Raw genomic sequence first — 87981 nt, 5'->3', positions numbered from 1 at the left:
TTAAACTGTTTGTCATGTTGTTTAGCCATTCTGAAATCCTCCTCAAGATAGGTACATATATTGTACCATGTCATGAACTTATTTAGGATTTCTCATTTTGACTTGTACTATTTATATTCTAACTCCAAGTAAATTATCTAGGGAGGATTGTAGCGATGGATAAGACTGGAGAAGTTGTTATAATGAGCATTGCTTTTATATTTTTATTTGCATTAACGTTTAGGGATGTGCTAAAGATTCTGTCACTAGTACAGTTACGACGTTTGGATACATCTGTTATTATATGCATTAGTTTGATAATAGTGATAGATTCATCGCTATGGTACTTATGGTTTTACATATATAGCCATATTAATTGAAGGCTGGAGTAGTAAGAAAGGAGCACTAAGATGGATAAGAATGAAGAAAATGCAAAAAACGAAAACGAGATTAAGGATCTAACGAATGCAATAAATTCTTTAAAGTCAACATTATATTTAATTGCAATGCTAGCCTTTATCATATGGTATTTCAGTTCACATTAATATTTGTGGATGCAGGTTATATTACGAAGGGGGATAATGTTATGGTCGAAAAAAACTATAATGGTGAAATTTCCAAAAAAGAAAAACTCATTCTGGAAAGTGAAGAAAAGATTCAGATGTATAAGGAAAAAATCAAGAACTTGAAAGCAGATATAAAAATGTTGAAGCAAAAGAAGGCAGAGGCTTTCAGCAAGAAATTTTTGGATATGTGCGAGAGAGGGCAGGTGGAGCTGACAAATGAGAATCTGGAGAAATTTTTTACTGCAACTGGCATTGAGGTTCCGGCGGCACCAGCGAAAACGAGCCATAAGAAGAAAGCAGAATCTTCGCCAGGAGAAAATTCAGAAGCGGTATCGGATGCCGGGCAATTGAGTTTTATGAACAACAATGAATTTTAGGAGCAAACATGAGATTATTTATAGCGGAAAAGCCTAGCCTTGCCTTGGCGATAGCAACAGGCCTGGGCAGTAAAAATCGCAAAGACGGATATTATGATTGTGGCGATGATATTGTCACATATTGCTTTGGGCACATTATGCAGCAGTGCAATCCGGACGAATATGACGAAAAGTATAAAGCTTGGAAAATGGAAACATTACCGATTATTCCTGTGAAATGGAAACTCAAAGTCAGCCCTGATTGTAAAAAACAATACAATATTATCAAACAGCTGGTAAGCAAAGCTGATGTAATCGTCAATGCAGGTGATCCGGATCGAGAAGGGCAGCTGCTGGTGGATGAAGTCCTTAACGAATTTGGAGTATTTACTCTAGGTAATAGCAATTACAAACCAGTGCAAAGAGTTTTGCTAAATGCATTGGACGATAAGTCAGTTAAGATAGCATTAAGCAACTTAAAAGATAATCGGGAGTATGTTGGATTGCGTAACTCTGCCTTGGCACGGGCCAGGGCAGACTGGCTGATCGGCATGAATTTCACCAGAGCCTATACATTAAAAGCACGGTCTGCCGGATATGACTTAAAACTTAGTATTGGCAGAGTACAGACACCGACTGCTGCATTGATAGCCCGTAGGGAACTTGAAATCAAAAATTTCAAGCCTGTGGAGTTTTATAATCTGCTGGTTACTTGGCAAACAGGCAAGAATTCGTTTGGTTCAACTTGGCAGATAACAGATGATTGCCCTGGGACAGATTCAGAAGGGCATATCATTGACAGGGCGATTATCAATCAAATCAGTAAAAAAATACAAGGTGTTACTGGTACTGTTATCAAGGTTGAGCAAAAGCCTGGCAAAAGCCCGCAACGATTGCCATACAGTTTATCCAGTTTGCAGATCGATGCAGGGAAGCTATACGGTTTTTCGCCACAACAAGTGCTGGATATACAGCAATCGCTCTATGAGAAAAAGCTGACAACTTATCCGCGTTCTGATTGTGAGTATCTGCCGGAGAATCAGCTCAGTGACATTAGTAGTATATTGAATAACATAAAATCAATATCTGATGAGCTGTATACATTGGTGCAAGGTGCAGATATTAAAATACGGAGTCGGGCATGGAATGATAAAAAAATTACTGCGCATCATGCAATCATTCCCACCACAGTAAAACCGGATTTTGCGAAGCTGAGTAGTGATGAGAAAAAAATGTATACCTTGATTGCCAGAGCATATTTGGCACAATTCTATCCGGCCAAAACATTTCTCACGACTACTATTTTGACAGAAGCTAATGGTGAGGTTTTTAAAACGACTGGCACAGTTATCCAGGAGTTGGGATGGAAAAAGCTATATACACAGGCTGCAGATGATGATACTGATGAAGAAATATCTTTGCCTAGCATTAAAGAAGGAGAATATGTTGAGTTTGGCGGCAGTGAGATTAAGGCTGGCATTACGAAGCCACCGGCCAGGTTTACGCCATCCACAATCATCAAAGCGATGAAGGAAATTTGGAAATATGTCAAAGATGAAAACTTAAAATCTTCATTAAAAGAATGTTCTGGAATTGGCACTGAAGCTACCAGAGCAAGCATCATAGAAACAATCCAGGAACGTGGTTATGTGAAAGTGGAAAAGAAAAATTTAGTGCCTACGGAAGTAGGTTTTCTACTATTGAAGATAGTGGATGAAAATATGACTTATCCTGACATCACTGCTAAATGGGAGCAGGATCTTGATGCGATCAGTAAACGGGAATTACCTATCAAGGATTTTATGGCAAAACAGGAAGGGTACATCCAAAATCTTCTCAAGAATTTAGATAGTATTCAGATAGAGCAAGCGAAAGCAGCTTATGTCTGTCCTAACTGTCAAAAGCCGTTGCGGCGTATAAAGGGAAGCAAGGGATTCTTTTGGTCATGCTCAGGTTATCCGGAATGTAAAACTTCATTTCAGGATAAAAATGGTAAGCCTAACATGGAACCGAAACCTAAGCCACCAGCTAACGGACCAAAGTGCCCTAAATGCGGTAAGCCGCTTGTGCAGCGCAAAGGCAAAAAAGCAAAATTCTGGGGATGTACGGGCTATCCAGATTGCAAAGAAATGTTTTGGGATAAGAACGGCAAGCCGGACATGGAGGATTGTTAGCATGTCAGAAATAACTTGCTTTTTAGGTGATTGCTTGTATGAAATGGACAAAATCGGTAATAGCTCCGTAGATATGATTTTGACTGATTTGCCGTATGGAACCACACAAAATTCATGGGACAGCAATATAGATTTAAAAAGGCTATGGAAGCAATATCTTCGCATAATCAAAGAAAATGGCTGCATCGCCTTATTTGCCCAGGCACCTTTCGATAAAGTATTGGCATGTTCAAACTTATCTATGTTTCGTTATGAGTGGATTATACATAAAACACGTGCAACTGGTCATCTGAATGCCAAAAGAGCCCCGCTTAAAGGACATGAAAATGTATTAATTTTTTATAAAAAGTTACCTACATATAATCCCCAGATGACCTACGGACATTCTCCTGTACATACATATATGAAGCATGGGGGAGATGGAAGTTGTTATGGTGCTACTAGGCCGGGCGTAAAAGGTGGTGGAAGTACAAGCAGATACCCGGTGGATATACTGTCTTTCAAGTGGGACACTCAGAAATCCTCTCTGCATCCTACGCAGAAACCTATTGCAATGTTAGAATACTTCATAAAAACGTACACAAATGAGGGGGATGTCGTTTTAGATAGTTGTATGGGAAGTGGCAGTACTGGAATTGCATGTAAAAATACAAATAGGAAATTCATTGGCATTGAGATGGATAAAAATTATTTCAATATAGCCTTGAACAGACTTTCATAAGCAAGGAGGGAAGATATTTGGTCAGGACTGGGGCACCCTGTATGAATTGCCAGGATAGGTATATAACATGTCATAGCTCTTGCGCTGCATATAAAGAGTGGAGCCGGGCCAGGGAAAAAGCCAGGCATGAAGATATTTTTTCTCACATGTGGAGCAATTCAAAGTTATTGACGTTTAATCAGTGGACTAAGAGCCGTGTAAATCGCTGGCAAAAATAATAGGTAATTGGAAAGGATGATAAGTTATGAATCATTGGTGTGGTAGTGGAAATGTATCTACGGATGTTCAGATCAGATACACAACGAGCGGAACTCCAGTGGCAAAGTTCAATCTGGCCATACGGGATACTTTCAAAAAAGATGCAGCAACTACATTTATCCAGGTTAATGTGTGGGATAAGTTAGCTGAGGCGTGTGTCAATAATGTGTATACTGGCGATAAGATTGTCGTGGAAGGTAAGTTAAAATCTACGACATATGATTCAAAAAAATATCCAGGCGCCAAAATAACCCAGCATTATATTGAGGCATATCATGTAGAATTTGATCCGAGAAATATCGGTAAGAAGCCATCTGGAAATGAGTATACAGATGATATTCCATTTCCATCTGAAGCATCTACAGTGACTGCTGCTACTGTCATTGATGAAAGTTCATTTACAGGTGGTGGACAAGCTGGAACAAAGCAGGATGAAACCAGTATTTTTGGTGGGCATGAAGTTCAGGAAGAAATTCCTTTTTGAAGGATAACAAAGAAGGCAGCCAGTGTGTACGCACAGGCTGCTTTCTTTGAGTAGAATTGTAGTTTGGTCGAATTGTGAATTTACCTTTCAATATTGCACCAGATATAATGTTTAGTGTAAAATATTGCTGTTATCCGCTGCATAAGCGGCTTAGAAAGTTATAGTTTTCCCAGCAAACGGCTTGATGTCAGTTATCCGCTGCATAAGCGGCTTAGAAAAGCAAATCAGCTGAAATGCTGGATTGCTGGAAGTTATCCGCTGCATAAGCGGCTTAGAAAACCAAACGTGGTAAGTCTGCGGTTTTTCAAAGGTTATCCGCTGCATAAGCGGCTTAGAAAAAAGAAAAAGCACTAGCACAAAAAGACAAACTGTTATCCGCTGCATAAGCGGCTTAGAAATGCATGTCCAAGAAAATGGCGTTGAGATAGTAGACAGGATTAAGTCCATAGGGCAAAAGATTCTGGCAGATGAGCTAGCAAGAAAAGCAAATCAAAATAAAGGCCGGTGATTTATAAAGAATCATTCACCTGATGATAGTTTTGTTTTAGATATATGAGTGGATTTTTATACAAATTTGTGCTAATCTATCTATGTGAAATTTCGATATGTATAAACATTCATGAACGTTTTGGTGCCAAAATGTGCATTTTGTGTGGGCATAGAATCGGTAGGTTGTTGTTTATAGGTGAATTTTAAGTAAAATATTACTCGTAGAAGTGCGTTAATTCACTTAGTGAGCGTATATGAACAATAACCAAATATCTCCAAAACCGTAGGTTGTGAGTTCGATTCTTACTGCCCCTGCCATTTTTTTACGGAGCAGTACTCAAGAGGCTGAAGAGGACGGTTTGCTAAATCGTTAGGGTCGCAAGGCTGCGGAGGTTCGAATCCTCTCTGCTCCGCCATCTTGGAAAATGAAGCATCAAACTTCGGTTTGATGCTTTTTTCATATTTGTTGGGAGAAAGGAAGAAGCTATATGAAGACATTGGGGTTAATTGGCGGCATGAGCTGGGAAAGCACCATTCCGTATTATAGGATTATCAATGAAATTGTAAAGGACAGGCTGGGAGGACTGCATTCTGCCAGGATTATTCTCTACAGTGTGGAGTTTGCGGAGATAGAAAAATGTCAGTCTACTGGCGATTGGGCCAGGTGCGGGGAAATAATGGCTGATGCTGCAGTGAAGCTTCAGCAGGCAGGGGCTGACTATATTGTCATCTGTACCAATACCATGCACAAGTTAGTGCCTGACATGCTGGCAAAGTTGCATATTCCCATTATCCACATTGCCGATGCGACGGCAGAAATGCTAAAAAAGCAAGGCATAAAAAAGGCGGCACTGCTGGGAACGAAATACACCATGACTCAGGATTTTTATAAGCAGCGTCTGATTGACAATGGCCTGGAAGTTGTAGTGCCGGAGGCAGATGACATCACCCTGATCAATGATGTCATATACAATGAATTGTGCCGGGGGGAAATCCGGGAGGAATCCCGCAGGCAATATGCCGAAATCATCAGCAAGCTGAAGGAGGAAGGAGCCGAGGGTGTAATCCTGGGCTGCACGGAAATCGGCCTTCTGGTGAGGGCGGAGGATTCCGTCCTGCCGGTTTTTGACACGACAGTGATTCATGCTGCAAGGGCGGCAGAGATGGCTTTGGAAGACTAGAAGGGATGCTGAATTTTTCTCTTAATTTGCTGAACATAGCCATTTTTTCTATTGCAATTTATTTCAAAATAATGTAAGATAAGTGAGTATTTTAGTTTCGCCGGCTTGGTTTTCTAGTCGGCGTATTCTTTTTTATTAGCTTCATGAGGAAGTAGAGGAGGATTAGAAATGAATGAGGCTTTAGAGAAATTTTTTCATCTAAAGGAGCATGGTACTAATGTCCGTACAGAGGTCATTGCCGGTATTACCACTTTTATGACAATGGCGTACATTCTGGCAGTAAATCCTAGTATTCTGGGGACTACGGGCATGGATGCAGGTGCAGTATTTGCAGCTACTGCCATTGGTGCCTGCGTTGGTACATTGATTATGGCGTTTCTCGCCAATTATCCCTTTGTACTGGCACCGGGCATGGGGCTGAATGCTTTCTTTGCCTTTACCGTAGTGGCACAGATGGGGTATTCCTGGCAGATTGCGCTGGCTGCTGTATTTGTGGAAGGTATTATTTTTATTATTTTGTCCCTTACCAAAGTGCGTGAGGCGATTTTTAACTGCATTCCGCCAGCACTGAAATACGGTGTTACTAGCGGTATTGGCTTGTTTATCGCTTTCATTGGCCTGCAGAATGCCAAGATTGTGGTGGATGGACCTACGCTGGTGGGACTGTATCCTTTCCGCGCCGCTTTGATGGATGGTTCTTTCCATACTGTTGGCATGGGTGCACTGCTGGCACTTTTAGGAACCTTGTTCACTGCCGTGCTGATGGCCAAGAAGGTACCTGGCGGTATTCTTTGGGGCATTCTTGGCACCTGGGTTGCAGGTATTGTCTGCGAGCTGACCGGGCTTTATGTGCCGGATCCTGCCCAGGGCATGTTCTCTGTTATGCCGAGCTTTGCTAACGGCATTGCTATTCCTAGCCTGGCACCGACCTTCATGCAGATGGATTTCAGTGCCATTGCTACCCTGAACTTTGTGACTATTGTTATCACTTTCATGTTCGTAGACTTGTTTGATACTTTGGGAACCCTGATTGGCGTTGCTTCCAAGGCTGATATGCTGGACAAGGATGGCCGCCTGCCAAATATCAAGGGCGCCCTTTTGGCTGACTCCGTTGCTACTACTGCCGGTGCAGTGCTGGGTACTTCCACGGTTACTACTTTTGTGGAAAGCTCTGCCGGTGTAGGCGTAGGCGGACGTACCGGACTGACTGGCATTGTCAGCGCCGTGCTGTTTGCCCTGAGCTTGTTCCTGGCACCTATTTTCCTGGCAATTCCGGCTTTTGCTACAGCACCTGCTTTGATTGTGGTGGGCTTCCTGATGCTAAGCAGCCTGATGCGCATCAATTTTGATGATTTTACCGAGGCTGTGCCTGCTTATATCGCCACTATCGCCATGCCGTTCATGTACTCCATTTCCGAGGGCATTTCCATGGGCGTGATTTCCTATGTTATCATCAACCTGTTCAGCGGTGCTGCCGCCAAGAAGAAAATCAGTCCTGTAGTGTATGTACTGGCTGTAATTTTCGTTCTGAAATACATTTTTGTATAAAAATATTTGTATAAAAAGAATTGACACATCAGGCTTCAGATGGTAAAATGTATCAATGTGAGTGCACTGCAACAGTTTGCAGATGCGCTTTCCCCAACCGCACAATGAGGTTTGTAAATGAAGTGCCTCAGGGCGTTTCTACCGTAATTGGCGAGTACAATAACAGGGAGGTGTAAGAGAATGTACGCAATTATTCAGACTGGTGGCAAGCAGTACAAGGTTGCTGAGGGCGATACTGTACTGGTTGAGAAGCTGGAGGCTGCTGAGGGTGATGTTGTTACCTTTGATCAGGTTCTGACCGTAGTAAAGGACAGCGATGTTGTTGTTGGCAAGCCAGTAGTTGATGGTGCAAAGGTTACCGCAAAGGTTGAGGCTCAGGGCAAGGGCAAGAAGATTCTGGTCTTCAAGTACAAGGCTAAGTCCAACTATCGCAAGCGCCAGGGTCATCGTCAGCCGTTTACCAAGGTTGTTATCGAGAAGATCGAAGCTTAATTATTTGAGATAAATGATTGAGATAAAGGTTTATCGCAATTCCCAGGGGAGGATATCCGGCTATGATGTCCGTGGCCATCACGGGGAGTATGGCAGTGATATTGTCTGTGCCGGGATTTCGTCATTAGCACAGACCGCCTTGAAGGGCGTAGGGCAGCACTTACATCGCGAAGTTGATTATAGAGTAGCGAGTGGTGACTTGCATGCAAGGCTCAAGGGTGTTCCCGATGAATTAACTGATGCAATTTTAGAGACAATGCTTATTGGATTCTATGATATCCAAGAGTATGATCCGGATGAAATTAGTATTTCAGTGGTACAGGAGGTGTAACCCTGATGTTTAAGTTTGATTTACAGCTGTTCGCTCATAAGAAAGGTGTATCCAGCACTCGTAACGGCCGTGACAGTGAGGCAAAGCGCCTTGGTGTCAAGGAGCAGGCTGGCACTGTTGTAACCGCAGGCAGCATTATCGTTCGTCAGAGAGGAACTCATTTCCATCCTGGCAATGGCGTAGGCATCGGCAAGGATGATACCATCTATGCAAAGATTGCTGGTCGTGTTGCTTTCGAGCGTAAGGGACGTTTCAACCGTCAGGTTAGCGTTTATGCAGTAGAAGACGCTGCTATGTAATAGTAAAGAGATACCTGCGCCTGAACGGGTGCAGGTATTTTTTTAGTTATATGCTATATGGCTATATAACTGGCGGTTATATGTTATGCGATGTATGCTGTATGTCATATGTTATGTATATATATTATATGTTACATAGTTATGCGGATGTTAGATGATGTATAAAAAGCTGGCATTGTTTTCAATACCAGCTTTTTATACATCATCAGATTTAGAAGGAGGCAAGGTATGCAGTTTATTGACAGAATTACTATCAAGGTTACGGCAGGCACGGGCGGCCATGGCAAGTCCGCCTTCCGTCGCGAGAAATTTGTAGCCAAGGGCGGCCCATCCGGCGGTGACGGCGGCCGGGGCGGTGACGTGATTTTTCGGGTGGACAACAATATGAACACGCTGCTGGATTTCCGCTATCATCGCAAATTCACAGCCAAGAACGGTGAAAATGGCGATATAAAGAATCAGTACGGCCATAATGCGCCTCCTTGCATTGTCAAGGTTCCTCAGGGAACCCTGGTCAAGGATGCGGATACCGGCGAAATCCTTGCTGACCTGACGGAGCTGGGACAGGAGGCAGTGATTGCCAAAGGCGGCCGTGGCGGCAGGGGCAATGCCAAATTTGCCAACAGTGCCAACCGCGCCCCGACCTTTGCCGAGTTTGGTGAGCCGGGGGAGGTAAAGAACCTGCTGCTGGAGCTGAAGCTTCTGGCAGATGTGGGGCTGGTGGGCTATCCTAGCGTGGGCAAGTCCAGCCTGGTGTCCAAGGTTTCCGCGGCGCGGCCGGAGATTGCCGAGTATCATTTTACTACTATTACCCCTGTGCTGGGCGTGGTGAACGTAGGCGAACTGGGGGATGAGAAGACCTTCGTCATGGCTGATATTCCGGGGCTGATTGACGGTGCCTCCGAGGGCGTGGGCCTGGGGCATGATTTCCTGCGCCATGTGGAGCGCACCAAGATTATCGTGCACATTGTGGATGCTTCCGGCATCGAGGGCAGGGATCCTGTGGAGGATTATTACAAGATAAATAAGGAACTGAAGCTGTACAGCGAGAAGATTGCCCGCCGTACCCAGATTCTGGCTGCCAACAAGATGGACTTGCCTGGGGCGGAAGAAAATCTCCAGCGCCTTCGGGAGCTGGCAGATAAGGAAGGGATTCAGCTTTTCCCTATCTGTGCGGCCACGGGACAGGGGCTGAAGGAGTTAATCAATGCAGTGGCAAAGGCTCTTGACGAATATGTGGAGGAACCTGATGCCGAGGAAGGCGAGAAGGTTTACGAGGCACAGGCGGAGGACCCGGATAAAATCACCATCAGCAGGAATATTTCCGGCGAGTTCGTGGTCAGCGGCAAATCCCTGGAAAAGCTGGTTGCCATGACCAATTTCGGCAACGACGAGGCACTGCGCCGCTTCCAGTATATCTGGCGCATCAAGGGTATCGACAAGAAGCTGCAGGAACGGGGCATCAAGGAAGGTGAAACCGTCCACATCGGCGATATGGAATTTGAGTACAGAGAGTGAACATTCGTGAGATAGCGTAAGATTATACAGGGAGGATAAACATTGATAAAGAATACTTTGACCGGCAAGCAGAAGCGTTTTCTGCGCTCTATGGGCATGACAATTGACCCTGTTGTCAATATGGGCAAGGAGGGGGTTACCCCTACTGTGGTACAGGCTGCCTTGGAGGCCATCAAGAAGCGTGAGCTCATCAAGGTGCGGGTGCTGCAGAACTGCTTCGAGGAGCCAGAGGATGCCATTACGACACTGGCTGAGCGGTGCAATGCTGACCTGGTGCAGGTAATCGGCCGCAACGGGCTTTTGTTCCGCCGCAATTTTGACAAGCCGAAAATCCAGCTGCCAAAGTAATTTTGGTAATTAATTTGGAAGATAAATACAGGCTATAGATACCCAAGACAAGAAAAACAGGATGTTGTACATTCATGAAAGGATGATTTGCCATGAATACCCGTGAACAGATAAAGGATGCCAAGCGTATAGTCGTCAAGGTCGGAACCAGCACCCTTCTGTACCCCAATGGCAAAATCAACCTTTACAGGATTGAGCATCTGGCCAGGGAGCTTTCGGATCTTGCCAGCCAGGGGCGGGAGGTCATCCTGGTGACATCCGGTGCCATCGGGGCAGGCATGGTGCGCATGGGGCTTTCGGAGAGGCCGGACAGCATGCAGGAAAAGCAGGCCCTTGCTTCTGTGGGGCAGGTGCTTTTGATGCACCTCTACGACAAGTTTTTTACGGAGTACGGGCAGGTGGCAGGACAGGTGCTCCTGACCAAGGAAAATTTTGCCAATCACAATCAGTACATCAATGCCAGGAATACCCTGATGGCCATGCTGAAATCGGGGATTATCCCGGTGATTAACGAGAATGATGCGGTAACGGTGGCAGAGGTGAAAATCGGTGACAATGATACCCTGTCTGCCACTGTGGCTGCCATCGTGGATGCCGATGTGCTGATTATCCTGTCGGATATTGACGGGGTATACGATGCCAATCCCCAGACACACCCGGAGGCGAAGCTATTGTCAGAAATAAAGGAAATAACCTCCGGGGTGGAAGCTATGGCAGGAGGCGCAGGCTCCGCTGTAGGCACCGGTGGCATGGCTACCAAGATTGAGGCGGCGAAGATTGCCACTGCTGCCGGTGTTACCATGTTTATTGCCTCCGGCGGTGAAAATGGCATGCTGGGCAGGATTATTGCCGGTGAGGATGTGGGCACGGTATTTCCGCCCAAGGATGCCCATCTCAGGGCAAGGAAGGGCTGGCTGGCCTTTGGCAAGCGCATTTCCGGCATCCTGGTGGTGGACGAGGGCTGCGTAAAGGCGTTAAAGAAGGGCTCCAGCCTGCTGGCTGCCGGTATTCTCGCCACGGAGGGGGAATATACCGCAGGCAGCACGGTACGGGTGCTGACAGCTGATTATCAGGAGATTGCCCGGGGCACTATCGCTTATGATGCAGCTGCCGTAGCAAAAATCAAGGGCAGGAAGACCAGCGATTTTACGGATATTCTCGATGGGGAAATTCATGACGAGGTAATTCATCGTGATAACATGGTCCTTATGATATAATATAGACGGAGCAGATCGGAAAAACGAATGTGGTTTTGGAGGGAAATATATGGCTTTACAGGATAAGATTGTCAATCAGGCACGGCTGGCAAAAGAGGCTTCCCGGAGCATGAATATGCTTTCGACGATTACCAAAAACAATGCGCTTCTGGCTATGGCCCGTGCCTTGGAGCAGCGCAGCAGCGCCATATTGGAAGCAAATGCCGTAGATTTGGAGGAAGCGCGGAAAAAGGGCATCAAGCGTTCCTTTCTGGACAGGCTGATGCTGGATGAGAGCCGGGTGGCAGGCATGGCGGACGGCCTTCGTCAGGCAGCTGCCCTGCCTGATCCTATCTGGGAGGAGGATTATGCCAATGTCCGTCCTAACGGGCTGGAAATCCGCCGTGTCAGGGTTCCCCTGGGCGTCGTGGGCATGATTTATGAGGCTCGGCCTAATGTAACGGCGGATGCCATCGGCCTTTGCCTGAAATCCGGCAATGCCGTTATCCTGCGGGGCGGTTCCGAGGCGATTATTTCCAACAAAGCAATTGCAGGCATTATGGCGGAGGCAGCCTATCATGCCGGTATCCCTGAGGGCGCCATCCAGCTGATAGAGCAGACGGACAGGGCTGCCGTGGATGTGATGCTGCAGCTGAGGGATTGTATCGATGTGATTATACCTCGGGGCGGTGCCGGCCTGATTCAGAAGGTGGTAACTGACAGCAAGGTGCCTGTTATTGAGACCGGCACAGGCATCTGCCATACCTTCGTGGATGAGTCTGCCGATCTTGATAAGGCATTGAAGATAGCTGTCAATGCCAAGACTTCAAGACCTGCTGTCTGCAATGCCATGGAAACACTTTTGGTGCACGAAAGGGTAGCGGCTGATTTCCTGCCGCTGCTGGTCAAGGCTATGTCCGAGAAGAACTGCGAGCTCCGGGGCTGCCCGAAGTGCCGTGAGCTGGTAGTAGGCATGGGCGAGGCAACGGAGGAGGACTGGGCAACGGAATACGATGACCTGATTCTCTCCGTAAAGGTAGTGGCTGACATTCAGGAGGCTGTGGAGCATATCAACAGGTACAACACCGGCCACTCTGAGACAATTGTGACGGAAAGCCTGGCCAATGCACGGCTGTTCCAGCGCTGCATTGATGCGGCTACGGTGTATGTCAATGCCTCTACCCGCTTCTCTGATGGCTGCGAATTTGGCTTTGGTGCGGAAATCGGCATCAGCACCCAGAAGCTGCATGCACGGGGGCCTATGGGGCTGAAGGCGCTGACCAGCACCAAGTACCTGATTATGGGCGATGGGCAGGTTCGCTAGGCTGCGGGGCTGCTTCCGTACCCTGGGGCAGTATTGGCATACGGCCAAGGGGCGGCACGATATCTGTGATTATGCCAAAGCGGCTGCGATAATGCTGTTTTCAATGGCATCCGCTGCAGCAGCTGTGTTTTTTGAGGAGCTTGGTGTTTTGGTACCGTAGGAATGGGGGGACAGGCATGGCAGTAAAAAAAAGGATAGGCATCTTTGGCGGCACCTTTGATCCCATACATCTGGGGCATCTGATTGTGGCAGAGACTATTATGGATGAATTTTCTTTGGACAGGGTGGTGTTTATTCCTGCGGCAGTGCCGCCTCATAAGCTGGGCAAGGATATTTCCGCCGCCCATCACAGGTACATGATGACCATGCTGGCCATCTGCTCCAATCCCCGTTTTGAGGCATCGGATATGGAAATGCGGCGTACCGGTCCTTCCTACAGCCGTGATACCCTGGCAGAGCTTATCAGGGAGCATGGGGAGGACACGGATTTTTATTTTATCGTGGGAGCTGACTCGGTGGCCAGCCTCCACACCTGGAACAGGATTGAGGAGCTTTTGTCCATGTGCCATTTCGTGGGGGCATCCCGTCCCGGCTGCCTGCCGGATATGGAGGAGATCCGCCGCCGTTTTGGCCGGCTGGCAGAGAAAATTCACTGCCTGGAAACGCCTGAGCTGGAGATTTCCTCCACTGATATCCGGGAAAGGGTGCGCCAGGGGAAGACAGTCCGTTATATTGTTCCTGAAGCGGTGGAACAATATATTTACAAGGAAAGACTGTATTTATAAAAATTAATTTATGTGTTATAATGGCAATGTTGGGAAGGTTTTGTGTATGACTTATGAGGAAATGCAGGCAAAGCTGAAAAGCCGCCTGAAGCCGGGGCGCTATGTGCATTCCCTGGGAGTGGCTGAGACAGCGGTGTTCCTGGCAAAGCGCTTTCAGGCTGATGTAGAGAAGGCGCGTATTGCCGGGCTTTTGCATGACTGCGCCAGGCAGTATCCCAATGAGCAGCTTATCGCGGAGGCTGTGAGGCGCGGCATCAGGATAGGGCAGGTGGAAAGGGCTATGCCCCTTTTGCTGCATGCCTATATCGGTGCCAGCCTGATCCGGGAGGAATATGGCGTAGATGATGAGGAAATTGCCCGGGCGGTTTACCGCCATACTGTAGGCGGCAGCAATATGACCGTGCTGGACAAGATTATCTATTTTGCCGATATGATTGAGCCGGGCAGGGCTTATCCCGAGGTGGAGGAGCTGCGCAGGCTTTCCCGGGAGGCGGAGCTTGACGAAATGGTGCTGGAGGGACTTACCCAGTCCATTATTTTCGTCGCTGCCAAGGGGCATCTCTTGCATCCCGACACCATAGCTGCCAGGAACGATATACTGCTGAAGAAAATTTCTGCTGAGGATTTGGATTGATGCCCATGGAAAGCCAGACAAAACTGAATGTGCAGCGCAAGCGCAAGGTCTTGCGCAAGAAACGCCGGATTAAGTTCTTTCGGGTTTTTGTGTTCCTGATTTTGCTGGGCTGTGCATTGACAGCGGCCGGCTGGGTTTCCATGAAGCTCTACGGCTGGGCAAGCCAGACATATGCCGTCTATGCGGAGATTTATGATGATTACAAGCAGCGGCGTGCCTTGAGGGCGGCCAGTTTTGATCCCCGGTTTGACGGCTACACCAACATACTTTTCGTAGGGTTGGATACAGGCAGGGAGGACACGGGGCAGCAGGCTGACAATCTGTTTTTGCTCAGCTTCCGCCATGAGGACGGTGCCGTGCGCATCATCAGCATTCCCCGCTACACGTTGGCAGAGATACCGGGCATGCCGCAGCCGGAAAGGCTGAATAATGCTTATTATTATGGCGGGCTTCCCCTTTTGGAGCAGACCGTGACAGGCCTTTTGGGGGTGACGGTGCATCATCACGTTGCCATAGACATAGAAGCCTTGAAGGAGCTGGTGGATGTCATGGGCGGCATTGATGTTTATGTGGAGACGCCGATGGATTATGAGGACCCGGAGGGGGATTTGTACATCCATATTCCTAAGGGGTATCAGCACATGGACGGTGATACGGCACAGAAATACCTGCGGTTTTCCAGCGATGAGCTGGGAGCCTACGGGCGCAGCAAGCGCCAGCAGGCTTTTGTCAAGGCTGTTTACCAGCGTGTATTGCAGCCGGATGTGGTGACAAAGCTGCCGCTGCTGCTTGATGTATGGCAGCGCAGGGCTGTCACCACCATAGAGGCCTTTGACTCTGCTCATTTTACAAACCTGTTGCGCAAGCTGTCAGGAACGAAGCCGGAGGTAGTGCTGCTGCCGGGAGGCTTGGATGCAAATGGCTCCTGGGTATGCGACAAGGCCGCAACAGAGGCGAAAATGGCGGAGCTTTTCCCGGCAGAGCCTGAGCCGGAGGAGGACGAAGGATTTTTGGGTATTTTCTGAGTTTTTACTTTTGAAGGAGGAAAGGTATGATAAAAACATCGCTTGATTTGGCAAATATGATTGCCGCTGCGGCTGCCGAGAAGAAGGCGCGCGATATTGTACTGATGAAGATGGTTGATTTGACGCCTGCTACGGATTATTTTGTGGTATGCTCTGCCGGCAGCACTACCCAGGTACGCGCCATTGCTGACAGCATTGAGGAAAAGCTGCAGGAGGACGAGGGTATTGGGTTCATGCACAAGGAAGGCTATCGCGAGGGCGAGTGGGTTCTGATGGATTATGGTGACTGCGTGGCGCATATCTTCCTGCAGGACAGCCGCGAGTATTATTCCCTTGAAACCCTGTGGGGCGATGCAGAGCTGACCGCCTATGAGGATTGACGATGGCTGGAATAAATAATTCATTCAGGGGCGGCCGCAGCAGGGAGAGCCGTTCCCCACGCCTGGAAAAGCCGAGCTTGAAGTATGGGCCAAGCACGGTAGCTGTGCTGAAGGTGGTGCGCCAGTCGGAGATGGGCGCCTTCCTGGATGCGGAGACAGGCAATACCAATGATGATATCCTGCTGCATAAAACCCAGCAGACCGGTGATGTGCACATCGGGGATATGGTGAAGGTTTTCCTGTACCTTGACCCCAAGCACCGCCTGACAGCCAGCATGAGGGTGCCGAAGCTGAAGGAAGGGCAGATTGCCAGGATGCGGGTAATCAATGTCAGCAAGGATGGTGCTTTTCTGGATGTAGGTGCCGAGCGTGGCATCTTCATGCCTTATGCCGGTATGCGGGGCAAGCTGCAGATTGGTGAAGTGGTCTGGGCGAAGCTGTACACGGACAAGTCCGGGCGGCTGGCGGTTACCATGAAGGTGGAGGACGAGATGCGCCGTGCTTCTGTCCGGGCGGAAAATGTCCGGGTGGGGCAGATGGTAAAGGGCTCGGTGTACAATATTACCGACCGGGGTGCCTTCATGCTGACCAAGGAGCGTTATATTGTCTTTATCGCCAACAAGGAAATGGTGGAGAAGCCGCGGGTAGGGCAGGAGCTGGAGGCCCGGGTGACCTATATACGGCCTGATGGCAGGCTGAATGCTTCCCTGAGGGAGGCGAAGGAGAAAGCAAGGATTTCCGATTCGGACAGGGTGCTGATGTTTTTGCAGTCCAATGATGGCAGGATGCCTTATAGCGACAGCAGCAGCCCGGAGCTGATCAAGGGCAAGTTCAAGATCAGCAAGGCAGCCTTCAAGCGTGCCATTGGCCGATTGTACAAGGAAGGACTCATAGAGATGCGCGACGGGTGGACATATTTAAAATAAATAAATAATTCCTAAACTTTTTTATCTGTTTAGCAGGATTTTTGCTATTTGTAACGAATTTACTATATAAGAGAGGCAATTAATGTGGTAAAATAAGTCCAGTCCTTGAAAAGAGGCTGGGGAAAGATAAAAATGGGGGCGATAGAATGGCAGTCGAAGAAAATAAGGGAATATTGCTGGAAACAGGCACAAATGAGTTTGAAATCGTAGAGTTTAGCATTGGTTCCGTAAATTACGGCATAAATGTAGCCAAGGTGCGTGAGGTTATTACCCGCACGCCGGTTACGGAGATGCCTCAGGCACATCCGTATATTGACGGCTTGTTTACCCTGCGCGGCAAGGCTATTCCGCTGGTAAACCTGCCGCGGTGCCTGAATGTCCAGACCATGGATGAGCCGAAGAACATCATTGTAACTGAGATAAACAACTATGATATCGGTTTCCTGGTAGACAGCGTATCCCGCATTCACCGCATTTCCTGGAAGAATATGGAGCCTGCGCCTGAGGTGGGGGATCAGTCCAGGGTTGTAGGTATCGTTAAGATGCAGGAGAAGATTATTCTGCTTCTGGACTTCGAGACGATTATTGCGGAGATTAATCCTGAGATTAACGCGAAGCTGACCACCTTTGACGATGCTACTACCGACATGAAGGCAGAGCGTTCCAACGTGCATGTGCTGTGCGCCGAGGATTCCCCTCTGCTGCGTGAGCTTCTGGTCAATACTCTCCACGAGTCCGGCTACCGCTTTGTCCGTGATTTCAACAACGGCCAGGATGCCTGGAACTACCTGTCCACCAATCTGTCGTCTGACCTGCCGATTGAGGACCAGGTGCGTGTCATTATTTCCGATATTGAGATGCCGCAGATGGACGGTCATCGCCTGCTGAAGCTGGTGAGGAGCGATCCGCGCTTCAATCAGATTCCGTTTATCCTGTTCTCCTCCCTCATCAGCGAGGAAATGCGCAGGAAGGGTGAGTCCCTGGGAGCCAATGGCCAGATTTCCAAGCCGGAAATCAATCAGCTTATCGGCCTGATGGACGAGCTGATTTTTGGCATCAAAAAGTCTGAGGATTAATAATTTGCCGGAGATATGAACTCCGAAAGCAGCGGCAGCGGCGATGCCTTGGTGGCATTGACCGGTGCCGCTGTTGTTTTTTTGATAAATTTTCAAAATATCCTTGACAACTTTGCCAATATCTAATAGAATAGTTCAAGTGAGCCGTGTACAGCCGCTTCCATTAGCCCCGGAGGCAAAGGCACAGCTTGCGACAATTCCAGAAATTTTGATTAATTAATCTAGGGAGGGATATATCGCATGAAGACAACGTTTATGGCTAACGCTCAGAATGTAGAGCGTAAGTGGTATGTTGTAGACGCTGAAGGTCAGACTGTAGGTAGATTGGCCGCTGAAGTAGCAAAAGTTCTTCGCGGTAAACATAAACCAACCTTTACTCCGCATGTTGATACCGGTGATTTCGTTATCGTAATCAACGCAGAGAAGGCTGTATTCACTGGTAAGAAGCTGACGGACAAGATTTATTTCCGTCATTCCGGTTATAATGGTGGCACCACCTTTACTCCGGCTGGTCAGATGATGGACAAGTTCCCAACTCGCGTTATCGAGCATGCTGTTCGCGGTATGCTGCCGAAGAACCGTCTTGGTGAGCAGATGTATAGAAAGCTGAATGTATATGCTGGTTCCGAGCATCCGCATGCTGCACAGCAGCCTGAGGAGCTCAAGCTGAACATTCGCTGATACTTGGTAAGGAGGAACATAAAAAATGGCATTAGTTAGCTACTACGGTACTGGCCGCAGAAAGTCTTCCGTTGCTAGAGTTCGTCTGGTTCCAGGTGAAGGCAAGGTGACCATCAACGGCCGCGCAATGGATGAGTATTTCGGCCTCAAGACTCTTGAGCTGATCGTTAGGCAGCCTTTGGAGCTGACCGAGACTGTTGATAAGTACGATGTAATCGCAGACGTAAAGGGTGGCGGTGCTTCCGGCCAGGCTGGTGCAATCCGTCATGGCATTACTCGTGCTCTGATGGTTCTGGATGGCGAGCTGCGTCCTGCCCTGAAGAAGGCTGGTTTCGTAACCCGTGATCCTCGTGAGAAGGAACGCCGCAAGTACGGCTTGAAGAAAGCCCGTAAGGCTTCCCAGTTCTCTAAGCGTTAATTTCAGATTATTGCTTGTATGTCCCTGCAGGTTTTTCCTGCAGGGACTTTTATATGCTGTGAAACATTGAATCAGTTAAAGGTTATGGAAATATGAGGAAATGTTTTGGAAAAATATTACAAATTTTTATGGCAAAAAAGAGGATTTTGTACATGTAATGTAGAATAACAATAAGTGAAAATTAAGGGAAGGAAAGATTTTTGCTCTGTAAATGCTGCGGGGGCGGCATGAGGAAAATCAATATTAAAACTAGAGGAGTTGATGTTAGTGTGTAGTTCAAAAAAAGTGATGCTGCTGTTTTTGGCACTGCTAATGATGCTGGTCAGCGGCTGTGGAGGCAGCAACGTGGGGAAGGTATCCTATCCGGATGGCAAGATTGCCTGGGCTGCCCATAGTGCCCTTTCAGGTGTGCCGAAGGAATTGCATGACGGAGTGCAGGCAAAGGCAGCAGCAGACGGCATTGAATTTGAGGCTCAGAATGCCGGTGACAATGCCAATTTGCAGCTGGACCAGGTAAACAAGATGGTGGATGATAAGGCAATGGCTATCGTATTGCTTGCCATGAACGGCGATTCCATCATTCCGGCTGTGGAGAGGGCAAATGCAGCCGGGATTCCTGTGATTGCCACCAACCGCGATGTAAATGGCGGCGTGTTTACCAATGTAATCAATGATGAGAAGCAGGCAGGCCAGATTCAGGGTGCTTATATGGCGGCGCATCTGCCTCAGAATGCCAAGGTGGTGTACCTCAGCGGCGATATGTCTATTTCTGCTGCCCAGCTGCGCTGGGAGGGCTTCAAGGAAGCACTTTTGGACAAGCGCCCTGATGTGCAGCTTTTGGCAAAGACAAGTACAGGTGACTGGACTTATGCCAACGGTGTCAAGAATATGACGCTGTGGATGCAGCTGTTCCCACAGATTGACGGTGTAGCCTCCGGCAACGACAACATGGCAATGGGGGCTTTGCAGGCAATGAAGGCTGCCGGCAGGTACAATCCTAGTATGATTTTCTGCGGTATAGATGCCGGTGCTGATGCCCTGGAATCCATTGCCAGCGATGGCGGCATGACCCTGACTGTAAAGCAGGATGCTGACAGCATTGTGGATGCTATCTATGCAGTGATAGGTGAAATCCGCAAGGGCAATGCCCCGGAGCCTGGGGACAAGCTGGTACCTATGGTGGAAATAACCAAGGCTAATGTAGCTAAATACAAGTAAGTAGGCAGAATGGAGTTTTGTATGGAAAATATCAGTGTAAAAATCAAAATACTGGCATTGGCTGTCATTATGCTCATCATTACCTGTCTGGTAGCGGCAGCCGGCCTTTATTCCAATACCAAGTCCAAGCAGGCTGTAGATGATATGTACGAGTCCAATCTGATGGCAACCCAGTATCTTACTCATGCAGACAGCCAGCTTTTGCTCATCAAGGATGATGTGGCTTATGTATTGCAGCAGAATCTGGCGCAGGAGCCGCGCAATGTGCTGCTGACAGATATTGTTGACAAGCTGAAGGGCATTCAGGGGGATGTAAATGCTGTCAAAGAGATTTGCCATGGTGAGAAAATACAGGGCATCATTAACGAGCTGGATGAGCATTTGAATAACACTATTCCGCAGGTGGAGGCAGCCAAGAAGCTGGGCACTTCCCCTGAGGACAAAATTGCCCTTTACAAGGCACTTAACGAGATTGATGATGTGTCACAGCATCTGGGAGAATTGACGCCTGAGAATGTTATGCAGGGCAAGATACTCTTCCAGGCCAGTGATGAGGCCTACAACTTTGCCTTGATGGCATTTGCAGTAATCATTATCTTTGGCCTGATTGTGGGCATTGCAGCTGCGATCATTATTGCCAAGGGCATTGCCGGCCCTCTGCAGGCATCTGTGGAACAGCTTAATGCAGTAGCAGATGGCGATTTGACTCAGACCATTGATAACGACATGCTGAACCGTCAGGATGAGGTCGGCGTCATGGTGCAGGCGCTGCACAGGATGCAGAAGTCTCTGCGGGAGGTGCTGGGCACGGTGCGCCAGGAGGCAGACAACAGTGCCGAGATGGCTGCGGAGGTCTATGAGCTGGTAGGTGCCATGAATGGCAGTGCCCAGGATATGTCTGCCGTTACCGAGGAGATGGCAGCCAGCATGGAGGAGACGGCAGCGTCTACATCCAATATCCAGAGCCTCAGCGACCGCATCAAGGAGCAGGTGGAGGCAAATGCCAAGGAAGCCAGCGATAGTGCGGATTATTCCAACACCATTTCCGATAGGGCAAAGGCTCTCAAGGAGGATGTACAGCAGGCACAGAAGGAAGCCGAGCGCATCTATGCAGGGACCAAGACCTCTTTGGAGCAGGCTATCGAATCTGCCAAGGTGGCAAACAATATTACGGAGCTGACCCAGGCCATCAGCGATATTGCTGACCAGACCAATCTGCTGGCACTGAATGCGGCCATCGAGGCTGCCCGTGCCGGTGAGCATGGCAGAGGCTTTGCGGTAGTTGCTGACGAGGTAAGGAAGCTTGCTGAGCAGTCTCATGATACAGCCGAGGAAATCAAGAACCTGACCGTGAGTGTGACTGATGCGGTGCAGAATCTGTCTGTCAGCGCCCATGGCTTGCTGAAATTCATGGAGGAAAATGTCCACAAGGACTATGAGAAGATTAATCAGACGGCAGAGCAGTACCGTGAGGACGCTGAGTATTTCCACGGTTTTGCCAGCCAGAGCAACGAGTCTGCCCAGGATTTTGCCCAGTCCATCCAGACCATGAACAACAGCATGGAGGAGATTGCCAAGGCAACCCAGGAGGGAGCTATCGGCAACAATACTGTGGCACAGCAGGTAGTCAATGTGGCTGAGAAGGCAAATGAGATTCTCAACAAGGTCAATGTGTCCAAGGAGGGTGCAGACACCCTGAAGAATCAGCTTTCCAAGTTCAAGATTTAAACTAAAATATGCCTGGTTGCTAACTTTTTAGGGCTGTCATTCTTATGGGATGGCAGCCTTTGTGCTAGCCGGGCAAAAAGCAGAATACTCTATATCTTGCATATCAAGCAACAAATATATAAAAAAATGCTAAGATAGATGTAAAAAATCTGCAAGTGAAAATAGTGATAGAGGCATTAGAGTAATAGAGTACTATAGTGACAGGGAGGTTCTATCCATATATACTGGCGAGGTGGTAAAATCTGCATTGAGCCTGATTTGCTGTTCCCCCTGAGGATTGGAGGGCAGGGGGGAGAGGCACAGCTCCCTGAGATTGGCGGCGGCAATATCCATGTACAGCATCCTTTGCAGGGGGCTTAGCCTGTCCGGGTGCTGCATGTCACGGCGGTTCAGGTATTCTGTCACCTTGGTAATAATCGGTAGGCTGGTTTTTTGCCGGATGTCCTTCAGCAGCTGGCGTCCCATATCATCAAATGCCAGTACCCTGATGTACAAAGGGCCGCTAGCTGTCATTTCAGCTATCTTATCCTTGGTGCTGCCCAGCAGCAGGTGCATGAGGGTGCGCTGGATTCTGGTGGCAGGATAGCGCCGGGTGGCAAGTTCTTGAATCAGCGCACTATAAGAGCTGGCACAGTCAGGCTTGCTGGCGGCTTCCTTCAATCTATATTCCATGCCTTCCCCAACTCCATATATGGCGGCTATTTCCTCAGCCGCCAGGGAAAGCAGCTTCCATATCATTAGTGGAAGCTGTTTTTTGCTGTCCGGGTACATGGTGGTATTTTTTATGGCTGACATGGTGGCTTCCGGCACCAGCTGCATCAGCTGCCGGAACTGCCCCTGCCTGGCAAGCCGCCTGAGGGCAGTGCCGCTGGCAAACTCACCTTTTACTGCTGTGTCATTGTGACCGGCACCTGTGCGAGGAAGGGGCAGAGGCCTGATGCCACCATTATTTTTCAGGGCGCGGAGGTATTCAATGGCGAGAATGGTATTGGGCTCCGTGAGCATTTCGGCGTTCAGGCCGGTATTTTCCCCTATCAGCTGGCTGAGGGCGGCACCATAGGAGAGGCCGCCTTTCAGCTTTTGCTGCAGGGCTTCCCTATGGGCTTCCGGCTGAAAATCCGCCGCCAGCTGAAGTTTTTCTATTTCCGGGTAAGCCGTGCCGAAGGCCAGCGTGTCCACAATGCCCAGGCTGTCTAATAGCCTGACGCCGCCTGTGGCAAAGTCCTGGGCACTGCGGCAGGCAAAGGCTGCCGGCAGTTCTATGACGAGATTTGCGCCGTTTTTTACGGCTGCCCCGGCCCGCTGCCACTTGTCCAGCAGGGCAAATTCCCCACGCTGGGTAATGCTGCCGCTGATGCAGGCGATTATGCCGCAGTCATGCTGCTTTTTGATGCAGCCTATCTGATATTTGTGCCCGTTGTGAAAGGGATTGTATTCCGCTATGATGCCTGTTGCCATTGCTTTATATCACCGCCTGAAAAATTTTCGCAGTTTGCCTGCAAGAGCATTATAGCACATATCGGGGATGCGTGGCAGGGAATTGGCGAAGATAAGGGAAGATAAGTTAAGATACCTGACGGGTAAAATTGACTTTTCCTATGCTATGTGCTACAATTTTCTGTGAAAGTGAATATGGCCTTTGAAATTAGTCCTGTGAGGCTGATAAAGGAAGCTGATATTTTGTATTTTTTGTGTGGAAAAAGCGATGGCTTTCTTGTGCCTTTTCGGGTGCAGGAAAGCTTTTTCTTTTTGTAAAAATGAAGATGGTACGGCGGCATTTATCCTGCCGCTTGTGCCATAGACGGAAAAGGAGTGATTGCTTTGGGGAAAAATAGCGTGTCCCTCAGAGGCAAGGATGTCCTGGCGCTGGCCGACTTCTCTGCTGATGAAATCCAGACCATTCTGGAAACTGCCAAGGAAATGAAGAACATCATTCACCGTGATATCAAGAAGGTGCCTGCCCTCAGGGGCAAGTCTGTCGTGACTCTTTTCTATGAGCCAAGTACCAGAACCCGTTCTTCCTTTGAGCTGGCAGGCAAGTACCTGGGTGCCGATGTGGTGAACATCACTGCCGGTACCAGCAGCATCGTCAAGGGCGAGAGCCTGCGTGATACCCTCTATACAGTGGAGGCCATGGGGGTTGATGCCATCATCATGCGCCACAAGGCAGAAGGTGCTGCAGAGTACGCCTCCAAGGTAGTCAGTCCTGTGATTATCAACGCCGGTGACGGTGCCCATGCCCATCCTTCCCAGGGGCTCTTGAACCTCTTTACCATCATGGAGAAGAAGGGGCGTTTTGAGGGCTTGAAGGCTGCCATTCTCGGTGATATCACCCACAGCCGCGTGGCCCGTTCCGATATTCAGGGCATGCGCAAGATGGGCATCGAGGTGCATCTGGCAGGGCCGAAGACCTTGCTGCCGCGTTATCTCTTTGAGGAGGATGGCATCTATGTCCATGACCGCATTGAGGACGCCATTAAAAATGCGGATGTTATTAACGTATTGCGCATCCAGCTGGAACGCCAGAAGGCAGGATTGTTCCCGTCTCCGAGGGAGTATGCCCGCATCTTCGGCATCAACAATGCCCGTCTGGAGCTGGCCAAGAAGGATGTGCTGATTCTCCATCCGGGCCCGATGAACAAGGGACTGGAAATTTCTCCGTTTGTTGCTTATGGTGACAATTCAGCTATTCAGGAGCAGGTGCAGAACGGTGTGGCTGTTCGTATGGCTATTTTGACGCATGCACTGACTGGAGGTAAGGAAGTATGAAGACTTTGATTAAGGGCGGCAGGGTGATTGACCCGGCCAACAAGATAGATAAGATTGCCGATGTGCTGGTGGAGGATGGCAGGATTGCCGCTGTGGGCGAGAACCTTCCTTCTGAGGGCGCAGAGGTTTTTGAGGCAGAGGGCAAGATTGTTTCCCCGGGCCTCATTGATATGCATGTTCATCTCCGGGAGCCAGGCCAGGAGGCCAAGGAGGACTTTGGTTCAGGCTCCCGGGCGGCAGCTGCCGGTGGCTATACCCGGGTTGCCACCATGCCAAATACCAGGCCGGTGATTGATAATTCCGCCTTGGTAAAAGCCATGCAGAAGCGGGCTGAAGAAGATGCCGTGGTGCATGTGGAGATTATCGGTGCCGTTACCAAGGGCCAGCAGGGTGAGGAAATGGCTGAGATGGGGGATATGGTGCAGGCTGGTGCCATTGCCTTCTCCGATGACGGCCATTTTACCAGGTCCGCCAAGGTGCTTCTGAACTGCTATGATTACCTGAGAACCTTTGACAAGGTGATTATCAACCACGAGGAAGAAACTTCCCTGGTGGAGGAAGGGGTAATGAACGAGAGCCATCGCAGTGCCATGCTGGGCATGAAGGGGCGTCCTACTGTGGCGGAGGATATTGCAGTAGCCCGTGATGTGATGCTGGCAGAGTACGCTGATGCCAGGGTGCATGTGGCTCATATCAGCTCAGGCCGCGCTGTGGATATTGTGCGCCAGGCCAAGGCACGGGGCGTCAAGGTAACTGCCGAGGTTACGCCGCAGCACCTGACCATGACGGATGATCTGGTAGAGCTTTTTGACAGCTCCACCAAGATAAATCCGCCCCTCAGGGAGCAGAAGGATGTGGATGCGGTGCTGGCAGGCCTGCTGGATGGCACCATTGACTGCATCGTTACTGACCATTCCCCTCATGCCCAGGAGGAAAAGGACAGGGAGTACATGTACGCCCCGAGCGGCTTCCCTGGACTGGAAACTGCAGTAGGCGTCCTGCTGACTGACCTGGTGCATACTGGCAAGCTGGATATTGCCATGATGATTGAAAAGATGACGGCGGCTCCTGCCCGTATTTTCGGCATCAATGCCGGAAGCCTGGCAGAAGGCATGCCTGCTGATATAACCGTAATTGACCCGGAGCTGGAGTGGACTGTAGACGACAAGAAGTTTTATACCAAGGGCTCCCATTCGCCGTTTGTAGGCCGCAGGCTGAAGGGCAAGGCTGTCATGACCTTTGTGGATGGCAGGCTGGTGATGAAGGACGGGGAAATCCTGGCCTAAGGGGCGCGTAAGGCGCTTTGCTTGACTTCGGGGCAACCCGGAGATATTTCGGAGGTGTAATTTTGAAAGGTAAGCTCATTTTAGAAGACGGCAGCGTTTTCACAGGCAATTTACTGAATAATATCAAGGCTACCGGCGAGGTAGTATTTAATACAGGCATGACTGGCTATCAGGAGATTTTGACGGACCCTTCCTATTGCCGCCAGATTGTCACCCTGACCTTTCCGCTGGTAGGCAACTACGGCGTGGCTGAGAAGTTCATGCAGTCCAGGAAGTCCTTTGTCAACGGCTTCGTCATCGGCGAGCTGTGCGATGAGGGCAGCAACTGGCAGCTGCAGAGCGAGCTGGCGGATTTCCTTACCCGTCAGGGCGTGCCTTGCCTGTACAACGTGGATACCCGTGCCGTTACCCGCAAAATCCGTTCCGTGGGCTGCATGAAGGGCATCATCGTGCCGGAGGATGCTTCCAAGGTGGAGATTGAGGAGCTGTTTGCTGTGCCAATCAAGAAGGAAGTGGTGCAGGAGGTTACTACGCCTGAGATTTACAAGATGGAAAATGACGGCCCTGACGTGGTGGTAATGGATTTCGGCATCAAGCAGAACATCCTCAATTCCCTCCACAACCTGGGCTGCAACCTGACGATTGTGCCTGCCCATACCTCTGCGGAGGAAGTGCTGGCCATGAATCCTGACGGCATTTTCCTGTCCAACGGCCCTGGCGACCCGAAGGACGTGCCGGAGGTCATTGAGGAAGTGAAGAAGCTGATTGGCAAAAAGCCGATGTTCGGCATCTGCCTTGGCCACCAGCTGATTTCTTTGGCCATGGGTGCCGACACCTACAAGCTTAAATTCGGCCACCGCGGTTCCAACCAGCCGGTGAAGAACCTTTTGAACGGCCGCGTGCATATTTCCTCCCAGAATCACGGCTATGCCGTGGATGAGGCATCCCTCAAGGATTTGCCGCTGGAGGTTACCCATATCAATGTGAATGATGGCACTGTAGAGGGCTTGCGCCACAAGACCCTGCCGCTGTTCTGCGTGCAGTATCATCCAGAGGCTTCTCCGGGACCTGATGACAACATGTATCTGTTTGACCAGTTCTGGACTATGCTCACAGGCGAGAATAAGGGGGAGTAATCTGTGCCAAAGAAGGAAAATATTAAGAAAGTTATCGTTATCGGCTCCGGCCCTATCATCATCGGCCAGGCGGCTGAGTTTGACTATGCAGGTTCCCAGGCTTGCCGTGCCCTGAAGGAGGAGGGGCTGGAGGTTGTGCTGGTCAACAGCAACCCTGCCACCATCATGACTGATACCCACATGGCTGACCGGGTGTACATCGAGCCATTGACGGTGGAGTTCATGGAGGAAATCATCAGCAAGGAGCGTCCTGACGGCCTTTTGGCTACATTAGGAGGTCAGGCCGGCCTCAACCTGGCAGTAAAGCTGTCGGAGCAGGGCATCCTTGAGAAATACAATGTGGAGCTTTTGGGCACTTCCCTGGAGGCTATTGAGCGGGCCGAGGACCGTGAGCTGTTCAAGGAAACCATGAACAAGCTGGGTGAGCCTATTCCTGAGTCCACCATCGTTGAGGATGTGGCATCTGCTGTGGCTTTTGCTAACGAAATCGGCTATCCATTGATTGTGCGCCCTGCCTATACCATGGGCGGCACCGGCGGCGGTATTGCCGAGAGCGAGGACGAGCTGATTGATATCGTCATCAAGGGCCTGAAGTATTCCATGATCGGCCAGGTGCTGATTGAGCGCAGCGTGGCAGGCTGGAAGGAAATCGAGTACGAGGTAATGCGTGACGGCAACGACAACTGCATTACTGTCTGCAACATGGAGAACTTTGACCCGGTGGGTGTCCATACCGGCGATTCCATCGTTGTGGCTCCGTCCCAGACCTTGACTGACCATGAGTATCAGATGCTCCGCAGTGCTTCCATCCGCATTATCCGCGAGCTGGGCATCGAGGGCGGCTGCAATGCCCAGTATGCCTTGGACCCGAATAGCAACAAGTATTATGTTATCGAAGTAAATCCTCGTGTAAGCCGTTCCTCCGCCCTTGCTTCCAAGGCTACCGGCTATCCGATTGCCAAGGTTTCCGCCAAGATAGCCATTGGCTACAGCCTGGACGAGATTACCAATGCCGTTACCCAGAAGACCAAGGCCTGCTTCGAGCCTGCCCTGGACTACTGCGTGGTGAAGTTCCCGCGCTGGCCGTTTGACAAGTTCGTCTATGCGGACAAGACCCTGGGCACTCAGATGAAGGCTACCGGCGAGGTTATGTCCATTGACAGAAACTTCGAGGGTGCTATCCTGAAGGCAGTCCGTTCCCTGGAAATCGGCGTGCACCGCCTCCACATGAAGAAGATGGACAAGTGGGACGATGAGAAGGTAATGAAGCACCTGACCCGCTGCAACGATGAGCGTATTTTCGTGATTGCCGAGGCACTGCGCCGGGGTATTGCGGATATTGATAAAATCCATGAAGTTACCAGGATTGATAAGTGGTTCCTGCGGAAGATCAGCCGCATTACCGCTGTGGAGAATGAGCTGAAGGAGGGCGTTATCACCCCGAGCCTGATGCTCCGCGCCAAGGATGTGGGACTGGCTGACCGCTCTATTGCGGAGATTGCCGGCAAGACTGCTGATGAGGTTCGCACCATGAGAAAGACCATGAACATCCTGCCTTGCTACAAGATGGTTGATACCTGCGCGGCAGAGTTCGAAGCGGCAACCCCTTATTATTACTCCACCTTCCATGCCCAGGAGGATGAGGTTGATACCACCAGCAAGAAGCGCAAGGTGATGGTACTGGGTTCCGGCCCTATCCGCATCGGCCAGGGCGTGGAGTTTGACTATTGCTCCGTGCATTCCGTGTGGGCACTGCGCCAGATGGGCATTGAGGCGATTATCGTCAACAACAACCCTGAGACTGTTTCCACTGACTTTGATATTTCTGACAGGCTGTACTTTGAGCCGCTGACTGCCGAGGATGTGCTGAACATCATTGACAAGGAGAAGCCGGAGGGCGTCATCGTCCAGTTTGGCGGACAGACTGCCATCAACCTGGCAGAGGCTCTTTCCAAGGCTGGCGTGAAGGTGTTCGGCACTTCTGTGGACGATATCGACCGTGCCGAGGACAGGGAGCGTTTTGATGAGGTGCTGACCCAGGCCAATATTCCGCGTCCTAGGGGCATTTCCGTTACCAATCAGGAGGATGCCATTGCCGGGGCTGCTGATATCGGCTATCCTGTTATGGTGCGCCCTTCCTATGTACTGGGCGGCCGTGCCATGGAAATCGTTTACAATGAAGATGAGCTGCGTGACTACATGGGCCGTGCCGTGCAGGTTACGCCGGAGCATCCTGTGCTGGTTGACCGCTACATGCAGGGTACAGAGGTGGAGGTTGACGCCATCTCTGACGGCATTGATGTGGTGATTCCGGGTATCATGGAGCACGTTGAGCGTGCCGGTGTTCATTCTGGCGACTCTATTGCTGTATATCCGCCGCAGACTCTTTCTTCCAAGATTATCTACACCATCATTGACTATACCAAGCGTTTGGCCGTGGGGCTCCATGTCAAGGGCCTTATGAACATCCAGTATGTTGTGGCTAATGATGAGGTTTACGTTATCGAGGTAAATCCTCGTTCCTCCCGTACTGTGCCGTTCCTCAGCAAGGTAACTGATGTGCAGATGGTGGATGTGGCTACCCAGGTGGCACTGGGGGCTTCCCTGAAGGAGCTGGGCTACAAGTCCGGGCTGGTTACGCCGAAGCCTTATGTGGCTGTCAAGGCACCGGTATTCTCCTTCAACAAGATGGCTGACGTGGATATTTCCCTTGGCCCTGAGATGAAGTCCACCGGCGAGGTTATGGGCATCGACTATCATTATGCCCGTGCTTTGTACAAGGCTATCACCGGTGCCGGCATGAACATTCCTCTGAATGGCTGCATCCTCTTTACCGTAGCTAACAAGGACAAGGAGGAAATGAAGCAGTTGGCCAAGGCCTTCTCCGAGCTGGGCTTCAAGCTGGTGGCTACCTCCGGCAGTGCCAAGGCTATTCAGGAGATGGGCATTGATGCTGAGGTTGTAGGCAAGATGCATGAGCGCAGTGCCGACATTATCCAGCTGATTAAGAAGGGCAGCATTCACATGGTAATCAACACCATGACTCAGAATCAGGGCAAAAACGTGGCACATGACGGCTTCAAGATTCGCCGTGCTACCGTTGAGCATGCCATCCCTTGCCTCACATCCCTGGATACGGCATGGGAGGTTCTCAGGGTTCTGTCCTTTATGCGTGAACGCCGTCTTGTTTACAGCCTGGCTATTCAGGACTATGTAGGCGGCGGTGACGATTTGGCATAAGTAGAAGCGCAAGCGTATGCGTATGTTTATGTGTATGGTTATGCGTATGCGTGTGTTTATGCGCGTATTTATGCGCGTATTTATGTTTATGCGTGAGATGTGGAGGATTTTATGGCTGATAATCGTTTGATTGTAGCTTTGGATTTTCATAAATTTGATGATGTAAAGGCTCTGGTGGAAAAGCTGGGTGACAGCGTGAGCTTTTACAAGGTGGGCATGGAGCTGTTTTACAGCGAAGGTGCTCAGACTGTGGCATATCTGAAGGAGCAGGGTAAGCAGGTTTTCCTTGATTTGAAGCTTCATGATATTCCCAATACGGCTGCGGAAGGTCTGTGCTCCCTGATGTTTCAGGGAGCTGACATCCTGAATGTCCATGCCAGCGGCGGCTATACCATGATGAAGACTGCGGCTGACCGCCTGCACAAGCTGGCGGAGGAGCAGGGGGTGGCATGTCCGAAGCTGATTGCGGTCACTATCCTGACCAGCATCAACGAGGAAGACTGGGCAGGCCTTGGCATGCAGTGCAGCATCCGTGAGCAGGTGGTACGGCTGGCAAAGCTGGCCAAGTCTGCCGGGCTGGATGGCGTGGTGGCTTCCCCGAAGGAGGCTTCCGCCATTCGTGAGGCCTGCGGTGATGGCTTTATGATTGTGACGCCGGGGGTGCGTCCTGCCGGTGCCAGCGTAGATGACCAGAGCCGGATTGCCACTCCGGCAGCTGCCCTGCAGAACGGCTCTACCCATCTGGTAGTGGGACGCCCGATTCGCGCCGCCGCTAATCCAAAGGAAGCGGCTGAGAAGATTATTGCAGAAATGGAGAGTGTAAAGTAATGAGCGATGCTATGACTGAAAAGGAAGTAGAGGACCTGCTGATTGAGACCAGTGCTATTATGGAGGGGCATTTCCTTTTGACCTCCGGCCTGCACAGCCCTCGTTATGTGGAGAAGTTCAATGTACTGCAGAAGCCTGTTTACACTGAAAAGCTGTGCCGTGCCATGGCAGAGAAGTTCAAGGATGCCAACATCGAGACTGTTGTAGGCCCTGTAACCGGCGGCATCCTGCTGGCCCATGAAACCGGCAAGGCCCTGGGCACCCGTGCCATCTTCACTGAGCGTGAGAATGGCAAGATGACCTTCCGCCGCGGCTTCACCCTCCATGAAGGTGAGCGTGTGCTGATTGTGGAGGACATCGTGACCACCGGTGGCTCCATCCGCGAGGTAATCGATGTAGTCAAGGAGCATGGCGGCATCCCTGTGGCTGTCAGCATGCTGGTTGACCGCAGCGGCGGCAAGGCCACCTTTGGTGATGTGCCTAGCACCGCATTGCTGCACATGGATGTACAGACCTACCAGCCGGATGAGTGCCCTCTGTGCAAGCAGGGGATCCCAATGACCAAGAGGGGCAGGACCGGCAAGTAAAAGGTATAACTTTGAGAGGATAAAATAAAGCTGGCAGTGGAGTGTTTGCTCTGCTGCCAGCTTTTTATTACATAGATTTATAGTGAACTGCGTGGTTGCTTTATTGAAAAAAATCTGTATTAAGCAGGAATTTATGTTTTGATGTAGAATATAATTATTTGTAAGGCAAGTATTCAAAAGTAAAATATGTACGGTAATATGGTGATAGCTATGGATAAAGTCAAATATAATGTGATAATGGCTGGTTTGCTGCATGACACGGGCAAGCTGATTTTGCGCTCAGAGCCCCAGCGAAAAAATCACTCCCAGGCAGGAGCGGAATTTTTGGCAAGGTATATCAGTGATACGCCGGAGATTTTGCGAGCGGTGAAGTATCATCATGCCTCGGAGCTGAAGCAGGCAAAGCTGGCTGCTGATGATATAAGCTATATCGTCTATGAGGCGGACAATATTGCTTCCAGCACAGATAGGCGTCCTAATGAAAGCGGTGAATCGGGCTTCAATGCCAAGGCACCTTTGGAGTCAGTGTTTAATGTATTCGGAAGAAAAAATGACGAAGGAAAAAAAGGGGATAAAATAGAAATAGGCAGTAAGCCGGAAGCAAATGGCGAAGCAGAAAATAGCAGTGCCGGGGAAAAGACAGGCTTTCAGTTGCTGGGGCTGATGGAGCGCAGGGACAGGGTGGCATATCCAGCCCCTGTCAGCAGCTTGCAGTCAACGGCAGAGGGGTATGCTTCCCTCCGGCAGTACCTGGAGAAGAATTTCGTGGAGTGCCCCCCTGACAGAATGTCTCCTAATGAGCTACTGCAGGTCTGGGAAGCAATCGGCAGCTATATACCTGCCAGCACAGCCAGGGGAGAGGTGGCAGATATATCCCTGTATGACCATCAGAAGCTGACGGCTGCCATCGGTGCCTGCATGTATGATTATTTCCAGATGCAGGAGATTGAGGATTACAGGGAGTATTGCTTCACCGGGACAAGGCAGCAGGCATTTCGGCAGGAACCTGTGTATCTTCTGGTGGGAGCGGATTTGTCAGGCATTCAGAATTTCCTTTACACTATCCCCTCCAAGGGCGCATTGAAAAGCTTGCGTGGCAGGTCATTTTATCTGGAATTGCTGCTGGAAAATGTTGCGGATGAGATATTGAAAATATTGGAGCTGAGCCGTTGCAACCTGCTGTACTCCGGGGGCGGCGGTTTTTATCTGCTGCTGCCGAATACTTCAAGGACGCTGGATGTGCTGGGGGAAGTCAATAAGGCTGTGAATAACTGGCTGCTGAAGTATTTTGGCAGCAGGCTGTATCTGGCTATGGGCTGGGCGGAGTGCTCTGCGGCTGATTTTAAAATAGGGACAAGCGACCAAAATCTTTTAGGTGGCAAATACTATCAGGTACGAAGCCAGATAGCAGGAGAAAAGCATGCCAGGTATAACATTGAGCAACTCTCTCAGCTGTTCAATCCTCACAGTGTCCTGAACAGGACGAAGGACGGCACACGGGAATGTAGTATCTGCCATACTTCCTCTGCTGAGCTGGTGAAATATGATGCCGCTGCGGACTCAGATACCTGGGCGTGCAAGACATGCCGAAATCTCCGGGGACTGGGCGAAAAGCTGTTGAAGCACAATTTGCTTGTGGTGACGGATACATTGCTTGACGGGGCGGAGGCATATTCATTGCCTGTTCCGTCAGTAAGCGGGGAGAAATATATTACATCCCTTGGTCATGATAAGCTGGAGGATGCCAGGGAACATATCAGGCGTGTCTATTGCAAAAATGAAATGAATACTGGCAATAAAATGGCCACAAGGCTGTGGATGGGGGATTATGTAACGCGCTCTGAATACAATAATACTATGGAGCTGGAAGAACTGGCTGGCCTTGCCGGTGGCAGCAGTGATAAGGCAGGTATCAAGCGGCTTGGCGTGATGCGGGCGGATGTGGATAATCTCGGTGCAGCTTTTATGGCTGGCTTTCCTGGGCAATATGCTACCCTGGGGCGCAGTGCAGCACTATCAAGGCAATTGTCATTGTTCTTTAAGATGTATGTAAATACTCTTTGTGCAGGAGAAGTAAACGGCCTGCAGGAAATGCAGCACAGCAGGTTTTCCCTGTTTGGCGCAGCCAAGGACAAAGCTCGCAAGGTGCATATTGTATACTCCGGCGGTGATGATATGTTTATTGTGGGGGCATGGGATGAGCTGATTGAGCTGGCAGTGGATATCCGCAGGGCTTTTGCTCGCTTTACCAATGGCAAATTGACATTTTCTGCCGGTATAGGCCTTTTTGACAGCAAGTGCCCTATGGCGGAAATGGCAAGGCAATCGGGAGCCCTGGAAAGTGCAGCCAAATCCCTGCCGGAAAAGGACGGTATTGCCCTGTTTGGCGTGCCTGATAGTGAAAGCAACAAGAATTATGAGGTGGCTGTATACAAATGGCAGGATTTTACGGAAAAGGTCTGTGGCGAAAAGCTGGCATTTTGCAGGCAGTATCTTGGTTATCCCGGCAATGAGGCTCCTGAACGGCTGACGGCAGGCAAAAGCCTTTTGTATCGCCTGATGGAGCTTTTGATTGATACGAAAGGAAAAATCAATCTGGCTCGCTTTGCTTATGCTATTGCCAGGCTGGAGCCGAAGGAAAATAGCTTATCCTATAGCAGCTATCAGAAGGTCAGAAAGCAGTTTTACCAGTGGTATAAGCAGGAAGATGACAGAAAGCAGCTGATAACGGCATTGGAGCTGATTATCTACAGCATACGCGAGAAAGGGGAATGATGGCATGGAGCAGGTTAAAAAAATCAGCATAGTTGAGAAAGCAGAGAAAGTTATAAAAGGCTTGATTGAGAAGGATAGAAATGGCAAGGAGGTTATCAGGCTGAAAACCAATCAAATCCGCAAGTTCCTTACAGCAGTAAATATTTTGGCGAATAAGGTAGCTATTTACAAGGCGGAGCATCCGGGGACAAAGGAAATGTCTGAAAAATTGGAAGCAGAGGTGCAGTATCTGCAGGTCAAGCTTGTGTATCAGGTAGGCAGGGAAAAGAAGGATATTAAGCCTCAGTTTCAGCCAGGCCCGGTTGAAAAGTTTGTCAATAATGCACGATTGCTGGAAGCAGTTAAAAGTGTCGGCAATAATATAGGCAAATTTGAGAATTTTAACAGGTATATGGAAGCATTGGTTGCTTATCACAAATTCTATGGAGGTAAGGACGCATGAGTGAGAAAGAAAATAAAATCAGGTCATTAAAAGGCAAGTTAAAGATAAATGCTATTCTCAGGCTGGAAACAGGCCTGCATATTGGTGGAGCTAGCGATTTTGCACCTATTGGCGCAGTAGACAGCCCTTTCATCCGTGATCCTTACACAAAGCAGCCGATTATCCCTGGCAGCTCCCTCAAGGGAAAGGTCAGAACGCTTTTGGCTCGCAGCCTGTCTGATACGCCGTGGCTGAATGGCATAGATGAAGACAAGGAAGTCATAAAGGTTTTGTTTGGTACAGCAGGCAGGAATGGGGCAATTGCCTCAAGATTGCAGTTTTCTGATATACGTCTTACAGAGGAAAGCCTGGCAAGGCTTAGAGCCATGGATTTGGATACTTATATCGGTGAGGTAAAATTTGAGAATGCTATCAACAGGATTACGGCAGTGGCTAATCCACGTCAGATTGAGCGTGTGCCAGCCGGGGCAGAGTTCGCTTTTTCTGTCACTTACAATGTGGAGGGGATGGAAGAAGTGGCTGCGGATATGCAGCTTTTGGCAGATGGGCTGAAGCTGTTGCAGATGGATTATCTGGGCGGACATGGCTCCCGTGGCTATGGTCGTGTTTCCTTCAGGGATTTTGAGCTGTCATTCTTCTCGCTGAATGAGGAATATATACAGGAATTTGCCAGCACTCAGCCGGAGCTTGAGGCGATTTTGAAGGGATGCTGCCTGATATGAGTTATTTTTTGTATCAATTAAGCTTTGATGGGCCGGTGCATTTTGGCGATACATCCCTGGGCGGCGGACTGGAAAAGGCTGGCTGGGCATATACCTCAGATACATTATTTAGCAGCATCTGTACCGAATTGGCAGGGCAGGGTGAGTACAAGATGCTAGATGATTTTGTCAATCTGGCTCTTGAGGGAAAGATTTTGCTATCTGATTTGTTTCCTTATCAGCTGGCTGATGGCGATGAGCCGCAATTGTTTTTGCCTGTGCCATTTATTTATTTGGAAAATAACAGAAAGCATGTCAGCCTTACATTGGAAGAAGCAAAAATTCTGTCAGCCAGGCGCAAAAAAAGCAAGAAGCAGCTTTATTGCCGCGTGTCTGAGCTGCAGCCTTATTGTGACAGCTTACGGGCAGGCATGCAGTATGAGCCTGCTGCTGTAATAGAGCTGGGCAATGAGTTTATTACCACAAAAGTGAATTGCCGTGGTGAACAGCCCTTGCCGTATTTTGTCAAGGGAAATGTTTTCCAGCCTGGTGTTGGTTTGTATATTATTGCCAGACTGCCTGACGATTTTGGTGAAATGTTTCAAAATATATTGTGCTCTTTGGGGCTGTCCGGGATTGGTGGCAAGCGCAGCAGCGGCTTTGGCAGGTTTCATTTGCAGGATGATGGGCTGGTCTTGGAGGATGCCTATGACTGGTATGTTGATACAAAGGCATTGCATACCATGCTGACAGGTGAGCACAAACGTTATATGTGCATATCTTCTGTACTTCCGGCAGCTGATGAGCTGGAGGCTGCCAAGGCTGGTATGTATAAGCTGAGAAAATCCAGCGGATTTTCTGAGGGCGTGAAGCGTGACAGTGTATATATGCTGGAAGCAGGTTCCTGCTTTGACCGCAGGCTGCAGGGGCAGCTGGTGAATCTGGGAGAACAAGCAGGGCACCCAGTCTGGCGGTATGGCAGAGGATTATATGTTGGGCTGGATATATGAGGTACATTGCATGTGACTAAATACATGCAATTGAAATATGCGATTAACTACGCGAGGTTAAGTATATGAATGATTTTTTGGAAAGCAGGATTTGCAGGCTTACCTGCGTGGCACCAGTCCATATCGGCAGTGGTGAGGTGCTAAAGTCATTTGAATATTTATATGACAAGGCCAGGCAGCAGGTTTATTTTCTCAACGAAGGAAAATGGGCGCAATTCCTGGCAAGCAATAAGCTGCTGGATGAGTTTACTGCCGTTTTGGGGCGAAACGGTAATTTCAGCAGGATAAATATCTGGCAGTGGCTGCAAGGCAAAGGTTTCAGTGCTGAGGATTGCGATGAGTTTATCAAGCGCAAGGCTTTTTTAAAGGCGGATTTATCTGATAAAAAAGGCACGTTAAATGATATTTCCACTGGTGTTTGTGACGGCATCGGGAGTTTGTATGTGCCGGGCAGCTCAATAAAGGGGATGCTTCGCACAGGGATAATTTTTTATCTGCTGGAGCATAATCCTGGAATGAAAGCTAAATTTTGCAAAGAGATGTGTAATGCATTGCAGTCTGGCAACTTGAAACGGTCTTTGGGTGCATTGTCGAATAAGATGGAAGAAACATTGCTTGCATATAAAGATGATAAGGGTAATGTGCACAAGTTGCTGGCAGGCTTGCAGGTAGGTGATGCACTGGCAGGTGATATGGCAGCAGAGCCGGTGTCTGTTATTTTGCAGCGGGTGGATGGCTCGACCTATGGTGGGCGGTCAAATCAGTTTGAGAAGCATCTGCCCCTGTACTGGGAGTGTATTCCTGCTGGCAGTGAGTTTGAGCTGCGGATTTCCATGGACAGGGCTATGCTGCAGAAAATTGGCATAGGCTCTATTGAGGAAATTTTCGGCTATTGCCGCTCATTTATGCAGAGAGGCTTGAATTTGCAAGAGAAGGTCTTTGGCAGAAGGTATGGTGTCCTGTTTGATGAGGCTCAGGCTGCTGATTGCTTCCTGGGAGCAGGCACGGGATTTTTGCAAAAGAGCTTGTGGTTCAGCTTGTTTGCAGATGATGGGGAGGCAATGCGGGAACTGAAAAGCTTTTTAGACCAGTCCTTCCGGCAGCACAGGCATCGGGTGCTGGATAAGGATATTTCGCCTCGTACCATTAAACTTGCTGTCAGTGGCAGGAGGCAGCAGATGATGGGCTTGTGCAAGCTGGAGGTGATGCATAATGCCTGAATTGTGCCGCTTGGAATTGAGGCTGTCTATTCCTCCCAATGAGCAGATTCATGCCTCTATGGGCTCCGTATTTCATGGCCTGCTGATGGATATAGTTGGGAGTGATGTGGCAGCCTGGCTGCATGATGAAAACAGCCATCGTCCCTTTAGTCAGTGTGTTTATTTCAATAAAGAACTTGGTGTGCCTGTCTGGCGGATTTGCACCTTATCAGAGAAAGCACATAGGAATATCATTTTGCCAGTGCTGGATTTGATGGGTGAAAGATTATTTTTGGCGCAAAAGCATTGGGAAATTGTGCTGGAGGATATTATCAGCTACGCAGAGGCTGGCTATCAGGAGCTGGCTGATGAGGTATTTTTGGCGGAGGAATTGCCGGGGGGCGGTGTGCTGAATCTGCTTACAACTGTCAGCTTTAAGCGTGATGGGCACTATGTTATCCTGCCGGAGCTCTATCTCATGTTCCAAAATCTGATTGCCAGATGGAATAAGCTGTTTCCAGAAAATATCATCAGCGCCCAGGGATTGGAGCATGAATTGGCAAGCTGTTGCCATATTACAAAATATGCGCTTCATACACAAACTTTTTCAGTAAATAATGGAAATGTATATGGCTTTTGTGGTAACATAAGGGTAAAGTTTTCTGGCAATGATATGACCAGAAGATTGATGAATTTGATTTTCCTGTATGCTAATTTTGCCGGTATCGGCATCAAAACTGCACTGGGAATGGGAGCGGTAGATTATCAGGGATTTGCAAATCCCCGCCGTTCCTCGTAAATAGTGGCTTTAGGGGAGTTTTTTTCGGGTAATGGCTGCTTGCGTTGCCCTGAAAAAATCCTCCCCGCCGCAAATAGTCCTTTGAGGGCAGTGCTATCAAGCATCCCAGGAGATGTAGTTAAAAACAAAAATCCCCGGAAGGGGACGGAAACCAACGTAGACCACAAGGAGCACATTATATCAAGTTAAAAACAAAAATCCCCGGAAGGGGACGGAAACCGTATAAGCTGATTAGTTTTCCTATCAGTGAGGAGGAGTGTTAAAAACAAAAATCCCCGGAAGGGGACGGAAACGATGTGCAGAAGGGTGTACAAGGGCGAAATAAATTCTTGTTAAAAACAAAAATCCCCGGAAGGGGACGGAAACCGACAAACCACGGCTCGCCATCAACCTGTACAACACGTACATGTTAAAAACAAAAATCCCCGGAAGGGGACGGAAACCCCATCAGCTTCAGTGCACGCAAAAGAATCAAGTATTACGACATGTTAAAAACAAAAATCCCCGGAAGGGGACGGAAACCTGTGCCACCTGCATGAGATGGCGAGAGAACCATAAAACCCGTTAAAAACAAAAATCCCCGGAAGGGGACGGAAACCCTTTCAAATCCTAGAACAATTTTAAGTTATCTATATTGTTAAAAACAAAAATCCCCGGAAGGGGACGGAAACTATGATTGATACTGGTGTTGTTGCCGTAGAAAATAGTTGTTAAAAACAAAAATCCCCGGAAGGGGACGGAAACTGATGGCGAATTGATAGCCATCAATAATGGCTCTGCCTCAGGTTAAAAACAAAAATCCCCGGAAGGGGACGGAAACTTAATAGCCTTCTTTTGATACAAGCTCCTCAACAATTTGTTAAAAACAAAAATCCCCGGAAGGGGACGGAAACCCATTGTCAGACCACTTGTTTTCGTTGCAGTGCTCACAATAGGTTAAAAACAAAAATCCCCGGAAGGGGACGGAAACTGGCTGCGCTCCTGGACTTAATGGACGCTCGTTCATGTGTTAAAAACAAAAATCCCCGGAAGGGGACGGAAACTTTCCGCCACTAAGCTGCGGTATTCGTCGAGAGTAATTTCAAGTTAAAAACAAAAATCCCCGGAAGGGGACGGAAACCAAAATCCGTCATTCGTTTTCCCTCCTATTCTCAAACCTGGTTAAAAACAAAAATCCCCGGAAGGGGACGGAAACCCGCCGGATATAGCCTTTTCTATATCCTGGCTATAGTCTATCGTTAAAAACAAAAATCCCCGGAAGGGGACGGAAACGCTTGGACAGCTCCAATAATTCCTGGGCGGACATGTTTTCTAAGGTTAAAAACAAAAATCCCCGGAAGGGGACGGAAACGGAACCGTTTGATGCGTAGTACCGCTGGGTACATGGTTACGTTAAAAACAAAAATCCCCGGAAGGGGACGGAAACAATCATTCTCCTCTCACTTAATCCACGGGTTAATCTGGTAGTTAAAAACAAAAATCCCCGGAAGGGGACGGAAACAAATCCTTAGCGTTGATGTATTCCTCAGCATCTTCTGGGTAATCGTTAAAAACAAAAATCCCCGGAAGGGGACGGAAACTTTTACCCCACTGGCTTACTGTTTTCTTGGTCCAGAGATTGTTAAAAACAAAAATCCCCGGAAGGGGACGGAAACTTAGTTTTTACATATAGTCTTTTAAGTGTTTTAAGTTCAGTTAAAAATCAAACTCCCCGTAAGGGGACGGAAAACTTAATATGGAATGGGGAATGTATATGAGTTTTGTGTATATCACGGAAGAAAATGCCAAACTTCAAAAGAAAGGCGGCAGGTATCTGCTGGGGCGCAATCTGGAAGTGATAATGGAAATCCCGGAGGAACTGCTGGAGGGGCTGGTCTTGATTGGTCGCATTCAAGTTTCAGCTGAGGCGATGGTAAGCCTGCTGGAAAGCGGTGTGCCAGTGACCTGGTTGTCTCACACCGGAAAATATTATGGAAGGCTTTCTTCCACAAGCCATGTGGATGTGTTCCGGCAGCAGAAGCAGATACAGCTGCAAAAATCGCCATTTTTCCTGACACTGAGCAAAAAGTGCATTGAAGCAAAGGTGCATAACCAGCTTACTGTCCTGCGCCGCTACAACCGCAGGGCGAACAGCAGGGAAGTGGAGACAGCCATAAACAATATTCTGGCAATACGCAGGCACATCGGTTCAGCAGAGGATAGTGAGCAGCTGATGGGCTTTGAGGGCATTATTGCTAAGAATTATTTTGCTGCCCTGGGGAAGCTTATGCCGGAAGGCTTTGAATTTACTAAACGCAGCAAGAGACCGCCGCTGGACCCGTTTAACTCTATGCTCAGCTTCGGCTATACATTGCTCATGTATGAGATTTATACTGCTGTAGAAGGGATGGGGCTGAATCCGTATTTTGGCTATTTGCACGCATTAAAAAATCACCACCCGGCATTGGCTTCCGACCTGATGGAAGAATGGCGGGCAGTGATTGTGGACTCTATGGTATTGGGGCTGGTGCATCACAAGGAGATAAAGGCAGAGCATTTTTTCACCAAGGATGACCGTCCTGGCATTTTTCTGAGCCGTGAGGGACGGGCAATTTTCCTGCGTGCTTTTGAAAAGCGTATGCGTCAGGAAAATAAGTATATGGATGTAGATTTGTCCTATAGAAAATCTATAGTGCATCAGGTTGGACTGTTTTCTCAGGCGATGATGGCAGAAAATGCGGATATTTACAAGCCATTGAGAGTGCGCTAGAAGGTCAAGGTTATGTGTTATGGATATTGGCGTGTATGATGATTATGAGGATTATGAAGAAGTAGAGTTTATTGCCAAATCTGATAAGAGGTATATCGTTTTGGTGATTTATGACATTGTTGATAATAAAAAGCGTAACCGCATGGTCAAATGCCTGGAGCGTTATGGAGTCCGTGTGCAGAAGTCGGCATTTGAGGCGTATTTGTCCAAGAAGAAATATGAACAGCTGATGAAGGATGCCAGCAGGATTATTGACAAGGAAACTGATTCGCTGCGTATTTATTTGCTGGCAAATAATACTTCTGTGCGTTCATGGGGGATAGGTGACAAGCATATCGAGGACGTAATTATCTTTTGAGAAGGAGAAGCTGGATATGAAAAAGGTGCTTTTTTCGCCTATAGGGAATACTGATCCCATCAGGGAGTGCTACGATGGGGCGTGCCTTCATATTGTCAGGCACTATCAGCCTGATGAGGTGGTCTTGTTTTTTACAAAGGAGATGTGGGAAAGGGAGCAGGCAAATCACTGCTATACCAGGGCTATTGCTCATGTTGCGCCTGATTGCCCGGTGAGGTGCATTGCCAGTGATATAGTGGATGCCCATCTATATGATAGTTTTATCGAAGTATTGCCGGGATATATAAGGGAATTGCAGGAAGATGATACAGAAATATTGCTGAATCTCAGCTCTGGTACGCCCCAGATTAAGACGATGATGGCGATTGTAGCGGTGGAAGATGGCCTGCGCGGCATACAGGTAGTTTCACCAAACAAGGCATCAAATAGCAGGAGTGTTCCTGTTCAGGCAGGTGATGATGTAGAGGCTATGCTGGCAAATAATTTTGACGATGAGCCAGGAGCAGAAAACCGATGTCAGGAGCCTCCTTTGCAGGTGATAAGATATTTTAGTGAGCGGCAGCGAATTATGTCCTTGATTAAGCTGTACGAATATGAGGCAGCGTATGAGCTGGCCAGAGGCAGTGCCAGCATTGCTAAAGAGGCAAAGGAGTTGCTGCATCATGCGGCCTTGCGGCGGAAGCTCATGACTCAGGAGGCACGCAAGGTATGCAATGGAGTTGATGGTTTCCGTTTATTTTTGAATGTTGAGGAAATCAAAAATAGACAGTTGCAGGAGAAAGCGGAACATCTGACGGAGTACCTTGTAAATCTGGTTGTTTTTCAGCGTAAGGGATATCTTAGCGAGTTTTTGGTGAAATGCAATAATTTTTTGTTTGAGCTTCTGGAATACTATGTGCGCACGAACTGCCGGAAGCTGAATTTACGGCAGTGCATGGAAGGACGGATTGTCAGCAGGGATTTGCTGCTGGAGAAATATCCAGCACTGCTGGCAGAATTTGATGCCTGCTGGCGTGGCGGTTTCAGGGACAGCGAGCTGTCCTTTGGTTTGCTGTGCAGGGTTATTGAGTATGCCCATGCAAATGCGTATTATGATGATAAGAATAAGGCGGAGCAGGTAGCTGTTTTGCTGGGAGATGTTTTTGAGAACGGGCAGTTTAGCAGGCTACGGAATAGTTCTGCCCATACGATTAGCGATGTAACAGAGGCACTGTTCAGGGAGATGGTGGGAGCCAGTTCAGGTGAATTTCTGCAAAGAGTTGTGAAATTAGCAGGTATTGTGATACATAAACATGTGATCAAGCTTAGCGGCGTATATGACATAATTAATAGAGCTATAGCAGATAGATTGGCTGTAAGGGCATGAACAGAGTGCACGAACCAATAGTTAACGAGGTGAATTGTCATTATCTTTTGAGGGGGAGAACCTGTTTGCATTTACATAGTACCTCTATGGAATTCCATGGTCAAGTAGAATTTGAAAATTTTTGGCGAATTGCCAGCCGTCTGTCATAGCTTCTTCTTTTTAACTTTTTTTATTTTTTTCTTTTTCTTTTTTATTATATATACCGTTGCAGGGTGCGTTGCAGACTCCGTTGCAGACTCCGTTGCAGGGTGCGTTGCAGTTTGCGTTGCAGAGTGCGTTGCTGTGGGGCAACGGTGGATAATGTTATTCACAGGATATTCACAGGATGTGCACAGAGTTATCAACGATATTATCCACAACGTTATAGTTAAATTTTGCTGCTGAATTAGTGGACAATAGGAAAAATCATTGCTACAATAAAGAAAATGAGATGTGGGAATGTATTGGCTTGGGGCGATGAATATGGCTGCAATTTTGTCTAAAAAGCAGATGTCTTAGGTATGCTATACGAACGGATAAGCTGGTTGAGCAAATTATCGAAAAATATATGAGAAGGAATGTTTTTTTGACAAAATAGGCTTGTTACTGCAAGCCTAATAATTTTCACGCAAAAAAGGAATCCTGACAGTGCAGATGCCTTCGTACGTTCTGCACCTACTGCTGATAGTACGATTTCTCCATCAGAGCAGGACTCCTTTTGCTGTATTGTAGCACAATATGGTGTAATTTTCAATTATAATACGGTTTTAAGGCAGGAAATTATTTGATCATGTCGAATTAATACCATATACCGTATTGCATATAATATATAGCATGTACGATATGTGTTCGGATGAATATGCAGGAATGGAGGTGGGATATGTGGAGAGCGTAGTTTTTGTTCAGGATATAAAAAATAATACCTGGGTAACTTGTGAGGATGAAACGTATAAGACAGAGGATTTGGAGAAGATTGCCTGCGGTATTGTGCTATATCATTTTGATGATTGCTTTTTTTACAATAGCAAGGACAGGCACTGGCGGCGGATAGACGGTGTGCAGTCAGTTGAAGATTTTCAGGGCTTGATGTGCTACCATGACCTTTCCGATAGATTTGAACGGCAAATTTCCTTGAATATGGACAGGGCAATTTTTCCTTTTCGCTGGCGCATTTGCAGGAAGGAAGAAAATTCCTATGTCATGTTTGCCCTGGATATGCTGTGCGGCCCCATAAGAGTGCCATACTATGGCAATGCCCCCCTAAATTCCAGCTTGCAGTTCCTTACAATGTCTTTTTCCATGGATGTGGCTACCAGAAGGATGCTGAAAGCCCGTGAGGATTTACTTTATTACAAGAGCAATTCCTATGCCGATTATCGCAGATGTGATGTTGTTCATATTCCGCCGGTTGTTATGCAAAGCATGGTCAAGTTTCTGCAGGAGGGGGCAGGCAGGGCTTTTGGCATCAAGCCAAGTGTATTGATGGCTGTGGAGGGTGTGGGTTTTCCAGACAGGTTTATCAGCAGGCCATTTGATGTGAATATCACCTATCTGCGTAATTTTCTCGGAAAAGATGTTTTTGAAAAACATTTTCCCTGGCAGCAGAAGGATAATTTCCAGCCCTTGTGCCAGCTTTTGGGCATAGACAAGCCACCAAAGAGCTTGCGTAAGGCATATTCATTCAACCCATATGCGCCGGTGATATTTCTTATCCTGAAGCAGTGGGGGCTCCAGGATATAAATCATATACAGAAGTTTTTCGGCTATGACAGAACTATCTTTAATGTTTATTTGTCAAATTTCAGGGCAGTATTTCGGCCGGACGGGGTTGTTATAGACTGTTGTGAAAGCGGCTGTGATTGGCAGCGTCTTGGCGGATATGCAAGGTTTATTTTGGAGCGCAAGGGCGAAAAACATTTTGTCAAAGTATTTAGCAGGCTGTCCTTAAACCCTTGGAATGAATATGTCAGGGATATATTGCGTATGCTGTATGATTATCAGGGGCTTTTTTCCGAGGAAATATTGAAGCTTTTGCTGGCTCAGGGGGAAACCAGGATTGTGCATGACCTGATGGCTGAAGCAGTCAATCGCCAGAAATATCAGAATGTCAAGCTGGAATATGATGATAATAAGCTGAGGCATGGGCGGACAATGCTGAATTGTGAGTGCAGCATAGATGGCTATGAGTTCCATCTGGTCAAGGACACTGATGATTTGTATGAAATAGGCGGTGCCCTGTGCAATTGTGTCGCTTCTTATAGATGGGATGTAGTGCATTATATATCAGCTATATTTTACGTGAAAAAAGACGACAAATATCTGGCCTGTATAGAGGTCAAAGATCAAAATGCCATAGTGCAGGCATCAGGCTATTGCAATCGTGAGCTGCGTGGTACGCTTCTAGAATATTTTGCCTATTGGGCCTATGTAAAGGGCCTGAGGATTGGGAGCAAATGCCTGGAAGAATGTATCAGGTCTGCCGGCATAGAGCCGGAAAAGTTATACTATGAAGTCAGAAAACTTATGACTGCTGAAGCATATCAAAAGATGAACTTTGAGGAATTGACCGGGCTGGCCGACGAGGATATCCGTAATGGCTGGTATATTCGCTTTTTGCAGCTTTTGAATGAAAAAAGGCGATTCAGGCTGGCTGCACCGCCCTGGATGGAGTTTCTTGATGAAAGGTCATATTTGAATTATGTTTTGCCGGAAGGCGGGCGATTGATAGAGGATGCAGAAAAAGGTGTCCGTGAGGCTATGTTTGTCTTGGGCGTTATGTATTTGCAGGGAAGGCTGCTTATGCCGGATTTGGAAAAGAGCAGGCATTGGCTGCTCAAGGCTGAGAGAAAGGGCAGCAAGATGGCCGCAGGCTTTCTTGAAAGGCTGAATATTCCTGAGAAACGGCTGCATCTGATGGATGACTTGAAGCTCATGGAAGGCCTGATGAAGATGCGGCAGCGGGCGAGAAAAGCAGGATTGCTGCTGAATTAGTGGACAATAGGAAAAATCATTGCTACAATAAAGAAAATTAGATGTGGGAAATGTGTATACCTGGAGCGATGAGTATGGTTGCAATTTTGTCTAAGAAGCAGATGTCTGAGGAAGATATAAAATTTCAATACATAACGCCTGCCATTACTGCAAAATGGGATTCGGGCAGAATCACTATGGAAACGAGGATTACGGATGGCAGGGTGAATATTAAGGGGAATGTGACTTTTAGGGAAAATCCTAAGAGGGTAGATTATTTGCTGTATTTCCGGGATTGGTTTGCCCCGGATTTCTTTGACCTGATTATCGTGGATGAGTGCCACAGAGGTTCCGCCAAGGAAGAAAGCCGCTGGCGCAGGGTGCTGGGATAGAATGGTTCAACAGGCGATAGCGCAGGTACTGACACCAATCTACGAGCCGCAGTTTTCGGAAACCAGCTACGGATTCAGACCGAATCGCAGAGCCCATGATGCACTCAGAAAATGCCAGGAATATGCCAATGACGGATACTGCTATGTTGTGGATATGGATTTGGAGAAATTCTTCGATACCGTAAGTCAGAGCAAGCTGATAGAGGTACTGTCAAGAAGCATAAAAGACGGCAGGGTGCTGTCGCTGATTCACAGGTATCTCAATGCGGGAGTAATTCAGCATGGGATATTTGAGAGGAGCGAGAAGGGTGTACCGCAGGGAGGTCCGCTCAGCCCTTTACTGAGCAATGTAATGCTGAACGAGCTTGACAAGGAACTGGAGAAGCGTGGGCACAAGTTTGTGAGATACGCTGATGACTGTATGATTCTGTGCAAAAGCAGGAAAAGTGCGGAAAGAACTATGTCGGGCATATCCAAGTTTATTGAGAGGAAGCTGTTTCTCAAGGTGAACAAGGAGAAAAGCGTTGTGGCACATATAAGCAAGGTAAAGTTTCTAGGATATGGATTTTACATATTCAAGGGAAAATGCCGGTTCAAGCTTCACGAAAAGTCTAAGCGGAAGATGAAGCGCAGATTATGTGAAATACTCAACCGCAATAAAGGAATAAGCAATGAAGCACGTCAACGCAGGTATATGCAATATATAATAGGTTGGCTCCAATATTTTAAGCTTGCCGATATGAAAGCAATACTGGAGAACGTTGACGAATGGATAAGGCGCAGGGTAAGAGCGGTGTACTGGAAACAATGGAAGAAAGTAAAAACTAGATACCGTATGATAAGGCGGTATGGTATTCCAGAATGGAAGGTGCATGAAATGGCAAATTGCCGCAACGGAGCATGGAGAGCGGCACTAATGCTAAAATCTGTTCTAACGAATAAAGAAATAGCCAGTCAAGGCTATATGCCTATGACTAGCTATTACCTGCAAATTTATAAAAACTAGAGAACCGCCGTGTACCGAACGGTACGCACGGTGGTGTGAGAGGTCGGGAGATTTTATAGAATCTCCCTCCTACTCGATGAACCATGAAAATAAATTTTGTGTAAAATTTTGATACTATCTAGTTATTTTTTTATAATGCGGTATGTCTGGTCAATAGTGATACCGGTTTCTACATCGTAGGTATCAATAGAAAAGCTGTTTTTTGTGATGCGCACCACAGAATAGGTAGGCTTCCAGCTTTGGCTACGGGCTGCAATATAGTCCTGAGGCTGGCCGATGAGCTCATAAAATTTGGAGCCGGTAGCAGAGTTGGAGGATATATACAGGATGCCCTTTGGATTGATAACAGTTCCCTGTTTCATGTCAGCAATGGTATAGCAATTGTTATTCTTTACGAATTCATACTTGACAGACTTATTCTTGAGGGCTGTATCCAGTGCCTTGTGGGATTCACCGGACTGGCCTTCTCCCTTGTATTCAGCAAAATCAGGATGTACCTTGCCGTCACCGCTTATCTGGTAGCTGCGGGAATAGGTATGGTCGTGCCCCTGCAGTACCACATCTATCTTATTGGCATCAAAAACAGGTGTCAGCTTTGTCCTGAGCAGCATGCCGTCAGAATCGGAGTGGTCAAGTCCACTGCCGTAAATATCCTGATGCATTACCACAATGCGCCACTGGGCAGATGGATGGGCGGCTACGGCCTTCTGCACCAAGGCCTCACTGTCCGCTGCATCATAATTATTGGCATTCAGCACGATGAACAGTGCTGGTCCGTAAGTGTAGTAGTAACCATGTCCTGCATTGGTTTTGGCTGTGCCCTGATAGGCGTTAGGAACATTGAAGTGGTTCTGATAGCCGGCAGTCATGCTGTCATGGTTGCCAACGGTTGTGGCAACAGGAATGTTGCGCAATGCTTTGGCGGAAAGATAGCCTGCATACTGGATTTCCTGCAGCTTGATTTTCTCATTAGAATGATTGGCTGCAACTTCATTGATCTGGTCGCCAGGGGAAACAATGAAATTGATATCGGCCTGCTGATAAAGAGCGGCGTTCAGGGTTTTGTTCCAGTTGTAGGCATCGTTTCTGGCTGCCAGTTCACCATCCTGCTTATTTCCTTCTGCTGAGGTCTGCCCCTTGGAGGCACCAATCTGAGGATCGCCTACATACATAAAGGCAAATTCATCAGGATTGCCTGTCTTCAGGGTCTGGGCAGCCTGCCACTGGCCGTTGAGCTTTACCTGATACCAGTAGGTGGTGTCAGGCTTCAGGTTTTTGACGGTCACTTTGTTGGTATAGTAGGTAGTATCATCTATGGTTGTGCCTGGCTGGGTGGTGCCTTTATATATGCTGCTGTTTTTCATATTGGCATTGTCAGCAATGCGAATTTCGGCATTTTTTGCCTGTTCCTTTGAGTACCAGCCAAAGTTCAGCTGGCTGGCATCCTTGCCCGGGGCAATGGAAACCTGCTCATAATCTGTCTTTATGCTTTCCCAGCCTGCTTTCCACTGCTGCCAGTTTACATCGCCAATCTGGGTGGCTACGATTGTATCCGGCGTGCTGGAAGCATCGTTCCAATGCTCGGTTGCGGCAAAGCAATTGGAGGCAACGCAGAGAGCTGCCATTATGGACACAACAAGACGTTTTTTGCTTTTTAAGAGCTTCATGGTATAAATCCTCCTGATAAAAGTATAAATTATGTATATCAAATAACAGGTTCAATATATCACGAAATTATTATGTTACGATTTAGGTTTTGTAATTGTTTTGTAAATTTCAGTTTGCCGTCGTGGTAGTATGATACTTCGGGAACATTAACGGATGAATTTTGTGAGTTTGTGCACTCTGTTCAGACTAAAAATGGGCTGAGCGGGACAGCTCCCCATAGAAAACACGCTCTCGCTCCTAGTTGTACCTAGCGGATGCTAAACTCACGCTTCGCCTTCGGCTCGCGTATCGTTAAGCACCGAGGTACAACAAAGGTTTTCTATGGGTACTGTCCTCACTCATCCCGTTCTTTGTCTGAACAGATATAGACAAAGTAATAAAACGGCATACATTATTCGTTACCATAGTGCTGCATACAGCTTGACGAGCAAGCCTGAAAAATTTATCACAATATATATTTTTATACGGTTGTTGAAAATTAATTGCATTGCAAGTCAATATAATTGTTAAATGGCACTATATGTTATACGGCGGTTGTCAATAGTATGTTTCGCCAGCTCCCGGCCCCCTTTTTTCAGGCTTGTTCGCAAATCATCATCATGTTGTTACGGCAAAATATCAAGGCTTGCTGAGAAGTGAGTGGGGAGCTGTCGCAGGATTGTAACTCTTAGCAGATAATTTTATGGGCGGTTGACTTTATAAGCAGAGTTGTGAAAATTTTGTGTCAGACCTCCTAAAGAGTATCAGGGCATGTACCATTCGCATGGCACTGAGACGCGCCTCGGTGCTTAGCAATTCGCGAGCCGTAAGGCGAAGCGAGAGCTTAGCATCCGCTAGGCGTGGATAGTAGCGCGAGCGTGCCTGCGATGGTACTGCCCTGAGGCTCTATAAAAAGGTCTGACCGTAGGTTTATACACAACAATGTAAAAAATGACCGCCCATTGGAATATATGCTGATGCTTTTCTGACAGCTCCCCTGCACTAAACAATAAACCTTGCATATTGCTTGGTATGATGGTGTTACCCATGTGTTGATCAACACGGGAGGAGAGAAGCGTAACGCGGCTTAATCTGAGATGGTGATTGAGCCGCGTTGACGAATGGATAAGGCGCAGGGTAAGAGCGGTGTACTGGAAACAATGGAAGAAAGTAAAAACTAGATACCTTATGATAAGGCGGTATGGTATTCCAGAATGGAAGGTGCATGAAATGGCAAATTGCCGCAAAGGAACATGGAGAGCGGCACTAATGCTAAACTCGGTTCTAACGAATAAAGAAATAGCCAGTCAGGGCTACATGCCCATGACCAGCTATTACCTGCAAATTTATGAAAACTAGAGAACCGCCGTGTACCGAACGGTACGCACGGTGGTGTGAGAGGTCGGGAGATTCTATAGAATTTCCCTCCTACTCGATTACTTAGTGTTATGAATTTTGCAGCATGGTGAGATATTTTTTCTGTTCATTCGGATAAATAACAAAAAGACCGGGGTAAGCAGAACCCGGTCTTTTGCTTTGCAGCAGGATATTGATGGTGCAATACCATGCCGCAAAAAGGGATTGAATTACTATTAGGGTTAGTAATTAGAAGGGAAAGTATAATAAAATTAGGATTTAGGATATATGTAAAGACATAATCAGATTATGCCTCGACACCGAAGTGTTCAAAGAGTACCCGCTCTGCCTCGGCAGACCAGAGACCGCGGTTCTTCTTGCAGACCTCGTCCAGCTTCTTGAACAGAGGGTCAGTTTCGCCCAGCTTGCCAAAGTCCTCGATGGCGGTCAGAGGCATGTTGAACTGGGTGTAGGTCAGCTTCTTGCCCCCCGGAATCTTTGGCAGGTTCAGGGTAGCGTCAATGATGCTGTCAATACCGCCTACATGAGTTACCATAACAGCAGGCTCGATGCGTCCCCTGGCTGCCAGGTCGTTTGCCTCAATCAAATCATCGTTGTTGCCGCCTGTGGTGCCAACGATATGCTGGCTGGTGTAGTGCACCTCGTAGAGGTTTACCTCAGCCTTGAACTGGCTGTCGGTAGGACCGGCAAAGAAGTTCATGCAGCCGTCAAAGGCAAGGATTTTGTTGCCCAGCTCTGCCACCTGGCGTACAGGCACGTACACAAATACATCGTCATAGCCCTTGCCACCGGTAATATCCATCAGCCCCTTCACAGGGTCATCCATGGCAGCGGTATTCACATAAAGAAGCTCAATGCCCCGTTCGGCAGCCACGGACTCAGGAATAACCTCCCGGGCACGGGCAATCTTGTCATCATTGATGTCAGTTACCACAATGCGCTTCGGCTTATTTTCCTCCAGCTGGAGGCCGTAGCTGACAGCACCCAGCCCCATAGGGCCGCAGCCACCCAGGATAATGATGTCGCCGCCTGCCTTGGTATCAATCTTCAGGTCGTGGTTTCTCTTGTTGGTGTGGTAGTTGCCGTGATAGCCGCCGATAATGCAGCTCATGGGCTCACCCAGGGATGCCTCAAAGAAGCTCTCGCCCTTGTATTCCATCAGGCAGCCCAGCTCCATTACCTCGTGAGGGATAATGCAGTAGGTGCAGGCGCCGCCGAAAAATTCATAGGAATAGCCAGGGGATGCCAGGCTGCCCTTGTAGTTCAGGGCAGGCTGCTGGGCAAACTTCATGCCCGGCTTGAACTGGTCCTGCCACTTCTTGCCAACCTCTACGATGACACCGGCAAATTCATGGCCGATAATGATCGGGTTGGTGTCGATGTTCTTCGGGGCACGCTTGTGGTTCTTGCCCTGTTCCACCAGCTTGTAGGTGGACATGCAGATGCTGTCGCTCATGATTTTTACGAGGATTTCGTCATCCTTGATGGCAGGGAGCTCAAACTCCTCAAGACGCAAATCCCTGGTACCATACATTCTTACTGCTTTTGTTTTCATGCTGATTTCTCCTTTATCATGTTGCAATTATCATGTTACAATAAATTATCATATTTTTTATACGCTGAAAATTGGTGCTGGCAGCTTACTGCAAAAGCCTGTATACCGTATCTGCATCCCCGGTGGCAAGCTGGGCGGCAGCAGCTTCGTCCATCATCTTGTCAGCAATAATGCCCAGGATTTCCAGATGCTCGTCACCGACACCTGCGATGCCGATAATCACCTGTGCCTCGTTGCCCTCCCAGTCAATAGGATTTTTCAGGGTGATAACGGCAATGCCGGAGGCTTTTACCTCCTTCTTGGCGGCTTCCACTCCGTGAGGGAGAGCCAGGCCGTTGCCCATGTAGGTTGGGAAGGTCTTTTCCCTTTCCAGCATGGCCTCTACATAAGGCTGGTCCACATAGCCGCTGTCCACCAGCATCTGGCCTACCATGCGGATGGCCTCATCCTTGCCGGACACGGTGCAGCCGGTCTTTATGTTTTCACGGTACAGCAGAGGCTTCTTCTCCGCAGGGGCTTCCTTTTTTTTGCTCCAAAACATTTTCAATCTCTCCTTTGCAGCTTGTGCTTCTTGTATCCTTTGATTTTGACTTCGCTTTTGTCTTTTGTACTTTGCTTTTACTTTTGTTTTTTGTTTCTGTGTTTCACTTGATGGTTTTATTATAGTGGCGGGGCAGGGAAAAATCAATTCAAAGTAATTCGTATTTGGCATTAAGGGATAGTGCCAAAGTTGAGTGTCATTTCTTTCATATAATAGCCGGGAAAAGCCTGAAAACAGGCATAGATAATACATACTGCCAATATTTGGCACTAATGCCTAGTGCCAAAACTCAATTACTATTGCTTGAAAACAATTCCAATCGTGTCTATAATAAAACCATCAACAGGAAATGACCGGCCAGTCAATCTGAAACAATAATGCAATGCCAGGCGTCAGGCAGTGACGGCTGCCAGGCAGGTGTTGCAGGGTATTTATAGGCACATAAGAAATACAAAAGAGATTTAAAAGAGAGTTTTGTGAAATGACGAGGTGTGGATTATGAAAGAAAAATTGCAGGTCTTCGGACGATTTCTGAGCGGCATGGTAATGCCGAATATCGGGGCATTTATTGCCTGGGGCTTGATTACAGCCATGTTTATCCCTACCGGCTGGCTGCCAAATGAGAAGTTCGCCTCTTTGGTGGGGCCCATGTCCTCGGTGATGCTGCCGCTTTTGATTGCCTACACAGGGGGCGAGGTGGTAGCAGGCAAGCGGGGCGGCGTTATCGGTGCCGCAGCCACCATGGGCGTAATCGTCGGCGCAGAGGTGCCGATGTTCCTGGGTGCCATGATTGTAGGCCCGCTGTCAGCCTGGGTTCTCAAGAAGTTTGACCAGGCCGTGGACGGCCATATCAAGCCGGGCTTCGAGATGCTGGTGAACAACTTCTCCCTGGGTATTCTGGCAGCCGTGCTGGCACTGGTTGCCATGGAAGCCATCAGCCCTATTGTTACAGCCCTGACCAATGCCATGGCTGCCGGTGTAGGTGTGCTGATTGACAACGGCCTGCTGCCGATGACTGCGATTTTTGTGGAACCGGCAAAGGTGCTGTTCCTGAACAATGCTATTAACCACGGTATTTTCTCCCCGATGGGCATCCAGCAGGTGGAGGAAGCAGGCAAGTCCATTTTCTTCCTGCTGGAAGCAAACCCTGGCCCTGGCCTTGGCATCCTGCTGGCATACTGCCTGGTGGGCAAGGGCAGTGCCAAGAGCTCCGCGCCGGGTGCAGTCATCATTCACTTCCTGGGCGGTATCCATGAGATTTACTTCCCATATATCCTGATGAATCCGTTCCTGCTGATTGCCACTATTGCTGCCAATGCCACCGGTGTATTTGTCTTCCGCCTGTTTGATGTGGGACTGACTGCTCCTGCATCTCCGGGCAGCATTATCGCCCTGACCATGATGGCTGAACGCCACTGCTACGTGGGACTGTTCCTGGGGGTTATCCTCTCTGCCGCTGTGGCTATGGCTATCTCTATCCCTCTGCTGAAGTTCATGGGCAAGGATACTACCCTGGAAGAAGCTCAGGCCAAGAAGAATGCCATGAAGGCACAGGCCAAGGGCACTGCCCCGGCAGCCCAGGCTTCCACTAGTGCTGCCAGCGCCAGTGCCGGTGGCAGGGTAAAGAAGATTGCCTTTGCCTGTGATGCAGGTATGGGGTCCAGTGCCATGGGTGCTACCGTGCTGAAGAAGAAAATCAAGGCTGCCGGTCTTGACGGCATCGAGGTTATCCATACCTCCGTATCCTCAATCCCTGCGGATGTGCAGATTGTCGTTACCCATCAGTCCCTCCGGGAGCGTGCCGCCCAGAGCAATCCTAATGCAGAGCTGGTGCTGATTACCAACTTCCTGGCTGCTCCTGAGTATGGCAGGCTGGTGGAGGATCTGAAGCAGCGCAACAGCTAAGCTTCTTCCATTGCTGGAAAGATGTCATGGCTACGCAGAAACAATAAAACCTATCTCAAAATGTTTTGATACGCTGAGGGCATGTTGAAGGCATAAAGAAAATCCGTTATACTGATAGCTGAATGGCTGTCAGTATAACGGTTTTTGCATAGCCAATAGGGATTATTTTGTATATTTGCAGTTTGGAAACGGAGGTGGACAATGTGAAAATCACGCCGAGAATGAAACGGATTTTCCAGGCTCTGCTGGAGGAAAAGGAGCCTATATCCATAAAGCATTTAGCGGAAAAGACCGGCATCAGCAAGCGCACCGTGCAGCGGGAGCTGGAGTCTGTCAATGATGTGCTGCTGCCCTATGGCATGGAGTTTGCTTCCAAGACAGGCGTGGGGGTGTGGCTGGCCGGGGATGAAGCTGCCAGGGCAGGGCTTCTGGCAGAGGCTGCCAGCAGTGATGAGTATGCTGCCAGCAGCAAGGAGGACAGGCGCAAGAGGCTGGTGCTGGAAATCCTGAGGGAAAAGACGCTTCGGAAGCTGTATTATTATAGCCGCAAGTTCGGTGTTAGCGAAGCTACCATCAGCACGGATTTGGAAGCGGTGGAGACATGGCTGTCCCATCAGGGGCTGTCCATGGCAAGGAAGCCGGGCAGCGGCATCGAGGTGGAAGGAACGGAGGAAAACTACCGCCGGGCCATACGGTTTTTTATTGGGGAGAACATAGATACAAAGCTGTTCCGGCAGCTGTATGACGGTGATGGCGGCGAGAATTATGCAGCTTCCCTGCAGAAAAACCACCTGGGCAGGCTTTTGGACAAGGAAATCCTGCGCCGGGTTCATGAGTGCCTTGAGGGGATGGATAACCAGCGGATGGACAACCTGACGGAAAATGCCTATGACGGTCTGGTCATCCATCTGGCCATTGCCATCAACCGCATTTTGCAACAGGATGTAATCCAGGTGACCGGGGAATGGCAGGAAAAAATGCCCCGTGATGAGGATTACAGGCTGGCAGAGGATATTGCAGCAGAGCTGGAAGCGGAGTTTGAGGTGTCTATTCCCCAGCTGGAGATTGCCTATATCTGCCTGCATCTCAAGGGAGCCAAGCATGAAAAAATCCAGCTTCCGGGCAGGGAGGAAAGAATGGAGCTGGCGGACAGGGAGCTTCGCCAGTTTGTCAATGACCTGATTGATGCTTATGACGGACAGCAGGCGTATCTTTTAAAGCAGGATGATGAATTTATGCAGGGGCTTTTAGCTCATTTGCAGCCTACTATCGTGCGGCTGGTGCATGGTATGAGCATTCAGAATCCTGTGCTGGCGGATATCAAGGAAAACTACAGCGAGATATATGCCAGGTGCCAGCGGGCAGCACAGGTGCTGGCGGACAAGGTGGGCAGGAGTGTGCCGGAGGAGGAAATCGGCTTTCTGGCGGTGCATTTCGGGGCGGCACTGGTGCGCCTGGAGGGGCGCAAGGAGCAGATACGGAAGGTGCAGGTGGCAGTGGTCTGTTCCAGTGGCATCGGCCTGTCACGGCTGATGGCGGCAAAGCTGGAGAAGGTCTTTAAGGACAGGATGGAAATGACTACCTACGGCAAGCACGACATAACCCCGGCGGTGGAGGCAAAAATTGATTTTATCATTTCCAGCTTGCAGCTGGAGGCTGTGCAGGTGCCGGTAGTCTATGTCAATCCGCTCTTGAGCGAGGCTGATATCGGGGAAATACGCTGCCTGATATACCAGTTTGAGCGGCTGCCACGGAAGGAGGGCACAGGGGACAGGCATACGGCTCCCTTTGACGAGGTGAACAGGGTGGCGGCATGCATCAGCAGTGTCATCAAGCATCTGAGGTGTTTTCAGGCACCGGCTGACATTACCTTTGACAGGCTGCTGTTCACCATCGGCGAGCGCATGACTGTACAGCCGGAGCGGCAGGAGATGATTGTGGACGCGCTGGCAAAGCGTGAGCAGGTTTCCAGCCAGATTTTTGCCGAGTTTGGCTTTGCCCTGCTGCATGCCCGTACCAATGGTGTCACCCATCCCAGCTTTGCCGTCTGCCTGCCGGAAGGGGGCAGCTGCTTCCAGAATAGCTATTTCAAGGGAATTTCTGTGGTGCTGGTGATGCTGGTGCCGGTGGATGACAGCCTTGAGGTCAATACGGGGATTATGGGCTACATCAGCAGCATGCTCATCGAGGAGCCGGACTTTCTGGCTATGGCAGCCGGTGGCAATGAGGAAATTATCCGCCAGGAGCTGTCCGGGCATCTGAACAGGTATTTTAAGGAATATCTGGGCAATCTCGCCTGAAATAATATCGTTTTAAGCATGTCGCCTGAAATCTCATCAAGTGGGCAGGGCTGTGCCGTGGCGGTTTATGGCCGCGGCATGGTTTCTGCCCTTTTTATTTTTGCAAAATTGGTGTATAATCATGTTTAACACTCTGTGATTATCTATACTAAACTATAATAAAGCGTTACATGACGTAATATGCAAAGGATGGGATGTATCATGGTTTCTGAAAAAATGCACACTCTTGGCACAAAAAAATCTACAATCAGGACGATTTTTGAATACGGCAAAAAGAGGGCGGCAGAGGTTGGCGCGGAAAATGTTTATGATTTTTCTATAGGCAATCCCAATGTGCCTGCCCCTGAGGTGGTAAAGACGGCGATAATAGATATCTTGAACACCGTGGATACCTGCGAGCTCCACGGCTATACCATTGCGCCGGGCCTGCCCCAGGTCCGGGAGACCATTGCCGCCAGCATCAACCGCCGTTTCGGCACAAATTTTGCCGGCAAGAACCTCTTTATGACCAGCGGTGCGGCAGCAGCCATCACCATCTGCTTCAAGGCACTCCATGAGGATGGTGCGGACGATGAGTTCATCACTTTTGCCCCGTATTTCCCGGAGTATGGCTGCTTCGTGGAGTCTGTGGGCTCCAAGCTGTCGGTAGTGCCTGCCAACACAGAGGATTTTCAGATTCAGTTTGACAAGCTGGAGGAAATGCTCAGCCCGAAGACCAAGGCGGTTATCATTAACAGCCCCAACAATCCAAGCGGCGTGGTGTACTCCGAGGCTACCATCAAAAAGCTGGCCGGGATGCTGTCTGCCAAGGAGAAGGAGTTCGGACATCCTATTTTCATTATTTCCGATGAGCCCTACAGGGAGCTGGTCTATGGCGGCCTGACGGTGCCTTATGTGGCCAAGTATTATCAAAATACCCTGGTCTGCTACTCCTGGAGCAAGTCCCTTTCTCTGCCGGGCGAGCGTATCGGCTATATTGTGGTGCCTGATGAGGTGGCAGATTTCGGGCGTGTGTACGGGGCTATTGCCGGTGCTGCCCGGGTGCTTACCCATGTCAATGCTTCCTCCCTGTTTCAGAGGGTGGTGGCAAGGTGCGTGGACGAGCCTTCCAATATTGCTGCCTATGAGCACAACGGCAATCTCCTGTATAACGGCCTGATTGAGGCAGGCTTTACCTGTCAGAAGCCTCAGGGGGCATTTTACCTGTTCCCGAAGGCACTGGAGGATGATGACCGGGCTTTCTGCAAGAAGGCCATGGAGTATGACCTGCTGCTGGTGCCGGGCTCTGATTTTGGCTGCCCGGGCTATTTCCGCGCGGCATATTGCATCAAGGAATCCACCATCAGGAATGCCCTGCCGGTGTTCAAGAAGCTGGCGGCAGAGTATAAATAAATGTAGCAGTTGCTAATATATGGGGATACGGAGTTATGTGCAGCGTAACTCCGTATTGTAGTTTTCGGAAGCAGGGGAACAGGGCAGTATGGCAATGGATTTTGATTTTTTGAATGAAAAACAGCGGCAGGTAGTAAATGAGCTGGACAGGAATATCCTGCTCCTGGCCTCGGCAGGCACCGGCAAGACCAATACCCTGTCCTGCCGCATCGTGAATATTCTGGAAAAGGAGCGTGCCCGGGCGGAGGAAATCATCTGCCTGACCTTCACCAACAAGGCATGCAATGAGATGAAGCAGCGAATAGCCAGCGTGGCAGGAGTCAGGGGCAGGGGCGTGACGGTTCGGACCTTTCATGGCTTCTGCTATGAAATCCTGCGCTGGGCTGCCAAGGGGCAGACTGATGTGGCAGGGGATTTTACGGTGGCTGACGAGACGGACTGCCTGGAGATTATCCGGGGACTGGACTATTGCCAGGCACACCAGGAAAATGCCTTGCAGGCCCTGATCAATCTCATCAAGGAATACCGGGGGGAGTACAATATTTTTTCTGACGACCGGCAGGCGGATTATGAAAGGGTGCTGCTGCGCCTCAAGGAGGAAAAGCAGCAGCGCATTAATGATGCCGCCAGGCAGAAGGGCAGGCCCAATCATGATATTGTCATGATGTTTGAGGCACACTGCGGCGAGATTGTCAGCCAGTACGATGGCAGGCTGCTGGAAAACCACTATGTGGATTTCTGCGATTTGATTAATGGTGCTTATCAGGTATTGCAGCAGGAGGAAAGCTGCCGCTTCTGGCAGGATAGGTTCCGTTTCTGGTGCGTGGATGAGGTGCAGGATACCAGCAGGCTGGAGTATGCCATCCTGACGAGGATGTTTGGGGATAGCAACCTGCTCCTGTGCGGTGATTTTTTTCAGACTATCTATGAGTGGCGTGGCTCGGAGCCACAGCTTATCTATGACCGGTTTGCCAGGGATTATCATCCCATGCTGATGGTGTTCCATGAGAATTACCGCTCTGTCAGGACGCTTTTGGAGGCTTCCTACGGCTTTTTGAAGAACCGTTTTCCTGAGCAGGTGGCAGGGCTTTTCAGGGAGGATGCTGCTGCCATGTCGGAGGAACAGGGGGAAAAAATTCATTACCGTCAGCTGAACAGCACCTATGTGGAGGCAAGCTGGATTTATAACCAGCTGCAAAAACTGCAGCCTGAGGATTTGTCCAGGGTGTGTGTCCTGACACGCTCAAACTATTACAATCAAAAGCTGTCGGACTATTTGGCGCGTATCCGCCAGCAGCGGCAGGAGCAGTTTGAGCTGGGGCAGAGGGATGAGGCGGATTTTCCTCTTGATTTTATGCTGGTGGAGGAGTTCAAGTTTTTCCGCCGCCAGGAAATCAAGGATGTGGTGGCTGCTCTGAGGCTGGTCATCAATCCCCAGGATGCCAGCAGCCTCCTGCGGCTGGTGAAAAGGTTCGGGCGGCGCATCGGCCCTGCCACGGTCAGCCAGATACAGTCGGAGGAATACCGGGCGGCAGGGATACGGATTACGGATTTTCTCCATGCCTCTGCCCAGAAGTATGGCGAGCCTTTTGAGATGCTGCTGCGGGCCCTGGAGCAGGGTGAGGTAGTAGTCTTTGATGTGGAAGCTACGGGGCTGGATACCGCCCGGGATGAAATCATCCAGCTGGCAGCTATCAAGCTGGATATGCAGGGCAGGGAGCTGGAAAGGCTGGTGCATTATGTCAGGGCTTCCCGGCCTGTGGGCCAGTCCGAGGCGGTGCACCATATTTCTGATGCAAAGCTTTTGGCGGAAGGCATTGAGCCGGAAAAGGCCTTGCAGGATTTTCTGGATTTTGCCAGGGGCTGCGTAGTGGTGGGGCACAATGTGGTGTTTGACCTGACTATTTTAGCCAGTCAGCTGGCAAGGCTGGGGCTGAAGCCTTTGGAGATACCTGCTTTTTATGATACCCTGGATATTTTCCGCCGCTTTTATCCCCAGCTGACCAATCACAAGCTGGAATTTCTGGGGGAGCATTTTCATGTGGGGCACAAGTCCACCCATGATGCCTTTGACGATATCTGTGCCACCGGGGAAATCCTGCTGTATGCGGTGAAGCAGGATATCCTGCCGGTGAGGGATGTGCGCCGGAGCCTAATCAGCAGGCATATCAGGAATTTTGCGCCACTGGCAGAGGCAGTCAATGGCCTGCGGTGCAAGCTGGCGGACATGCGCCCCGGGCGGATGGTGGTTGAGACCATAACTCGGCTGGGCATTGATAAGTATTATCAGCGGGAGCCGGGCCGTATGGAAAACCTGAGGAATCTGGTGCGGCAGGCCCGGCAGTTGGACAAGGAGGAATTGTCCGGCTATGATGCCATGCAAAGCTTTTTGCGGCTGATGTCCCTTTCCAATACGGAGCTGGACCTGATGCTGCAGGAAAAGCCCAGGATTCCGATTATTACGGTGCATCAGGCCAAGGGCTCGGAGTTTGATACGGTCTTTATGGCAGGCTTGCAGGAGGGGGTATTTCCCAGCAAGATTTCCCTTGTGCATGAGTCATTGGATGAGGAAGCCCGTCTCTTTTATGTGGGCATTACCCGGGCGCGGCAGCGGCTGTACCTGACGGCAGCTATGGATCGGGGCAGCGTTCCCTGCCGGTTTATCAATGCCATACCTGATGAGTTTCTGGACAGGGAGCCGTGAGGGAAATATGTATTATGTATATAAAAGGGCAGGTGGCTGGACTTTTTCTGCAATATGTGATAGATTTTAGGGTGAAATTTTGTAAAATTTTTGTAAAAAGGAAGTGTTTATCAGTATGTCGGGAAATGACCGCGTTATCCGTGTGGATCAGAGGCCGCCTATTCAAAAGACGATTCCTCTGAGCTTGCAGCATCTTTTTGCCATGTTTGGCTCTACGGTGCTGGTGCCGATTTTGTTCAATGTCAATCCAGCTACAGTCCTGCTGTTCAATGGTATTGGCACGCTTTTATACCTGTTTTTGTGCAAGGGCAGGATACCGGCGTACCTGGGCTCCAGCTTTGCCTTTATCTCCCCTGTGTTTGCGGTGCTGTCCCAGTACAGCTATGAGGCGGCGCTGGGTGGCTTTATTGCTGTGGGTATTGTCTTTGTGCTGGTGGGACTGCTGGTCAGGGCTGTGGGAACTGATTGGATAAATTTCATCTTTCCACCGGCAGCCATGGGTGCCATCGTGGCGGTAATCGGCCTGGAGCTGATGCCGGTAGCGGCCGGCATGGCAGGGCTGACTGCCAAGGAACCTGATAGCAATGCTATCATCGTATCTGTGCTGACCTTGGCCATTACCCTGCTTGCCCAGGTGGCTTTCCGGGGCTTCTTGCAGATTATCCCGATTCTCATCGGCATCATTTCAGGTTACGTTATTGCCCTGGCATTTGGTATCGTGGATTTGAGCATAGTGGAGAAGGCACCGTGGTTCTCACTGCCGACAATATATACGCCGGAGTTTAACTTTAATGCCATCTGCATTATCCTGCCTGCGGCTCTGGTGGTGATTGCCGAGCATGTGGGGCATCTGATTGTTACCGGCAACATTGTGGGGGCGGATCTGACCAAGGATCCGGGGCTGGACCGTTCCATCATCGGTAACGGCCTGTCCACTATCCTGTCCGGCTTTTTCGGCTCCACGCCGAACACTACTTATGGCGAGAATATCGGCGTGCTGGCCATGACGAAGGTATTTAGTACCTGGGTTATCGGCGGTGCGGCTGTTTTTGCCATCCTGCTGTCCTGCTTTGGCAAGCTGGCAGCTGCCATCCAGAGCATTCCGGCACCTGTTATGGGCGGCGTGTCCATGCTGCTGTTTGGCGTTATTGCCGCCTCCGGCATCCGCGTGCTGGTGGAGAGCAAGATTGATTACAACAATCCTGTCAATCTGATGCTGACGGCAGTTGTGCTGGGCGTCGGTGTCAGCACCGCCAGCATTACCGTCGGCACTGTCACTTTGAGCGGCATGTCCCTGGCAACTGTGGCAGCTATTGTGCTGAGCGTGTGCTTCAATCTCATCAAGAAAATCCACGGTGAGAATTGATAGCGATTGATAATATTGGTTAATATTGATTGATATTGGTTAATATGTTTGTTTAATGTTTTTGTTAATATTTATTGTATGAGAGTTGAGCTATGAACGTAACGTATAAGGTTTCACTTGCAGGACTTTCAGGAGAAAAAGCTCTGGCCTCTGTATCGGTCAGGGCTTTTCTTCGGCAAAAATGCGGTTTTTCCCACGGCTTGTGGCGGAGGCTGAAATGGAACGGCACCCTGCTGGTCAACGGTGAGGAAGTCCGGGCTACCACAGCTGTGGTACGGGACGGGGATGTGGTTACTTGCCGGATTGCGGAAAGCTCCAGCCTGGCAGCTACGCCTATGCCGCTGGATATCAGGTATGAGGACGAGTACATGATTGTCCTCAACAAGCCTGCCGGTATGCTGGTGCATCCTACTGGCGGAGACTATGATAACACCCTGGGCAACGGGCTGCTGCATTATTATCGCCGGACGGGGCAGGAGATTGATTTTCATCCTGTGCACCGCCTTGACCGCGATACCACCGGGCTGGTACTGGTGGCAAAGCAGCCCCAGCTGCAGAATGCACTGACACAGGGAAATGGAGGCAAGTTTTTTCATCGGAGCTATGTGGCTGTCATAGAGGGGGAAATGCCTTTGCCTGCTGGAACAATTGATTTGCCCATTGCCAGGCATCCTGACAGCATCATCCAGAGAATTTGCAGCCCGGAGGGGCAGGTGGCGGTGACCCATTATCGCACTTTGGCCCGCCGCGGGGGCAGGTCCCTTTTGTGGCTGGAGCTGGAGACGGGGCGCACCCATCAGATACGGGTGCATCTGGCGGCTATGGGGCATCCCCTGTTGGGGGATGATTTGTATGGGGGTGATACCTCCGTCATGAAGCGGCAGGCTCTTCATGCTGTGCATCTTGAGGCAGAAAATCCCCTCACCGGGGAAAGTATTTCGATCTATTCTGATGTGCCTCAGGATATGCGGGATTTATTTTGGGGACACTAAAATGAAAATGTGTGCAGTTGATTCTGCACATTTGAAGCAAAATTTTCGGCAATTATGAAAAATCTTATTTTGCGCTGTTAATTATTGGGAAACTGTGCTATAATGGGTACATATTTTGATAGGGGGTTTTTTTAATGCCATTAGTAGGAACTAAAGAAATGTTCAAGAAGGCATACGAGGGCGGCTACGCTATCGGTGCATTCAACGTAAACAACATGGAGATTGTACAGGGTATCACCGATGCTGCTGCTGAGATGCGTGCTCCGGTAATCCTGCAGTGCTCCGCAGGTGCTCGCAAGTATGCAAACCATCAGTATCTGGTACATCTGGTAAAGGCTGCTCTTGAGGTTCATCCTGAGCTGCCAGTTGCCCTGCATCTGGATCATGGTGCAGATTTTGAGACCTGCAAGTCCTGCATCGACGGCGGTTTCACTTCCGTTATGATTGACGGTTCCCATCATTCCTTCGAGGACAACATCGCTGTTACCAAGAAGGTAGTAGAGTACGCTCATGCTCACGGCGTAGTAGTAGAGGGCGAGCTTGGCCAGCTGGCAGGCGTAGAGGATGATGTAAATGTATCCGCAGAGGATGCCAAGTACACCCATCCTGAGGAGGTTGAGGAGTTCGTATCCCGTACCGGTGTTGACTCTCTGGCTATCGCTATCGGCACCAGCCACGGCGCATTCAAGTTCACTCCTGCACAGTGCACCCTGAACGAGGATGGCGTTCTGGTTCCGCCTGAGCTGCGTTTCGACATTCTGGACGAGATCACCAAGAAGCTGCCAAACTTCCCAATCGTTCTCCATGGTGCTTCTTCCGTAGTGCCTGAGTATGTAAAGATCATCAACGCTAACGGCGGCAAGCTGGATGATGCTATCGGTATTCCTGAGGATCAGCTCCGCAAGGCTGCCCGTAGCGCAGTTTGCAAGATCAACGTTGACTCTGACCTGCGCCTTGCCCTGACTGCCGGCATCCGCCAGCATTTCATGGAGCATCCAGAGCACTTTGACCCACGTCAGTACCTGACTCCTGCTCGTGCCAACATCAAGGCTATTGTTGAGCACAAGATCAAGAACGTACTGGGCTGCAACAACGCTTACTGATAATTGCTGGTTGAGCGTTAATTGAATGTTTTGCACTTTTAGGTGCGTGGAAAATGCTGTATGGTTCCGGCTGTGCAGCATTTTTTTTCGTGGGTGGGAGATTTGATTTGTCAGAACGGAATGCCTGAAATGTAAAAAATGTCGGTTTGAATGTCGGTTTAATGTCGGTTTGAATGTCGGTTTGAATAAAACGGAAAAAGCTGTTTTAGGATTGCTAATCGAAGATTCGAATAGAACCGCCGATGTGCTTGCTACAGATATAGGAGTTACAAAACGTACTATCGAGCGCACTTTGGTTAGTCTTCAGAAAAAAGGAAAAATAGAGCGTATAGGTTCTAAACGTGATGGAAAGTGGATTGTTATTAGATAATGTATTTGGAGCGATTTAAATTTTATGCTGGGAGGGTGTGTAATATGCAGACTAATGACAGGCAGCTTTCTGACCTGATGAAGGATATTGAGTGCGGAAATGCCCAGTTACCTGATTTTCAGCGTGGCTGGGTATGGGATGATAATAGAATAAAGGCGTTAATAGCAAGTATTACCAATAATTTCCCGGTGGGAGCAGCCATGTTCCTGGAATACGGAAATGCCAATATCAGGTTTAAGTACAGGGTAGTTGAGGGGGCTCCTGCACAGAATGTAACTCCCTCAGAATTGATTCTTGACGGGCAGCAGAGGCTTACGTCCATATATTCCTCCTTGTATAGCCAGAATCCTGTTCATACCAGGACGGAAAAGGGGAGAGATATTCATCGATATTATTATATAGATATTGAAAAGGCTTTGGATACTGGTGCCGATAGAATAGATGCCATCGTATCAGTGCCGGTAAGCAGGTTGCTCACAGCAAATTTTGGCAGGGATATCATTCTTGATTTATCTGCGCCGGACAAAGAATATGAACAGAAAATGTTTCCACTAAATATAATCCTTGATTCAGCAAAAACCTTTGTATGGATGCAGGGATTTATTCAGCATCATCATAATAATAGTATTATCACGCAGCAATGGATGGATTTTCAAGGGAAAATCATTATGGCGGTTTTTCAATATAAGCTGCCGGTTATTTTGCTTGATAAAAATACGCCCAAGGAAGCGGTATGCCAGGTCTTTGAAAATGTAAATACTGGCGGTGTTTCGCTTACAGTGTTTGAATTGATAACAGCCATCTTTGCGATGAATGACTTTGAACTCAGAAAGGATTGGGAGGTACGAAAGAAGCAGTATTTCAGCGGGGAGCTGTTATCTGTTATTTCGGCAACGGATTTTCTGACGGCATGTACATTGCTGTCAACCTATAAAAAAGGCGGTACAGTTAGCTGCAAAAAGAAGGATGTATTAAATCTTCCTCTTAGTGAATATATCACGTATGCAGATTTATTGTCAGAGGGGTTTCTGGAAGCGGAGAAGATTTTGCAGGAGGAGCGAATTTTTTCTGCAAAGGACTTGCCTTATACAACACAGTTTATTCCGTTGGCTGTCTTATGTACCTTGCTGGCTGATGGCAATCGCATCAGGATTGCTACCATAAAACATAAGATTAGGCAGTGGTATTGGTGCGGCGTGTTTGGTGAAAAGTATGGCAGTGCCAATGAAACCAGATATGCCCTTGATGTAACTGGTGTAATGGATTGGCTTTCAGATGATACCAGGTTGCCAAGAACGGTGCAGGAGTCTTTCTTCAACCCGACAAGATTATTGAGCTTGCAGTCAAGATTGTCCGCAGCGTATAAGGGTATCATGGCACTTGTCTTAAAAAGCCATTGTCAGGATTTTATCTCCGGCAGGGAAATGGATTTTACGGTATTTAAGGCTGAAAACATTGATATTCATCATATATTCCCAGCTTCTTACTGTGAAAAGCAGCAATATGACAGGAATTTGTGGAACTCTGTGATAAACAAGACGCCGCTTACTTATGCCACGAACAGGGAAATAGGCGGCGTAGCTCCCAGCGTATATCTTGCCAAGCTAGAGAAGAGTGGCAAGGTGGCAAAATCAGATTTGGAGCAATATGTCAGCACTCATTGGATTGATGTTGCCTGCTGCAGGCATGATGATTTTCGTGAGCATATCATCAGCAGGGCCAGGAGGATTCTTGATGAGATAGAAAAGGCTACCGGCAGGACTATATCCGGCAGAGATAGTGAGGAAGTAATCAGGTGCTTTGGGCAGCCGTTGACGTGAAAGTTGAATTACTCCCTCCTCAAACGCCTAGGCGTTAGGAGGGAGTAATTCAATATCGCGGCCTGAAGGAATGGGACAAGGAAAAGGGGTATCTGACAGATATATGCCTGACGGTGCAGGATAAGTATAAGGCGTATCTGGATTATTTCAGGATTGCGTATTAAGCAGGAGTAGTAATTATAGAAGGCTATAGCAATACAGCGGAAAATGATGTTATAATGGACAAAGGCATGTTTCTTTGATAAAATATTGTCAAAGGGTGATTTGCCTTGACTAAAATGATTGGAAAAGGAAGTTGATTATGAGTACAGACAGATACACTAGTCCTTTATCAGAGCGTTATGCCAGCAAGGAAATGCAGTATATTTTTTCTCAGGACAAGAAATTTACCACCTGGAGAAAATTGTGGATTGCTTTGGCTGAGACAGAAATGGAGCTTGGCCTTTCTGAAAATGGCAAGCCTGTAATCTGCCAGGAGCAGATTGATGAGATGAAGGCTCATGTGAATGAAATCAATTATGATGTGGCAAAGGCCAGGGAGAAGCTGGTTCGCCATGACGTTATGAGCCATGTTTATGCCTATGGCCAGCTCTGCCCTAAAGCAGCCGGTATCATTCATCTTGGTGCTACTTCCTGCTATGTTGGTGACAACACCGATATTATCATCATGCGTGAGGCTTTGCAGCTGGTTCAGAAGAAACTGGTCAATGTTATTGCCGAGCTTGCCAAGTTTGCAGAGAAATATAAGGATTTGCCTACCTTGGCATTCACCCATTTTCAGCCGGCACAGCCTACTACTGTGGGCAAGCGTGCTACCCTGTGGGCTCAGGAGTTCATTATGGACCTGGAGGACCTGGAGTATGTTATGAACAGCTTGAAGCTGCTGGGCTCCAAGGGGACTACCGGCACACAGGCAAGCTTCCTTGAGCTCTTTAATGGCGACCAGGAGACTATTGACAAGATTGATCCTTCTATTGCTGCCAAGATGGGCTTCAAGGAGTGCTATGCTGTTTCCGGCCAAACCTATTCCAGAAAGGTTGACACCAGGGTTGCCAATGTCCTGGCAGGCATAGCTGCTAGTGCTCACAAGCTGTCCAATGATATTCGCCTCCTTCAGCATCTGAAGGAAGTGGAGGAGCCGTTTGAAAAGAATCAGATTGGTTCTTCGGCAATGGCATACAAGAGAAATCCGATGCGCAGTGAGCGTATTGCCTCCCTGTCCAGGTATGTGATGATTGATGCCCTGAATCCTGCCATTACTTCTGCTACCCAGTGGTTTGAGAGAACTTTGGATGATTCTGCCAACAAGCGCCTGTCCATTCCGGAGGGCTTCCTGGCTATTGATGGCATTTTGGATTTGTGCCTGAATGTTGTAGACGGCTTGGTAGTTTATGACAAGGTAATTACCAAGCACATGATGGCGGAACTGCCTTTCATGGCTACCGAGAATATCATGATGGATGCTGTTAAGAATGGCGGCAACCGTCAGGAGCTGCATGAGAAGATTCGTACCCTTTCCATGGAAGCTGGCAAAAATGTCAAGCAGCAGGGCAAGGACAATAATCTGCTGGAGCTTATTGCAGCTGATCCTGAGTTTAACCTTACTCTGGAGGAGTTGCAGAAGACGATGGATCCGTCCAGGTATGTTGGCCGTTCTCCTATTCAGGTTGAAAAGTTTATCAAGAACGTGGTTCAGCCTGTATTGGATGCCCACAAGGAAGAATTGGGCATGACTGCTGAGATTAATGTATAAGCGATGTATCAGTGATGCATAAGTGATGTATAAGCAGTGCATGAAGGTTACAAAGAGTGCATGAAGGCATTATGAAGCAGTGCAGGTGCATTTTTTGGATAACGTATAATTAGTAGAATATATTGTGTTTTGAACCTCCTCATGGCAGGAGGTTCTTTTTATGGGTAAATTTCAAACAAAGTGAATGATTTTTCTATTTTTTTTGATATAATGTATGTGTGGATTGGCAATAGTGTGTATAGGAGATGATGGGATTGACAGACGAGAAAAGAATGAGGCATTTCGTTAAGGATACTGTTTTTCGAGGTATGTTTTCCAAGAAGAAATACCTTATCCAGCTATATTTACACTGGTGACAAGGGCAATCATCCTGATATATTGTCCTTAAAGGATGAATTTTTCCCTGATATGGATTGCTGTATAGATGCCAAGGTGAAGATGATTTATCTTCAGGACAGTGATGATATTATTGATCAGTACATTGGCTTTTGCAGGGTGTGCAATGATCAGGTAGCATTGAATGGCAGGACACTGAAAGCGGTAAAGGAGATTATCAGGATATGCCGTGATAGAAATCTACTAAGAGAATACCTGAGTGAACGCGAAACGGAGGTTGAGGAGATTATGCTTACTTTATTTGACCAGGAACATGTTTGGAATATTGAACGCAATAACATCAGGGCGGCAGCTTTGGCGGAAGGACGAAGCGAAGGCATCAACCAAGGAATTTTACAAAAAGAAACGCAAGTGGTTTTAAAAATGTTTAAACACAACATGCCTGTTGAGGATATTGCCGACATCAGTGAATTATCTGTAGAGGAAGTTAATGATATATTAAAAAAAGCTATGGTTATACACTGATGTTGTATAAATAAAGTTGACACCTTATTCTCAAGGATTTCATAGTATAATCAAGTGAATAAGGAGGTGCCCAAACTATGGCACGAAGTCAACGTAAGTACGATCATGAATACAAGGTTCAGGCAGTGAAGCTTGCACGTGAAATTGGTGGCGCTAAAGCAGCCAAAGAATTAGGTGTTCCGGAGGGAACTATTCATACCTGGTTGAAAGTAGCCAGATCTGGAGGTATGGATATTGGAGAAGGCTCCCATACTCCAGAATCCGCAATGAGTCTTGCAGAAGAACTTGCAATGCTTCGCAAGAAAGTGAAAGATCAGGATAAAGAGATCCGCCGTCTCAAAGAAGAAAACGATTTTCTGGAGGAAGCAAGTGCTTTTTTCGCAGCGAGCCGTCGGAAGTCAGCAAGATCGAAAGAATGAAATTCATTGCTATCAAGATTGAGGACGGCCAGATCAAGGGAAAACTGGCTTTCTATTGCCGTATGCTCCATGTTAGTCGGCAGGGCTTCTATAATTACCTGGTGAACAGGGACAAACCATGGAAATATCAGGATTTGGCGGATGCTATGCGAGAAATCAATGCTGAAGATACCTGCAACGATACCTATGGTCGTATCCGAATGTATCAGGCACTACAGCTTAAACAGCCAGAGGGCGTGCACATTCCAAGTGAGCGTACCGTTTATAGAGTTATGGAAGAGATTGGACTCAGCCATCGCCCTAAACGGAAGCCAAATGGTATTACCAAGGCAGATAAAGAAGCTCGTAAATCAGATGATCTCGTAAAACGGGATTTTACAGCAGATCAACCTCTGACCAAGTGTGTAACTGACATAACCGAGATTAAGGCTAAAGATGGTAAACTCTACGTATCTGGCATTTTTGATTGCTTCGATTCAGCTGTTCTTGGTCTGGCAATGGAGACAAACATGAAAGTTACTCTCTGCCAGCACACGGTCGAGAATGCTTATATGGCATATCCGGAGATCCGTGGGGCAATTCTTCATTCTGATCGCGGGACACAGTACACCAGCGAACTCTATCGCACAACATTAGGGCGTGTTGATTAAAGCATATTTTCAGCAATATCCTGTATAATTATTACAGAGGAGGCGATTGTCATGAAGATACAGAAAAGACGCTATGAGTTGACAGATGATGAGTGGGAACGAATTTGTTCGTTATTCCCTGTTCGAGGAGCAGGGACAAAGGGACGTCCCTACAATGATATTCGAACAACTGTCAATGGCATTATTTGGCTTGCCCGTAGCGGTGCACCGTGGCGTGACCTTCCTGAGCGTTATGGTAAATGGAATACAGTCTACAAATGCTTTGCAAAATGGCAGAAGTATGGGATTTTCGAAAAAATATTCCATGAACTCAGAATTGAGGCCGACCTGCAAGATATCAGCATAGACAGCACTTCTTGTAAGGCGCACCAGCATAGTGCTGGTGCAAAAAAAGGGGAGCTGACAGTGATGTGAATTAGCATATTGGGATCAGCCGTGGTGGGAAGAATACCAAGATACATGCTTCCGTTGATGCATTGGGCTACCCATTGCATGTGATGCTCTCAGGAGGAAATGTGCATGATTCCACCATAGCTACAGAACTGTTGGAATATACACCCGTTAATAAATCCATAATCATGGCTGATAAGGCATATCGTGGAAAAAATATCCGCATAAAAATTGAAGATATAGGATGTACACACTGTATCCCATCGCAGTCGAATGATAAAGTACACCGGGAGATTGACTGGTGGCAATACAAGGAGCGTAGCAACGTAGAATGTTTCTTTCAGAGGTTAAAACAATATCGCAGAATTGCAACACGCTACGAAAAATTGGCTGTGCGTTTCTTGGCTTTTGTGCACCTGGGGTGCGCTTTGATTTGGCTTAAATAATATGTAAATAATGACTATTCATCTGTTATACATTAATCAACACGCCCTAATAGAAAAGCTGCTTCCGTATTTGAAATAATAGATTTGCTGCTGCGTTTGACCATAGCTATTACATTAAGCCCTGGTTCCTTTACATCAAGAATCTGTTTGGGAACAGGAATAATAGTGAAAGAATGAATTGAAAATAACCTTCGTCTGGTGGCAGGTATTATTGTGGCGTAAAAACCACAGGCTATCTATCCTCCGGCGGAGGTTATTTTGTCTGTCCCTTTGCTGTTGTTGTATGACTTGTAAAAGTTTTTAGATAAGTATTTCAATTTATAGAAAAAGCAAGCATTTTCTTCTTGTTTGTGGTAAAATATTATTATAAGATAAAATAAGTTGACGGGTTCACCAGGCTCTATGTGCATGGATGGCAGGAGGATGCAGGGATGGATATTATGGCAAAGCATAAAAAATATACATTGATGACAGTGGTATTGTTGCTTATATGCGCTTGTGGTTTTTACGTATATAAAAACTTTATGCCGGGTAGGATACTGAATATTTATTGCTGGGACAACAGCTTCCGGGAGCTTCTGGCGAAGCATTATCCGGCCTACAATCCTGAAACGGAGATGATAGGCAATGTCAAGGTGCGCTGGGTTGTAGTTCCCTATACTAATCATGTTTATCAGCATACGCTGGACAAGGCGTTGCAGATGGACAATCTCAACTCCAACGACAATGTGGATATTTTTTTGACGGAATCCGACTACATCCGCAAATATGCTGAGGCAGAGGATGTATCCATGGCTCTTGACAAGCTGGGCATAGAGGAGAAGGATTTGCGTGATGCCTTTGTCTATACCAGGGATCTGGCAACAGATAGCAACGGGCGGTTGCGGGGGGTATCCTGGCAGGCTGCGCCCAGTGTTATGATTTACCGAAGAGATATTGCCAAACGTGTGCTGGGCAGTGATGAGCCTGCGGTGGTTCAGAAGCATGTGCAGACATGGGAGGCCTTTGAGAAGACAGCGGCGCTCATGAAGCAGGCAGGCTATCATATGTTGCCTGGGTATATGGATACCTACAGGGTGTATTGGGCAGGGGTGGAAAAGCCATGGATTGCCCCGGAGGGGTATTTTGTGATAGACCCTCACATGGAAGAATGGATCAGGCAGACCCAGAGGTTTGAGGCCAACGGCTACAACTATCCTTACGGCTTGTGGGAAACCAACTGGAACAGGCAGGTGCGGGGGGATTCCTTCTGCTATTTTGGCCCTGCCTGGCTGATAAAGCATGCCCTGATTCCTTTGTCGCGGGATGAAAACCTGGGAGGAACGGATACCTACGGCAAATGGGGCGTCTGCCATGGTCCGGAGGCCTCCTTCTGGGGGGGCACCTGGATTTTTGCCGGCAGTAAAACGGACAATCAGGAGCTGGTGGCAGATATTATGCGTACTATCTGCCTGGACAAGCAGGTGCTGACAGAGATGGCAAAAACCGATGCGGAGTTTGTCAACGACAGGCAGATTATGAGCAGGCTGGCAGCTGATAAAAGCTACGGCATGGATTTTCTAGCAGGACAGAATCCCTATGGAATTATGATGGATGCCGCCCAATCCATACATATATCTCAGATTTCCTCCTACGATCAGGGAATACATGAAACATTCCACAACTGCTTCAGGATTTATTTTGACGGCAGGCTTCCACGGGAGGGAGCGTGGCAGAAGTTTATGGCTAATGTGTGGCACATTTATCCTGAGCTGCAGGGAGCGTTTTTTTCTTATAAAACTGATGGGGCAGAAGGAGAGATGGATTACTGATGATGGAGAAATGGGAAAAGAATATAAAAAAATATCCCTGGCATCTGCTCATTGCCCTGTTTGCTCTTTTGGGACAGGGGATGTGGCTTTGCGGCAGTTGTGAGGCTGTGCCTTTGGATGGAAAATGGAAATACTACGAATCAGGGCACATTGAGCCAAACATGGTTACTCTGACCAACCTGAATGCCAATATGATGTACAATGACAAGCGCTGGAAGTTGTACGAGCAGGGCAGTCAGCCGGAGCTTCGGCCTGATACCAACTGCATTATCCTAAGTACCAGGTTGCCCAAGGTGATACATTTCAACAGCCCTGTGCTGTTCTTTGTGACAGAAAATCAGTCAGTGCGCGTCTTTCTGGATGATGATATGATTTATGACAGCCAGGATGTGTTCCGGGGAAATCATATCAATGGAACCAGATGGCACATGGTAAATCTTCCCTCCAGTTATCCGGGGGGACAGGTGAGCTTTCAGGTCTACAGCGAAAAGCAGGAGGATTTGTTCCGCCTGCAGGAGATTTCGGTAGATGACAGCCTGATGCAGACTCAGAGGATTTTTCAGCATGACAGCATCAGCATACTGATGATATTTTTTTCCATAGTAGTTGTTGTCATGCTGGCCATGCATTATTGGATTGAAAAAAACAAGAGCCAGCTTACTCATGTTGCCGCTATCCTTTTTATTCTGATTGGTATCGTGCGCATGGCGGCAAATTCCTGGACGGTGTTCCTGCTGTATGACAATTTGTCATTTTGGTACTATATTTCTCTTTTGATGCTGTATGTACAGCCATTGCCTCTTATGTTCATGGTCTATCAGCGGCTGAATGGACGCTTTGATCAGACGGCCAGGATGGCTATCTGCGGTGGCACCATTATTCCCGCTCTGGCAGTGGTGTTGGATCTTAGTGATATAGCCGGGTTGGAGAGGGTGCTGACAGTGGACTTCATGTGGAATGGCATGAGCCTGGTGATGATGAGCAGCATACTGTGGAACTCCGCGTGGCATGATGTGGCTGCTTATGCCTACAATGTGCGGCTGGCCGTTACAATATGTACTACGGCAGGGTTTTATATTGCCTATTTTCTTGGAGTTTATTTCCACGTTATTTCTCTGCAAAGTCCGTGGGGAAATGTGATGCTTGTTCCTGTGCTGGTGTCCATACTGTACATGATGAATCGCATTATCAGGGAGGAGAATCGGCTCAAGGAGGAGAACAAGCAGCTTGAGCAGGAGGTTATCAGCGAGAAGCACAAGGCTCAGGTAGATCCTCTTACCAGGAGCTTTACCCGCATAAAGATGGCCGAAGTTATGTCAGAGCTTATCAATGCGGCAGAGGATAGCAAGCTGCCTTTTGCCATGATGATGATGGATATAGACAAGTTCAAGTCTGTCAATGATACCTATGGCCATGCGGCAGGTGACAGGGTGCTGGTGGGCATGGCGGATATTGTGCGGCGCAATCTGGATGCCAGGCATACCTTTATCCGCTATGGCGGTGAGGAGTTTATGGTTATTTGCTCCATGTATACGCTGACAGAAGCATGGGAGCTGGCGGAGAAGATTCGCACTGATCTGGAAAAAAGTGTGCTTTTGGAGGGCAGGCAGATAACTTGCAGTATCGGTGTCAGCTATTGGCATACCGGCGGCAATGATTCGGAGAAGGCCATGCAGGAGCGGGCGGATAAGGCGCTTTATTATGCGAAAAATCATGGGCGGAATCAGTGCGTGATGGAAACTGTGCTGACGGATGCTTCATGATAGCCATGATTTAATTACATGATGGTGTTTGAAGGATATGGGGCTGTCGTACTAAGAATTTAGTTGACGGCCTCTTTTTTGTGCGCCAATGCTGGGGGCATAAAAAAGCTCCCCCAGGTGGAAATCTTTTCCGAATGGGGGAGGGTATTATCTTGGATATGCTTGCGTTTATCAGAGTACAGCAGCCTGTTTTCCAATGCTGGTAATTTTCTCCATTGTCAGGCCGGTGATACTAGGGCGTGTTGATTAAAGCATATTTTCAGCAATATCCTGTATAATTATTACAGAGGAGGCGATTGTCATGAAGATACAGAAAAGACGCTATGAGTTGACAGATGATGAGTGGGAACGAATTTGTTCGTTATTCCCTGTTCGAGGAGCAGGGACAAAGGGACGTCCCTACAATGATATTCGAACAACTGTCAATGGCATTATTTGGCTTGCCCGTAGCGGTGCACCGTGGCGTGACCTTCCTGAGCGTTATGGTAAATGGAATACAGTCTACAAATGCTTTGCAAAATGGCAGAAGTATGGGATTTTCGAAAAAATATTCCATCAACTCAGAATTGAGGCCGACCTGCAAGATATCAGCATAGACAGCACTTCTTGTAAGGCGCACCAGCATAGTGCTGGTGCAAAAAAAGGGGAGCTGACAGTGATGTGAATGAGCATATTGGGATCAGCCGTGGTGGGAAGAATACCAAGATACATGCTTCCGATGATGCATTGGGCTGCCCATTGCATGTGATGCTCTCAGGAGGAAATGTGCATGATTCCACCATAGCTACAGAACTGTTGGAATATACACCCGTTAATAAATCCATAATCATGGCTGATAAGGCATATCGTGGAAAAAATATCCGCATAAAAATTGAAGATATAGGATGCACACACTGTATCCCATAGCAGTCGAATGATAAAGTACACCGGGAGATTGACTGGTGGCAATACAAGGAGCGTAGCAACGTAGAATGTTTCTTTCAGAGGTTAAAACAATATCGCAGAATTGCAACACGCTACGAAAAATTGGCTGTGCGTTTCTTGGCTTTTGTGCACCTGGGGTGCGCTTTGATTTGGCTTAAATAATATGTAAATAATGACTATTCATCTGTTATACATTAATCAACACGCCCTAGGGGGGTGCAAAATTTTTCTGCCCCCAGCTATATCAAGGGGTTAGGGGCATAAAAGGGGGTGCAAACCTCTGTGCTTTGACTTAGAAAATGCACCCCCTTTGGGGCATTGGGAGAGTATACGGATACGGAAGTTCGTATACTATTAATCTACGATTTTTTTGCACATAATGCTTCAAAATGCCTTAAAATGCCAAATATGTACAAAACCGCCCGGTTGTTCTCATCTTTGGCAATGGGGCAGAATAGGGCATAACGGGGCGTTTTAGAGCATTTCAGGAAAGGAAAATGGTATGAATAAGATTTTGTTTATCTGCCACGGCAGCATATTAACACAGCCCCTTTAAAGCCTTGTGTGGCGGGCTTTCAGCATGTGGAAGAATAGTATTTACAACTTTTGAAAATAACGATAAGGAAGAGCCTCAGCGATACTATTTATTTGTAATTTCAGTGTTATGCAAAAACCCCTCGAAACCTTGAAATACATAGGTTTTAAGGGGTTTTTACATGCGATGTAAAATGTTTTTACTATGCAGGTGTGCTGAGAGGGGCTCAATAGAAAAACAGTACCAAAAAATTCAGCTCTGTTTTTAGAAATTTTTCAGCTCTATCAGGCCGTTTTCCTGCTCATATTTTTGAATACCTTTGATGACGAAGTATTCAATCTGGGAATTGAGTGAGCGCACTTCTTCCTCCGCCACAATTCTCAGCTTGGCATGAACTTTTTCGTCAAGTCGTACCTGTAGTGCTACTTTGTTAGTTGCCATAATATAACCTTCCCTTCTATATAGTAGAATATAATATGAGAAAAGAAAATTATAGATTTAAAATGAATGATATATTAAGGAATTTTACATTTTAATATATATATAGTATCTAATTAAATCTGAAATAGTGTGTTTGCTATCTGTTAGTTGCAGTTATATGGAATATGTTGTATCATTGTAGTTGAGTAAGTTATCTGGAGTTGATTTCTAATGACAAATCCGAAACAATCCAATCTGCCAGCATCGGTTGCCAGAAGATTAGCAGAATATATACAGAAAAGTTATGTGCCTGGGAATGTAGAAGCAAGTAGTTCCAATAACATTGACCAAAACAAAAATACAGGAGAATATTGTAATACCCCAGGGTTCCCTGCTCCTTTAAAGTCATTATTCATAGCTGTGTGCTGTGGCGGCATAATACTAGATGAAAGCCATCTTAAGAAAACTTTTTCGGAGCTGGTTATTGAGCTACTGAAGAAAAAGCAGATAAAAGCCTCAGATATGTATCATAAAGCTGGCATAACAAAAGACCATTTTTCAAAAATCAAGAACACAAAGGATTATCAGCCGTCAAAGGCTACAGCTTTAGCTATGGTATTGGCTATGCAGCTGAAGTTGAGTGAAGCGGAGGATTTGCTTGAGCGTGCGGGTTATACCTTCTCACCATCACAGATGCGTGACTTGGTTGTCAAGTTTTTTATTGAGGAAGGAATTTATGATGTGGATGAGGTAAACATACAGCTTCATGAACGTGGTCTGCCACCCCTTACCAGCAACAAAAATTCTTAATAACGAATTGAGTTAATTTGTCTTCCTACATGTATCTTTTTCGACCTCGTAAAATTTTACGAGGTTTTTTTGATTTTAGCAGGATTTTCAGATTTTTTGTAGAATGCATTATAGTATGAGAATGATACTATAATAGTTGAAAAATTATTTTTAAAAGGTAGCATGGCAGGCAACCTTTTTGGGGAGGTTTTGTTGTACAATCAGCTTATAGACGACTTTAGTGTTAGGAAAGGCGGTAATAAGCATGGATGATTGGAAAAATGGTATGGCATACGCTTTAGGCGGTGCCGCAGTCTTTTTGGTAGGAAATCTGTTACGGGAATTGCTAGAGGAGATGGAGCAGGAGGAAGAATTAGCGCACAGGGAAAACGTCGTTTGCAAGGATGATGCACCAGAAAAGAAAAATAGTTTGGACGGCATTGCGGATATAGTCCGCCACGAAGCAGAAGCTGCCATGGCTGAGTGCCAGACTGATGAGGAACGGCAGGCGGTTGCAAGGAAGATAGAAGCATCCATTACAGAGCTGCAATCTATCTTAAAAAACAAGGGTGATGTCATTGCTGAGGCAGTAAAGGAACAAAATAAGGGAAGTAAAATGCAGCAGGAAAGTGCAGATGGCATTGACCATGTAGCCAATATTTACCGGGGCATTGCGGAGGTAAATAGTGCATTAGATGATGTGCTGGCATATCTGAAGCAGCGTTCTGCATGTAATATTCAGTGAAGCGGGAGGGAAAAATATGTTAGAAAAAGAAAATGAAAATGAACTGAACGCTCCTAATCTTTACTATTTGCGTAACTTTGAGATTGCATCACCTGAGCTTGGGGATGTTATCAGAGTTAAACGTTTTTGCTGTAATAAATCCAAATGCAATCACTATGGAATTTATATCGGCAATAACGAAGTAGTCTATTTTGATGATACCGTAAAAGACAGGACAAAAAGATTAGTTAAAAAAGCTTCTTTAGCATCATTTACCAAGAAAATGGAGTGGGGAATAGTTAAATACGAAGATAGCCTGAGTAATCATGCAGAAGAAACCATCAAAAAGGCTACATCAATGCTTGGTGAAAATGATTTTATTGACTGTTGCTGTTTTGTAGAATGGTGCAAGTTAAAGGTTACGTCCAGATGTATAAAAAGATCTGAACAAAACCCTGAAAGCTGTAGTAGCCCTAAATTGCTAATGTTCGGTGACATTTTTTGGTCAAGAAGAATAATTTTATAATTAGGTGATTGATACAATAGATACGCCTTATATGGCATAGACCATGCAGTTAATATATGCGCCATGCGCCGGGTAACTGTGGAGGTTAATAATGTCCTGTGTGATGTGCTGTCTTATCTGAAACAGTGTTCTACATGTAATATTTAGTAAAATAGGAAGTGGGTTGTATATGAAGCGAAGAGAGGAAAATGAAACTAAAAGTGCTGTAGCCAATAATACTGAAAGTGTGCAAAAAAATACTAGAAACAATGGGCCTGTTTTTTTTGTAGAAGAACCTAAGTACACGTTAGATGACATTATTTTGCCATCAAACGTTAAAGAGCAGATACTTGATGTAGCAGATTATGCACATAATAGCAAAGTTGTTTTTGAAGACTGGGGGCTGGAAATTACCCACAAATATTCAAAGCGGATGGGAATAAATCTGTATGGTCCATCAGGAACAGGCAAAACTATGGCAGCACATGCAATTGCTAATTATCTTGGACGCAAAATTCTCATAGTAAATTATGCAGATTTAGAATCCAAATATGTTGGTGAAACACCTAAAAATATTCGAAAGGCGTTTCAAACGGCTAAAGATACCCATAGTGTTATCTTTTTTGATGAAGCGGATGCTATACTGAGCCGTCGGGTAACAAATATGTCTAATGCAACAGATGTTAGTGTAAACCAGACACGTTCTGTAATGCTCATGTTACTAAATGATTATCAGGATTTCATCATTTTTGCTACTAATTTCATTGAGAATTTTGATTCTGCTTTTATGCGAAGAATATCTCGGCATATTCGTTTTGAGTTGCCAGATTATGAGTGCCGTGTAAAGCTGTGGCAAAACTATATTCCCTATAAGATGCCAAACAATATTGATATAAAAAAGTTATCAACAGATTATGATGGACTATCGGGTAGTGATATAGAAAATGCTGTTCTTATGGCGGCTTTCAAATCTGCACGGCATAGAGATAGATTTGTTTCCCATGATTATGTAGAGGAGGTGGTGCAAGGCATATTGAAAAGCAAGAATGAAAATAAAAAGGAGATGGTAGTAACTAAAAAACGAGTAGTATCTGAGGAATACGCAAAAAAACAGATGGAAAAATCTAATTAAATTCAGGAAGGATGTATATATATATGTTACCTCTTTTAATTGCAGCAGGATTAGCAATAGGCGGTGTTGTTATTGTAGCTAATTGGGATAGTATTGCTAATTGGTTAAAAGATTTTGTTCCTAAATTAAGGGCGGTTTGGAATTCCGTACGGAAAAATGTTCCACATGGAGCTAGAATGTTTGGCGATATAATTGTTGAAGGTGCGGAGCGTTTATCCAGGATAATGCATAAATTATATTATAAGGAAAATGGTCAGTGGATTGAAGAAACTACTACCCGCAAAGTTAGTGAAGATGAAGTGCCAGCATCAATAAGAAACAAGATTAATCGTAAAGAAGCTGATATTACAGAGGAAATTGAGAAAGAATTAAAGTTGGAGGTGTAAAAGATGGAGCGTAGAACAAATACCCCACAGGAGAGGTTTCAGAATAATTTAAAAAATTTTATGGACGATTTGGAAACGCTATTTAAACAAATCGCTGAAAAGATGATGAGGATGGATCTTGATGAATTAGCTGAGTATTATGAAAAAAAGATTGATGCCTTGATCATAAAAAAAGAAACTGATGAATTATTGAAATATATTGGAGGCGAATTTACGATAACCTATGTTACGGAAACGGTATTTTCTCTCAAATTGGCACTATATTTCCAAGATAGAAAAGAAGAATGGGTGAAGATAGAACCTCCAAGCATGGCACGTGACATGAAATATCTTAAGGAGCGTGCGGTGATAGAATTACGAGAAAAAAAGAAAATTATATATGATATAGAACATCCTGATTCAAAGAAAATAGAAGATCCATCCTAAATAGAGATAGGGAGAAAGTAAACAATGTATCCATGCCAAAAGTGTAGTGCATGTTGTCGATTAGTAGGGCGTGTGGTATTAGGAGAGAAAATGGCAGATGCAGATGGCGTCTGCCATTTTCTAGACAGAACTACCAATCTTTGCACACAATATGAAAATCGCCCTATTTTTTGTAATGTAGATAAATTTTACGAACGTTATTACGTTGACAATATGACACGAGAGGTTTTTTACAAAATAAATCAACAGGAATGTGAACGATTACGAAAACTGCTTGGAGTATAAGGGGTGTAACGTATGATTTTTGAGATAATTTTAGGCATAATTGGGTTAATTGTATTATTTTTTGTTTTAAAATTTATACTTAAGTTGGCATTAACAATTTTAGGAGTTACGATAGGTGTTCCTCTCTATATAGCTATAAGTTGTGTCATGATGATGTTCCACCATTTAATTCCAACAGTAGTAATGGCAGGAATATGGTTGGCAGTTTCATATTTTGATATGTCTAACATTTTTTTGATTAGTGCATCTATTTTCTATATAGCTGTCATAGTTCATTTGGAAAATAGAGAAGCTGCCAGGGATGTATCTAACGCACTTCAAGCCGCTCTTGATGAATTAAAGATTATACCAGTTGAAAAAATAAATACATATAAACCCAAATGGAGTAGCATGGGGCATAACATCAGGGAGCGTTTAAGTTCAGCAGATGCACCTCGGCAATTGGCAGAAGCATGGGTGGCAGCAGGAAAATTACAAAAAAAAGAACTTTGGGATAAACGTGAGTATTATTATCAAAGCGATAGTTTGATAATAAGTATATATCGGGAAATAGAACAAAAGGTTACAGATTTTTTTGATACCATTTTCGATAGCAAAGGAATTTACGTAGAGGGAGTACCTATAAATTTATTCGAAACAGATACCACTTGTTATCAATTGAAAAATATGTGTAAAGATGTATTAGTTGAAAAATATTTAAATAGAAATGTCATGGACGAAAAGCTTTGCTGCGATACTATTTCTCATGAAGGTAAGCCTATAAAGATTTTTATGAATCTCCCAGTTGTAAAAAAGAAAATGGAATTATTAGAAAAAGATAGTCTTTTGAATACTGGTAAAATATTAAAAAAATCGGATGGGGTTTCTGAAGATATTTTACAAGATATAATGACAACAATTCATAAGTTTTTGCCGGATTTTGACTATGTTAGAATTTCGGACAAAGATAAGTTTAAGAAAACTTTTATGAACCTTTCATCTGTAAAAAAGAAAATAGAGCTACTGAAAAAAGATAGTATTTTTGATATTAGTCAGTTATTTGCAACAGATTTTCCAAAAGATATTTTACAAGATATAATGACAACTATTCATGCAAATTTGCCAGATTGTGACTATGTTATGTTCACAGAATCTCATGGAAAGCTGTGGATTCATCGTACCTATGCTTCTCAATATAAATGTGAAATATGCGGTGGTGTATTCAAAGAAACTAAACTATATGGACCTAAAAGATATTGTGCAAGTTGTTTAAATAAGCGTCATTCACAAGAAGCTGCTGATGAAGCTGAAGGAAAAACTGTAAAACGTTATGTTGACGCGCCGCCACCAGGCATGATTATTAAATAACTATTCTTGTAGAATATTAACAATATATAGAAAATAGGGAGAAAAAGCTATGAACCACACATTTAAAGTACAATGGGAAGAAAAGACAAACAGCTCAGCCCTGCCTTGTCGCAAATCTACCCAGGTGCAGGCAACCAGCATGATGGAAGCAAAAGCCAAGGTGCGCTCGCGCATTAATATTGGCGTAAAGGTCAGCAATATGGTAGCTTTTAAAGTCAGATAATTGGTAAAGCATATTTAGTTTTGGAACCTCCTCATGGCAGGAGGTTCTTTTTATGGGCAAATTTCAAACAAAGTGAATGATTTTTTCTGCCTTTTTTGATATAATGTATGTGTGGATTGGCAATAGTGTGTATAGGAGATGATGGGCTTGACAGATGAGAAAAGAATGAAGCATTCCGTCAAGGATACTGTTTTTCGAGATATGTTTTCCAAGAAGAAATATCTTATCCAGCTATATAACGCCCTGCATCCGGAGGATAAAACCATAACTCAGGCCGATTTGGAGATTGTCACTCTGCAATCCATCCTTCTGAATGGCATTTATAACGACCTTGGCTTTATGGTCAGGGGAAAGCAGCTGATGATACTGGTGGAAGCGCAGTCCACCTGGTCTGCCAATATTGTCATCCGTGCCCTGATATATCTGATGAGTACATATCAGGACTACTTTAACGCAAATCAAATTCAGCTATATGGCAGTCACAAGGTAGAAATGTCGAAGCCTGAGCTGTACGTTATCTACACTGGTGATAAGGTCAATCATCCTGATGTATTGTCCTTAAAGGATGAGTTTTTCCCTGATATGGATTGCTGTATAGATGCCAAGGTGAAGATGATTTACCTTCAGGACAGTGATGATATTATCAATCAGTATATTGGTTTTTGCAGGGTGTGCAATGAGCAGGTAGCATTGAATGGCAGGACACTGAAAGCGGTAAAGGAGATTATCAGGATATGCCGTGATAGAAATCTTCTGAAGGAATACCTGAGTGAACGCGAAACGGAGGTTGAGGAGATTATGCTTACTTTATTTGACCAGGAACATGTTTGGAATATTGAACGCAATAACATCAGGGCGGCAGCTTTGGCGGAAGGACGAAGCGAAGGCATCAATCAAGGAATTTTACAAAAAGAAACGCAAGTGGTTTTAAAAATGTTTAAACACAACATGCCTGTTGAGGATATTGCCGACATCAGTGAATTATCTGTAGAGGAAGTTAATGATATATTAAAAAAAGCTATGGTTATACACTGATTATGACATCAATTACCAGAAACGTCAAAAGCAGTTATGTTGCCGCCTGTGTGTCCTTATTGTCCGTGCTGTCCGCCTTATAAAATAAGCGTTGCAGTGCGTAGATATTGGCATTTTATGTACATGGACAATGCGGACAATATGGACACATTGTTATAAGACTGGTATTACGGACGAGTTTGGTACATTCATGCTAATATAAAAAAATTTACTTGTATACTATATATGTGATAGTTATCCCCCTGTTGCTTTATGCAGCAGGGGATATTTTTATGTGGAGGTGAGTGTAATGGATACGGATACTGCAAAGACGGTTGCAGAAGCAGCTGCTAAGTTATTGATTTGGTTGTTAAGCGATACTGAAAAATAATGTTGTTTGATTGGAGGATTATCATGAAAACAGGAAGAACATTGGAACAGTTGGGTGCAGAGTTGCAGAGGCAGAGAAAAGCCCGTCAGGATTTTGTGGCAGATACACGTTATATGGAGTTCAAGGCAGATGAAAAAGGTGCTGTGATTACATTGCGCATAAAGGGCAATAATCATACATTCGGTATCAGTGAGCTGGCGCATCAGCAGATTGCCAGCCGCTTGCAGATTCCATACCGCTATTATCAGAAAATGCAGGAGCAGCAGCCAGCACTTTTGCAGGAAAATGTCAACACATGGCTGCATGATGCACCTGAACGCAGGATGATTCGTACTTTGGATGGAAGCATGAGGGCTTTCCTGTCAGACCGTTACAGAAGGCTAGACAATTTGGAGCTGTGTGCAGCTGTACTGCCGATAATCAAATCCATGAGCGGTGCTGAGATAAAAAGCTGTGAGGTTACACCAAGCCACATGTACCTGAAAGTAGTAAACAAGCGCATGAAAAGCGAGGTACAGCCAGGTGATGTGGTTCAGGCAGGGTTTGTCATCAGCAACAGCGAGGTAGGTCTTGGCTCAGTAAAGGTTGAACCGCTGATTTATCGTCTTGTATGCAAGAACGGTATGATTTCCAAGGATTTTTCCCAGCGCAAGTATCATGTCGGCAGGCAGGTTGATGGTGATGCAGCCTATGAACTTTATTCAGATGAAACACTTCAGGCTGATGACAAGGCTTTCTTTATGAAGGTACAGGATACTGTAAAGGTTGCGGCAGACAAATCGAAGTTTATGCTGACAGTTGGTAAAATGCGTGAGTCTTTAGGTATCGGGCTGGAAGGAAATCCTGTGGAGGAAGTGGAGCTGCTTGCAGACAGGTTCCAGCTTACGCAGAATGAGCGGGGGGACATTCTCCGTCAGCTTTTCATGGGCGGTGATAACAGCAGGTATGGTCTCTTGAACGCGGTAACAGCAGCAAGTCAGCTGTCTGCAAGCTATGAGAGGGCAACAGAACTTGAACGTATTGGCGGCGAGATACTTTCCCTTCCTGTAGGAAGCAAGGCCTTGAAAATGCGCCGTAGTGATGATGTTGCTGAAGGTATAGTTGAGGAACTGCCTGTTATTCGACCTGTGAGGGCTATTACAGCATAATAACTGTCACAAATGGTATTAGCAGGAGTGTATGTTATATGGAGGAAACATGTTTTTATGGGACGGGGATTATTCTCTGTCCCTGCTTTATTTTGGAGGCAGATTATGGATGAAGCAAAAATTTTTAGTGATGCTGAAATGCTGAAGCTGGCAATGCCGAATATGAAGTCTCCCTATTTGCTACGGGAGTACAGCCTTGCTTCTATGGGGCGCATCAGCATGAAGACTGCCTTTGGCATTGATTGTGATAAAAAATATGGGGAGATGTTTTAAATGGGCTGCTTTAGCGAGTGTGTAAGCTATGCCAATATCAAGGGGACATTCAGGATATACCAAGGGAATATTTTCCTTACTATCAATAATCCACGGAATGATTCAGTTGTCAGCCTTACCTTGAACCCGATGCAGGTATCTATACTTGGCAGGGCGATGCTAAAGAGTACGGCTGATGTCAGGATTCAGGATTTAGAGGGCAAGCACATCTTTGGTGATATGGAAATAGAATTTATGGAAGAAAAGAAATGTAATGTTAATAATGAACCAGCAGCATAAGGGGGAATAATTATGCCAGTAACGGAATTTATCTGTCCTAATGGACAAAAGGTTGGCGTAGAAAAATGCCTGAAGTCATGTGTACGGGAACAAAGATGTATGTTCCTGCCCACTCTGAGGGCGGTGGCAAAGAGCGTTGACAGGAAGCTGGAGCAGCCTACTGTCACTGAGCTGATTGCGGGAAACAGGGAAACTTATCTGAAGAAGATGACTGGTTATGCCGTATCACCTGAATCAGTTCTTTATGCACTGCAGGGGCAGGGCGTACATGCTGTTCATGACCAGTATGCAGGTGGGGCGATACTCAGTGAGGAACGGCTCCGCGATGATACCACCAGCGGACAGTTTGACCTCTATGGTCAGCTTCTTAGCAGTGATGATGGGGTGTTGGGCGATTTGAAGGTGACAAGTTCCTACAAGATTATGAGGGCATTAGGCTATTACAGGAAATCCGTAGCAACAGGCGAAGTGTATAAGACAGGTGCTAAAAAGGGGCAGCCCAAGTACCGCCAGCAGATATTTACGGATGGAGTCAGGTTTGTATTTGAGTGGGCTGTACAGCTAAATTATTACCGTATGCTTTTGGAGGCGCAGGGATTTGAAGTGCATGATATGTATATTCAGGCTATCTGCCGGGATTATAATCTTAGGCTTGCTTCTGAAAGAGGGATTGACAGACATATTTATCTGATACCTATAAAGAAGATTTCTGATAGATGGCTGAAGCGTTATTTTGCACACAAGGCAAAGGTATTGCGCACTTCATTGAAAAATCATGTCCTGCCGCCTGTCTGCTCATCAAGAGAAAGATGGCATGACAGGAAGTGCCGTGATTACTGCGAGGTTGCTGCGGTTTGTCCTTATGGAGCAAGGATCATGGCTGATGCTATGGAAAAAGCTGTATGATTGGAGTGTGATATTGTGGCAAATTATGTAAAAAGCGTATTATGTATTGAAGAAAAATACGTTGAGAAGGTAAGTGACTGTTTAAGAAGTGATGAAGAAGATGTTGATTTCAATAATCTCATCCCTATGCCGGACTGGGTGATGAGGGACTGCTATGGCAAGGAGGCTGACTCGTTATCGGCTTATAGATACCTGCATGGCTACAGCATGGATATGAATATGTGCAGTCTGGTGAATATGTATCAGCATAAGGGAGAAAATCTCGATGATGTGATAAGCAGGCTGGAGCGTGAAGGCTATATCGACCTGAAGCTGGGAGAAAGGGCCTTTCTGAACGAGCAGGAGCATGGCGATACATCATGGTATCTCTGGACATTCAAGAACTGGGGGACTAAGTATAATGCTGTGCGTACAGGCTGGAAGAAGAACAAGGTTTACTTTGAAACACCTTGGTCTGCCCCTTTCCCTATCTTTCAGGCACTGGCGGAAAGATTTCCAGATGCGGTAATTGAATGCGTTTATGCTGGCGAAGACATAGGAAACTGTGGTTGTCTTATTTTGAAGAATGGATGCATTGCCAGTGAGTTTTATCCTGAGAGGGATACTGATGAGGCAAAGCGGATTTATAAGGAAGTATGGGAGGTAGATGAGTAATGGAAACTGCAACTATTCAGGAGCGTTCTATCAAAAAAATCAGTGGCAAGCTGGTCAAGGTCATGGAAGATGTAAGCCACATTGCCAAAAACGGCACCAATGAATTTCACAAATATCAGTATGCAACAGCTGCTGATGTGCTGGAGAAGGTAAATGATTCCCTGTGCAGGAACAAAATCTGTTCCCTGGCAAGGGCAGAGCTGGTAAGCCTTGAGCATGTAGTCAATGCCCGTGGCAATCAGGAACATCTTGCAACTGTACGGATGGTGATACGCCTCATAGATACGGAATCTGGTGAATGGGTTGAGATTATCGGGCTTGGCAATGGTCAGGATGGTGGTGACAAGGCTGTCATGAAAGCGGAAACTGCAAGCATAAAGTATGCGTACATGATGGCTTTCAATATCAGCACTGGTGATGATCCGGAGGCAGATAGCAGGACTGACCAGTTTACAGCAGCTCCTGCCCAGGTTTATCCTATGTCTGGTGCAAGACAGGCTGGTTCAGCTGGCAGGAATAATCTGCCTGTGGAAGATGAGGCAAAATCTCCTTCATCCCGTAAGGGGACAGCCTATGCCTGTTTTGATTGCGGTATGCGCATAAGTGAGAAAGTCAAATCTTTTAGTGAGAGCAGATTTGGCAAACCTTTATGTATGGACTGTCAGAAGAACTATGCCAGCGCCTGAACAGGCTTATCGAACCTCTCTTTTTGGGAGGTTCTTTTTTTT

Annotated in this window: 80 protein-coding genes, 1 tRNA gene, 3 pseudogenes and 2 CRISPR repeat arrays; of the genes and pseudogenes, 79 read left to right on the top strand and 5 right to left on the bottom strand. The window is 47.2% G+C overall.

Translation table 11 applies throughout. The features are described 5' to 3' along the window. Nucleotides 1–389 precede the first annotated feature (389 nt). The 26 genes from FYJ84_RS14750 (at nt 390) to FYJ84_RS01770 (ending at nt 22135) form a co-directional block, all read left to right on the top strand. Nucleotides 390–524: a hypothetical protein gene (locus FYJ84_RS14750; protein WP_268878676.1), complete on the top strand. Its 135-nt coding sequence runs from the start codon at nt 390–392 to the stop codon at nt 522–524. A gap of 41 nt (nt 525–565) precedes the next feature. Then, nucleotides 566–922 carry a hypothetical protein gene (locus FYJ84_RS01885; RefSeq protein ID WP_154405557.1) on the top strand — a complete coding sequence of 119 codons (357 nt, stop codon included), beginning with the start codon at nt 566–568 and terminating at the stop codon, nt 920–922. An 8-nt stretch (nt 923–930) separates the two neighbouring features. After that, nucleotides 931–3075 (top strand): DNA topoisomerase III, encoded by a 2145-nt coding sequence (locus tag FYJ84_RS01880; protein WP_154405555.1) that lies wholly within the window; start codon nt 931–933, stop codon nt 3073–3075. Nucleotide 3076: 1 nt separating this feature from the next. Continuing rightward, nucleotides 3077–3796 carry a DNA-methyltransferase gene (locus tag FYJ84_RS01875; protein ID WP_205764050.1) on the top strand — a complete coding sequence of 240 codons (720 nt, stop codon included), beginning with the start codon at nt 3077–3079 and terminating at the stop codon, nt 3794–3796. A 244-nt stretch (nt 3797–4040) separates the two neighbouring features. Continuing rightward, nucleotides 4041–4538, top strand: a complete 498-nt coding sequence (locus FYJ84_RS01870) for a single-stranded DNA-binding protein (RefSeq protein ID WP_154405554.1) — start codon at nt 4041–4043, stop codon at nt 4536–4538. Between the two features lie 129 nt (nt 4539–4667). Beyond that, a CRISPR array of direct repeats spans nt 4668–4936; the repeat unit is 28 nt; unit sequence GTTATCCGCTGCATAAGCGGCTTAGAAA. Nucleotides 4937–5354: 418 nt separating this feature from the next. Further along, a tRNA-Ser gene (locus FYJ84_RS01865) sits at nt 5355–5443 on the top strand. Between the two features lie 72 nt (nt 5444–5515). Next, nucleotides 5516–6208, top strand: coding sequence for an aspartate/glutamate racemase family protein (locus FYJ84_RS01860; RefSeq protein WP_154405553.1), 693 nt, complete (start codon nt 5516–5518; stop codon nt 6206–6208). A gap of 168 nt (nt 6209–6376) precedes the next feature. After that, nucleotides 6377–7756: an NCS2 family permease gene (locus FYJ84_RS01855; protein WP_154405552.1), complete on the top strand. Its 1380-nt coding sequence runs from the start codon at nt 6377–6379 to the stop codon at nt 7754–7756. Nucleotides 7757–7936: 180 nt separating this feature from the next. Next, on the top strand, nt 7937–8248 hold the full coding sequence (gene rplU, locus FYJ84_RS01850) for a 50S ribosomal protein L21 (RefSeq protein ID WP_154405551.1): 312 nt from the start codon (nt 7937–7939) through the stop codon (nt 8246–8248). 13 nt (nt 8249–8261) lie between these two features. Further along, nucleotides 8262–8579: a ribosomal-processing cysteine protease Prp gene (locus FYJ84_RS01845; RefSeq protein ID WP_154405550.1), complete on the top strand. Its 318-nt coding sequence runs from the start codon at nt 8262–8264 to the stop codon at nt 8577–8579. 5 nt (nt 8580–8584) lie between these two features. Then, on the top strand, nt 8585–8878 hold the full coding sequence (rpmA, locus tag FYJ84_RS01840) for a 50S ribosomal protein L27 (RefSeq protein WP_154405549.1): 294 nt from the start codon (nt 8585–8587) through the stop codon (nt 8876–8878). Nucleotides 8879–9106: 228 nt separating this feature from the next. Further along, entirely contained in the window at nt 9107–10396 is a 1290-nt protein-coding gene (gene obgE / locus FYJ84_RS01835) for a GTPase ObgE (protein WP_154405548.1), read from the top strand. Nucleotides 10397–10438: 42 nt separating this feature from the next. Further along, complete coding sequence (gene yhbY / locus FYJ84_RS01830) at nt 10439–10744, top strand: ribosome assembly RNA-binding protein YhbY (RefSeq protein WP_154405546.1); 306 nt, start codon at nt 10439–10441, stop codon at nt 10742–10744. 92 nt (nt 10745–10836) lie between these two features. Further along, the gene (proB, locus tag FYJ84_RS01825; RefSeq protein ID WP_154405544.1) at nt 10837–11961 is read left to right on the top strand and encodes a glutamate 5-kinase; all 1125 of its coding nucleotides are present in this window, start codon (nt 10837–10839) and stop codon (nt 11959–11961) included. 49 nt (nt 11962–12010) lie between these two features. After that, nucleotides 12011–13264 carry a glutamate-5-semialdehyde dehydrogenase gene (locus FYJ84_RS01820; RefSeq protein ID WP_154405542.1) on the top strand — a complete coding sequence of 418 codons (1254 nt, stop codon included), beginning with the start codon at nt 12011–12013 and terminating at the stop codon, nt 13262–13264. After that, a complete protein-coding gene (locus tag FYJ84_RS14420; protein ID WP_205764049.1) occupies nt 13248–13424 on the top strand; it encodes a hypothetical protein in 177 nt (58 codons plus the stop codon). The genes FYJ84_RS01820 and FYJ84_RS14420 overlap by 17 nt, the downstream gene beginning before the upstream one ends. A gap of 16 nt (nt 13425–13440) precedes the next feature. Beyond that, nucleotides 13441–14049 carry a nicotinate-nucleotide adenylyltransferase gene (gene nadD, locus FYJ84_RS01815; RefSeq protein WP_154405540.1) on the top strand — a complete coding sequence of 203 codons (609 nt, stop codon included), beginning with the start codon at nt 13441–13443 and terminating at the stop codon, nt 14047–14049. A gap of 46 nt (nt 14050–14095) precedes the next feature. After that, the gene (yqeK, locus tag FYJ84_RS01810; protein WP_154405538.1) at nt 14096–14683 is read left to right on the top strand and encodes a bis(5'-nucleosyl)-tetraphosphatase (symmetrical) YqeK; all 588 of its coding nucleotides are present in this window, start codon (nt 14096–14098) and stop codon (nt 14681–14683) included. Further along, nucleotides 14683–15708 (top strand): LCP family protein, encoded by a 1026-nt coding sequence (locus FYJ84_RS01805; protein ID WP_154405536.1) that lies wholly within the window; start codon nt 14683–14685, stop codon nt 15706–15708. Before yqeK ends, FYJ84_RS01805 begins: the two co-directional genes overlap by 1 nt. A 26-nt stretch (nt 15709–15734) precedes the next feature. Continuing rightward, complete coding sequence (gene rsfS / locus FYJ84_RS01800; protein ID WP_235901304.1) at nt 15735–16088, top strand: ribosome silencing factor; 354 nt, start codon at nt 15735–15737, stop codon at nt 16086–16088. 2 nt (nt 16089–16090) lie between these two features. Beyond that, a complete protein-coding gene (locus FYJ84_RS01795) occupies nt 16091–17014 on the top strand; it encodes a CvfB family protein (protein ID WP_154405534.1) in 924 nt (307 codons plus the stop codon). A 146-nt stretch (nt 17015–17160) separates the two neighbouring features. Beyond that, entirely contained in the window at nt 17161–18090 is a 930-nt protein-coding gene (locus FYJ84_RS01790; protein ID WP_154405532.1) for a chemotaxis protein, read from the top strand. A gap of 240 nt (nt 18091–18330) precedes the next feature. Continuing rightward, the gene (rplM, locus tag FYJ84_RS01785; RefSeq protein WP_154405530.1) at nt 18331–18771 is read left to right on the top strand and encodes a 50S ribosomal protein L13; all 441 of its coding nucleotides are present in this window, start codon (nt 18331–18333) and stop codon (nt 18769–18771) included. Between the two features lie 25 nt (nt 18772–18796). Further along, a complete protein-coding gene (gene rpsI, locus FYJ84_RS01780) occupies nt 18797–19189 on the top strand; it encodes a 30S ribosomal protein S9 (RefSeq protein ID WP_154405528.1) in 393 nt (130 codons plus the stop codon). 267 nt (nt 19190–19456) lie between these two features. Further along, complete coding sequence (locus tag FYJ84_RS01775) at nt 19457–20407, top strand: sugar ABC transporter substrate-binding protein (protein ID WP_328596306.1); 951 nt, start codon at nt 19457–19459, stop codon at nt 20405–20407. A 21-nt stretch (nt 20408–20428) separates the two neighbouring features. Next, complete coding sequence (locus tag FYJ84_RS01770) at nt 20429–22135, top strand: methyl-accepting chemotaxis protein (RefSeq protein WP_154405526.1); 1707 nt, start codon at nt 20429–20431, stop codon at nt 22133–22135. A gap of 192 nt (nt 22136–22327) precedes the next feature. On the opposite strand, the gene FYJ84_RS01765 is transcribed toward FYJ84_RS01770, so the two are convergent. Beyond that, complete coding sequence (locus FYJ84_RS01765) at nt 22328–23593, bottom strand: tRNA(Met) cytidine acetate ligase (RefSeq protein WP_154405524.1); 1266 nt, start codon at nt 23591–23593, stop codon at nt 22328–22330. Between the two features lie 363 nt (nt 23594–23956). Here FYJ84_RS01765 and FYJ84_RS01760 point away from each other — a divergent pair, with 363 nt between their 5' ends. From FYJ84_RS01760 to ltrA, 18 genes and pseudogenes are all read left to right on the top strand, one after another. After that, nucleotides 23957–24904 (top strand): aspartate carbamoyltransferase catalytic subunit, encoded by a 948-nt coding sequence (locus FYJ84_RS01760; protein WP_154405522.1) that lies wholly within the window; start codon nt 23957–23959, stop codon nt 24902–24904. After that, nucleotides 24901–26190: a dihydroorotase gene (locus tag FYJ84_RS01755; protein ID WP_154405520.1), complete on the top strand. Its 1290-nt coding sequence runs from the start codon at nt 24901–24903 to the stop codon at nt 26188–26190. Before FYJ84_RS01760 ends, FYJ84_RS01755 begins: the two co-directional genes overlap by 4 nt. 62 nt (nt 26191–26252) lie before the next feature. Next, nucleotides 26253–27326: a glutamine-hydrolyzing carbamoyl-phosphate synthase small subunit gene (carA, locus tag FYJ84_RS01750; RefSeq protein ID WP_154405518.1), complete on the top strand. Its 1074-nt coding sequence runs from the start codon at nt 26253–26255 to the stop codon at nt 27324–27326. Between the two features lie 3 nt (nt 27327–27329). Beyond that, nucleotides 27330–30566: a carbamoyl-phosphate synthase large subunit gene (gene carB / locus FYJ84_RS01745; protein ID WP_328596305.1), complete on the top strand. Its 3237-nt coding sequence runs from the start codon at nt 27330–27332 to the stop codon at nt 30564–30566. A 111-nt stretch (nt 30567–30677) separates the two neighbouring features. Further along, the gene (gene pyrF / locus FYJ84_RS01740; RefSeq protein WP_154405516.1) at nt 30678–31394 is read left to right on the top strand and encodes an orotidine-5'-phosphate decarboxylase; all 717 of its coding nucleotides are present in this window, start codon (nt 30678–30680) and stop codon (nt 31392–31394) included. 11 nt (nt 31395–31405) lie between these two features. Then, nucleotides 31406–31981, top strand: a complete 576-nt coding sequence (gene pyrE / locus FYJ84_RS01735; protein WP_154405581.1) for an orotate phosphoribosyltransferase — start codon at nt 31406–31408, stop codon at nt 31979–31981. Nucleotides 31982–32191: 210 nt separating this feature from the next. Beyond that, nucleotides 32192–34756, top strand: a complete 2565-nt coding sequence (gene cas10 / locus FYJ84_RS01730) for a type III-A CRISPR-associated protein Cas10/Csm1 (RefSeq protein ID WP_154405514.1) — start codon at nt 32192–32194, stop codon at nt 34754–34756. A 4-nt stretch (nt 34757–34760) separates the two neighbouring features. Next, a complete protein-coding gene (gene csm2, locus FYJ84_RS01725; RefSeq protein ID WP_154405511.1) occupies nt 34761–35198 on the top strand; it encodes a type III-A CRISPR-associated protein Csm2 in 438 nt (145 codons plus the stop codon). Beyond that, nucleotides 35195–35920, top strand: coding sequence for a type III-A CRISPR-associated RAMP protein Csm3 (csm3, locus tag FYJ84_RS01720; RefSeq protein ID WP_154405507.1), 726 nt, complete (start codon nt 35195–35197; stop codon nt 35918–35920). The genes csm2 and csm3 overlap by 4 nt, the downstream gene beginning before the upstream one ends. Beyond that, a complete protein-coding gene (gene csm4, locus FYJ84_RS01715; protein WP_154405505.1) occupies nt 35917–36909 on the top strand; it encodes a type III-A CRISPR-associated RAMP protein Csm4 in 993 nt (330 codons plus the stop codon). Before csm3 ends, csm4 begins: the two co-directional genes overlap by 4 nt. Before the next feature lie 65 nt (nt 36910–36974). Then, nucleotides 36975–38129, top strand: a complete 1155-nt coding sequence (gene csm5, locus FYJ84_RS01710) for a type III-A CRISPR-associated RAMP protein Csm5 (protein ID WP_154405503.1) — start codon at nt 36975–36977, stop codon at nt 38127–38129. Next, complete coding sequence (gene cas6, locus FYJ84_RS01705; RefSeq protein WP_154405501.1) at nt 38122–38907, top strand: CRISPR system precrRNA processing endoribonuclease RAMP protein Cas6; 786 nt, start codon at nt 38122–38124, stop codon at nt 38905–38907. The genes csm5 and cas6 overlap by 8 nt, the downstream gene beginning before the upstream one ends. A 117-nt stretch (nt 38908–39024) precedes the next feature. After that, nucleotides 39025–40636: direct repeats of the CRISPR family, unit length 35 nt; unit sequence GTTAAAAACAAAAATCCCCGGAAGGGGACGGAAAC. A 24-nt stretch (nt 40637–40660) separates the two neighbouring features. Then, nucleotides 40661–41656: a CRISPR-associated endonuclease Cas1 gene (cas1, locus tag FYJ84_RS01700; protein ID WP_154405499.1), complete on the top strand. Its 996-nt coding sequence runs from the start codon at nt 40661–40663 to the stop codon at nt 41654–41656. Nucleotides 41657–41675: 19 nt separating this feature from the next. Beyond that, nucleotides 41676–42014, top strand: a complete 339-nt coding sequence (gene cas2, locus FYJ84_RS01695; protein ID WP_154405497.1) for a CRISPR-associated endonuclease Cas2 — start codon at nt 41676–41678, stop codon at nt 42012–42014. Between the two features lie 16 nt (nt 42015–42030). Continuing rightward, entirely contained in the window at nt 42031–43380 is a 1350-nt protein-coding gene (gene csm6, locus FYJ84_RS01690; RefSeq protein ID WP_154405495.1) for a type III-A CRISPR-associated CARF protein Csm6, read from the top strand. Between the two features lie 861 nt (nt 43381–44241). Beyond that, nucleotides 44242–46350: a PcfJ domain-containing protein gene (locus FYJ84_RS14860; RefSeq protein ID WP_205764047.1), complete on the top strand. Its 2109-nt coding sequence runs from the start codon at nt 44242–44244 to the stop codon at nt 46348–46350. A 266-nt stretch (nt 46351–46616) separates the two neighbouring features. Then, nucleotides 46617–46715 (top strand): annotated as a pseudogene (locus FYJ84_RS14990) (DEAD/DEAH box helicase family protein); the annotation flags it as partial. Nucleotides 46716–46722: 7 nt separating this feature from the next. Further along, complete coding sequence (gene ltrA / locus FYJ84_RS01675; protein WP_154405492.1) at nt 46723–47727, top strand: group II intron reverse transcriptase/maturase; 1005 nt, start codon at nt 46723–46725, stop codon at nt 47725–47727. A gap of 122 nt (nt 47728–47849) precedes the next feature. On the opposite strand, the gene FYJ84_RS01670 is transcribed toward ltrA, so the two are convergent. From FYJ84_RS01670 to FYJ84_RS14410, 3 genes are all read right to left on the bottom strand, one after another. After that, on the bottom strand, nt 47850–49394 hold the full coding sequence (locus FYJ84_RS01670; protein ID WP_154405490.1) for a purple acid phosphatase family protein: 1545 nt from the start codon (nt 49392–49394) through the stop codon (nt 47850–47852). A 1643-nt stretch (nt 49395–51037) separates the two neighbouring features. After that, a complete protein-coding gene (locus FYJ84_RS01665) occupies nt 51038–52306 on the bottom strand; it encodes a zinc-binding dehydrogenase (protein ID WP_154405488.1) in 1269 nt (422 codons plus the stop codon). 85 nt (nt 52307–52391) lie between these two features. Next, entirely contained in the window at nt 52392–52847 is a 456-nt protein-coding gene (locus FYJ84_RS14410; protein WP_205764045.1) for a PTS sugar transporter subunit IIA, read from the bottom strand. Nucleotides 52848–53345: 498 nt separating this feature from the next. Here FYJ84_RS14410 and FYJ84_RS01655 point away from each other — a divergent pair, with 498 nt between their 5' ends. The 19 genes and pseudogenes from FYJ84_RS01655 to FYJ84_RS14975 all read left to right on the top strand — a co-directional run. After that, on the top strand, nt 53346–54752 hold the full coding sequence (locus FYJ84_RS01655) for a PTS mannitol transporter subunit IICB (RefSeq protein ID WP_154405484.1): 1407 nt from the start codon (nt 53346–53348) through the stop codon (nt 54750–54752). 203 nt (nt 54753–54955) lie between these two features. Beyond that, entirely contained in the window at nt 54956–57052 is a 2097-nt protein-coding gene (locus FYJ84_RS01650; protein ID WP_205764044.1) for a BglG family transcription antiterminator, read from the top strand. Between the two features lie 201 nt (nt 57053–57253). Then, entirely contained in the window at nt 57254–58444 is a 1191-nt protein-coding gene (locus FYJ84_RS01645) for a pyridoxal phosphate-dependent aminotransferase (protein WP_154405482.1), read from the top strand. Between the two features lie 88 nt (nt 58445–58532). Next, nucleotides 58533–61148, top strand: a complete 2616-nt coding sequence (locus FYJ84_RS01640) for a 3'-5' exonuclease (RefSeq protein ID WP_154405480.1) — start codon at nt 58533–58535, stop codon at nt 61146–61148. A 115-nt stretch (nt 61149–61263) separates the two neighbouring features. After that, nucleotides 61264–62514, top strand: coding sequence for a uracil permease (uraA, locus tag FYJ84_RS01635; RefSeq protein WP_154405478.1), 1251 nt, complete (start codon nt 61264–61266; stop codon nt 62512–62514). 92 nt (nt 62515–62606) lie between these two features. After that, complete coding sequence (locus tag FYJ84_RS01630; RefSeq protein WP_154405476.1) at nt 62607–63506, top strand: RluA family pseudouridine synthase; 900 nt, start codon at nt 62607–62609, stop codon at nt 63504–63506. 134 nt (nt 63507–63640) lie between these two features. Beyond that, nucleotides 63641–64609: a class II fructose-1,6-bisphosphate aldolase gene (gene fba, locus FYJ84_RS01625; protein WP_154405475.1), complete on the top strand. Its 969-nt coding sequence runs from the start codon at nt 63641–63643 to the stop codon at nt 64607–64609. A 181-nt stretch (nt 64610–64790) separates the two neighbouring features. After that, nucleotides 64791–64979, top strand: a complete 189-nt coding sequence (locus FYJ84_RS01620) for an HTH domain-containing protein (protein WP_205764043.1) — start codon at nt 64791–64793, stop codon at nt 64977–64979. A gap of 44 nt (nt 64980–65023) precedes the next feature. Next, on the top strand, nt 65024–66799 hold the full coding sequence (locus FYJ84_RS01615; RefSeq protein WP_154405471.1) for a GmrSD restriction endonuclease domain-containing protein: 1776 nt from the start codon (nt 65024–65026) through the stop codon (nt 66797–66799). 301 nt (nt 66800–67100) lie between these two features. Continuing rightward, nucleotides 67101–68552, top strand: coding sequence for an adenylosuccinate lyase (gene purB / locus FYJ84_RS01605; RefSeq protein ID WP_154405469.1), 1452 nt, complete (start codon nt 67101–67103; stop codon nt 68550–68552). Between the two features lie 408 nt (nt 68553–68960). Next, entirely contained in the window at nt 68961–69413 is a 453-nt protein-coding gene (locus tag FYJ84_RS01600; RefSeq protein WP_154405467.1) for an RpnC/YadD family protein, read from the top strand. A 77-nt stretch (nt 69414–69490) separates the two neighbouring features. Continuing rightward, a complete protein-coding gene (locus tag FYJ84_RS01595) occupies nt 69491–69832 on the top strand; it encodes a transposase (protein WP_205764042.1) in 342 nt (113 codons plus the stop codon). Further along, nucleotides 69829–70482 carry a DDE-type integrase/transposase/recombinase gene (locus tag FYJ84_RS01590; RefSeq protein WP_205764041.1) on the top strand — a complete coding sequence of 218 codons (654 nt, stop codon included), beginning with the start codon at nt 69829–69831 and terminating at the stop codon, nt 70480–70482. Before FYJ84_RS01595 ends, FYJ84_RS01590 begins: the two co-directional genes overlap by 4 nt. 51 nt (nt 70483–70533) lie before the next feature. After that, nucleotides 70534–71318, top strand: a pseudogene (locus tag FYJ84_RS01585) (IS5 family transposase). Nucleotides 71319–71749: 431 nt separating this feature from the next. Continuing rightward, nucleotides 71750–73129: an extracellular solute-binding protein gene (locus tag FYJ84_RS01580; RefSeq protein ID WP_154405465.1), complete on the top strand. Its 1380-nt coding sequence runs from the start codon at nt 71750–71752 to the stop codon at nt 73127–73129. After that, entirely contained in the window at nt 73129–74892 is a 1764-nt protein-coding gene (locus FYJ84_RS01575) for a GGDEF domain-containing protein (RefSeq protein WP_154405464.1), read from the top strand. The genes FYJ84_RS01580 and FYJ84_RS01575 overlap by 1 nt, the downstream gene beginning before the upstream one ends. Nucleotides 74893–75193: 301 nt before the next feature. After that, nucleotides 75194–75556, top strand: a complete 363-nt coding sequence (locus FYJ84_RS14985) for an IS5 family transposase (protein WP_407060732.1) — start codon at nt 75194–75196, stop codon at nt 75554–75556. Next, on the top strand, nt 75553–75798 hold the full coding sequence (locus FYJ84_RS14980; protein ID WP_407060731.1) for a transposase: 246 nt from the start codon (nt 75553–75555) through the stop codon (nt 75796–75798). Before FYJ84_RS14985 ends, FYJ84_RS14980 begins: the two co-directional genes overlap by 4 nt. Nucleotides 75799–75837: 39 nt before the next feature. Further along, nucleotides 75838–75978: pseudogene (locus FYJ84_RS14975) on the top strand (transposase); the annotation flags it as partial. Between the two features lie 637 nt (nt 75979–76615). On the opposite strand, the gene FYJ84_RS01565 reads toward FYJ84_RS14975, so the two are convergent. Then, a complete protein-coding gene (locus FYJ84_RS01565; protein WP_154405462.1) occupies nt 76616–76792 on the bottom strand; it encodes an Arc family DNA-binding protein in 177 nt (58 codons plus the stop codon). Between the two features lie 210 nt (nt 76793–77002). On the opposite strand from FYJ84_RS01565, the gene FYJ84_RS01560 reads away from it, so the two are divergent. The 16 genes from FYJ84_RS01560 (at nt 77003) to FYJ84_RS01485 (ending at nt 87939) form a co-directional block, all read left to right on the top strand. Continuing rightward, the gene (locus tag FYJ84_RS01560) at nt 77003–77581 is read left to right on the top strand and encodes a helix-turn-helix domain-containing protein (RefSeq protein WP_154405460.1); all 579 of its coding nucleotides are present in this window, start codon (nt 77003–77005) and stop codon (nt 77579–77581) included. Nucleotides 77582–77825: 244 nt separating this feature from the next. Beyond that, complete coding sequence (locus FYJ84_RS01555) at nt 77826–78305, top strand: hypothetical protein (RefSeq protein ID WP_154405458.1); 480 nt, start codon at nt 77826–77828, stop codon at nt 78303–78305. Nucleotides 78306–78321: 16 nt separating this feature from the next. Then, a complete protein-coding gene (locus FYJ84_RS01550; RefSeq protein ID WP_154405456.1) occupies nt 78322–78810 on the top strand; it encodes a lecithin retinol acyltransferase family protein in 489 nt (162 codons plus the stop codon). 169 nt (nt 78811–78979) lie between these two features. Then, on the top strand, nt 78980–79921 hold the full coding sequence (locus tag FYJ84_RS01545) for an ATP-binding protein (RefSeq protein ID WP_154405454.1): 942 nt from the start codon (nt 78980–78982) through the stop codon (nt 79919–79921). Nucleotides 79922–79944: 23 nt separating this feature from the next. Next, complete coding sequence (locus FYJ84_RS01540; RefSeq protein WP_154405452.1) at nt 79945–80307, top strand: hypothetical protein; 363 nt, start codon at nt 79945–79947, stop codon at nt 80305–80307. A gap of 3 nt (nt 80308–80310) precedes the next feature. Beyond that, nucleotides 80311–80733 carry a hypothetical protein gene (locus tag FYJ84_RS01535; protein WP_154405450.1) on the top strand — a complete coding sequence of 141 codons (423 nt, stop codon included), beginning with the start codon at nt 80311–80313 and terminating at the stop codon, nt 80731–80733. Between the two features lie 90 nt (nt 80734–80823). Further along, a complete protein-coding gene (locus FYJ84_RS01530; protein WP_235901303.1) occupies nt 80824–81018 on the top strand; it encodes a YkgJ family cysteine cluster protein in 195 nt (64 codons plus the stop codon). 12 nt (nt 81019–81030) lie between these two features. Next, a complete protein-coding gene (locus FYJ84_RS01525; protein WP_154405446.1) occupies nt 81031–82365 on the top strand; it encodes a hypothetical protein in 1335 nt (444 codons plus the stop codon). A 49-nt stretch (nt 82366–82414) separates the two neighbouring features. Further along, nucleotides 82415–82588: a hypothetical protein gene (locus FYJ84_RS01520; protein ID WP_154405444.1), complete on the top strand. Its 174-nt coding sequence runs from the start codon at nt 82415–82417 to the stop codon at nt 82586–82588. A gap of 147 nt (nt 82589–82735) precedes the next feature. After that, a complete protein-coding gene (locus tag FYJ84_RS01515; RefSeq protein WP_205764040.1) occupies nt 82736–83623 on the top strand; it encodes an RpnC/YadD family protein in 888 nt (295 codons plus the stop codon). Between the two features lie 393 nt (nt 83624–84016). Beyond that, a complete protein-coding gene (locus FYJ84_RS01510; protein WP_154405440.1) occupies nt 84017–85141 on the top strand; it encodes a DUF932 domain-containing protein in 1125 nt (374 codons plus the stop codon). 105 nt (nt 85142–85246) lie between these two features. Next, nucleotides 85247–85414, top strand: coding sequence for a hypothetical protein (locus tag FYJ84_RS01505; RefSeq protein ID WP_154405438.1), 168 nt, complete (start codon nt 85247–85249; stop codon nt 85412–85414). Next, nucleotides 85415–85693 carry a hypothetical protein gene (locus FYJ84_RS01500; RefSeq protein ID WP_154405436.1) on the top strand — a complete coding sequence of 93 codons (279 nt, stop codon included), beginning with the start codon at nt 85415–85417 and terminating at the stop codon, nt 85691–85693. It abuts the gene before it with no gap. 12 nt (nt 85694–85705) lie between these two features. Next, nucleotides 85706–86599, top strand: a complete 894-nt coding sequence (locus tag FYJ84_RS01495; RefSeq protein WP_154405434.1) for a hypothetical protein — start codon at nt 85706–85708, stop codon at nt 86597–86599. Between the two features lie 15 nt (nt 86600–86614). After that, on the top strand, nt 86615–87253 hold the full coding sequence (locus tag FYJ84_RS01490) for a DUF1281 family ferredoxin-like fold protein (RefSeq protein ID WP_154405432.1): 639 nt from the start codon (nt 86615–86617) through the stop codon (nt 87251–87253). Continuing rightward, nucleotides 87253–87939, top strand: coding sequence for an ERF family protein (locus tag FYJ84_RS01485; protein ID WP_154405430.1), 687 nt, complete (start codon nt 87253–87255; stop codon nt 87937–87939). Before FYJ84_RS01490 ends, FYJ84_RS01485 begins: the two co-directional genes overlap by 1 nt. Nucleotides 87940–87981 lie beyond the last annotated feature (42 nt).

The sequence above is a fragment of the Anaerovibrio slackiae genome, from assembly GCF_009695585.1.
Lineage (GTDB): Bacteria > Bacillota > Negativicutes > Selenomonadales > Selenomonadaceae > Anaerovibrio > Anaerovibrio slackiae.
This window is presented reverse-complemented; position numbering and strand designations above follow the sequence as displayed.

Bases quoted from the DNA above. Each gene is read 5' to 3' on its own strand.
- cas6 (WP_154405501.1), top strand. From the start codon at position 38,122: ATGCCTGAATTGTGCCGCTTGGAATTGAGGCTGTCTATTCCTCCCAAT.
- FYJ84_RS01630 (WP_154405476.1), top strand. From the start codon at position 62,607: ATGAACGTAACGTATAAGGTTTCACTTGCAGGACTTTCAGGAGAAAAA.
- rplM (WP_154405530.1), top strand. From the start codon at position 18,331: ATGAAGACAACGTTTATGGCTAACGCTCAGAATGTAGAGCGTAAGTGG.
- FYJ84_RS01575 (WP_154405464.1), top strand. From the start codon at position 73,129: ATGATGGAGAAATGGGAAAAGAATATAAAAAAATATCCCTGGCATCTG.
- ltrA (WP_154405492.1), top strand. From the start codon at position 46,723: ATGGTTCAACAGGCGATAGCGCAGGTACTGACACCAATCTACGAGCCG.
- proB (WP_154405544.1), top strand. From the start codon at position 10,837: ATGAATACCCGTGAACAGATAAAGGATGCCAAGCGTATAGTCGTCAAG.
- FYJ84_RS01590 (WP_205764041.1), top strand. From the start codon at position 69,829: ATGAAATTCATTGCTATCAAGATTGAGGACGGCCAGATCAAGGGAAAA.
- FYJ84_RS01755 (WP_154405520.1), top strand. From the start codon at position 24,901: ATGAAGACTTTGATTAAGGGCGGCAGGGTGATTGACCCGGCCAACAAG.
- FYJ84_RS01875 (WP_205764050.1), top strand. From the start codon at position 3,077: ATGTCAGAAATAACTTGCTTTTTAGGTGATTGCTTGTATGAAATGGAC.
- FYJ84_RS01820 (WP_154405542.1), top strand. From the start codon at position 12,011: ATGGCTTTACAGGATAAGATTGTCAATCAGGCACGGCTGGCAAAAGAG.
- nadD (WP_154405540.1), top strand. From the start codon at position 13,441: ATGGCAGTAAAAAAAAGGATAGGCATCTTTGGCGGCACCTTTGATCCC.
- FYJ84_RS01795 (WP_154405534.1), top strand. From the start codon at position 16,091: ATGGCTGGAATAAATAATTCATTCAGGGGCGGCCGCAGCAGGGAGAGC.
- rplU (WP_154405551.1), top strand. From the start codon at position 7,937: ATGTACGCAATTATTCAGACTGGTGGCAAGCAGTACAAGGTTGCTGAG.
- uraA (WP_154405478.1), top strand. From the start codon at position 61,264: ATGTCGGGAAATGACCGCGTTATCCGTGTGGATCAGAGGCCGCCTATT.
- FYJ84_RS01885 (WP_154405557.1), top strand. From the start codon at position 566: ATGGTCGAAAAAAACTATAATGGTGAAATTTCCAAAAAAGAAAAACTC.
- yqeK (WP_154405538.1), top strand. From the start codon at position 14,096: ATGACTTATGAGGAAATGCAGGCAAAGCTGAAAAGCCGCCTGAAGCCG.
- rpsI (WP_154405528.1), top strand. From the start codon at position 18,797: ATGGCATTAGTTAGCTACTACGGTACTGGCCGCAGAAAGTCTTCCGTT.
- csm5 (WP_154405503.1), top strand. From the start codon at position 36,975: ATGAATGATTTTTTGGAAAGCAGGATTTGCAGGCTTACCTGCGTGGCA.
- FYJ84_RS01495 (WP_154405434.1), top strand. From the start codon at position 85,706: ATGCCAGTAACGGAATTTATCTGTCCTAATGGACAAAAGGTTGGCGTA.
- FYJ84_RS01765 (WP_154405524.1), bottom strand. From the start codon at position 23,593: ATGGCAACAGGCATCATAGCGGAATACAATCCCTTTCACAACGGGCAC.
- FYJ84_RS01805 (WP_154405536.1), top strand. From the start codon at position 14,683: ATGCCCATGGAAAGCCAGACAAAACTGAATGTGCAGCGCAAGCGCAAG.
- FYJ84_RS01860 (WP_154405553.1), top strand. From the start codon at position 5,516: ATGAAGACATTGGGGTTAATTGGCGGCATGAGCTGGGAAAGCACCATT.
- FYJ84_RS01855 (WP_154405552.1), top strand. From the start codon at position 6,377: ATGAATGAGGCTTTAGAGAAATTTTTTCATCTAAAGGAGCATGGTACT.
- FYJ84_RS14985 (WP_407060732.1), top strand. From the start codon at position 75,194: ATGAAGATACAGAAAAGACGCTATGAGTTGACAGATGATGAGTGGGAA.
- fba (WP_154405475.1), top strand. From the start codon at position 63,641: ATGCCATTAGTAGGAACTAAAGAAATGTTCAAGAAGGCATACGAGGGC.
- FYJ84_RS01595 (WP_205764042.1), top strand. From the start codon at position 69,491: ATGGCACGAAGTCAACGTAAGTACGATCATGAATACAAGGTTCAGGCA.
- FYJ84_RS01600 (WP_154405467.1), top strand. From the start codon at position 68,961: ATGGATTGCTGTATAGATGCCAAGGTGAAGATGATTTATCTTCAGGAC.
- pyrF (WP_154405516.1), top strand. From the start codon at position 30,678: ATGGCTGATAATCGTTTGATTGTAGCTTTGGATTTTCATAAATTTGAT.
- FYJ84_RS01665 (WP_154405488.1), bottom strand. From the start codon at position 52,306: ATGAAAACAAAAGCAGTAAGAATGTATGGTACCAGGGATTTGCGTCTT.
- FYJ84_RS01655 (WP_154405484.1), top strand. From the start codon at position 53,346: ATGAAAGAAAAATTGCAGGTCTTCGGACGATTTCTGAGCGGCATGGTA.
- FYJ84_RS01525 (WP_154405446.1), top strand. From the start codon at position 81,031: ATGATTTTTGAGATAATTTTAGGCATAATTGGGTTAATTGTATTATTT.
- FYJ84_RS01645 (WP_154405482.1), top strand. From the start codon at position 57,254: ATGGTTTCTGAAAAAATGCACACTCTTGGCACAAAAAAATCTACAATC.
- FYJ84_RS01560 (WP_154405460.1), top strand. From the start codon at position 77,003: ATGACAAATCCGAAACAATCCAATCTGCCAGCATCGGTTGCCAGAAGA.
- purB (WP_154405469.1), top strand. From the start codon at position 67,101: ATGAGTACAGACAGATACACTAGTCCTTTATCAGAGCGTTATGCCAGC.
- FYJ84_RS01580 (WP_154405465.1), top strand. From the start codon at position 71,750: ATGGATATTATGGCAAAGCATAAAAAATATACATTGATGACAGTGGTA.
- rpmA (WP_154405549.1), top strand. From the start codon at position 8,585: ATGTTTAAGTTTGATTTACAGCTGTTCGCTCATAAGAAAGGTGTATCC.
- FYJ84_RS14420 (WP_205764049.1), top strand. From the start codon at position 13,248: ATGGGCAGGTTCGCTAGGCTGCGGGGCTGCTTCCGTACCCTGGGGCAG.
- cas10 (WP_154405514.1), top strand. From the start codon at position 32,192: ATGGATAAAGTCAAATATAATGTGATAATGGCTGGTTTGCTGCATGAC.
- FYJ84_RS01500 (WP_154405436.1), top strand. From the start codon at position 85,415: ATGGGCTGCTTTAGCGAGTGTGTAAGCTATGCCAATATCAAGGGGACA.
- FYJ84_RS01485 (WP_154405430.1), top strand. From the start codon at position 87,253: ATGGAAACTGCAACTATTCAGGAGCGTTCTATCAAAAAAATCAGTGGC.
- FYJ84_RS01505 (WP_154405438.1), top strand. From the start codon at position 85,247: ATGGATGAAGCAAAAATTTTTAGTGATGCTGAAATGCTGAAGCTGGCA.
- FYJ84_RS01845 (WP_154405550.1), top strand. From the start codon at position 8,262: ATGATTGAGATAAAGGTTTATCGCAATTCCCAGGGGAGGATATCCGGC.
- FYJ84_RS01640 (WP_154405480.1), top strand. From the start codon at position 58,533: ATGGCAATGGATTTTGATTTTTTGAATGAAAAACAGCGGCAGGTAGTA.
- pyrE (WP_154405581.1), top strand. From the start codon at position 31,406: ATGACTGAAAAGGAAGTAGAGGACCTGCTGATTGAGACCAGTGCTATT.
- FYJ84_RS01790 (WP_154405532.1), top strand. From the start codon at position 17,161: ATGGCAGTCGAAGAAAATAAGGGAATATTGCTGGAAACAGGCACAAAT.
- FYJ84_RS01870 (WP_154405554.1), top strand. From the start codon at position 4,041: ATGAATCATTGGTGTGGTAGTGGAAATGTATCTACGGATGTTCAGATC.
- FYJ84_RS01880 (WP_154405555.1), top strand. From the start codon at position 931: ATGAGATTATTTATAGCGGAAAAGCCTAGCCTTGCCTTGGCGATAGCA.
- FYJ84_RS01565 (WP_154405462.1), bottom strand. From the start codon at position 76,792: ATGGCAACTAACAAAGTAGCACTACAGGTACGACTTGACGAAAAAGTT.
- FYJ84_RS01670 (WP_154405490.1), bottom strand. From the start codon at position 49,394: ATGAAGCTCTTAAAAAGCAAAAAACGTCTTGTTGTGTCCATAATGGCA.
- csm6 (WP_154405495.1), top strand. From the start codon at position 42,031: ATGAAAAAGGTGCTTTTTTCGCCTATAGGGAATACTGATCCCATCAGG.
- cas2 (WP_154405497.1), top strand. From the start codon at position 41,676: ATGGATATTGGCGTGTATGATGATTATGAGGATTATGAAGAAGTAGAG.
- FYJ84_RS01615 (WP_154405471.1), top strand. From the start codon at position 65,024: ATGCAGACTAATGACAGGCAGCTTTCTGACCTGATGAAGGATATTGAG.
- FYJ84_RS01520 (WP_154405444.1), top strand. From the start codon at position 82,415: ATGAACCACACATTTAAAGTACAATGGGAAGAAAAGACAAACAGCTCA.
- rsfS (WP_235901304.1), top strand. From the start codon at position 15,735: ATGATAAAAACATCGCTTGATTTGGCAAATATGATTGCCGCTGCGGCT.
- csm4 (WP_154405505.1), top strand. From the start codon at position 35,917: ATGAGTTATTTTTTGTATCAATTAAGCTTTGATGGGCCGGTGCATTTT.
- FYJ84_RS01540 (WP_154405452.1), top strand. From the start codon at position 79,945: ATGTTACCTCTTTTAATTGCAGCAGGATTAGCAATAGGCGGTGTTGTT.
- csm3 (WP_154405507.1), top strand. From the start codon at position 35,195: ATGAGTGAGAAAGAAAATAAAATCAGGTCATTAAAAGGCAAGTTAAAG.
- FYJ84_RS01550 (WP_154405456.1), top strand. From the start codon at position 78,322: ATGTTAGAAAAAGAAAATGAAAATGAACTGAACGCTCCTAATCTTTAC.
- csm2 (WP_154405511.1), top strand. From the start codon at position 34,761: ATGGAGCAGGTTAAAAAAATCAGCATAGTTGAGAAAGCAGAGAAAGTT.
- FYJ84_RS01770 (WP_154405526.1), top strand. From the start codon at position 20,429: ATGGAAAATATCAGTGTAAAAATCAAAATACTGGCATTGGCTGTCATT.
- FYJ84_RS01535 (WP_154405450.1), top strand. From the start codon at position 80,311: ATGGAGCGTAGAACAAATACCCCACAGGAGAGGTTTCAGAATAATTTA.
- FYJ84_RS01545 (WP_154405454.1), top strand. From the start codon at position 78,980: ATGAAGCGAAGAGAGGAAAATGAAACTAAAAGTGCTGTAGCCAATAAT.
- FYJ84_RS01510 (WP_154405440.1), top strand. From the start codon at position 84,017: ATGAAAACAGGAAGAACATTGGAACAGTTGGGTGCAGAGTTGCAGAGG.
- FYJ84_RS14750 (WP_268878676.1), top strand. From the start codon at position 390: ATGGATAAGAATGAAGAAAATGCAAAAAACGAAAACGAGATTAAGGAT.
- obgE (WP_154405548.1), top strand. From the start codon at position 9,107: ATGCAGTTTATTGACAGAATTACTATCAAGGTTACGGCAGGCACGGGC.
- FYJ84_RS01555 (WP_154405458.1), top strand. From the start codon at position 77,826: ATGGATGATTGGAAAAATGGTATGGCATACGCTTTAGGCGGTGCCGCA.
- FYJ84_RS01530 (WP_235901303.1), top strand. From the start codon at position 80,824: ATGGCAGATGCAGATGGCGTCTGCCATTTTCTAGACAGAACTACCAAT.
- cas1 (WP_154405499.1), top strand. From the start codon at position 40,661: ATGAGTTTTGTGTATATCACGGAAGAAAATGCCAAACTTCAAAAGAAA.
- FYJ84_RS14410 (WP_205764045.1), bottom strand. From the start codon at position 52,847: ATGTTTTGGAGCAAAAAAAAGGAAGCCCCTGCGGAGAAGAAGCCTCTG.